The sequence below is a fragment of the Bradyrhizobium stylosanthis genome, from assembly GCF_001641335.1.
In the GTDB taxonomy this organism is placed as follows: Bacteria; Pseudomonadota; Alphaproteobacteria; order Rhizobiales; family Xanthobacteraceae; genus Bradyrhizobium; species Bradyrhizobium stylosanthis.
Genome location: NZ_LVEM01000004.1, coordinates 625,929 through 738,782, shown reverse-complemented (window position 1 = coordinate 738,782; position 112,854 = coordinate 625,929). Strand labels below are relative to the sequence as shown.

104 protein-coding genes (2 of these 104 running past the window's edge) are annotated in these 112,854 nt (G+C 65.8%); 54 read left to right on the top strand and 50 right to left on the bottom strand.

Going from position 1 to position 112,854, the window contains the following annotated elements; genetic code table 11:
- The 6 genes from A7X65_RS42835 to A7X65_RS29860 form a co-directional block, all read left to right on the top strand.
- Positions 1-53, top strand: the end of a protein-coding gene (locus A7X65_RS42835) for a hypothetical protein (protein ID WP_167358299.1). Its footprint begins 112 nt before the window's first position; the window shows 53 of its 165 coding nt (coding positions 113-165); its start codon lies off the left edge, out of view; its stop codon occupies positions 51-53.
- 16 nt (positions 54-69) lie between these two features.
- Entirely contained in the window at positions 70-240 is a 171-nt protein-coding gene (locus tag A7X65_RS29880) for a response regulator (RefSeq protein WP_145667810.1), read from the top strand.
- A 150-nt stretch (positions 241-390) separates the two neighbouring features.
- On the top strand, positions 391-786 hold the full coding sequence (locus A7X65_RS29875; protein ID WP_063692075.1) for a YciI family protein: 396 nt from the start codon (positions 391-393) through the stop codon (positions 784-786).
- Positions 787-1,081: 295 nt separating this feature from the next.
- Positions 1,082-2,098, top strand: a complete 1,017-nt coding sequence (locus A7X65_RS29870; RefSeq protein ID WP_245323937.1) for a lysozyme family protein — start codon at positions 1,082-1,084, stop codon at positions 2,096-2,098.
- Positions 2,099-2,186: 88 nt separating this feature from the next.
- Positions 2,187-2,357, top strand: a complete 171-nt coding sequence (locus A7X65_RS29865) for a hypothetical protein (RefSeq protein ID WP_156528207.1) — start codon at positions 2,187-2,189, stop codon at positions 2,355-2,357.
- 284 nt (positions 2,358-2,641) lie between these two features.
- The gene (locus A7X65_RS29860; RefSeq protein WP_063692071.1) at positions 2,642-3,541 is read left to right on the top strand and encodes a transglutaminase-like cysteine peptidase; all 900 of its coding nucleotides are present in this window, start codon (positions 2,642-2,644) and stop codon (positions 3,539-3,541) included.
- A 178-nt stretch (positions 3,542-3,719) separates the two neighbouring features.
- Here the strand turns inward: A7X65_RS29860 and A7X65_RS43655 are convergent, their stop codons facing one another.
- On the bottom strand, positions 3,720-4,043 hold the full coding sequence (locus tag A7X65_RS43655; RefSeq protein WP_283806181.1) for a LysR substrate-binding domain-containing protein: 324 nt from the start codon (positions 4,041-4,043) through the stop codon (positions 3,720-3,722).
- A complete protein-coding gene (locus A7X65_RS43650) occupies positions 4,040-4,627 on the bottom strand; it encodes a LysR family transcriptional regulator (RefSeq protein ID WP_167358298.1) in 588 nt (195 codons plus the stop codon). Before A7X65_RS43650 ends, A7X65_RS43655 begins: the two co-directional genes overlap by 4 nt.
- A 140-nt stretch (positions 4,628-4,767) precedes the next feature.
- On the opposite strand from A7X65_RS43650, the gene A7X65_RS29850 reads away from it, so the two are divergent.
- A complete protein-coding gene (locus tag A7X65_RS29850; protein WP_063692069.1) occupies positions 4,768-5,706 on the top strand; it encodes an MBL fold metallo-hydrolase in 939 nt (312 codons plus the stop codon).
- 185 nt (positions 5,707-5,891) lie between these two features.
- On the opposite strand, the gene A7X65_RS29845 is transcribed toward A7X65_RS29850, so the two are convergent.
- The 6 genes from A7X65_RS29845 to A7X65_RS29820 form a co-directional block, all read right to left on the bottom strand.
- Positions 5,892-6,101, bottom strand: a complete 210-nt coding sequence (locus A7X65_RS29845) for a YodC family protein (protein WP_063692066.1) — start codon at positions 6,099-6,101, stop codon at positions 5,892-5,894.
- A 402-nt stretch (positions 6,102-6,503) separates the two neighbouring features.
- Positions 6,504-7,250, bottom strand: a complete 747-nt coding sequence (locus A7X65_RS29840; RefSeq protein ID WP_156528205.1) for an HAD family hydrolase — start codon at positions 7,248-7,250, stop codon at positions 6,504-6,506.
- Complete coding sequence (hemF, locus tag A7X65_RS29835) at positions 7,241-8,128, bottom strand: oxygen-dependent coproporphyrinogen oxidase (protein ID WP_063692606.1); 888 nt, start codon at positions 8,126-8,128, stop codon at positions 7,241-7,243. The genes A7X65_RS29840 and hemF overlap by 10 nt, the downstream gene beginning before the upstream one ends.
- Positions 8,129-8,247: 119 nt before the next feature.
- Complete coding sequence (locus tag A7X65_RS29830) at positions 8,248-8,613, bottom strand: 6-pyruvoyl trahydropterin synthase family protein (protein WP_063692063.1); 366 nt, start codon at positions 8,611-8,613, stop codon at positions 8,248-8,250.
- A gap of 19 nt (positions 8,614-8,632) precedes the next feature.
- A complete protein-coding gene (queE, locus tag A7X65_RS29825; RefSeq protein ID WP_063692061.1) occupies positions 8,633-9,265 on the bottom strand; it encodes a 7-carboxy-7-deazaguanine synthase in 633 nt (210 codons plus the stop codon).
- A 10-nt stretch (positions 9,266-9,275) separates the two neighbouring features.
- Positions 9,276-9,743, bottom strand: coding sequence for a tRNA (cytidine(34)-2'-O)-methyltransferase (locus A7X65_RS29820; protein ID WP_063692059.1), 468 nt, complete (start codon positions 9,741-9,743; stop codon positions 9,276-9,278).
- A 281-nt stretch (positions 9,744-10,024) separates the two neighbouring features.
- Here A7X65_RS29820 and petA point away from each other — a divergent pair, with 281 nt between their 5' ends.
- The 5 genes from petA (at position 10,025) to A7X65_RS29795 (ending at position 16,523) form a co-directional block, all read left to right on the top strand.
- Entirely contained in the window at positions 10,025-10,555 is a 531-nt protein-coding gene (gene petA / locus A7X65_RS29815; protein ID WP_063692057.1) for a ubiquinol-cytochrome c reductase iron-sulfur subunit, read from the top strand.
- Positions 10,556-10,617: 62 nt separating this feature from the next.
- Positions 10,618-12,681 carry a cytochrome b/c1 gene (fbcH, locus tag A7X65_RS29810; RefSeq protein ID WP_063692055.1) on the top strand — a complete coding sequence of 688 codons (2,064 nt, stop codon included), beginning with the start codon at positions 10,618-10,620 and terminating at the stop codon, positions 12,679-12,681.
- A gap of 148 nt (positions 12,682-12,829) precedes the next feature.
- The gene (locus A7X65_RS29805) at positions 12,830-13,504 is read left to right on the top strand and encodes a dienelactone hydrolase family protein (RefSeq protein WP_063692054.1); all 675 of its coding nucleotides are present in this window, start codon (positions 12,830-12,832) and stop codon (positions 13,502-13,504) included.
- A gap of 304 nt (positions 13,505-13,808) precedes the next feature.
- Entirely contained in the window at positions 13,809-15,974 is a 2,166-nt protein-coding gene (locus A7X65_RS29800; protein WP_063692052.1) for an anthranilate synthase component I, read from the top strand.
- Between the two features lie 9 nt (positions 15,975-15,983).
- Entirely contained in the window at positions 15,984-16,523 is a 540-nt protein-coding gene (locus A7X65_RS29795) for an adenine phosphoribosyltransferase (RefSeq protein ID WP_063692050.1), read from the top strand.
- Between the two features lie 22 nt (positions 16,524-16,545).
- On the opposite strand, the gene A7X65_RS29790 is transcribed toward A7X65_RS29795, so the two are convergent.
- From A7X65_RS29790 to A7X65_RS29745, 10 genes are all read right to left on the bottom strand, one after another.
- Entirely contained in the window at positions 16,546-17,214 is a 669-nt protein-coding gene (locus tag A7X65_RS29790) for a P-loop NTPase family protein (protein ID WP_063692048.1), read from the bottom strand.
- A 62-nt stretch (positions 17,215-17,276) separates the two neighbouring features.
- Positions 17,277-18,029 carry a P-loop NTPase family protein gene (locus tag A7X65_RS29785; RefSeq protein WP_063692046.1) on the bottom strand — a complete coding sequence of 251 codons (753 nt, stop codon included), beginning with the start codon at positions 18,027-18,029 and terminating at the stop codon, positions 17,277-17,279.
- Between the two features lie 208 nt (positions 18,030-18,237).
- Positions 18,238-19,461 carry a M48 family metallopeptidase gene (locus A7X65_RS29780; RefSeq protein ID WP_063692045.1) on the bottom strand — a complete coding sequence of 408 codons (1,224 nt, stop codon included), beginning with the start codon at positions 19,459-19,461 and terminating at the stop codon, positions 18,238-18,240.
- Positions 19,462-19,664: 203 nt separating this feature from the next.
- Positions 19,665-20,225: a LemA family protein gene (locus A7X65_RS29775; protein WP_014497379.1), complete on the bottom strand. Its 561-nt coding sequence runs from the start codon at positions 20,223-20,225 to the stop codon at positions 19,665-19,667.
- Between the two features lie 138 nt (positions 20,226-20,363).
- Complete coding sequence (locus A7X65_RS29770) at positions 20,364-21,341, bottom strand: small ribosomal subunit Rsm22 family protein (RefSeq protein WP_063692043.1); 978 nt, start codon at positions 21,339-21,341, stop codon at positions 20,364-20,366.
- Between the two features lie 131 nt (positions 21,342-21,472).
- Complete coding sequence (gene smc / locus A7X65_RS29765) at positions 21,473-24,937, bottom strand: chromosome segregation protein SMC (protein WP_063692041.1); 3,465 nt, start codon at positions 24,935-24,937, stop codon at positions 21,473-21,475.
- 217 nt (positions 24,938-25,154) lie between these two features.
- Positions 25,155-25,811 carry a DsbA family protein gene (locus A7X65_RS29760; RefSeq protein WP_063692039.1) on the bottom strand — a complete coding sequence of 219 codons (657 nt, stop codon included), beginning with the start codon at positions 25,809-25,811 and terminating at the stop codon, positions 25,155-25,157.
- Between the two features lie 134 nt (positions 25,812-25,945).
- A complete protein-coding gene (locus A7X65_RS29755) occupies positions 25,946-26,443 on the bottom strand; it encodes a DUF721 domain-containing protein (RefSeq protein ID WP_063692037.1) in 498 nt (165 codons plus the stop codon).
- A gap of 10 nt (positions 26,444-26,453) precedes the next feature.
- Positions 26,454-26,777 carry a HigA family addiction module antitoxin gene (locus A7X65_RS29750; RefSeq protein WP_063692035.1) on the bottom strand — a complete coding sequence of 108 codons (324 nt, stop codon included), beginning with the start codon at positions 26,775-26,777 and terminating at the stop codon, positions 26,454-26,456.
- Complete coding sequence (locus A7X65_RS29745) at positions 26,749-27,033, bottom strand: type II toxin-antitoxin system RelE/ParE family toxin (protein WP_063692033.1); 285 nt, start codon at positions 27,031-27,033, stop codon at positions 26,749-26,751. The genes A7X65_RS29750 and A7X65_RS29745 overlap by 29 nt, the downstream gene beginning before the upstream one ends.
- 83 nt (positions 27,034-27,116) lie before the next feature.
- Here A7X65_RS29745 and mutY point away from each other — a divergent pair, with 83 nt between their 5' ends.
- Complete coding sequence (mutY, locus tag A7X65_RS29740) at positions 27,117-28,214, top strand: A/G-specific adenine glycosylase (protein ID WP_063692032.1); 1,098 nt, start codon at positions 27,117-27,119, stop codon at positions 28,212-28,214.
- A gap of 6 nt (positions 28,215-28,220) precedes the next feature.
- Here mutY and A7X65_RS29735 read toward each other — a convergent pair whose 3' ends face one another.
- Positions 28,221-29,966: a sensor domain-containing diguanylate cyclase gene (locus A7X65_RS29735; RefSeq protein ID WP_063692030.1), complete on the bottom strand. Its 1,746-nt coding sequence runs from the start codon at positions 29,964-29,966 to the stop codon at positions 28,221-28,223.
- 251 nt (positions 29,967-30,217) lie between these two features.
- Here A7X65_RS29735 and A7X65_RS29730 point away from each other — a divergent pair, with 251 nt between their 5' ends.
- Positions 30,218-30,637 (top strand): PaaI family thioesterase, encoded by a 420-nt coding sequence (locus tag A7X65_RS29730; protein WP_063692028.1) that lies wholly within the window; start codon positions 30,218-30,220, stop codon positions 30,635-30,637.
- A gap of 268 nt (positions 30,638-30,905) precedes the next feature.
- Here the strand turns inward: A7X65_RS29730 and A7X65_RS29725 are convergent, their stop codons facing one another.
- The gene (locus A7X65_RS29725; protein ID WP_063692025.1) at positions 30,906-32,183 is read right to left on the bottom strand and encodes a flavin-dependent oxidoreductase; all 1,278 of its coding nucleotides are present in this window, start codon (positions 32,181-32,183) and stop codon (positions 30,906-30,908) included.
- Positions 32,184-32,323: 140 nt separating this feature from the next.
- Here A7X65_RS29725 and A7X65_RS29720 point away from each other — a divergent pair, with 140 nt between their 5' ends.
- Positions 32,324-32,944 carry a glutathione S-transferase family protein gene (locus tag A7X65_RS29720; RefSeq protein ID WP_063692022.1) on the top strand — a complete coding sequence of 207 codons (621 nt, stop codon included), beginning with the start codon at positions 32,324-32,326 and terminating at the stop codon, positions 32,942-32,944.
- A gap of 313 nt (positions 32,945-33,257) precedes the next feature.
- Here A7X65_RS29720 and A7X65_RS29715 read toward each other — a convergent pair whose 3' ends face one another.
- A complete protein-coding gene (locus tag A7X65_RS29715; protein ID WP_063692020.1) occupies positions 33,258-34,178 on the bottom strand; it encodes a LysR family transcriptional regulator in 921 nt (306 codons plus the stop codon).
- Between the two features lie 90 nt (positions 34,179-34,268).
- Here A7X65_RS29715 and A7X65_RS29710 point away from each other — a divergent pair, with 90 nt between their 5' ends.
- The 6 genes from A7X65_RS29710 to A7X65_RS29690 all read left to right on the top strand — a co-directional run bounded on the left by A7X65_RS29710 (position 34,269) and on the right by A7X65_RS29690 (position 42,723).
- Complete coding sequence (locus A7X65_RS29710) at positions 34,269-34,712, top strand: nuclear transport factor 2 family protein (protein WP_063692017.1); 444 nt, start codon at positions 34,269-34,271, stop codon at positions 34,710-34,712.
- Positions 34,713-34,762: 50 nt separating this feature from the next.
- Positions 34,763-34,930, top strand: a complete 168-nt coding sequence (locus A7X65_RS43645) for a YjiS-like domain-containing protein (protein WP_082885102.1) — start codon at positions 34,763-34,765, stop codon at positions 34,928-34,930.
- A 123-nt stretch (positions 34,931-35,053) separates the two neighbouring features.
- Positions 35,054-35,638 (top strand): biliverdin-producing heme oxygenase, encoded by a 585-nt coding sequence (locus A7X65_RS29705; RefSeq protein WP_063692015.1) that lies wholly within the window; start codon positions 35,054-35,056, stop codon positions 35,636-35,638.
- Positions 35,635-38,178, top strand: a complete 2,544-nt coding sequence (locus A7X65_RS29700) for an HWE histidine kinase domain-containing protein (RefSeq protein WP_063692013.1) — start codon at positions 35,635-35,637, stop codon at positions 38,176-38,178. Before A7X65_RS29705 ends, A7X65_RS29700 begins: the two co-directional genes overlap by 4 nt.
- A 240-nt stretch (positions 38,179-38,418) precedes the next feature.
- Positions 38,419-40,428: a methyl-accepting chemotaxis protein gene (locus tag A7X65_RS29695; RefSeq protein ID WP_063692010.1), complete on the top strand. Its 2,010-nt coding sequence runs from the start codon at positions 38,419-38,421 to the stop codon at positions 40,426-40,428.
- Between the two features lie 285 nt (positions 40,429-40,713).
- Positions 40,714-42,723, top strand: a complete 2,010-nt coding sequence (locus tag A7X65_RS29690) for a HAMP domain-containing methyl-accepting chemotaxis protein (protein ID WP_063692008.1) — start codon at positions 40,714-40,716, stop codon at positions 42,721-42,723.
- Positions 42,724-42,794: 71 nt separating this feature from the next.
- Here A7X65_RS29690 and A7X65_RS29685 read toward each other — a convergent pair whose 3' ends face one another.
- From A7X65_RS29685 to A7X65_RS29675, 3 genes are all read right to left on the bottom strand, one after another.
- A complete protein-coding gene (locus A7X65_RS29685) occupies positions 42,795-43,481 on the bottom strand; it encodes a glutathione S-transferase family protein (protein WP_063692005.1) in 687 nt (228 codons plus the stop codon).
- A gap of 133 nt (positions 43,482-43,614) precedes the next feature.
- The gene (locus tag A7X65_RS29680) at positions 43,615-43,941 is read right to left on the bottom strand and encodes a hypothetical protein (protein WP_063692002.1); all 327 of its coding nucleotides are present in this window, start codon (positions 43,939-43,941) and stop codon (positions 43,615-43,617) included.
- A gap of 180 nt (positions 43,942-44,121) precedes the next feature.
- Positions 44,122-45,252 (bottom strand): site-specific DNA-methyltransferase, encoded by a 1,131-nt coding sequence (locus A7X65_RS29675; RefSeq protein WP_063691999.1) that lies wholly within the window; start codon positions 45,250-45,252, stop codon positions 44,122-44,124.
- A 415-nt stretch (positions 45,253-45,667) separates the two neighbouring features.
- Between A7X65_RS29675 and ypfJ the strand changes: the two genes are divergently transcribed.
- Both ypfJ and moaB read left to right on the top strand, forming a co-directional pair.
- Complete coding sequence (ypfJ, locus tag A7X65_RS29670; protein ID WP_063691997.1) at positions 45,668-46,615, top strand: KPN_02809 family neutral zinc metallopeptidase; 948 nt, start codon at positions 45,668-45,670, stop codon at positions 46,613-46,615.
- A 199-nt stretch (positions 46,616-46,814) separates the two neighbouring features.
- Positions 46,815-47,378: a molybdenum cofactor biosynthesis protein B gene (gene moaB, locus A7X65_RS29665; RefSeq protein ID WP_063691994.1), complete on the top strand. Its 564-nt coding sequence runs from the start codon at positions 46,815-46,817 to the stop codon at positions 47,376-47,378.
- A 190-nt stretch (positions 47,379-47,568) separates the two neighbouring features.
- On the opposite strand, the gene A7X65_RS29660 is transcribed toward moaB, so the two are convergent.
- The gene (locus tag A7X65_RS29660) at positions 47,569-48,498 is read right to left on the bottom strand and encodes a bifunctional helix-turn-helix transcriptional regulator/GNAT family N-acetyltransferase (protein WP_063691992.1); all 930 of its coding nucleotides are present in this window, start codon (positions 48,496-48,498) and stop codon (positions 47,569-47,571) included.
- Positions 48,499-48,560: 62 nt separating this feature from the next.
- Complete coding sequence (locus tag A7X65_RS29655; protein WP_063691989.1) at positions 48,561-49,136, bottom strand: glycosyltransferase family protein; 576 nt, start codon at positions 49,134-49,136, stop codon at positions 48,561-48,563.
- A 322-nt stretch (positions 49,137-49,458) separates the two neighbouring features.
- On the opposite strand from A7X65_RS29655, the gene A7X65_RS29650 reads away from it, so the two are divergent.
- Positions 49,459-50,298 (top strand): RMD1 family protein, encoded by an 840-nt coding sequence (locus A7X65_RS29650; RefSeq protein ID WP_063691985.1) that lies wholly within the window; start codon positions 49,459-49,461, stop codon positions 50,296-50,298.
- Between the two features lie 110 nt (positions 50,299-50,408).
- Here A7X65_RS29650 and A7X65_RS29645 read toward each other — a convergent pair whose 3' ends face one another.
- Both A7X65_RS29645 and A7X65_RS29640 read right to left on the bottom strand, forming a co-directional pair.
- Positions 50,409-51,608, bottom strand: coding sequence for an acetate/propionate family kinase (locus A7X65_RS29645; protein WP_063691982.1), 1,200 nt, complete (start codon positions 51,606-51,608; stop codon positions 50,409-50,411).
- Positions 51,609-51,613: 5 nt separating this feature from the next.
- The gene (locus A7X65_RS29640; protein ID WP_063692604.1) at positions 51,614-54,001 is read right to left on the bottom strand and encodes a phosphoketolase family protein; all 2,388 of its coding nucleotides are present in this window, start codon (positions 53,999-54,001) and stop codon (positions 51,614-51,616) included.
- A 210-nt stretch (positions 54,002-54,211) separates the two neighbouring features.
- On the opposite strand from A7X65_RS29640, the gene A7X65_RS29635 reads away from it, so the two are divergent.
- The 4 genes from A7X65_RS29635 (at position 54,212) to A7X65_RS29620 (ending at position 58,585) form a co-directional block, all read left to right on the top strand.
- On the top strand, positions 54,212-55,378 hold the full coding sequence (locus A7X65_RS29635) for a PA0069 family radical SAM protein (protein ID WP_063691979.1): 1,167 nt from the start codon (positions 54,212-54,214) through the stop codon (positions 55,376-55,378).
- A 25-nt stretch (positions 55,379-55,403) separates the two neighbouring features.
- Positions 55,404-55,859 (top strand): VOC family protein, encoded by a 456-nt coding sequence (locus A7X65_RS29630; protein WP_063691976.1) that lies wholly within the window; start codon positions 55,404-55,406, stop codon positions 55,857-55,859.
- 77 nt (positions 55,860-55,936) lie between these two features.
- The gene (gene rnhB / locus A7X65_RS29625) at positions 55,937-56,830 is read left to right on the top strand and encodes a ribonuclease HII (protein WP_063692602.1); all 894 of its coding nucleotides are present in this window, start codon (positions 55,937-55,939) and stop codon (positions 56,828-56,830) included.
- 246 nt (positions 56,831-57,076) lie between these two features.
- Positions 57,077-58,585, top strand: coding sequence for a glycosyltransferase family 39 protein (locus A7X65_RS29620; protein ID WP_063691973.1), 1,509 nt, complete (start codon positions 57,077-57,079; stop codon positions 58,583-58,585).
- Between the two features lie 180 nt (positions 58,586-58,765).
- Here the strand turns inward: A7X65_RS29620 and A7X65_RS29615 are convergent, their stop codons facing one another.
- A complete protein-coding gene (locus A7X65_RS29615) occupies positions 58,766-59,575 on the bottom strand; it encodes a uracil-DNA glycosylase (protein WP_063691971.1) in 810 nt (269 codons plus the stop codon).
- A gap of 134 nt (positions 59,576-59,709) precedes the next feature.
- Between A7X65_RS29615 and A7X65_RS29610 the strand changes: the two genes are divergently transcribed.
- From A7X65_RS29610 to A7X65_RS29600, 3 genes are all read left to right on the top strand, one after another.
- On the top strand, positions 59,710-61,371 hold the full coding sequence (locus A7X65_RS29610) for an electron transfer flavoprotein-ubiquinone oxidoreductase (RefSeq protein ID WP_063691968.1): 1,662 nt from the start codon (positions 59,710-59,712) through the stop codon (positions 61,369-61,371).
- 308 nt (positions 61,372-61,679) lie between these two features.
- Positions 61,680-63,476: a tetratricopeptide repeat protein gene (locus A7X65_RS29605; RefSeq protein WP_145667895.1), complete on the top strand. Its 1,797-nt coding sequence runs from the start codon at positions 61,680-61,682 to the stop codon at positions 63,474-63,476.
- An 83-nt stretch (positions 63,477-63,559) separates the two neighbouring features.
- Positions 63,560-64,444 carry a 4-(cytidine 5'-diphospho)-2-C-methyl-D-erythritol kinase gene (locus A7X65_RS29600; RefSeq protein ID WP_063691965.1) on the top strand — a complete coding sequence of 295 codons (885 nt, stop codon included), beginning with the start codon at positions 63,560-63,562 and terminating at the stop codon, positions 64,442-64,444.
- A 135-nt stretch (positions 64,445-64,579) separates the two neighbouring features.
- On the opposite strand, the gene A7X65_RS29595 is transcribed toward A7X65_RS29600, so the two are convergent.
- The 6 genes from A7X65_RS29595 to A7X65_RS29570 form a co-directional block, all read right to left on the bottom strand.
- Positions 64,580-65,455, bottom strand: coding sequence for an alpha/beta fold hydrolase (locus A7X65_RS29595; RefSeq protein WP_063691962.1), 876 nt, complete (start codon positions 65,453-65,455; stop codon positions 64,580-64,582).
- A gap of 25 nt (positions 65,456-65,480) precedes the next feature.
- Positions 65,481-65,897 carry a RidA family protein gene (locus tag A7X65_RS29590; protein WP_063691959.1) on the bottom strand — a complete coding sequence of 139 codons (417 nt, stop codon included), beginning with the start codon at positions 65,895-65,897 and terminating at the stop codon, positions 65,481-65,483.
- 52 nt (positions 65,898-65,949) lie between these two features.
- Positions 65,950-66,582, bottom strand: coding sequence for a LysE family translocator (locus tag A7X65_RS29585; RefSeq protein ID WP_063691957.1), 633 nt, complete (start codon positions 66,580-66,582; stop codon positions 65,950-65,952).
- A gap of 45 nt (positions 66,583-66,627) precedes the next feature.
- Positions 66,628-67,890, bottom strand: coding sequence for a beta-ketoacyl-ACP synthase II (gene fabF, locus A7X65_RS29580; protein ID WP_063691954.1), 1,263 nt, complete (start codon positions 67,888-67,890; stop codon positions 66,628-66,630).
- Between the two features lies 1 nt (position 67,891).
- Positions 67,892-68,407, bottom strand: a complete 516-nt coding sequence (locus tag A7X65_RS29575) for a winged helix-turn-helix transcriptional regulator (RefSeq protein ID WP_063691951.1) — start codon at positions 68,405-68,407, stop codon at positions 67,892-67,894.
- A 611-nt stretch (positions 68,408-69,018) separates the two neighbouring features.
- Positions 69,019-70,026: a polyprenyl synthetase family protein gene (locus tag A7X65_RS29570; protein WP_063692598.1), complete on the bottom strand. Its 1,008-nt coding sequence runs from the start codon at positions 70,024-70,026 to the stop codon at positions 69,019-69,021.
- A 134-nt stretch (positions 70,027-70,160) separates the two neighbouring features.
- On the opposite strand from A7X65_RS29570, the gene A7X65_RS29565 reads away from it, so the two are divergent.
- From A7X65_RS29565 to glyS, 6 genes are all read left to right on the top strand, one after another.
- Positions 70,161-70,388, top strand: a complete 228-nt coding sequence (locus A7X65_RS29565; RefSeq protein WP_008131471.1) for a putative signal transducing protein — start codon at positions 70,161-70,163, stop codon at positions 70,386-70,388.
- Positions 70,381-71,148: a tRNA1(Val) (adenine(37)-N6)-methyltransferase gene (locus A7X65_RS29560; protein ID WP_063691948.1), complete on the top strand. Its 768-nt coding sequence runs from the start codon at positions 70,381-70,383 to the stop codon at positions 71,146-71,148. Before A7X65_RS29565 ends, A7X65_RS29560 begins: the two co-directional genes overlap by 8 nt.
- A 215-nt stretch (positions 71,149-71,363) precedes the next feature.
- Positions 71,364-72,272 carry a S49 family peptidase gene (locus A7X65_RS29555; protein ID WP_063691945.1) on the top strand — a complete coding sequence of 303 codons (909 nt, stop codon included), beginning with the start codon at positions 71,364-71,366 and terminating at the stop codon, positions 72,270-72,272.
- Between the two features lie 106 nt (positions 72,273-72,378).
- Positions 72,379-72,570 (top strand): hypothetical protein, encoded by a 192-nt coding sequence (locus A7X65_RS29550; protein WP_028178670.1) that lies wholly within the window; start codon positions 72,379-72,381, stop codon positions 72,568-72,570.
- Between the two features lie 227 nt (positions 72,571-72,797).
- Positions 72,798-73,733 (top strand): glycine--tRNA ligase subunit alpha, encoded by a 936-nt coding sequence (locus A7X65_RS29545; RefSeq protein ID WP_063691943.1) that lies wholly within the window; start codon positions 72,798-72,800, stop codon positions 73,731-73,733.
- Positions 73,733-75,832, top strand: a complete 2,100-nt coding sequence (gene glyS, locus A7X65_RS29540) for a glycine--tRNA ligase subunit beta (protein ID WP_063691940.1) — start codon at positions 73,733-73,735, stop codon at positions 75,830-75,832. Before A7X65_RS29545 ends, glyS begins: the two co-directional genes overlap by 1 nt.
- Positions 75,833-76,158: 326 nt before the next feature.
- On the opposite strand, the gene A7X65_RS29535 is transcribed toward glyS, so the two are convergent.
- Complete coding sequence (locus A7X65_RS29535; RefSeq protein ID WP_063691936.1) at positions 76,159-76,512, bottom strand: DUF1236 domain-containing protein; 354 nt, start codon at positions 76,510-76,512, stop codon at positions 76,159-76,161.
- Positions 76,513-76,735: 223 nt separating this feature from the next.
- On the opposite strand from A7X65_RS29535, the gene A7X65_RS40975 reads away from it, so the two are divergent.
- From A7X65_RS40975 to A7X65_RS29525, 3 genes are all read left to right on the top strand, one after another.
- Positions 76,736-76,891: a DUF3096 domain-containing protein gene (locus A7X65_RS40975; RefSeq protein ID WP_018648785.1), complete on the top strand. Its 156-nt coding sequence runs from the start codon at positions 76,736-76,738 to the stop codon at positions 76,889-76,891.
- Positions 76,892-76,987: 96 nt separating this feature from the next.
- Positions 76,988-79,942 carry a pyruvate, phosphate dikinase gene (gene ppdK / locus A7X65_RS29530; protein WP_063691933.1) on the top strand — a complete coding sequence of 985 codons (2,955 nt, stop codon included), beginning with the start codon at positions 76,988-76,990 and terminating at the stop codon, positions 79,940-79,942.
- 445 nt (positions 79,943-80,387) lie between these two features.
- The gene (locus A7X65_RS29525) at positions 80,388-81,842 is read left to right on the top strand and encodes a cell wall hydrolase (protein WP_063692597.1); all 1,455 of its coding nucleotides are present in this window, start codon (positions 80,388-80,390) and stop codon (positions 81,840-81,842) included.
- A gap of 119 nt (positions 81,843-81,961) precedes the next feature.
- Here the strand turns inward: A7X65_RS29525 and nadC are convergent, their stop codons facing one another.
- The 3 genes from nadC to nadA form a co-directional block, all read right to left on the bottom strand.
- Entirely contained in the window at positions 81,962-82,840 is an 879-nt protein-coding gene (gene nadC / locus A7X65_RS29520; protein ID WP_063691931.1) for a carboxylating nicotinate-nucleotide diphosphorylase, read from the bottom strand.
- Between the two features lie 13 nt (positions 82,841-82,853).
- Entirely contained in the window at positions 82,854-84,464 is a 1,611-nt protein-coding gene (locus A7X65_RS29515) for an L-aspartate oxidase (RefSeq protein ID WP_063691928.1), read from the bottom strand.
- A 74-nt stretch (positions 84,465-84,538) separates the two neighbouring features.
- The gene (gene nadA / locus A7X65_RS29510) at positions 84,539-85,645 is read right to left on the bottom strand and encodes a quinolinate synthase NadA (RefSeq protein ID WP_063691925.1); all 1,107 of its coding nucleotides are present in this window, start codon (positions 85,643-85,645) and stop codon (positions 84,539-84,541) included.
- A 338-nt stretch (positions 85,646-85,983) separates the two neighbouring features.
- Here nadA and A7X65_RS29505 point away from each other — a divergent pair, with 338 nt between their 5' ends.
- The 8 genes from A7X65_RS29505 to A7X65_RS29470 all read left to right on the top strand — a co-directional run bounded on the left by A7X65_RS29505 (position 85,984) and on the right by A7X65_RS29470 (position 97,441).
- A complete protein-coding gene (locus A7X65_RS29505; protein ID WP_063691922.1) occupies positions 85,984-87,234 on the top strand; it encodes an MFS transporter in 1,251 nt (416 codons plus the stop codon).
- A 41-nt stretch (positions 87,235-87,275) separates the two neighbouring features.
- The gene (acuI, locus tag A7X65_RS29500; protein ID WP_063691919.1) at positions 87,276-88,262 is read left to right on the top strand and encodes an acrylyl-CoA reductase (NADPH); all 987 of its coding nucleotides are present in this window, start codon (positions 87,276-87,278) and stop codon (positions 88,260-88,262) included.
- Between the two features lie 113 nt (positions 88,263-88,375).
- Positions 88,376-88,975 carry a hypothetical protein gene (locus A7X65_RS29495; RefSeq protein ID WP_063691917.1) on the top strand — a complete coding sequence of 200 codons (600 nt, stop codon included), beginning with the start codon at positions 88,376-88,378 and terminating at the stop codon, positions 88,973-88,975.
- A 165-nt stretch (positions 88,976-89,140) separates the two neighbouring features.
- Entirely contained in the window at positions 89,141-89,374 is a 234-nt protein-coding gene (locus tag A7X65_RS29490; RefSeq protein ID WP_063691914.1) for a DUF6894 family protein, read from the top strand.
- A 229-nt stretch (positions 89,375-89,603) separates the two neighbouring features.
- Complete coding sequence (locus A7X65_RS29485) at positions 89,604-91,352, top strand: methyl-accepting chemotaxis protein (RefSeq protein ID WP_063691911.1); 1,749 nt, start codon at positions 89,604-89,606, stop codon at positions 91,350-91,352.
- Positions 91,353-91,552: 200 nt separating this feature from the next.
- Positions 91,553-93,280 (top strand): methyl-accepting chemotaxis protein, encoded by a 1,728-nt coding sequence (locus A7X65_RS29480; protein WP_063691908.1) that lies wholly within the window; start codon positions 91,553-91,555, stop codon positions 93,278-93,280.
- A 198-nt stretch (positions 93,281-93,478) separates the two neighbouring features.
- On the top strand, positions 93,479-95,449 hold the full coding sequence (locus A7X65_RS29475; RefSeq protein ID WP_063691905.1) for a methyl-accepting chemotaxis protein: 1,971 nt from the start codon (positions 93,479-93,481) through the stop codon (positions 95,447-95,449).
- A gap of 303 nt (positions 95,450-95,752) precedes the next feature.
- Positions 95,753-97,441, top strand: coding sequence for a methyl-accepting chemotaxis protein (locus tag A7X65_RS29470; protein WP_063691902.1), 1,689 nt, complete (start codon positions 95,753-95,755; stop codon positions 97,439-97,441).
- Positions 97,442-97,510: 69 nt separating this feature from the next.
- Here A7X65_RS29470 and A7X65_RS29465 read toward each other — a convergent pair whose 3' ends face one another.
- From A7X65_RS29465 to ygfZ, 6 genes are all read right to left on the bottom strand, one after another.
- Positions 97,511-100,225 (bottom strand): DUF2339 domain-containing protein, encoded by a 2,715-nt coding sequence (locus A7X65_RS29465; RefSeq protein ID WP_063692596.1) that lies wholly within the window; start codon positions 100,223-100,225, stop codon positions 97,511-97,513.
- Between the two features lie 49 nt (positions 100,226-100,274).
- The gene (locus A7X65_RS29460; protein WP_063691898.1) at positions 100,275-101,243 is read right to left on the bottom strand and encodes an NUDIX hydrolase; all 969 of its coding nucleotides are present in this window, start codon (positions 101,241-101,243) and stop codon (positions 100,275-100,277) included.
- Positions 101,244-101,376: 133 nt separating this feature from the next.
- Entirely contained in the window at positions 101,377-101,883 is a 507-nt protein-coding gene (locus A7X65_RS29455) for a tyrosine phosphatase family protein (protein ID WP_063691895.1), read from the bottom strand.
- Between the two features lie 144 nt (positions 101,884-102,027).
- On the bottom strand, positions 102,028-102,642 hold the full coding sequence (locus A7X65_RS29450; protein WP_063691892.1) for a YfbR-like 5'-deoxynucleotidase: 615 nt from the start codon (positions 102,640-102,642) through the stop codon (positions 102,028-102,030).
- Positions 102,639-103,265 carry a DNA-3-methyladenine glycosylase I gene (locus A7X65_RS29445; RefSeq protein WP_063691889.1) on the bottom strand — a complete coding sequence of 209 codons (627 nt, stop codon included), beginning with the start codon at positions 103,263-103,265 and terminating at the stop codon, positions 102,639-102,641. The genes A7X65_RS29450 and A7X65_RS29445 overlap by 4 nt, the downstream gene beginning before the upstream one ends.
- Positions 103,262-104,137, bottom strand: a complete 876-nt coding sequence (gene ygfZ / locus A7X65_RS29440) for a CAF17-like 4Fe-4S cluster assembly/insertion protein YgfZ (protein ID WP_063691886.1) — start codon at positions 104,135-104,137, stop codon at positions 103,262-103,264. Before ygfZ ends, A7X65_RS29445 begins: the two co-directional genes overlap by 4 nt.
- Positions 104,138-104,233: 96 nt before the next feature.
- Here ygfZ and A7X65_RS29435 point away from each other — a divergent pair, with 96 nt between their 5' ends.
- From A7X65_RS29435 to A7X65_RS29415, 5 genes are all read left to right on the top strand, one after another.
- Complete coding sequence (locus A7X65_RS29435) at positions 104,234-105,568, top strand: dihydroorotase (protein WP_063691884.1); 1,335 nt, start codon at positions 104,234-104,236, stop codon at positions 105,566-105,568.
- 188 nt (positions 105,569-105,756) lie between these two features.
- The gene (locus tag A7X65_RS29430) at positions 105,757-106,626 is read left to right on the top strand and encodes a sulfurtransferase (protein WP_063691881.1); all 870 of its coding nucleotides are present in this window, start codon (positions 105,757-105,759) and stop codon (positions 106,624-106,626) included.
- A 259-nt stretch (positions 106,627-106,885) separates the two neighbouring features.
- Positions 106,886-107,575: an RNA polymerase sigma factor gene (locus A7X65_RS29425; RefSeq protein ID WP_063691878.1), complete on the top strand. Its 690-nt coding sequence runs from the start codon at positions 106,886-106,888 to the stop codon at positions 107,573-107,575.
- Positions 107,576-107,666: 91 nt separating this feature from the next.
- Positions 107,667-108,197: a DUF4142 domain-containing protein gene (locus tag A7X65_RS29420; protein ID WP_063691875.1), complete on the top strand. Its 531-nt coding sequence runs from the start codon at positions 107,667-107,669 to the stop codon at positions 108,195-108,197.
- Positions 108,198-108,205: 8 nt separating this feature from the next.
- Entirely contained in the window at positions 108,206-108,526 is a 321-nt protein-coding gene (locus tag A7X65_RS29415) for a cupredoxin domain-containing protein (protein WP_156528191.1), read from the top strand.
- Between the two features lie 178 nt (positions 108,527-108,704).
- Here A7X65_RS29415 and A7X65_RS29410 read toward each other — a convergent pair whose 3' ends face one another.
- The 4 genes from A7X65_RS29410 to A7X65_RS29395 form a co-directional block, all read right to left on the bottom strand.
- Positions 108,705-108,971, bottom strand: a complete 267-nt coding sequence (locus A7X65_RS29410) for a hypothetical protein (RefSeq protein ID WP_063691872.1) — start codon at positions 108,969-108,971, stop codon at positions 108,705-108,707.
- Between the two features lie 343 nt (positions 108,972-109,314).
- Positions 109,315-109,692 (bottom strand): TIGR02301 family protein, encoded by a 378-nt coding sequence (locus tag A7X65_RS29405; RefSeq protein ID WP_063691870.1) that lies wholly within the window; start codon positions 109,690-109,692, stop codon positions 109,315-109,317.
- Positions 109,693-109,737: 45 nt separating this feature from the next.
- Complete coding sequence (locus A7X65_RS29400) at positions 109,738-110,172, bottom strand: NUDIX hydrolase (RefSeq protein ID WP_063691868.1); 435 nt, start codon at positions 110,170-110,172, stop codon at positions 109,738-109,740.
- A gap of 18 nt (positions 110,173-110,190) precedes the next feature.
- Complete coding sequence (locus A7X65_RS29395) at positions 110,191-110,688, bottom strand: hypothetical protein (protein ID WP_063691864.1); 498 nt, start codon at positions 110,686-110,688, stop codon at positions 110,191-110,193.
- A 61-nt stretch (positions 110,689-110,749) separates the two neighbouring features.
- On the opposite strand from A7X65_RS29395, the gene A7X65_RS29390 reads away from it, so the two are divergent.
- On the top strand, positions 110,750-111,514 hold the full coding sequence (locus tag A7X65_RS29390; protein ID WP_063691861.1) for an SOS response-associated peptidase: 765 nt from the start codon (positions 110,750-110,752) through the stop codon (positions 111,512-111,514).
- 267 nt (positions 111,515-111,781) lie between these two features.
- On the opposite strand, the gene A7X65_RS29385 is transcribed toward A7X65_RS29390, so the two are convergent.
- Positions 111,782-112,854, bottom strand: the 3' portion of a protein-coding gene (locus tag A7X65_RS29385; RefSeq protein WP_063691857.1) for a CaiB/BaiF CoA transferase family protein. Its footprint extends 121 nt past the window's final position; only the last 1,073 of its 1,194 coding nucleotides appear in the window; its start codon lies off the right edge, out of view — the gene reads right to left on this strand; the stop codon is at positions 111,782-111,784.

Below are 112,854 nucleotides of genomic sequence, written 5' to 3'. Positions count from 1 at the left end.
GGCAGATGCGCGAGCTCGTGCGAGACGCGCGTCGCTCGATGGCAGGCCGGTAGTCCGCTGGAAGCCGTCATGCGGGCTCTCGTCGCCGCCGTTATCGCAAACGCTCTCATGCGGGCGTTTCCCGCATCGTCGCTGCGGGCCGAGCTGCTCAAGCAGACCGTGCTGCTGTGCGGAGCCATCCTGTTCGTGTGGCTGCTGTCGCTGACATCGGGGTTGGATCTCAGCGCCGGATTCTTCTAGCCGGCAGGGATCGGCGATGGGCACCTTGTATCGATCATGGAGGAATGTGAGCACAGGTCTGGCCAAGCTGCTAGGATATGCTCCCTGGGCTGGCGGGGCGCGTGCGCGTGTGCCGACGATATAGGCGATCAAGCAGCAGGATGTCTGGTGATGAATCCTCAACAGCAGCCAAGCGCCTCGGTCTACGCCATTGTCCTGAAGCTTTCCTCTGAGTTCACCGCGCAAATCGCTCGTCCCGGTGTCGGAGCCGTCGTGATGAAGGCGGTCAGCGCCGGTCGCGCCCCGACGGTTCAGGAATTGGTGGCCTTGGGACAAACAGAAGATTTCGCGCGACTGTTCTCCGAGCGGCTTGGATATCTGGTGCGGTTGCAGCGAGCCAGCATCCTGCGTGCGGCCGGGCCTTTCGAGGGCCTGAAAGAAGGCATGTACCTCTGCAACGCCACGGACGAACGTGAGGCCCGGCGCGTTTTGGAGGAGGACCCGCTGTACAAGGCGGGGTTCATTGATAGGGAATTCACAGTACGCCGGTGGCTGATCGCGATCTGATCAAATGCGACAGTGAGAGAGCTGCCTTCCTCACTTTCAGCCGAGCAACGCTCCTGATGGACGCAGGACTGACCTCAGCGGATCTCCGGCCATGACCGCAAGTGGACCTTGCGCGATTGTTTCACGTCTGTCGGCGGCGGGTTTGGTTTCGCGGAGCCCAGCTCGTTCCCTCGTCGAATGTCTCATTTCGGTAACAGCCAGCTTCGGTTAAGCGTCAGCGCGGCCGCCCCGCCTTGGACGGCGGGGAATATGGGAGTAGCTTTCCTTCGGGAACCCTGCCGCGGAGTTGGGGGCAATGAAAGCCTTGCAGGCCGCCTGCATCGTGGGTGTCATTGCATTCACGGGGATGCTTCATGAGGCCGGCGCAAGCACGCCAGGGGCGGGCGTGCCCGGTGCTGCGGGGGCCGTGAGCGCCGAGACGTCCGGTGCGCCTTCGTCCTCCGCCGCCATATCGGAGATACCTGCCGGACCTGGATCCCAGCCTGGAGCAACGCCCGGCGCTGCGTCCGGTCCGTCAGTGATGGCCCAGGCCAAGATCGATGACGACGCCGTCGCGACGACATCGGAAGCATTGGAGCACCGTGATACCGCGCAGCCGGTGCCGGCAATGCCCAATACATTCGATGATGCGTCCAGCCCCGCACCGGCGAGCCAGGACTTCCGCTATCTGATCTATTACGTGTGGTCCGAATATCCGCCTGCCGAGAAGCCGGCGGATATCGTCTTGAGGTCGTTCAAGGACACGCTTGTCGGCACGCCGATCGAGGAGATCAAGCGCGCCTCCGATGCTTTCGGTCTCGACTCCAATTTCATGAAAGCGGTTGCGAAGATCGAATCCGGCTTCGATCCCAAGCAACGTACCGGGTCCTATATCGGCCTGTTCCAGCTGAGCGAATATGAGTTCAGCAAGTTCGGGTCGGGGCAGATTCGCAGTCCCCGCGACAATGCTGTTGCGGCAGCGTACAAGGTCATTACCGAAGGTGTTCTGTTCGAGTGGGTGACGCGCCAGAGGCCGACCCTGAGCGATCTCTACCTGATCCATCAACAGGGCTGGGAAGGCGCCGCCGAGCACATCAGCCAACCCGATCGCATCGCCTGGAAATCCATGTGCGCCACCGGCGAGGGCAAGGAAAAAGGCGAGAGATGGTGCAAGCGTGCGATCTGGCGGAATACTCTCCCGGCCGTCAAGCAGGCGTGGAAATCGGTCGATAAGCTGACATCCGCCGCTTTCGTCGGAATGTGGCGCGCGCGGGTTGCCGAATTCTATTCGAAGTATATGGCCACGGCTGCCGCCGAAGGGGCGAAGCAATAGACCGGAGCTGGACGGCCGCGACCGCGTCCACATGCGAAGGCGGAACCTTTGTGTCGATCGAAGCTTGGTCTTGCGCAAGAGGGGTGCGATGGATCACCAAGCAATCGCAAAGCGGTATCGAGACCAGGCCGAAGAGTTTCGAGCCAAGTCGGAGCTGATGGCCGACGAAGCGACCCGCAGCCAGTACGCGAAGATTGCCGACTCCTACGATGGGCTGGCCGAGAACGAGGAGAGGCTCGTTCAGGTCAAGCGGCCCTGACCGGAAGTGGCGCCGGCTCGACCAAGAATGTTGAGGTCGAGATCCCGGCAGTGATGGCGCCCCATCGTGGATGACCCCGTGCGCACCAAGCGGCCTGAAGGCCTTCGGGGGCGTCGCAAGCTGAACTGAATTTCAACGCGCATCGGAACCTTTGCATCTAGCTCAGGTTGAATAGGTGGAGATTTGCCATCGACGGGGCGATCCCGGTCACGACGTGTCGTGCCTCGGCGCGCGGCTCGGAGTGATCAAACCTGCAATCGGCTGGGGTTCATACGGGGGACGTCATGTCGCGCCCCACCCTGCGGCTGCGCTTGCTCGCGCCGGCCATGGCCCTGATCGCTTCGATGTTCGCATCGACGATATCTCCTTCATCTTGCCAAGAGGCGATCGTCAATAGGCATGACCTATTGCGGCCGCAGGCCGGCGAGTCCGCCGGCTCGCCCTTCACGTTCACTATCAACGAGGTGCTTGCGGCGCGCGACCGCGAGCGCAGCCTCCACGTCGATGCCGTCAGTCAAATGCCGTCCGCTTCTGCGCAGGTCGTGACAGAAGAACGACCCGTCACGTCCGGATCGGGGGAGGCAGGTCGCGAGCCGTTCGGCGCCCTCTCATCGCGGGTTCCCGATGGCTTGCTGTCGCGCAGGTGGCGCGCCCTCGAAGCCGGCATCGACGATGATCGCGCCGTTCTCCAGCGCTGCCGCGCCGACCCATCAAGATGTCCAGCGAATGCCGCGCAATTCCTGCGACTCGTCAATGCCGTCAGATCGAAGTCCGGTCGCGAAAGACTCGAAGAGGCCAATCAGGGCGTCAATCTCGCCATCCGTTATGTCCGGGACATTGTCCAGTACGGTGAAATAGATCGATGGACGCCGCCGCTTGCGACCTTCGCAACCACCAAGGGCGATTGCGAGGATTACGCCATTGCGAAATACCTTGCCCTTCTCGAAGCGGGCGCCTCGCCTGATGAGCTTGCAATCATATTGGGCCGCGACCGGGACGCCGGCCTGGATCACGCCGTCCTGGCAGCCTCCATTGAGGGCCAATGGTACCTGCTGGATAATCGGCACGCGGGACTGATAAGCGCTTCGGCCGCAGTCAACTTCCTGCCGCTGATTTCATTGAATGCGGATGGTGTCCACTCACTATCTGCGTCCCCGGGAACGCTTACCCCGGCCGTCCGCTGAGATCGGGCGCCACTGGGTAGCGTAGCGCGTGGGCAATTTGCGAAAATACGGGTGGCTGAAAACCATGATGAGCATCGACGGCGTGCCAGCCGACCTTGCCCCGGACAGCATCGTTTAGGCGGTGGCGGGCCAATTGGCATTTGTGCTCGGACAAGTGGGGCACGCTCGTGAGGCTTGCTCATTTTCTCTTGCCCGGCGCAATCTGGCTCTTCCTCAGATCGGCAAACTCTCGCTTGAGCAGATCGACGACGCTTCTCACCTTGGGGAGATCCGTCATACGCTTGTGGCAGATGATCGCGAGTGGTGCGCGGAGTGAGGCCGGAAGCTGGAGCTTGAGCTCCACGAGGCCGCCCGGGCGCGTTAGGCGATGGGGAGTCTTCAGAAGGATCATCGCGCCGACGCCCGCCTGATAGGCCGCGACCTGCACGCTGTAGTCGTCAGAGGTGAAAGCGGGACGAAAGTCCAGGATCCTCGCCGCGAGTTCCGGATTCGGGCTCGTCATTTCATGCCGGCCCGCCCACGCGATCCAGTCGAGGTCGCGGAAATCGTATGTGCTGGCAATCTGCGAACGTATTCCCTGCTCGCATAGGCGCCGATCGGAACGGTAACTTCATCCACCGTGATCAGATCAGGATCATCGGAGGACTGTTTCCTGAGTGCGATGTCCGCTTCGCCGAGCGAAAGGTTCAGGCGCTCCGTGCTGGCCAGCACCTCGAGCGTGATCTGTGGATGCTTCCTCCGCAGCGTTTCCGCGAACGGCGCCAGGACATCGAAAGCGAAAGAGGGGGCCGCTGTCACACGCACGCGGCCGCTCACGGGCGAGTTCTTCGCGTCGAGTGAGCGACTGGCTTCCGTCGCCCACTGCGCCATGCCTTGAGCTGCGGGAAGCAGCCTTGTGCCGGCCTTCGCCAGGGAGATGCCCTGGTTCTTGCGAACGAAAAGCGGCTCGCCGAGTGCGTACTCCATCTCCGCAATTCTTCGGCTCAAGGTGGGCTGGCTCAGCTTGAGGCGCCGTGCCGCGCCGCTCAGGCTGCCGGCATCCGCAACCGCGAGAAAAATCCGCAAATCATTCCATTGCAGGTCCAAGTTCACCCTCCAAGTTCACTCTCCAAGTCCACTCCTGGGCTCGTGCCGGGCCATTCATTTATGTATGGCGACATAGGAATTTAGACAATTGCTATTCTAGCGGCTCACGGCAAAAGCGGCGGCAGAAATGAGGAAAAATCATGCTCCGCAAGTCTGGACTGCTTTTCATTGGCGCCCTTGCCGTCGCCGTGCTTCCCGCGTGCTCGCAGACCTCGCATCCATCGACCCCTGCCAGCCTCGGCAAGCCTGTCAGTTCATCGGCCATGGAGGCGTTGATCGATAAGCCGGGACCCATCGAGGTCAGGACGGTCGCGAGCGCGGATTGGGTCGCCGATCTATCGGGGCTGATCAATCTGAAGGATCCTCAAGCTGTCCAGGCGGGGCTTAGGGATCACGAGGAGCCAATCCACATCTACACGCATCTCGTGAAGCATCCGACGCAGGGATTCTACATGGTCGACACCGGCGTTTCGAAGCGGTTCGTCGAGGACCCCAAGAGCCTGGGAGTTGGATGGGTCGTTCGAAGCTTCGCGAAGCTCGAAAAAATGCAAGTCCGGGAAGACGCCGCGTCGGCCATCAAATCACAGGGCGGCCCGCTCAAAGGGGTGCTCATGACCCATCTTCATCTCGATCATATCTCCGGCATGCCGGACATTCCCAAGGATGTGCCGTTCTACACGGGTCCCGGAGAAGCCGCGGAAAAGAAGTTCGAGAACTTCTTCGTCGAGGGGATGGAAGACGCCTTCTTTGAGGGCAGGCCCGCCATTCGAGAGTTTCAGTTCACCAAGGACCCCGACGGAAAATTCGAAGGGGTGATCGATGTCTTCGGCGACGGTTCATTGTTCGCGATACTGACCCCCGGACACACCGCGGGCCATGTCTCTTATCTCGCGCGCACGCCGGACGGTGCGGTGCTTCTGACGGGCGACGCTTGCCATACCCGCTGGGGCTGGGAGCACGGCGTCGAACCTGGAAGCTTTACGTTCGACCGGGACGACGAGCGTAACAGCTTGCTCGCCTTGAGGTCCTTGAGTGAACGTCATCCGAAGATGGCCGTGAGACTGGGTCATCAACCCTAGGCGCGAGCCTGTGAGCCGGCTCCCGCGTACTGATGATCCCCACGCCGGATTCGTTCTCTCCTTCAGCTGTGGCCCCTCGGCGCTATCCAGCGATGTCCGCTATTGAAGTGTTGTTCAGCGAAGCGGACATCAGGAGGGCGGGAGCGGGAATGCCCCTGTCTAACCGGAATAAAGTCTAGGCCTGCCTACTCGTCGTCCTCGTCTTCGTCCTCATCCTCGTCCTCGTCGTCTTCCTCCTCCACGCGGGCGAGGGTGGCGAGCGGCAGCGTCTCGCGGAACAGGTCGCCTTCCATGCCCATCCAGACGCAGAGCACTTCCTCCGCCTTGATCTCCGCGACCGTCAGCGGCTGCCCGCCGGATTTCAGCATCACGACATCGCCGGCTTTCAATTCCATGGATTGTCCTTTCGGTTGATCGACGCGGCGCGGAAGCTAGCAGGCGGTCATGACACGCTGAAAACGGACTGCGGAAGGCCGATCGCACAGGACCGTAGGAAGGTCGCCGGACGTGCCTTACGGCCGCGGCGATGCGGGATCATCGATCGGCAGGCTTGTCGCCATGAGGGTTTGATATCCCGCCGCAGCACGCGACCTCATCCTGAGGAACCCGCGTCAGCGGGCGTCTCGAAGGATGGAAGCCGGCGAGGGCCGCTCACAAAATGGCCACTCGCAAGCCCGGCGAGGATGGCATTATGCCCCTGTTTTGCCCGACGGCGCAAACGGGTTTCGTAAAATCCGTAACCCCTTGATGTTGCAGCAGCGCGCTACTGTGCATGGGGTTGTTTTCGAAGTTTTGGTTTAGACCGGCCCGGGCACGAGCTCGGTCAGCGAGCGGATGATGCGGTCAGGCTTGACGGTCGAGCCTTCGGGCAGGCCGTCGCCATGGACGTCGATCCAGATCGCGTAGATGCCGAGGCGCTGCGGCGTCACGACTTCCCATTCCAGATTGTCGCCGATCATCCAGGTATCCGCAGGCGTGACGCCGAGCGCCTCCATGGCGTGCAGATAGGCACGCTCCTCCGGCTTGCCGAAGCCGTGCTCGCCCTCGATCTGGATGTGATCGAAGCGATGGGTCAGCTCGAAGCGCTCGACCTTGGCGCGCTGCATGTCGGCGGCGCCGTTGGTGACCAGCGCGAGCTTGACGCCGTGCGCCTTGAATGCGTCGATCGCATCATGCGCGCCGGGGAAAACGAAGATCGCTTCCTCGCGGTAGGTGGTGAAGCGGTCGGCGAGCCGGTTGGCGAGGTCGTCGGGCAGGGCGCGATGACCTTCGGCAGCGAGCGCCGCAAAGCCGCCGCGCACCGTGAGTCGCCGCGCCTCGCCGAGCTTCATGCGCCACTCAGCTCCTGCGGTCGACCAGAACTGCCGCGCATAGGCGAGCACTGTGGTTGCGACCTGTGCCGGCGGCAACGGCGCGAGTTCCTCGGCGAATTCTTCCGCGATCGTGTTCCAGGCGATCTCCGGCCGGCCATAGGCCGACAGGATGGTGTCGTCCATGTCGATCAGCATGGCGCGCGGCAGCGGCTTGATTGCGCTCATGGCCATTTCACCTCCGGCGGCAGCGACGACAGGATGGAGTCCACATTGCCGCCGGTCTTGAGCCCGAAGATGGTGCCGCGGTCGTAGAGCAGGTTGAACTCGACATAGCGCCCGCGCCGGATCAGTTGCTCCTCGCGGTCGGCGTCCGTCCAGGCGCTGGCGAAATTGCGCCGGACGATGTCAGGGTAGATCTTCAGGAAGGCGCGGCCGACATCCTTGGTGAAGGCGAGGTCGGCGTCCCAGTCGCCGCTGTCGTGCCAGTCGTAGAAGATGCCGCCGATCCCGCGCGCTTCTTTCCGGTGCGGCAGGTAGAAATACTCGTCGCACCATTTCTTGTACTTGTCGTAGTCGGCAATGCCGTTCGGCTGCTCGCAGGCGCCCTTCATCGCGGCGTGGAAAGCGAGGGTGTCGGCATCCTCCTGCGTGCGCCGGCGGTTGAGCACCGGCGTGAGATCGGCGCCGCCGCCGAACCAGGCTTTTGTCGTCACGACGAAGCGCGTGTTCATGTGCACGGCCGGCACGTGCGGATTGCGCAGGTGTGCGATCAGCGAGATGCCGGAGGCCCAGAACCGCGGGTCTTCCGCAGCGCCCGGGATCTGCGCGCGAAACTCGGGCGCGAACTCGCCGTGCACGGTCGAGCAGTGCACGCCGACCTTCTCGAACAGGCGGCCGGACATCATCGACATCACGCCGCCGCCGCCCGCGGCGCCCGTGTGGTCGGTGCGCTGCCAGGGCGTGCGCTTGAAGCGGCCGGCCTCGAGGGGATAGAGGCCTTGTGGCGCGTCGTCCTCGAGCCGTTCGAAGCTCGCGCAGATGTCGTCGCGCAAGGCTTCGAACCAGGCGCGGGCGCGGGACTTGCGGTCTTCGATTGTCGAGGCGTCCATCATTCTATTCCCGAACGAACCTGCCGTAGGGTGGGCAAAGGCGCCCTTGCGCCGTGCCCACCATCTCTCACCGTCGTCTTGATTGGTAGGCACGCTCCGCTTTGCCCACCCTACGAAATCTAGCCTTGCGGACCGTAATAGGTGCAGCTCTCGTTGCAACTGTCGCGGTGGATGCTGACGCGGGTCAGCTTGCCGATATGCGCCAGGCGCTCCCAGACGAAGCGCGACAGGTTTTCCAGCGTCGGCTTGCCCAGCGCCTCGATCTTGTTGAGAAACTTGTGGTCGAGCGTCAGGCGCACGTCCTCGATGGCGCGCTGGAGCAGGCCGAGGTCGACCACCATGCCGGTGTCGGGATCGGGCGTGCCGCGCACCGTCACTTCGGCGCGGAAGGAATGGCCGTGGATCTCTTCGCTCGCCGGGCCAAAGGTCGTCCCCGACAGCGAGTGCGCCGCCTCGAAGCGGAACGATTTCGTCAATTCCCACATCTGTTCGAAAACCCAATCCCTATCTGATGCCGAGCGATTTATGCGTCTGTACGCTGAGCCGCCATTGCGGATGCTGCAGGCAGTAGTCGATCGCCCGCGCGGTGTTCTCGGCGACCTCGGGGCCGTCCATCGGCTGCAGCGAGAAGCGCTCGAAGGCGAGCCCCTCGAAAGTCTCGGGCGCGGCGAGCGCCTGCGGATAGACCAGCTTCAGCTCGTGCCCGCGGCGCAGCACCAGCTCGCTGCCGCCCTTGGGGCTGACGCAGATCCAGTCGAGCCCTTCGGGCGCCGCGATCGTGCCGTTGGTCTCGACCCCGATCTCGAAGCTCCGCGCATGCAGCGCCTCGATCAGGGCCGCGTCGACCTGCAGCAGCGGCTCGCCGCCGGTGAGCACGACGTAGCGGTTGGCGGTGGAGGCCGTCCATTGCGCGGCGATGGTGTCGGCGAGCTCCGCAGCGGATGCATAGCGGCCGCCGAGCGTGCCGTCGGTGCCGACGAAATCGGTGTCGCAGAACTTGCAGGTCGCCTCGGCGCGATCGGCCTCGCGGCCGCTCCAGAGGTTGCAGCCGGCAAAGCGGCAGAACACGGAGGCGCGTCCCGCATGGGCGCCTTCGCCTTGCAGGGTCAGGAAGATCTCCTTGACCGCGTAACTCAATGGTCTCTCCTCAAACTATCGGACTTGCCGGGTTCCGGATCTGCCGCAGCGCCTCGCCTGCAGCCATCGCCGCGGTCATGGCGACATTGAGCGACCGCAGCCCCGCATTGATCGGGATCACCAGCCGCGCATCGGCGGCCTCGACCACAGCGTCGGTGACGCCGGCGCTCTCGCGTCCGAATAGCAGGATGTCCGACGTCTGGTAATGAAAATCGCGGTAATCGGTGGCGCCTTTGGTGGTGAACAGCAGCAGCCGGTAGCCCTGTGCCGCGCGCCATTCCTCGAAGGTCGTCCAGGACACATGGCGGGTGATGCTGACGTGATCGAGGTAGTCCATTCCCGCCCGGCGGAAATGCCGGTCGGAGACCGGGAACCCGGCCGGCTCGATGATATGGGCAGCCATGCCCAGGCAGGCGCAGAGCCTGAGAATCGTGCCGGTGTTCTGGGGGATGTCGGGCTGGAAAAGTGCGATCTGCATGGGCATCGACGGGGTGGTTGAGGGCCGGAAATGTCTCAATAAAACATCGCAGGCCCGGGAATTCGTGCATTGCACGCTTCCCCGCCGTTAGCGGGCTTGCGCTCGCCCGGCAAGGGTGCCAATAGAACGATTCTGGACTGCTGTTTTCGCCCTATTCTGGTGGGGACAAGCGAAGTTCTGCCGCCGCGGGGGGCCGCGGGCGCCGGCAGCTCTGTTCCGGGGACCTTTGGGGGGCTCCTGGAGCGGTTCCGCCGGCAGCATAAGAAGAAAGGGTTGGAATCGTGACGACAGCGTCTTCGGCGGACCATCCGACACGCCGTGATTTCTTATTCGTTGCAACGGGGGCAGCTGCAGCAGTAGGGGGCGCGGCTGCGCTCTGGCCCTTTATCTCTCAAATGAATCCGGATGCCTCGACCATCGCCGCCGGTGCGCCGATCGAGGTCGATCTCAGCCCGGTCGCCGAGGGGCAGGACATCAAGGTGTTCTGGCGCGGCAAGCCGATCTACATCAGCCACCGCACCAAGAAGCAGATCGACGAGGCGCGCGCCGTCAACGTGGCGAGCCTGCCCGATCCGCAGACCGACGAGGCCCGGGTCAAGGCCGGCCATGAGCAGTGGCTGGTCGTGATTGGCATCTGCACCCATCTCGGCTGCATCCCGATCGCTCATGAAGGCAACTACGACGGGTTCTTCTGCCCCTGCCATGGTTCGCAGTACGATTCGTCCGGCCGCATCCGCCAGGGGCCCGCGCCCGCGAACCTGCCGGTGCCGCCGTACCAGTTCGTTTCCGACACCAAAATCCAGATCGGCTGAGCTTCGGACCATTGTCCGAAGTTTCGCGCCGTCTCGTCGTTATATTTCCTCAGGATCGCATCATGAGCGGACCATCCGACTACCAGCCGAGCAATCCGGCCCTGCAATGGATCGAGCGGCGTCTGCCGATCCTCGGCCTCATGCACTCTTCCTTCGTCGTCTATCCCACCCCGCGTAACCTGAACTACTGGTGGACCTTCGGCGCCATCCTCTCCTTCATGCTGGGGATGCAGATCCTCACCGGCGTGATCCTGGCGATGCACTACACGCCGCATGCCGATCTCGCCTTCAAGTCGGTCGAGCTGATCGTCCGTGACGTGAACTTCGGCTGGCTGCTGCGCAACATGCACGCCTGCGGCGCGTCGATGTTCTTCTTCGCGGTCTACGTCCACATGCTCCGCGGCCTCTATTACGGTTCCTACAAGGAGCCGCGCGAGGTGCTCTGGATCCTCGGCGTCATCATCTACCTCCTGATGATGGCGACGGGCTTCATGGGCTACGTGCTTCCCTGGGGCCAGATGAGCTTCTGGGGCGCCACCGTCATCACCAACCTGTTCTCCGCCATTCCCTATGTCGGCGAGAGCATCGTGACGCTGCTGTGGGGCGGCTATTCGGTCGGCAATCCGACGCTGAACCGCTTCTTCTCGCTGCACTATTTGCTGCCGTTCCTGATCGCGGGCGTCGTCGTGCTTCACGTCTGGGCGCTGCACGTCGCCGGCCAGAACAATCCTGACGGCGTCGAGCCGAAGACGGAAAAGGACACGGTGCCGTTCACGCCGCACGCGACCATCAAGGACATGTTCGGCGTCAGCTGCTTCCTGCTGCTCTACGCCTGGTTCATCTTCTACATGCCGAACTATCTCGGCGATGCCGACAACTACATTCCGGCGAACCCGGGCGTGACCCCGCCGCACATCGTGCCGGAATGGTATTACCTGCCGTTCTACGCGATCCTGCGCTCGATCCCGAACAAGCTCGCGGGCGTCATCGGGATGTTCTCGGCGATCATCATCCTGTGCTTCCTGCCCTGGCTCGATGCCGCCAAGACGAGGTCGTCGAAGTACCGGCCGCTGGCCAAGCAGTTCTTCTGGATCTTCGTCGCGGTCTGCATCCTGCTCGGCTATCTCGGCGCACAGCCGCCGGAAGGCATCTACGTGATCGCCGGCCGGGTCCTGACGGTGTGCTACTTCGCCTACTTCCTGATCGTGCTGCCGCTGCTCTCGCGCATCGAGACGCCGCGGCCGGTACCGAACTCGATCTCGGAGGCGATCCTGAGCAAGGGCGGCAAGGCCGTGGCGTCCGTGATGGTCGCCATCGTCGCCGCCGGCGCGCTGTTCCTCGGCAGCATGCAGGATGCGCGCGCATCCGAAGGCAGCGACCAGCCTCCGGGCAACAAATGGTCGTTCTCGGGCCCTTTCGGTAAGTTCGACCGCGGTGCGCTCCAGCGCGGCCTGAAGGTCTACAAGGAAGTCTGCGCGAGCTGCCACGGCCTGTCCTTCATCGCCTTCCGCAATCTCGGAGATCCCGGCGGCCCCGGCTATTCGGTGGCGCAGGTGGCGGCGTTCGCCTCCGACTACAAGGTCAAGGACGGTCCGAACGATGCGGGCGACATGTTCGAGCGCCCGGGCCGGGCGGCGGACTATTTCCCCTCGCCGTTCCCGAACGAGCAGGCCGCGCGTGCGGCGAACGGTGGTGCGGCTCCGCCCGACCTGTCGCTGATCACCAAGGCACGCTCCTACAAGCGCGGCTTCCCCTGGTTCATCTTCGACTTCTTCACCCAGTACCAGGAGCAGGGCCCCGACTACGTCGCCGCGGTGCTGCAGGGCTTCGAGGAGAAGGTGCCGGAGGGCGTCACCATCCCGGAGGGCTCGTACTACAACAAGTACTTCCCGGGGCACGCCATCAAGATGCCGAAGCCGCTCAGCGACGGCCAGGTGACCTATGACGACGGCTCGCCGACCACGGTCGCGCAATACGCCAAGGACGTCACCACGTTCCTGATGTGGACCGCCGAACCGCACATGGAAGCCCGCAAGCGCCTCGGCTTCCAGGTGTTCGTGTTCCTGATCATCTTCGCCGGCCTGATGTACTTCACCAAGAAGAAGGTCTGGGCCGACTCGCACTGAGCGGCGCGAGACGAGAAAATGAAAAGGCCCCCGAAAGGGGGCTTTTTTGTTGGACACGCGCGTGTGTTGTTTGGCGCGATTGCCTATCTGCCGCTCACCCGCCAAAATACCGCCAACCGCTCCCCCAGACACTCACCGGAGGACCACCATGGGAACCACCGTCACCTTCAAGCGCCCGGATGGCAAGGACGCCTCGGGCTATCTCGCCAATGCCGCGCGCGGCAACGCGCCGGGCGTGGTCGTGATCCAGGAATGGTGGGGCCTGTCGGACCAGATCAAGGGCCTGTGCGACCGCTTCGCGCTCGCCGGCTTCGATGCGCTCGCGCCCGATCTCTACAAGGGCAAGGTGGTGCCGTATCACGACACGGATGCGGCCGGCAAAGAGATGAATTCGCTCGACTTCATGGACGCCACCACGCAGACCGTACGCGGCGCCGCGCAGTACCTGTCGCGCAACGGCGCCAAGGTCGGGCTGACCGGCTTCTGCCTTGGCGGCGCCGTCACCATCATCGGCGCGGTCCATGTGCCTGAGCTCGCCGCCGGCGTCGTGTTCTACGGCATCCCGCCGGAGCAGGCGGCCAAGCCCGCCGACGTCAAGATCCCGCTGCAGGCCCATTTCGCCAACAAGGACGATTGGTGCACGCCGGAGCTGGTCAGCGGCTTCGAGAAGGCCATGAAGGCCGCCGGCAAATCGCTCGAGCTGTTCCGCTATGATGCCGAGCACGCCTTCGTCAACGAGCAGCGCCAGGCCGTGCACGACCGCGAAGCCGCCGAGCTGGCCTGGGGCCGGGCCACGGAGTTTTTCCGGAAGCATCTGGGGTAGGGCGCTGGCCCGGATGGAGCGCAGCGTAATCCGGGGCTGTCTCGTCGTGGCACGAGCCCCGGATTGCGCTGCGCTCCATCCGGGCTACGGCACCGTGCCCACCCTTGACGCCGCCCCCTCGCCATGGTGAGTATCCGCCCCATGAGCACCGCAGCCCGCCCATCCCGTCGTTGGTGGCGCACCTCCTAAGAGGTGGCCGGTGCGATTTCTTTTCCCAAAATCGTCTGAGGTCGCCTGCACAGCGCGGCGGCCTTCTCGTTTGTCCTGTGTGGCGTTCCCTCGGCAAGTTTCGTAAGAGGACCCCATGAACAGGACAGTCTTTGCCCTCCCGGCCCGAAGCGACTACGTGACCCGCGCGGGTCTGGCGATCACGCGCGTGGCGGAGCAGTTTACCGGCGGCGCCAACAGGCTCGACGATCTCATCAACCTGCTCGACCGCCGCCGCGGCGTGGTGCTGTCCTCGGGCACGACCGTGCCCGGCCGCTACGAGAGCTTCGACCTCGGCTTCTCCGATCCGCCCCTCAAGCTCGAGACCACGGGCGTCGATTTCAGGCTGGAAGCGCTGAATGGGCGCGGGCAGGTGCTGATCGCCTTCCTCGGCGACGTGCTGCGCGAGCCCTGCGTCGTGATCTCAGAGAAGACGGCGAACCGCCTGGCCGGCCACATCGTCCGCGGCGAGGCGCCGGTCGAAGAGGATCAGCGTACCCGGCGCGCCAGCGTGATGTCGCTGGTGCGCGACATCATTGCCGCCTTCTCCGCCAACGATGACGGCCTGCTCGGCCTGTTCGGCGCCTTCGCCTACGACCTCGTTTTCCAGATTGAGGATCTCGTGCAGAAGCGCCCGCGCGAGGCCGACCAGCGCGACATCGTGCTCTATGTTCCCGATCGCCTGCTCGCCTATGACCGCGCCACCGGCCGCGGCGTGGTGCTCTCGTACGACTTCGCCTGGAAGGGCAAATCGACCGAAGGCCTGCCGCGCGAGACCGCCGACAGCCCGTATCAGAAGACGCCGCGCCAGGGTTTTGCCGATCACGCCCCCGGCGAGTATCAGGCAACCGTCGAGACCGCGCGCGCGGCCTTTGCCCGCGGCGATCTGTTCGAAGCCGTGCCGGGCCAGCTCTTCGCCGAACCCTGCGACCGCTCGCCGGCCGAAGTTTTCCAGCGTCTCTGCGTCATCAACCCGTCGCCCTATGGCGCGCTGATGAATCTCGGCGAGGGCGAATTCCTCGTCTCGGCCTCGCCCGAAATGTTCGTGCGCTCCGACGGGCGCCGCGTCGAGACCTGCCCGATCTCGGGCACGATCGCCCGCGGCACGGATTCGATCGGCGATGCCGAGCAGATCCGCAAGCTCCTGAACTCGGAGAAGGACGAGTTCGAGCTCAACATGTGCACCGACGTCGATCGAAACGACAAGGCGCGCGTCTGCGTCCCCGGCACGATCAAGGTGCTGGCGCGCCGCCAGATCGAGACCTACTCAAAACTGTTCCACACCGTCGACCACGTCGAGGGCATGCTGCGCCCGGGCTTCGATGCGCTCGATGCGTTCCTCACCCACGCCTGGGCGGTGACCGTCACCGGCGCGCCAAAACTCTGGGCGATGCAGTTCGTCGAGGACCACGAGCGCTCGCCGCGGCGCTGGTACGCCGGTGCGATCGGCGCGGTGAATTTCGACGGCAGCATCAACACCGGCCTCACCATCCGGACCATCCGCATGAAGGATGGTCTCGCCGAAGTGCGCGTCGGCGCCACCTGCCTGTTCGACTCTGATCCTGCCGCGGAAGACCGCGAGTGCCAGGTCAAGGCCGCCGCCCTGTTCCAGGCGCTGCGCGGCGATCCGCCGAAGCCGCTCTCGACCTTCGCACCTGATGCCACCGGATCGGGCAAGCAGGTGCTGCTGATCGACCACGACGATAGTTTCGTGCACATGCTGGCCGATTATTTCCGCCAGGTCGGCGCCGACGTCACTGTGGTCCGCTATGTGCATGCGCTCAACATGCTCAAGCAGAAGAAGTGGGATTTGCTCGTGCTGTCGCCCGGCCCCGGCCGCCCCGAGGATTTCGGGATCAAGAAGACGATCGACGCGGCGCTGGAGAAGAAGCTGCCGGTGTTCGGCGTCTGCCTGGGCGTGCAGGCGATCGGCGAATATTTCGGCGGCGAGCTCGGTCAGCTCACCCATCCCGCCCACGGCCGGCCCTCAAGGGTGCAGGTGCGCGGCGGGCGGCTGATGCGCAACCTGCCGAACGAGATCGTCATCGGCCGCTACCACTCGCTGTTCGTCGAGCGCGACAGCATGCCGGAGGTGTTGAGCGTCACCGCCAGCACCGAGGACGGCGTCGCCATGGCGCTGGAGCACAAGACCCTGCCGGTCGCCGGCGTGCAATTCCACCCGGAATCGCTGATGTCGCTCAGTGGTGAGGTGGGCTTGAAGATTGTCGAGAATGCGTTCCGGCTGGATGCACCGGGCAATTGAGAGGCACGAATGACTTTTGACCACGACCTGAAGGCAAGCGTCCGCACCATCGTCGACTATCCCAAGCCGGGGATCATGTTCCGCGATATCACGACCTTGCTCGCGGACGCGCGCGCGTTCCGTCGCGCGGTTGACGAGCTCGTCAATCCCTGGGCCGGCAACAAGATCGACAAGGTCGCAGGCATGGAAGCGCGCGGCTTCATCATCGGCGGCGCGGTGGCACACCAGCTCTCGGCCGGCTTCGTGCCGATCCGCAAGAAGGGCAAGCTGCCGCACACCACCGTGCGGATTGCTTACTCGCTCGAATACGGCATCGACGAGATGGAGATGCATGTCGACGCCATCCAACCCGGCGAGCGGGTCATCCTGGTCGACGACCTCATCGCCACCGGCGGCACCGCGGAAGGCGCGGTGAAGCTGCTGCGCCAGATCGGCGCCAATGTGGTCGCCGCCTGCTTCATCATCGACCTGCCCGAGCTCGGCGGCGCCGCCAAGCTGCGCGCCATGGACGTGCCGGTGCGCACGCTGATGACGTTCGAGGGGCACTGAACGGCGAGGGGCGCTTCGCGCTCTACGACCGCTGCAGGATCAGGTTGAGCTCCAGCTCCCGGAACGCGAGGTAATTCCGCCGGGTCCATTGGTGCAGCTCGGTGGACGAATCCTTTTCCTGGCGCAGATAGCCGGTGAAGGAGAAGTTCAGCCGGTCGATATAGGTCTTCAGGAAGCCGGGCAGGGCGGGCAGGCGGAACAGCCGGCCGCCTTCCATCGCAGGCGGCAACTCGCCGCGCACGACGTATTCATTGTCCACCGTGATCAGGCTCATCCGCGGGATCTGTCCGCGCAGCATCTCGTGGGCGCGGGCCGAGACGCGGTCGGTATCGGCCACGAACATGATCTGCGGTGCGACGTGCCGGCGCGCCGCTTCCTTGAGCAGGCCGATCTCGTCGGTCATCTTGAAGAACTCGTCGAAGGCATGGAAGCCGAGGTCGATCACCTTGGCGAGGCCGTCGTCGACGATGACGCGGTCCATCAGCTGCATCTTGCCGTAGGTGTCGATCACGTCGGCGGTCTCGGTCACCTTCGGCAGGTAATCGAGCAGCGACGGCTCCTTCAGATTGACGTCGAAGGCCGCGACGTTTCCGTTCTTGAGCAGCAGGAATTCAGCCAGCAGCCGCGCCAGCAGGGTCTTGCCGACCTGCGGGCGGGGCGAGCAGATGATGTAGACGGGTGTCACGGGCATTGCGGCTATTATCTGAGCGAACTTGCCGCCCCAATCCAGCCGTATCAGCCCGAGTGGTGCAACTATTTTTCGCTGTTGCGGGTCGCGGGCTTCGAACCGACGATGTCGGTCAGGCGGATACGATCGTATTCGCTCCAGACATTGGCCAGCCAGTGCCGGACATAGCCGCGCAGCACGAACGAATAGTTCGCGGCGTCGTCGTTGATGCCCTTGTTGGCGACGAATTTCAGGAACGGAACGGAGGACACCTCCACCTGCTCATAGGCCATTTCGTTGAGCTTGGGGATGGTTAGCTCGGTGGCGTCCTTGATGCGGTGGAAGTAGGAGTTGTAGGTCGCCTGGTCCCACTGGAAGAACTGGGTGTCGTTGATGAAGTTCTTCACCAGGAAATATTTTGCGCCGGTCATGAAGCCCGCGGTCTCGGCGATCTCCTCCAGCGAGGCGATCGAGGGGCCGAGGATATGGAACACCGCGAAGGTGATCTGGCCCGCCTTGGCGGCGTCGAGGAAGCCGATGTCGCGCAGCGAGGCCAGGGCCGGTGAGAGCAGGCCGGCGCGGACGTCGATGACGGTGACCGAAGGGCTGACAGCGTTGAGCGTGTCGAAGATCTTCATCTGGTCGGCCGTCGTCGTCATGTCGACGATCTCGGTGATATCGGGGTGGAAGCGCTTCAGGGTTCCGCGCGGCGACTCCGTGTCGAACGCGCGGGTCGGCACGTTGTTGGCTGAGAAATAATCGAGCAGGGTGCGCGACACCGTGGTCTTGCCGACCCCGCCCTTGTCCGCGCCCACCACAACCACTGCCGGCTTTGCCATTGCTGTCCCCTAACGCGCGCCCCCGATCGCGAGGTCGCAATCGGCCGGGCCCCAAATCGATGTCCCAAGAAGGTCCCAAGTCTGCTGTTGGGCGCGAACATGGCAGAAACAAGGGAGAATTCAATTCCTCGAGCCCTGCTTGCTGCAATTCCCGAGGTTTTTCCAGGTCAGTGTGAAACCCGCCACGCACCGCGGCCGATCACCTCGCTCAGTGACGGCCCCACGGTCCCATCGGATTGCCCGCCGGGGCTCCTGAGGGGCTCGGTGCGGGAACGGGCGGTGGGCTGGCCGGGGCGGGCGCATCGCCCCACGGGCCATGCGGGGGCGCCGGCGGGGCGTCTTGTGGATTGGCTTGCGCCTCGGGTTGTTCCGTCTCGGACTGATCCGTCTCCTCGGCCGGGTCGGGCAGCGGACCGGGATCATGGCCGCCGGCGAACTTGACCAGCGCGTCGACCCTCGACTGCACCGAGGGGTGGGTTGCGAACAGGTCGGCAAAGCCCTCGCGCGGATTGTCGACGCAGAGCTCCATCACCGCCGAGGTCGCACCCGGAAGCTCGCCGCGATTCTCGATCTTGCGCAGCGCCGAGATCATGGCATCGGGATCCTTGGTCAGCTCGACCGAGCCGGCGTCGGCGAGATATTCGCGCGAGCGCGACAGCGCCAGCTTCACCACCTGCGACATCAGCCAGGCCACCACGATCAGCACGACCGCGATGATGATGACGATCACCGCGCCGCCGCCGGAGCTCTTGCTGTCGCTCGACGACGAGGACGACGAGCGCGACGAGGAGGAGGAGCCCGAGGACCACGAGCCGCCGGAGTTCCAGCTGAAATTGGTGAACACGCGGAAGAACAATTCGCCGAAGAAGCCGACCACGCCGGCGATGATGACGGCGACCACCATCAGCTGCACGTCGCCGTTCTTGATGTGGGTCAGCTCGTGGCCCAGCACCGCCTCGATCTCCTTGTCGTTCAGCGCATTGAGGAGACCGGTGGTGACGGTGACCGAATATTGGCGCGGATTGAGGCCGGTCGCGAACGCGTTCAGCGCCGGGCTGTCCATGATCTTCAGCTTCGGCATGGTGATGCCGCGCGAGATGCAGAGATTCTCGAGCAGATTGTAGAGCCGCGGCTGCTCCTGCCGCGTGACGTCATGGCCGCCGGTCACCGCGTCGATCATCGATTGATGGAAGAAATAGGCGATCACGATCCAGACCGCTGCCGCAATCGTCGCGAAAGGGGCGGCCTTGAGCAGGTCGGTGAAGGCGCGGCTCAGGTAATAGGCGACCGTGCCGTTGCCGTTGATGACGACTTCTGCGACCAATGCGCCAGCATAGACCAGCACGTAGACCAGCGCGAACAGGCCGCCGAGCAGCAGCATCGAACGAAACTTGTTCGAGGCGATGTGCGTGTAGAGACCATACGCGGCCATGACTGCTTCCGTTAGCTCCTGTTATTCCGGGGCACGCCCCCGAACTTGGGTCTACCCGAGTTCGGTAATTTTGGTGGTCCAAGTCGGCAGAAGCCGACTTGGATGGCATGAACCCGGAATCCAGAGCTTAGTGTCGCGGTCGAGGTTTCGGGTTCGCGTCTTCGACGCGCACCGGAACGACGAAGGTGAGGGTCATGCACCGATCAGAACTTCACCTGAGGCGTGGCCTCGACCTCGGTGCGGCTGGCGCCAAGATCGAAGAAGTCCTTCTTGGTGAAGCCGAACATGCCGGCGAAGAGAGCGGCGGGCATCTGCTGGATGCCCGTGTTGTATTCCTGGACCGCGTTGTTGAAGAAGCGGCGGCTCGCCGCGATCTTGTTCTCGAGGTCGGAGAGCTCGGATGCGAGCTGCTGGAAGTTGGCGTTGGCCTTGAGGTCCGGATAGGCTTCCGACAGCGCGATCAGTCGGCCAAGCGCACCGGAGAGCTGGTTCTCGGCGGCGGACACTTGTGCCGGTCCCTGTGCCGACATCGCCGAGTTGCGCGCCTTGATGACGTCGTCGAGCGTGCCGCGCTCATGCGAGGCATAGCCCTTCACCGTCTCCACCAGGTTCGGGATCAGATCGTGGCGCTGCTTGAGCTGCACGTCGATATCGGCAAAGGCCTGGCCGACGCGCTGGCCCAGCGCCACCAGGCGGTTGTAGGCGCTGAACGCCAGGAACACGAGAACGACGATGACGCCGAGAACGATCCAGCCGGTCGACATGGAGAACTCCTGAAGGGGAAGAAGGCGGGCGCTAGGGTAAACCAAATTGGCGCAGAGCGAGAGCCCCGGCGCGGAACGAAGGTAAGACTTGGTCGGATCAGGAACCGTCCGAGTTCAAGGCAAAAGCCCCGAACGAGGTTAACTTTCGGCAATCACCGCGTCGCCCCAGCGCCAGCGACGGGCGTTCGCGTAGGCGGCCTTGTCGCGGCGCGGGACCTTGGTCAGTGCTGCACCGTCCTCGGTGCAGAGCTTTGCCGTGATCTCGGCCTTGCCGACATCCGGCGGCGCCAGCACACGCGCGGCGCGGCTGTCAGGCGGAGTGCGGGTGAGGGCGACGTAAATAAAGCGCTCGTCCTCGAACGGCACCTCGGCGCCTTTGATCTGGCGGTGCGCCTGCGAGCGCGGCAGGCGCTGGGAGAAATGGCACCAGTCGGGCGCGGCGAGCGGGCAGGGCTTGTCGTGCGGGCAGGGCGCGGCGACGAAAGCGCCGGCCGCGATCAATTGCTGGCGCAGCGCGAGGATGCGGGCATAGCCGGCGGGCGTGCCGGGCTCGATCACGACCAGCGCGTGGCGCGCTTTCGCCCACATCGCCTCGGTGAGCTTGCGCTGATCGGCCTCGCCGAGCTCGCCGATGATGTAGCTGGCGATCACGAGGTCGGCCTGCGAGACTTCAGCGAGGTTGCCGCCGGCGTCGCCCGGCAGATAGCGGCACTCCGCGAGGCGCGTGCTGTCGCGTGCGAGGTCAAGCGCAAGCCGGCTCAGCGTGGCGTTGGCGTCCAGAAGCGTGAAATCCTGCAGCGACGGAAACGCTTCCGCCGCGGCCCAGCTCGCGGTGCCCGGACCTGCGCCGACGTCGAGCAGGGTTCCCGGGGCAAGGCTAGGTACGATCTCGGTCAGCGCGTTCAGGCTCGCGGCCACCGCGGCGTAGGTCGCCGGCATGCGTGCCAGCGCATAGGCGAGGGCATCGGCCTCGGACTTGATCGTGCCGGAGCCGCCGCCTTTGCGATAGGTGGTCGAGATTTTTTGCGAGCGCTGCGCGGCGTCCGTGCGGGAGAAGCCGACGAGCTTTCCGTCGAGGGCGGCTTTCAGTTCGGCGGGGAGGGTGGGTGAGATCATGCTTGCCCACCGTCATTCCGGGGCGCGCGAAGCGCGAACTCAGATGCGCGATTGCGCATCCGAGGATCCAGAGATTGTCGCGCGAGATTCCGGGTTCTCGCTTCGCGAGCCCCGGAATGACGCCAAGGATATCACGCCACGTTCTGGTCGAGAATGTCCACGGCCTCGGACAGGCTGACGGACACCAGCTGCGACACGCCGCGCTCGGCCATGGTGACGCCGAACAGACGGTTCATCCGCGCCATGGTAATCGGGTTGTGCGTGATGATGATGAAGCGAGTGTCGGTCGAGCCGGTCATCTCGTGCAGCAGGTTGCAGTACCGTTCGACGTTGTGGTCGTCGAGCGGCGCGTCGACTTCGTCCAGCACGCAGATCGGCGAAGGGTTGGTCAAGAACACCGCGAAGATCAGCGCCATGGCGGTCAGGGCCTGCTCGCCGCCCGAGAGCAGCGACAGCGTCTGCGGCTTCTTGCCCGGGGGCTTGGCGATGATCTCGAGGCCGGCTTCGAGCGGATCGTCGCTCTCGATCAGGTGCAGCGCGGCTTCGCCGCCGCCGAACAGCTCGACGAACAGGCGCTTGAAGTGGTTGTTGACGACCTCGAACGAGGTCAGAAGGCGCTCGCGCGCTTCCTTGTTGAGGCTCTGGATGCCCTGGCGCAGCCGCTTGATGGCTTCGACCAGATCGTCGCGCTCGGTGACGAGGCCGGTGTGCTGGGTCTCGACCTCGCGCAGCTCTTCCTCGGCGCGCAAATTGACGGCGCCGAGGCGCTCGCGGTCGCGGCGCATCTTTTCGAGGTCTTCCTCGATGTCGTGCAGCGGCGGCAGCTCGGCGCCGGGCTCGAGCTCGGCGAGGCCGGCAACGGCCTGCGGCTCGACCTCGAGCATGTCGCGGATCTCGCGCTCGATATCATCGAGCCGGCGGCGGGCGCCTTCCATACGCTCTTCGGCACGGGCGGTGGCTTCGCGCGAGCTGGAGAGCGCCTCCAGCGTCAGCTTGGCGACGCGGTCGGTCTCGGCCATCGCGGTCTCGGCGGTCGCGAGCGCGTCGGCGGCCATGCGGCGGTCGTTCTCCGCATACTCGATCTCGGTGATCAGCGCGCTGCGCTTCTCGGCGAACACCTGCGGCGCGTTTTCGAGCTCGCTGCGCTCGATCGTGAGCTCGGCGATACGGGCCTGGATGGTGTCGATGTGGGAGGCCGCGCTCTCCTTGCGGTTCGCCCACTCGGTGCGTTCAGCCAGGATCGCCTGCACGCGGCGGTCGGCAAGCTCGGCCTCGCGCGCCAGCGCCTGCGCCTCGGCGCGGACCTGGGCGGCCATGCGGCGATGGGCCTCGATGTCGCTGCGGACGGCGGCGAGGCGGGTCTCGGTGTCCTCGCTGGACGGCAGCTCGGAGATGCCCGCCTCGGCATATTCGTAGGCGGCTTCGGCCTCGGCACGGTCGGCGGCGAGACGGCTGTGCGCTTCCGACAGCGTCGCCTTGCGCGCGGCATGGCGGCTGATCTCGCGCTCGGCGGTGGCATGACGTTCACGCGCGACGTTCAGTTCGCGCTGCGCGGCGCGCCAGGCTTCGCGGCTGGCACCTTCGGTGCTCGCAGCCATCTGCAATTCGGACTCGGCGTTCTCCAGCGCCTGACGCTTGATCTGCGCGTCGATGCGGGCCTGCTCCAGCTCGTTCTCGATGTCGACGAGACGGGCACGCTCGGCGAGACGGCGCGCGGCACCGGTCGGGGCGTGCGCCGCGGCGACGAAACCGTCCCAGCGCCAGACGTCGCCTTCGGGCGAGACCAGCCGCTGGCCGGTCTTGAGTTGCGAGACCAGCTCGGCGCCGCGCTCGCGCGGCACCACGCCGATCTGCGCGAGGCGGCGGGCCAGCTCGGCCGGCGCCTGCACGTGGTTGGCGAGCGGGGTGACGCCTTCGGGCAGCTCCGGATCGCCCTCGGTGACGCCGGCATTGGTCCAGCGCATCGGCGCCGACGGATCCACGGGTGCGTCGAGATCGTCGCCCAGCGCGGCGCCGATCGCCTTTTCAAAACCCTTGTCGACGGTGATGCCGTCGATGATCGGCGGCCACAGATTCTTGGTCTCGCCGTTGAGGATCTTGGAGATCGTGCGCGCCTCGGTTTCGAGCCGCTGCGCGCGCTTGTCGGCTTCGACCAGCGGCGAGCGCGAGGATTCCAGCGTCTGGCGCGCGGCGACATGCGCGGCCTCGCTGGCCTGCGCCGCGGCTTCGGAGGCCGCCAGCGTCTGCTCCGCGGTTTCGACCAGAGCGGTCAGCTCGTCGAGATCGCCGAAGCCGCCGGTATCGGCCGCGAGCTTCTGCTCTTCGGCGGTGACGTTCGCGATCTCCTGGTCGAGCCGGGCGAGCTTGTCGCGATGGGTGCGGACGTTGGCTTCGAGCTGGTTGCGCTTGGCGGTGAGGTCGGCGAGCGCAGTGGTGAGCTCGGCGAACTGCTGCTCGGTTTCGGTCAGCACCGCCTCGGCTTCGCCGACGCGCTCGTCGACGCCTGAACGCTTCTCGACGCGCGACTTGATCTCTTCCTTCAGCTCGGCGTCTTCGGTGTCCAGTCGCTGCAGCGCGACGTCGGCGTCCATGGTCTGCTGCTGGGCGCGGGAGATGTCGCCTTCGAACTGCGCGAGGCGGCGCTCGAGCTCGGCGACGCGCTCCTTGGCGCGCTCTTCCTCGCGGTCGAGCAGCTCGCGGGCATTGGTCAGGCGCTGCAGGCCGGCGGCGGCACGCGCTTCGGCATCGCGCAGCGCCGGCATTTCGGCTGCGCGGATCGCCTGGATGCGGGCGGCTTCGGCCTGGTGCTGGGTGCGCTCGGCCATCTCGCGCACGGCGAGATCGTGGGTCTGGCCGGATTCGTTGACGTCGGCATGGGCGCCGATCCAGCGCAGGTGGAATAGGGTGGCTTCGGCCTTGCGGACCTTGGCGGCAACCTCGCGGTAGCGCACGGCCTGGCGGGCCTGCTTCTTCAGGCCTTCCATCTGGCCGGAGAGCTGGCCGATCACGTCCTCGACGCGGGTGAGGTTGGTTTCGGCGGCCTTCAGGCGCAGCTCGGCCTCGTGGCGGCGGGCGTGCAGGCCGGCGACGCCGGCGGCGTCTTCCAGCACGCGGCGGCGCTGCTCGGGCTTGGCCTGGATGATCTCGCCGATCTTGCCCTGGTGGACGAGGGCCGGCGAGCGCGCGCCGGTGGCGGCGTCAGCGAACAAGATCTGCACGTCGCGGGCGCGCACGTCGCGGCCGTTGATGCGGTAGACCGAGCCGGCCTCGCGCTCGATGCGGCGGGAGATTTCGAGCAGCTGGCTATCGTTCATTGCCGCAGGCGCGGTGCGATCGGCATTGTCGATCGTCATCGTCACTTCGGCGTGGTTGCGCGCGGGACGGTTGCCGGAGCCGGCGAAGATCACCGCGTCCATGTCGGCGGCGCGCAGGCTTTTGTACGACGTTTCACCCATCGCCCAGCGCAGCGCCTCGACGAGATTCGACTTGCCGCAGCCGTTGGGGCCGACAACGCCGGTCAGTCCGGGCTCGATGACGAAGTCCGTGGGCTCAACGAAGGACTTGAAGCCGTGAAGGCGCAGGCGGGTGATTTTCATAAGCACGCATCTCTGTTGGCAGGCGCGAATCCCCCTGCCGGGACAATACCATGGAAGGCACTGTCGTTATCCGGGCGAGTCGCGCGAGGCGCCTCATGCGGCTGGACAATGGCCGCGGTGCGCCGCGAGGGCAACCGGCGAAAGCCGCTTTTCCCAAGGGATTTATGCCGGGAAAGATACGGCTTTCGAGATGCGAATCAGGATCTTGACGAGCGAATCAGCTCTTGAGGAGCGGATTGATCTTCTTGGCGAACTCCTCGAACGAGGCCTCGCCCTTGATCTTCTCGCCGTTGATGAAGAAGGTCGGCGTCGAATCCACCTTGAGCACGTCGCTGGCGTATTTCTGGTCGGCGGCGATCTTGTCGAGCAGCGCCTGGTCCTTCAGGCAGGCTTCGACCTGCTGCTGGGTGAGGCCGGCCTGCTTGCCGATCCGCGTCAGGGTCTCGGTGGTGTTCTTCATCACCCAGTCGCTCTGCTGGCGGAACAGCATGTCGGTGACGGCGAAGTATTTCGCGGCGTCGTCCTTGGCGATGCAGCGCGACAGCATCGAGCCGGCGGCGGCTTTGATGTCGAGCGGGAACTCGCGGAAGATGTAACGCACCTTGCCGGTGTCGATGTATTCCGTCTTGATCTTGGGGAACACCTGCTCGTTGAACGCCGCGCAGTGCGGGCAGGTCATCGAGGCGTATTCGGTGATGGTGACGGCGGCGTCCTTCGGGCCGAGCGCCATGTCGGGCAGCGACACCGGCTTGGCGACATCGGCGGCGGACTGCGCGAAGGCCTCGGAGACGAACCGCAGCGGCGAGAGCCCGGCGAGCGCGGCAAGCCCGGTCAGCGACAGCATCGTGGTGAAGGCGCGGCGGGTGATGATCAAGGTCGGCTCCCGAATTGGCGTGGTCTCGCCCCGAGGTTTGGCAAGGTTCCCGGGCGGCCTGTCGCTAGCTTGAAACGTGGTTTGAGGCAATGGCGAGCGCCAGAAACAGGTCCAGATTGCCCGCGAAATGAGGCTCAATTTCGCTTGATGGCGGCCCCGAGCCGCGCCAGCGCCGTCTTCAGTTCTTCATCCTCGATCGCCCCCAGGCTCTCGGCCACCTTGGCGACCGATTTGGGGTCCGGCGGGCCGGGCCGTTTCCGGGCCCGCGGCCGCGACAGGGGGGCCTGGCGGAAGGCCAGCTTGCCGACCGCGCTCCAGCCGAAGAAGCGATTGACCCGCTCCAGGATCACGTCCGCGGAGTGCTGGATCTCCAGTGCCATGGGACCCTCGACCCGCAGCACCAGGGTCGCCGGCTCCTGCGGTTGGCCCTCCACGGGCCGCGGCCATTGCATCTTGAGCGGCTCGGCATGGGCCGCGATCTCCGGCCCCGCAATCTGCGCCCACCGCGTCACCAGCTCGCGCGCCGCAAAGCCCTGCTTGGCATAGGCCTCGGCAAAGACGTCGTCGAGCAGGATCCCGAGCGGTTTGGCGCTGATGGGGCCTGGCTTGTAGATGGGGCCGGATTTGGACATGGGGCGTCCGCTATGCCGCCGCGCGAGGCCGGATGGCCTTGAGGTCGCGATCAATCTCGCGCCGCCGCTGCATCAGATCGTAGTCCATCTGGAGCCCAAGGAAAAAGCCCTCTGACAAACCAAAATAGCGGGCGAGCCGCAGGTCGGTATCGGCGCTGATATCGCGCTTGCCCAGCACGATCTCGTTGATCCGTCGCGGCGGAACGTGAACGGCCCGCGCCAGCGCGTTCTGGCTGAGCTCCATCGGCTTCAGGAATTCCTCGAGCAGGATTTCGCCGGGATGGGGATTGCGGAGGAGCCCGTTCCTAGTCGTGGTAGTCGACGATTTCGACATCTCTCGGTCCTCCGTCGTCCCAAACAAAACAGATGCGCCACTGATCGTTGATCCGGATCGAATGCTGGCCCTGGCGGTCGGCTTTGAGGGCTTCGAGCCGGTTGCCCGGGGGAACCCTGAGATCGGCCAATACCCGCGCCTGATTTAACAGACGTAGTTTTCGCAATGCTGCATTCTGAATGTCGGGCGGCAGTTTTCGACTTCGCCGCCCGGACCAGATCAACTCTGTCTCGGAGTTGGCGAAGCTCTGGATCATGTCTGTGTATAACGTATGACGTTATAGCATGCAACGGTCCGGTCCCGCTGGCCACAGCCGAAATCCTCCTCTAGGAAGGGCGCATGTCCTCCAAGACTGCGCGCAAGAAGGAACAGAGCACGGCGGCAAGCACGTCGCTAGCGCGCCCAACCCTCCTGCTCGCCTGGTACGACCGTCATCGCCGCCGGCTGCCCTGGCGCGCCGGGCCCGGGGAGGCGTCGGATCCTTACCGCGTCTGGCTCTCCGAGATCATGCTCCAGCAGACCACGGTGAAGGCGGTCGGACCCTACTTCGAGAAATTCGTCGCGCGCTGGCCTGACGTCACGGCGCTGGGGCGTGCGTCCCAGGATGACGTGCTGCGGATGTGGGCCGGGCTCGGCTATTATTCGCGCGCACGCAATCTCTACGCCTGCGCGGTGGCGGTGACGTGCGAGCACGGCGGCGCCTTTCCCGATACCGAGGAAGGCCTGCGCGCGCTGCCGGGGATCGGACCCTACACGGCGGCGGCAATCGCCGCGATCGCGTTCGACCGCCACACCATGCCGGTGGACGGCAATATCGAGCGCGTGGTGTCGCGGCTCTTTGCCGTTGAAGAAGAGCTGCCGGCAGCAAAGCCGCTGATCCAGCAACTGGCAACGACACTGCTGGCGAATTCGCGCGCCGGCGATAGTGCGCAGGCGCTGATGGATCTCGGCGCCTCGATCTGCACGCCGAAGAAGCCGGCCTGCTCGCTGTGCCCGTTCACTGAGGATTGCACCGCGCGTGCGCTGGGCACGCAGGAGACGTTCCCGCGCAAGGCGCCGAAGAAGAGCGGAACGCTGCGGCGTGGCGCCGCCTTCGTGGTGACGCGCGGCGACGAGCTGCTGGTCCGCTCGCGGCCCGAAAAGGGTCTGCTCGGCGGCATGACCGAAGTGCCGGGCTCGGACTGGCTCGCCGGACAGGAGGATGCGACGGCGAAGCAGCAGGCGCCCGTGTTGAAGGGGCTGTCGCGCTGGCAGCGCAAGGTGGGCGTCGTCACCCACGTCTTCACGCATTTTCCGCTGGAGCTGGTGGTCTATACGGCGAAGGCCGAGGCCCGCACCCGCGCGCCCGACGGCATGCGCTGGGTGCCGATCGCGACGCTGGCGGGCGAAGCGCTGCCCAACGTCATGCGCAAGGTGATCGCGCACGCGCTGGACTGAAACGCCTCACGCTGCGCGCGCGGCGCGCTCGTCTTCGGCCGGCATCAGGAAGGTGCGGTTGCGCCCGGTCTTCTTGGCGACATAGAGGCCCTGGTCGGCGCGCTCGATGACGTCCTGCACGTCGCGGTCACCTTCGTCGAACAGCGCAAGCCCGACCGAGACGGTGAGGGGAATGACGGTGTCGCCGTGACGCACCGTCGCGCTCTCGATCGATGCCCGGATGCGGTCGGCAAGCAGGATGGCGGTCTCCTGGTCGATCTCGCGCAGCAGCACCACGAACTCCTCGCCGCCGAAGCGGGCGGCCTTGTCGGTGGTCCGGATCGATTGGTTGACGATCTCGGCGACGCGCTTGATGGCGTCGTCGCCGGCGGCGTGGCCGTGGGTGTCGTTGATCTTCTTGAAATGATCGATGTCGATCATCAGCGTCGCCATGTTGCGCTTGTAGCGGCGGCAGAACGCCACTGCGTCGTCGGCGACAGCGAGGAACGAGCGGCGGTTCATCAGCCCGGTCATGAAATCGGTGTCGGCGAGCTGGCGCAGCTTCAGCATGTCCTCCTGCAGCTGCATCGCGTTCTCGGTGGCGCGCAGCTCGGCCTCCTTGGTGCGCTCCTCGGCAAGGCCGATGCGGCGCAGCAGCGAGCGCAGCGCGCGCGAGAGCTGCACCACTTCGGCCGAGCCGCTCTGCCGCGCCAGCATGGTCGGGCCATGGGCGCGTCCGATGCGGTCGGCTTCCTGCGTGATCGCGATGATCGGGCCTGCGATCCGCCGCGCCAGCAGCACGGCCAGCGACAAGGCGATCAGGGCGGTGACCGCGCCGATCGCCATGATCATCTGGGCCGAGGAGATCGCGGCGGCGAGCGCGACGCTCGCAGGCTGGCTCGCGGTGACGATCCAGTTCAGCCCCTGATAATCGCGGTAGCCGCGGCCGACATGGAAGGCGGTCAGCAGCTGCCGTCCATCCGCGGTTTCGCGGAACGTGCCGTCGCGGGCATTCAGGATGCCGGAGAGATCCTCGCCGGCATAACGCGTCGTTTCCTTCTGCGGCCCGACCAGGACCACGCCGCCCTTGCTCAGGATCGAGAGCTGCGTGTCGGTGTCGCCATCATTGGCTTCGACGTCCTTGATCAGGTTGCTCGCCCAGTTCCAGTCGAGGTGGCTGCCGAGCACGCCGAGCAGCTTGCCGGAGGCGTCGCGGACTGGAACGGCGATGTCGACGAAGCGATAGGGCTCGTTGTTGGCGCGCTGCGTCAGCAGCGAGGCCAGCAGCATGGCCTCGTGCACGTCGCCGACGGCGATCCGTTCGAGACCCTGCTTGAACCACGGACGCGCGGCGACGGACTTGCCCTGCAGCAGGCCGCCGGTCGAGGCGACGACATTGCCGTCGAGATCGGCAAAGCCGATCCAGGTGAAGTCGAACGAGTGTTGCAGCGCCTCGAGCGCGCTGCGCAATTCCGCGGGATTGCCCTGCCACAGCCGCTGCATCGGCTGGAGTTCGGCGAACAGCTTCATCTCCTGCTGCCGCGTCGCCATGAAGCGGTCGAGCCGGGCCGAGGTGGTGGAGGCGATCCCGGCGAGGTTGCTCTCGATCAGCGCTGCCGTGTGCCGGTAGCTGACGAGGGCGGCGCCGGCGGCGAGCGTACCGACGAGCACGATGGACAGCGCGGCGACGGCGGCGGCGATCTGCGTCCGTACGGTCAGTCGATCTTCGATCGCGTGCAGGCGGTCTGCCGCCCGCTTCAGAAGGGCTCGCATGGAAGGCTCCGGTTTGACCGTCGCTTGTCCCATGCTGGTAACTTCCAACCGCTTACCGGCCGATTTCCCAATTGGATCGTATTGAATCTGTCGTGAAACCGCGTGGTTGAAACAGGCTTAATGGCGGGCGGAATGCCTCGAATCCGTACAATTCTCCGTATTTCGCCGGGGCGCAGCACTGCGGCGCGTCGCCTGCTGCCACGATGGTGTCAGCAGGATTAAGCTAGATCTCGGCGGCAACGGAGGCTCGCATGGTCAAGACCGCGCTCGACAACTTCCCACGGCCGCCCTGCGCCGAACTGCTCGGATGGCGCCTGCTCGACGCCCGCCCGCAGGAGGGCTGGATCAGGCTTGCCTTCGAGGGCAAGCCGGAGTTCTGCAATCCGGCCGGCTTCATCCAGGGCGGCATGCTCTCGGCCATGCTCGACGACACTATGGGCCCTGCCGTGCTGGTGATGAGCGAGGGCCGGCTCTACACCACCACGATCAGCATGACCGTGAATTTTCTCAGCCCCGCAAAGCCCGGCACGATCATCGGTGAGGCGAGGGTGACGCAGCTCGGCAAGACGATTGCGTTCGTCGAGGCGAAGTTGATGGCGGAGGACGGCACCGTGCTGGCGACGGCCAGCGCGAGCGAGCGGCTGCTGGAGGCGGCGAGGGTGGTGAAGTAAGGTGACGGCGGTCTAGCGCCGCACTCCCTCTTCCTTCTCCCCTTGCGGGAGAAGGTGGCATAGGCGGCCTTCGGCCGCCGTGCTTAAGAACGCCGAAGCGAAGCTTCGGCTACGGCGCCGGATGAGGAGTATCTCTCCGCGTACTCAATTGTGAGAGATGCGCGCGGAGACAACCCCTCACCCAAGCGAGTCTGCATTCACCAGCGGAGCTGCCCTCTCCCGCAAGGGGCGAGGGCGCACTCATGCGCATCTCGCTTGGCGCGAAGTCTTAAGTCCTTGCCCGCGCGTCCTTGCTCACGATCGGCGGCTTCGCGTTCAGCGCCTCGACCTGGAAGCCTGCAACGCGCTTGTAGTTCGCCGCGATGTCTTCCAGCTCCTGCTGCGACAGCACGTCGGTGACGACCTTGTACCCGTCGGGCGCGCGCTCCTCGACGAGCTGCATCACCTGCTCGGGGCCGTTCTTGCGGTTGAGCAGGACGAGGTCGGTGGTCGCGGGCCTGCGCTCGGCCTCATAGGCGAGCAGCGCCGCTTGCGTCGGGCCGTGGGTCAGGATCTCGCGGGCGATGGTGCGGGCATCGAGGATCGCCTGCGAGGCGCCGTTGGAGCCGATCGGGTACATCGGATGCGCGGCATCGCCCATCAGCGTGACCTTGCCAAAAGTCCATTGCGACACCGGATCGCGGTCCACCAGCGGATATTCATAGGCGTGCGGGCAATTCCGGATCAGCCCGGGCACGTCGAGCCAGTCGAATTGCCAGCTCTCGAACCAGGGCAGGAACTCCTCGAGCCGCGCGGTGCGGTTATAGTCCTCGCGCCGCCACTGATAGGTCGGCGGCATGTGGCGCTCGGCGACCCAGTTGATCAAATGGTTGCCTGAAGCGTCCGGCTGCTTCGAGATCGGGTAGCAGACGAATTTCAGGATCTCGTGCCCGGCCATGATCATGGTGCGGCCGGTGAGGAAGGCCTTGGCCGGCGTGACGCCGCGCCAGAGGATGCGGCCGTTCCAGATCGGCGGCCCTTCGTTCGGATAGAGCTTTTCGCGCGCGGCGGAGTGGATGCCGTCGGCGGCGATCAGGATCGCGCCTTCGTAAGTGCCTGCGGCCTTGCCGGTCGCCTTGTCGATGAAGTCGGCGCGCACGCCGTTCGCGGTCTCGGTCCATCCGGTCAGATGATGGCTGGTGAGTATGTTCTCACGCCCCAGCCGCTCGACCGCGGTGTCGAGCAGGAGCTGCTGCAGCGTGCCGCGATGGATCGAGAACTGCGGCCATTTGTAGCCGGCCTCCAGCCCGCGCGGCTCGCTCCAGATCGGCTTGCCGTGCTTGGAGAAATAGGCGAGCTCGCGGGTGCGCACGCCGCTGGCATCCAGCTTGTCCATCAGCCCGAGCTCGATCAGCTCGCGCACCGCATGCGGCAGCACGTTGATGCCGACGCCGAGCGGCTTCAGTTCCGCGACGCTCTCGAACACTTTCACGGACACGCCGATTTGATGCAGGCTGAGCGCAAGCGTCAGTCCGCCGATGCCGCCACCGGCGATGAGTACCGTCATGTCCAAACCCCTCCACTTGTTGGCGTCTTGGCACAGGCGGGCGGATGTGGGCAACTGCGAAGAGCGCGGTACGTAGAATGGCGTGCTATAGACCTGCGGGACGGCAGCCGTTATTTTCCGGCTTTCCCATGAGGTCAGACATGCTCAAGCTCTACTACGCCACCGGCACCTGCGCGCTCGCCACCTACATGACCCTGGAGGAGGCCGGCGCCGACTACACCGCCGAACGGCTGAGCTTCAAGGACAACCAGCAGAACAGCCCGGACTATCTCGCCATCAACCCGAAGGGCCGGGTGCCGGCGCTGGTGACCGACCGCGGCGTCCTGACCGAGACGCCGGCGATGCTGGCCTATATCGCGCAGACCTTCCCCAAGGCGAAGCTCGCGCCGCTCGACGATCCCTTCGACTTCGCCCAGGTGCAGTCGTTCAACTCCTATCTGTGCTCGACCGTGCACATCAACCACGCCCACAAGATGCGCGGCGCGCGCTGGGCGACGCAGGAGAGCTCGTTCGCCGACATGAAGGCGAAGGTGCCGCAGACCATGGGTGCCTGCTTCAAGCTGATCGAAGACAAGATGTTCAGGGGACCCTGGGTCATGGGCGATCAGTTCACGATCTGCGATCCCTATCTCTACACGCTCTCGACCTGGCTCGAAGGCGACAGCGTCGACATCAACGCCACGCCGAAGATCGCCGACCATTTCAAGCGCATGTCCGACCGCCCGGCCGTGCGCAAGGTGATGTCCGCACAGAAGGCGTAAGGCGGCGCGCCATCAGGCGCAAGCGTGGCCACAAACTCCGCTGTCGTCCCGGCCTAGTGCGCAATTGCGCACGGGGGCCGGGACCCATACCGCGGAATCTGTCGATAGCGTTCGGTAGGAGTACCGAACGCCTGGTCTTCGCCAAACCACGCCCTGTGGTTATGGGTCCCGGCCTTCGCCGGGACGACGGAGAGAGCATCTCACCCAGCGTGAGGTCTCGTAGGGTGGGCAAAGGCGCAAGGCGCCGTGCCCACGATCTTCGGCTGCGACGAACGGATGGTGGGCACGCTTCGCTCTGCCCACCCTACGGGAGCTACGACTTGCGCCCGGCTTGCTCCAGCTCCCGCCCTGTCTCCAGCATCAGCCTTCGCAGCCAGATCGAGCCGGGGTCCATCTGCGCGCGCGTCGGATGGAACATGAACTGCTCGTCGATCCCGGGGTCGAGCGGCGGCGTCACCGCAACGAGCCCGAGCTGCTTCGACAGCGCGGCGATCAGCCGGCGCGGCACGAAGGCGACGAGGTCGGTGCGGGCGGCGACGTGCAGCGCCTCGAGGTAGCCTGACACGACCAGTGAAATGTGGCGGTTGATGCCCTTGGTGCGCAGCCAGGTGTCGATCAGGTCCTCAGCACCGCCGCGAATGATTACGCCGACATGGCGGGCGGCCTGGAAGGTCTCGCGCCGCTTCAGCTTCGCGGCCATCGGATGGCCGCGCCGCACCGCCAGCGCGTCGCTGTCGGTGTAGAGCAATTGGCGGTGAAAGCCCTTGAAGCCATTGCCGATCGAGATCACGAGATCGATGGTGCGGGCGAACTCGGCATGGAAGATCGCCGACCCCCGCCACGGCACGACGTCGATGCGGACGTTGGGGGCGGCCCGCGTCACCTTCTCCATCAAGGGCGGCATCAACAGCTCGACCGCGAGGTCCGGCATCATAAGGCGGAATTGCCGCTCGCTGCGCGCGGCATCGAATTCCTCGGGCACGAACAGCCCGCGGACCTGGTCGAGCGCCTGCGCCAGCGGCGCGCGCAGGGCCTGCGCCCGCGGCGTCAGCTCCATCCGCGCGCCGGTCCGCACCAGCAGCGGATCGCCGAAGATGTCGCGCAGGCGTTGCAGCGCGTGGCTCGTCGCCGGCTGCGACAGGCCGATCCTCATGGCCGCGCGGCTGACATTGGCCTCGCGCAGCAGCGCATCCAGTGCGGTCAGCAAGTTGAGGTCGAGCGAAGTCAAATTCATGAAATGAATACATATCATACCAGCTATCGATTTGAAGAATTATCAACCTGCAGCGATGATCTCTCCGTACTCACCAAAGGAGATGCCGCCATGAGTGCGAGCGCCAACAAGAAACTGCTGCAGGACATTTTCGCCGCCGCCGCCAGCGCCGATCCGGCCGTGCGCGACCGCTCCCTGTTCACCGCAAGCCTGGCCGACGATGCCAGATGGGTCGTGACCGGCCAGTATTCCTGGTCCCGCACCTTCGCGGGCAAGGAGGCGATCCTCAACGACCTGCACGGCTATGTGCGCACCCGCCTGCGCGACCGGACCCGCACCGTGGCCCACCGCTTCATCGCCGACGGCGACATCGTCGTGGTGGAAGCCAAGGGCGACAACGTCACGCCCGAGGGCGTGCGTTACGACAACGACTATTGCCTGGTGTTTCGTCTGGAGGACGGCAAGATCAAGGAGATCCGCGAATATTGCGACTCGGTCCTCACCGAGAAGGCGCTTGGCCCGTTTCCGCAAGCGCCCGTAAGAGCCGCGAGCTGACCCGGTTGGACGATGTCGCGTCCACCGGCCATCGCTGTTCACAGCCCGGGATGCTCGCGCGGTCCTGGCGGATGCTGGTGGACCGCCTGCGCATCAGGCGAAAGCGCTCCCGGGTCCGGTGCCAGCTCGCTGCGATGACCGAGCGGGAGCTTCAGGATTTCGGGATGTCCCGGTCCGAGATCGAGTACGAGCTCAAGAAGCCCATCCGGCGGAAATAGAGGACACTGACCGTCCGCGTCATCCGAGGCGCCATCGCCGGCGGGAACCTTTGCGTTCCGTCGGCGTTCCCTTGGTTTCCGGGCGCAATCGCGCCCGTGGCAACCTGCGTTCTCGGGAATTTCATGCTGGCTGGGGCTTCGGACGTTTCAACGCAGGTGGGCCGCAGCTTCTCCGGACTCCGCGAACGGTTAAGAGATGCAACGTCGGCTGCGCATCGCGAGCTCGACGCGCAGCTCTCGGCGATCGATCTCACGGTTTTTTCCGGTTACCGCCGCTTCCTGCAAGCCAGTGCCGCCGCCCTGCTGCCGCTCGAAGCTGCGCTCGTCGACGCCGGCGTCGCAAGGATGTTTCCGGACTGGCCGGAACGGTCGCGCAGTGCCGCGATCGCGGCCGACCTCGGCCGCCTCGGCAGCGCCATGCCATGGGCCGTTCGGGTCTCGCCGCTGACGCAGAGCGGCGTGCTCGGCACGATGTATGTGCTGGAAGGCTCCAGGCTCGGGGCGAAATTCCTTCTCAAGACGGTCGCGGATTCCGCCGATCCGCGCGTCGGGGAGGCGACCGCCTATCTCAGCCACGGCACCGGCAAGCGGCTCTGGCAGAGCTTTCTGTCGAAGCTCGCTGACGACGGAAGTTGCGACGAGGACGAAGCGATCGAGGCGGCGCGCCTGGCCTTCGCCGCGTTTGAGCAGGCGGCGGACCGCGCATGAACGAGGCGGTCAATCTCACCAATTGCGATCGCGAGCCGATCCACGTTCCCGGCAGCGTGCAGCCCTACGGCTTCCTGCTCACGGTGTTCTCCGATTTCACGATCTGCATGGCCTCGGAGAATGCCGGCAGCTTCCTCGGGACGGATGTCGCCGACCTCTTGCAGCAACCCCTGTCGCGCGTTTTCACGGACGCCGCGGTCGAGACCATCCGCAGCCGCGTCGATCATCTGAGCGGTCCCGATGCGACCGAGCGCATGTTCGGCGTCGAGCTCCAGGCCGGCAAGCCGCCTTACGACGTCTCCATTCATTTCTCCGCCGCCTATCTCGTCATCGAGGCGGAGCCGAGTGTGAACGAGCCCGGCGTCAATTCCGGCGAGCTCGTCCGCCTGATGCTGGAGCGCGTCCGCAAGACGCGCGGCATGAGCGATCTCGCCCGCGAAGCCGCGCGGCAGCTCAAGGTGCTGACCGGCTTCGACCGCGTCATGGTCTATCAGTTCCATCCGGACGGGTCGGGCGAGGTCATCGCCGAGACCGCAGAGACGGGGCTCGAATCCTTCCTCGGCCTGCATTATCCGGCCTCCGACATTCCCAAGCAGGCCCGCATTCTCTATCAGCGCAACTGGCTGCGCATCATTGCCGACATCAATGCAACGCCCGCCGCGCTGGTCTCGACCGCCACGCACAATGCGGGGCTGCTCGATCTCTCGATGAGCGTGCTGCGCTCGGTCTCGCCGATCCATATCGAGTATCTCCGCAACATGGGCGTGGGCGCCTCGATGTCGGTGTCGATCCTGCGCGACGGCAAGCTCTGGGGCCTGTTCGCCTGCCACCATTACTCGCCGCGCTACATCTCGTTCGAGAAGCGTACGGCGGCCGAGCTGTTCGGCCAGATGTTCTCCTGGATCGTGGAGGGACGCGAGCGCGAGGGCGACGTCGCCTATGAGAGCCGTGCCCATCAGGTCCAAGAGCGGTTGATCGAGACCGCGGCCTCGCACGAGCACAGCCGGCGCGCAATCGTCGATTTCCTCGGCGACTATCGCAAGATGATCGACTGCGACGGCGTCGCGGTCTGGTCCGACAACAAGATCGCGCTGCAGGGGGAGACCCCGACCGAGGAGGAGGTGAAGGATCTCGTCGCCTTCATCAACCGGACCTCGCCGGGCCGGATCTTCGCCAGTGCCGAGATCGCCAAGGTCTATGCCGCCGGCCAGTCCTTCCGCGACCGCGCCGCAGGCTTTCTCGCCATTCCGATCTCGCGAACCCCGCGCGATTGCCTGATCTTCTTCCGCCGCGAGGTCACGCGGTCCGTGAACTGGGCCGGCGCCGCCGACAAGGTCTACGAGGAGGGGCCGAACGGGCCGCGCCTGACCCCGCGCAAGAGCTTCGAGCTCTGGCAGGAGACGGTCGCGGGCCAGTCGAAGCCGTGGTCGACGGCCGATATCCGTATCGCGGAGAGCCTGCGCGTCACGCTGCTCGAAGTGATCCTGCAACTGTCCGACCTTGCTGCGCGCGAGCGCCGCGGCGCGCAGGAGCGGCAGGAACTGATGATTGCCGAGCTCAATCATCGCGTCCGCAACATCCTGAGCCTCGTCCGCGCGCTGGTGGCGCAGAGCAAGGACACGGCCACCAGCGTGGAGGAGTTCGCCGGCGTGCTGGGCGGCCGCATCCAGGCCCTGGCGCGTGCCCACGACCAGATCACCAATTTGAACTGGGCGCCGGTCGCGCTCCGAAGCCTGGTCGAATCCGAGGCCGGCGCCTATCTCGGCGCACGCGCCGGGCGCGTGAAGATGGGCGGGCCCGACGTGGCGCTCGATCCCAAGGCGTTCGCGACGCTCGCGCTCGTCGTGCACGAGATGATGACCAATTCCGCCAAATACGGAGCGCTCGCCGATTCCACCGGCCAGGTCGAGGTGGTCTGGAAGCTCGACCCGAGCTCGAGCCTGGTGATCGAGTGGAAGGAAAGCGGCGGTCCGCCGGTGCAGCCACCCTCGCGGCGCGGCTTCGGCACCACCATCATCGAACGCTCCGTGCCGTTCGACCTCAAGGGCGAGGCCGAGATCCGCTTCGATCTGTTGGGGGTCCAGGCCAAATTCGTCATTCCCCCGAACTTCGTCGAACTGGTGCCATCCATTGCGGGAGCCGCCATGCGCATAGAAGAACAAGAAGCCGCCCGTCCGCGGATTTCCGACACGGCGCTGATCGTCGAGGACAATCTCATTATCGCGATGGCGGCGGAGGTGATCCTGCTCGACCTCGGCGCGCGCCACGTCGACACCGCCGCAAGCGTCGATCAGGCGCTGCGGGCGATCGAGCGCACCCGCCCGAGCTTTGCCCTGCTCGACCTCAACCTCGGCAACGAGAGCAGCATCAAGGTGGCGCAGAGGCTGAAGGAGATCGGTGTGCCCTTCATCTTCGCGACCGGCTATGGCGAGCGTGCACCGATCCCGGTGGATCTCGCTTCGGCGCCGGTGATTCAGAAGCCCTACACGCTGGAAGTGGTCGAGAACGCGCTCGGCAAAATGACGCAGGCCAGCGCCTGACGGCCGCCGATCGTTGACAGCCAGGCGCGAGCGGCGGCTTCTGGCTATAAAATCAGCATAAGTTGTGAGCGTGGCAAACAGTCTGCGCGAAAAATTGGAAGGTTCAATTAACGAGTGTCCTCCATTGTGTCGCGGTGCAGCGTGGATCGCAAAGATGCGAGACGCGGCTGCCGGGGTGGCCGCTGACGATCGTCGAACGGGTTCGGCCGCTCGAAGTCGCATGCATCTGGTGGAATGGGAATGCCGAAGTTTCGTTTGCGGATCAGGGGACGCCTGTACGCAGGCTTCATGGCCCTGGTGGTCGTCGGTCTGGTGATGGCGGTGGTCGCCGTCTGGAATTTGCGGGCCGTACAGGATCAGGTCGCCAAGCAATCGGCGCTTTCGGACAGCACGGCGCGCGTGCTCGAGATATCGACCCATCTCCAGGCGATCCAGCGGGCCAATCTGCGCTACATCTATGACGCCAGCGAACCGGCGATGAAGGAGGCTGCGGAGCGTGAAACCGCGGCGACCGAGCTGTTGAAGGTCGGGGCCAAGGGAACGGCCTCCGAGGAGCGGCGCGCGCTCTACGAAGGCCTCATCGGCGACATCGCGAAGATGCGGAGCCAGCGCGACAATCTCGGGGACGCCGTCAACGAGGCGCGGACCGGCAAAGCGACGCTGCTGCCGAGCGGCGACGAGCTCACCGTCAAGATGGGCAAGCTGGTCGACGTGGCGCGCGTAGCGGTCGATGAGGACACCGCGGCCCTCGTCGCGGACCTCGAATCCAGGCTGCTTCAGGTTCAAATCTCCGGCTGGCGTTTCCTGGCCCTGCGCGACACCAAGGGACCCGCCGCCTTCAGGACCAATGTGGACCGGGCGATGCAGCGCCTTTCGGCGCTCGAAAAGAGCCCGCAGGCGAGCGAGTTGCGCACCACGCTCGCCCCGGTGAAGACCGCGCTCGGAATCTACAAATCCGCGTTCGAGACCACGTCGGCGGCGATGCTTCAGGCCGACGAGATCTACCACAAGAACCTCGCGCCGCTGATTGTCGACAGCATCAGCAAGCTCAAGGCCGCCGAAACCACCCTGAAGAAGGACTACAAGGAGTCGCGCACCGCGGCCGAGGCCGCGATCGACGGCACCACGTCCATGCAGGAGGTCGTGGGCGGACTTGCCACGCTGTTCGGATTGATCGTCGCCTTCCTGATCGCCCGCAGCATCGTGGGTCCGCTGACCTCGATGACGCGCGCGATGGGCCTCCTGGCCGGCGGCAATCTGGCGGTCGAGATTCCCGGCCGCGGCAAGGCCGACGAGATCGGCGACATGGCCAAGGCGATCGAGGTGTTCAAGGACAATATGGTCGCGACCGAGCGCCTGCGTCACGAGCAGGTCGAGGTCGAGGCGCGGCAGGCCGAGAGCCGCAAGCAGGACATGGTCAAGCTCGCCGATCAGTTCGAGCAGGCGGTCGGCGAGATCGTGAACACCGTGTCGTCGGCATCGAACGAGCTCGAAGCGTCCGCCGGCACGCTGACCGCAACCGCCTCGCGCGCCCAGAATCTCTCCACGGAAGTTGCGTCCGCCTCGCAGGAGGCGACCGCCAACGTGCAGGCCGTTGCCTCCGCGACCGAGCAACTGTCCTCCTCGGTCTCGGAGATCGCGCGCCAGGTGCAGGAATCCGCCCGCATCGCCAGCGAGGCGGTGGGGCAGGCCAGCAGGACCAACGAACGGGTCGGCGAATTGTCCAAGGCCGCCGCCCGCATCGGCGACGTGGTCGAGCTGATCAACACCATCGCCGGCCAGACCAATCTCCTCGCGCTCAATGCCACCATCGAGGCCGCGCGCGCGGGCGAAGCCGGCCGCGGCTTTGCGGTGGTGGCCTCGGAAGTGAAGGCGCTCGCCGAACAGACGGCGAAGGCGACCGGCGAGATCGGCCAGCAGATTTCCAGCATCCAGGCCGCCACCGAGCAGTCGGTCGGTTCCATCAGGGAGATCAGCGGCACCATCGAGCGGCTGTCGGAGATCTCCTCGACGGTTGCGGCGGCCGTGGAGCAGCAGGGCGCGGCGACGCAGGAGATTTCCCGCAACGTCCAGCAGGCGGCCCGCGGCACCCAGCGCGTCTCGACCAATATCGGCGACGTGCAGCGCGGTGCCTCCGAAACCGGTTCGGCCTCCTCGCAGGTGCTGTCGGCGGCGCGCTCGCTGTCCTCGGACAGCAACCGCCTGAAGCAGGAAGTCGCAAAATTCCTGAACTCGGTCCACGCCGCCTGACATCAAAAGCAGAAGGCCACGCCCATGCGCGTGGCCTTTCAAGACGATTGCGCGCGATCAGGCACTGATCGCGCTGCCGCTTTATTGCTCAGCATTGCCGGAGCTGACGATGACTTCGTCGTTTCTCCGTATTCGGCACCGGTAAAATACAGCCTCAATTAACAATTGTTGCGCACTGTGAGCAGTGCAGCACGATTCTCGAGGGCGTGGTTGCGGCGGGCCACCGTTGCAATCCCGAGAGGGGCGTCGGCTGCTTTCTCTTTCCTGCTGCGATGGGTGACAGCGATGCCGAGCTTGCGTTTGGGAATTCGGGGGCGTCTCTACGCCGGATTTTCGGTTCTCGTGGGCCTTGGCCTGGTGATGGCCGCGGTCGCGGTCTGGAATCTGTGGGCGGTCCAGGACCAGATGGCACGCCTGTCCACTCTCTCGGACAACACCGCGCGCGTCCAGGAAATCTCGATCAACCTCCAGGCGCTCCGGCGCGCCAATCTGCGCTACATCTATGACGCCGATGCGCCGGCCTTCAAGGAGGCAGCGGAACGGGAAACGGCAACGGTTGAGCTGTTGAAGGCCGCGGCCAAATCGACCGTCTCCGAGGAGCGGCTCAAGATCTACAACGGCCTCACCAGCGACATCGAGAAGCTGAAGTCCCTGCGCGAGCGCATGGGCGCCGCCATCGACGCGACCACCAAGGGCAAGGCCACGTTGCTCGCCGGCGGCGACGAACTGACTGCCAACACCAGCAAGGTGGTCGCTGCGGCCACTGCGACCGGCGACTCCTACGTGAGCGCCTTCGTGACCGAGCTCGAAGCCAAGATCCTGCTGGTCCGCGTCGCGAACTGGCGTTTCCTCGCCGTGCGCGACGCCAAGGGACCGGCGACGTTCCGCACCAATGTCGAACGGGCGCAGCAGCGCCTCACAACGCTGGAGCAGGAGGGATTGCCTGACGAGGTCAAGGCCGCGCTCGGGCCGATCAAGACCTCGCTTGCGGCCTACAAGGCGGCCTTCGAGACCACCTCCGCGGCGATCCTCCAGGCCGACGAGGTCTACCGCAACAATATCGCGCCGCTGATCGGCGAAAGCGTCGACAGGCTCAAGGTCGCGGAAACCGGGCTCAAGGCCGATTATCAGAAGTCGCGCGCGGCCGCCGATGGCGTCATTGCCAATACGACCTGGATCCAGGAGGTCGCCGGTGGCCTTGCGATCCTGTTCGGCGGCATCGTTGCCTTCCTGATTGCCCGCAGCATCGTCGGTCCCCTGGCCACGATGACCCGCGCGATGGGGCGGCTGGCCGGTGGCGATCTCAAGGTCGAGATTCCCGGCCGTGGAAATCGCGACGAGATCGGCGACATGGCCAAGGCGATCCAGGTGTTCAAGGAGAGCATGGTCGAGACCGATCGCCTGCGCCACGAGCAGGTCGAGGTCGAGGCGCGGCAGGCGGAGAACCGCAAGCAGGACATGGTCAGGCTCGCCGACCAGTTCGAGCAGGCGGTCGGCGAGATCGTGAACACCGTGTCGTCGGCGTCGAACGAGCTCGAAGCCTCCGCCGGCACGCTGACGACGACTGCGACGCGCGCCCAGGACCTGTCGACGGAAGTCGCCAGCGCCTCGCAGGAGGCCTCGGCCAATGTTCAGGCCGTTGCTTCGGCCACTGAAGAACTCTCGTCCTCGGTCAGCGAGATCGCGCGGCAGGTGCAGGAATCCGCCCGCATCGCCAGCGAGGCGGTGGGGCAGGCCAGCAGGACCAACGAGCGCGTCGGGGAACTGTCCAAGGCCGCCGCCCGCATCGGCGATGTGGTCGAGCTGATCAACACCATCGCCGGTCAGACCAATCTCCTCGCGCTCAACGCCACCATCGAGGCGGCGCGCGCAGGCGAAGCCGGCCGTGGCTTCGCCGTGGTCGCCTCGGAGGTGAAGGCGCTCGCCGAGCAGACGGCGAAGGCGACCGGCGAGATCGGCCAGCAGATTTCCAGCATCCAGGCCGCCACCGAGCAGTCGGTCGGCTCCATCAGGGAAATCAGCGGCACCATCGAGCGGCTGTCGGAAATCTCCTCGACGGTTGCGGCGGCCGTGGAGCAGCAGGGCGCGGCGACGCAGGAGATCTCCCGCAACGTCCAGCAGGCAGCCCGCGGCACCCAGCGCGTCTCGACCAATATCGGCGACGTGCAGCGCGGCGCCTCCGAGACCGGTTCGGCCTCCTCGCAGGTGCTGTCGGCGGCGCGCTCGCTGTCCTCGGACAGCAACCGCCTGAAGCAGGAAGTCGCAAAATTCCTGAACTCGGTCCACGCCGCCTGACGACCTAAAAGCAAAGGTCCACGCGCATGCGCGTGGACCTGAATTGAAGGCGTCGTGAAGGCGTGGCGGGATCAGGCGACCTTGGTCGTCATGTGCTTGAACATGTTGCTCCGCGCCTCGTCGTCCATCTCGGCCTTGAAGGTGAACTTGTCCTTCAGCGCGATCGCGCGGCCGGCTGCTGGCCGCGCCGAGATCTCGTCCACCAGCCGCTTCACGTTCGGGTAGCGTGCAAAGGCGTCGTCGCCGAGCTTGAACGGCACCATCCGCGCCCAGCCCCACAGCGCCATGTCGACGATCGAATAGGCATCGCCGACCATGTATTTGCGGCCGTTGAGGTGAGCGTCGAGGATCTTGTAGTGGCGGTCGGTCTCGTACTGGTAGCGGTTATGGGCGTAGTCGTGATTTTGGTCCTTCGGCGCGAAGTGCCTGAAGTGCACGGCCTGGCCCGAATAGGGCCCGACGCCGGTGGCGACGAACATCAGCCATGACAGCATCTCGCCGCGCACATTGGCGGCGGGCAGGAACTTGCCGGTCTTCTCGGCGAGATAGAGCAGGATGGCATTGCTGTCGAACACGATCGTGCCGCCATCGTCGATCGCCGGCACCTTGCCGTTCGGGTTGATCTTGAGGAATTCCGGCGAAAACTGCTCACCCTTGCGGGTGTCGATCTTCACGGGCTCGAAAGGCAGACCGGATTCTTCCAGATAGAGCGCAACCTTGGTCGGGTTCGGCGAACCGTTGAAATAGAATTTGAGCATCAATCAACTCCCCAGTGTTCGTTGGCCGAGAGCAAGCGCGGCATCATTGCCGCTGGTGTTCCCTCTCTTGCCTGAACCTCGTCGGAGAGGGCAACCGGCGAGTTTGCCGGGCGGTATCTGCGCGCCACGCAGATCAGCCGGCGTAACAAAGGCCGAGCGCCGCCGTAACGACCATCGCCGCGCCGACCGCCTCGAGGCGCAGCCCGAGCCGGGTGGCGAGATGCATGTCGGAGGCGCGCGCCTTGCGCTCCGATCCCCGGGCATAGCCGTGGACGATGACGTCGTGATTGAAATTGTCGTGCGCTTCGTTGCTGCTGGCGAGCCCGACGCAGGCCACCAGCACGCCGAACAGCGCGAGGCCGAAAAACCCGAGCAGGGCGATCAGGAACATCGGAAACATGCCGAGCAGGAAGATCGGCAGCAGCGGCACCAGCAGCAAGGTCTCGGACTGTCGTCGCATGGGAGGACCGATCAGGACGGGGCTGATCGGGCGAATCTAGTCCTGGCCGGGGCGGCGTTCAAGGTGCCGCAGGGTGGGCAAAGGCGCGAAGCGCCGTGCCCACGTCTTCGCATCAATTGGACAGGACGTGGGCACGCTTCGCTTTGCCCACCCTACGGGACCTGTGAGAGCGGAGGGAAATTACTCCGCTCCCATCCCGGCGCGGATCTCCGCACGCAGCTCGTCGATCAGCTTGAGACCCTTCTTGGTCTCGACATGCCAGAAGGTCCAGCCGTTGCAGGCCTGTGCACCTTGTGCCACGGCGCCGATACGGTGGATCGAGCCGACCTTGTCGCCGAACATGATGGCGCCGTCGGCACGGACCAGCGCGCCAAGCTTCTTCTTGGCGTCGAACAGTTTCGTGCCGGGCATGATCATGCCGCGCTCGATCAGCTCGGAGAACGCGACGCGCGGGGCTTCGCGCGCAGTCATGAACGGGGCAAGGCTTGCTTCCGGCAGCGGCTCGACCGCGGCGATGCGGGCTTCCGCCGCCTTCGCATAGGTCTTGTCGCGCTCGAAGCCGATATAGGAGCGGCCGAGGCGCTTGGCGACGGCGCCCGTGGTGCCGGTGCCGTTGAAGGGATCGATCACGAGATCGCCGGGCTTCGACGAGGACAGCAGCACGCGCGCGAGCAGGCCTTCCGGCTTCTGCGTCGGATGCACTTTCTTGCCGTCGGCGCCCTTGAGGCGCTCCTCGCCGGTGCAGAGCGGGATCAGCCAGTCGGAACGTGCCTGCACGTCCTCGTTGGCGGCCTTCAGCGCCTCGTAGTTGAACGTATAGCCCTTGGCCTTTTCGTCGCGCGCGGCCCAGATCATGGTCTCGTGCGCGTTGGTGAAGCGGCGGCCGCGGAAGTTCGGCATCGGGTTGGTCTTGCGCCAGACGATGTCGTTCAGGAGCCAGAAGCCGAGGTCCTGCATGATCGCGCCGACGCGGAAGATGTTGTGATAGGAGCCGATCACCCAGATCGTCGCCGACGGCTTCATCGCGCGGCGGGCCGCAAGCAGCCAGGCGCGGGTGAAATCGTCATAGGCGGAGAATGAATCGAACTTGTCCCAGTCGTCGTTGACGGCATCGACGTGGGATTCGTCAGGGCGCTTGAGATCGCCCTTGAGCTGGAGATTGTACGGCGGATCTGCGAACACCAGATCGACCGAACCAGCCTGAAGCTTCGACATCTCGGCGACGCAATCACCGATGATGATGCGATGCGATGCAGACTCAAAGTTTGTGCGGGGCGCCCTTACAGACGCCCCGCGACGCGACTCTACCATGACTCAAGAACTCTGACTCAGGCGACGCTGTCGGCGACGCGGGACCAAACAACCGACTGACCGTTACATTGAAGCGGCAAAGTAAAAATCGACTTAACCCGCCGCTTTCGTGAGCAGGCCGCGCGCCGCGCTTCGCGCATTGGTTGCTGCTCGCATTTGCCGTGTTTTGCAGTGGATTTCGCGTTTCGGCGTGTCGTGAGAGCAGCGCCGGTGCCCAAAAGAGTCCAAATTTCTCTCGGAAAAAATTGCTTGTCCCTCGGAAAAAATTGCTGGCAGGCGCATGCTGTCGCACTAGGCAATTTTTGCCGAGCACGATATTGATAAAGGCAACGGAAATTTTACGTATGTGGCGCGTTGAGCTTTCGCGCTCCTGCGCCCGGACGACGCCAATCGAGGACCTCAAGGGAAGCCCGCCATGCGCTACGATGATTTCCGCCGAAGCGACGACGTCGAGGATCGTCGCGACGAGGGTGGTGGCGGGTTTGGCGGCGGCGGAGGCGGCGGGTTCGGCCTGCCGATGGGCGGCGGCGGCCTCGGTATCGGTACCATCATCGTGCTCGGCCTGATCGGCTATGCCTTCGGCATCGATCCGCGCATCCTGATCGGCGGCGCCGAGATCCTCACCGGCGGCGGCCAGGCCCCGAGCTACCAGACCGACCGCCAGTCGTCCTCGAACTCGGCCAAGCGCGGCGCGCCGACCGACGAGGTGGGCAGCATGATCGCGGGCATCCTCGGCGAGATCGACGACCGCTGGAGCGAGATCTTCCAGGCCAGCGGGCAGAACTATACCGGTCCGAAGGTTGTGCTGTTCCGCAACGCCACCAATGGCGGCCGCTGCGGCATGGCGCAGTCGGCGATGGGCCCGTTCTACTGCCCGCCGGACCGCACCATCTTCCTCGACACCAGCTTCTTCCGCGAGGTCGAGACGCGCTTCCGCGGCTGCTCGGGCAAGTCGGCGTGCAATTTCACTACCGCCTACATCATCGCGCACGAGGCCGGCCATCACATCCAGAATCTGCTCGGCATCATTCCGCGCGTGACGCGGCTGCAGCAGCAGGCCGGCAGCAAGGCCGAAGCGAACGCGCTCCAGGTCAAGGTTGAGCTGCAGGCGGATTGTCTCTCCGGCGTCTGGGTCAACCGCGAGGCCAAGAAGCGTCCGAACTTCCTCGAGCCCGGCGACATCGACGCCGCGCTGACCACTGCAAGCGCCATCGGCGACGACACGCTGCAGCGCCAGGCCACCGGCCGCGTGGTGCCTGACTCATTTACCCACGGCTCGGCCGCGCAGCGCAAGCAATGGTTCATGACCGGCTATCAGCAGGGCACCGTCCAGGCCTGCAACACGTTCGGCGGCGGGTCTTAGGGACGAAGGTCTCGTGCCCCGGACGCAGCGCAGCGCTTCTTCAGCGGTGCGCTGCAGAGCCGGGGCCCATATTGCTTGCCGGTTCTCACGTCCCTTAAGAATGGGTCCCGGCTCTGCGACGCACCGCCATAGCGCGTCTAAGACGCGCGTAACCGCGCTAATGGTGCTGCATCGCGCCGGGACACAAGAGGAAAGAGCTATGGCCTCGATCGACGAGTCAAAACAGTTCATCCCGCTCAACATCGCGGTGCTCACCGTGTCCGACACGCGCGCGCTGGCGGATGACAAATCCGGCCAGACGCTCGCTGACCGCCTCACCGAGGCCGGCCATCGCCTCGCCGCGCGCGAGATCGTCACCGACGATGTCGAGGCGATCCGTGCGGTGATCCGCCGCTGGATCGCCGATAGCGGTGTCGACGTCGTCATCACCACCGGCGGCACCGGGTTCACGGGGCGCGACGTCACGCCGGAGGCGATCGAGCCGTTGTTCGAGAAGCGCATGGACGGCTTCTCGATCGCCTTCCACATGCTGAGCCACGCCAAGATCGGCGCGTCCACGATCCAGAGCCGCGCCACCGCGGGCGTTGCGGGGGCGACCTACATCTTCTGCCTGCCGGGCTCGCCCGGCGCCTGCCGCGACGGCTGGGACGGCATTCTCAAGGCCCAGCTCGACTACCGCACGCGCCCCTGCAATTTCGTCGAGATCATGCCGCGGCTGGACGAGCACCTGCGAAGGCCGAAGGCGCAGGGCGCGACGGTGTAAGCGCGGGTGCTTCTTTCCTTCTCCCCTTGCGGGAGAAGGTGGCGCGAAGCGCCGGATGAGGGGTATCTATCGGCACGGCGTGCGCGGAGACATACCCCTCACCCAAGTGAGCTTGTGTCTACCAGCGTCGCAGCCCTCTCCCGCAAGGGGCGAGGGCACATTCATGCGCATCGTGCCCGCAGCAAGAACGTCAGAGATCCCGCTCCCACGTTTCGCCCACCAGATCTGCACCAAAACTGTGGTGCTTCTCTTCCTTCACGAGCTCGAAGCCGGTGCTCTTGTAGATGCCGCGCGCGGCAACCAGGATGCTTTGGGTCCACAGCGTCATCCTGCGGTAGCCCCGCTCGCGGGCGCCATGGATGCATTGCTCGACCAGCGCGCGGCCGACGCCGAGCCCGCGCGCCTTCTTCTCCACCTGCAGCAGGCGGAGCTTGGCGATCTCGTCCGTGGCCTTGACCAGGAAAACCGAGCCGACCGGCTCGCCGCCGACTTCAGCGATCCAGCAGTGCTCGCGCGCGGGGTCGTAGTTCCTGATGAACTGCGCGCAGATTTCGGCGACCAGCGCCTCGTAGCTGATGTCCCAGCCGTAGTCCGCGGCATAGGCGGCGCCCTGCCGGGAGATGACCCAGCCCATGTCACCGACGCGATGGCTGCGCAGCATGACAGCCGCGGGCCGGCCTGGCCGCTGCTCCAGCGTGGCCTCGATGGTCGCCATGGCCTGCGTGAGCCGCGCTGCATCGTCGGCTGACAGCTGCGCCAGCATCGCGGCGACCTCGTTCTGCGAGCTCAGGTTCAGCTTGGCGAAGGTCTGGCGGCCCTTGGCGGTGAGGCTGAGCTGGTATTGCCGGCGATCCGCGGGCAGCGGCGTGCGCGTGATCAGCCCCTTTTCGTCGAAGCTCTGGACGATGCGGCTGAGGTAGCCGGGGTCGAGACCAAGCTCGTTTCCGATCTCCTTCGCAGCAAGGTCGTCGCGATGCGCGAGCTCATAGAGCACCCGCGCCTCGCTGAGCGAGAACGGGGTCTTGCCAAGGTGCTGGTCGAGCACGCCGAGCTTGCGGGTGTAGAAGCGGTTGAAGGCGCGGACCGCTGCGATGGGGTCTTCTGTGCCGTTGATTGTCATGGCTCACCTCGATACTTGCCATTGTCAAATAATTATTTGACTTTGGCAAGTAATAGGTGGGCTCAGCCGACCATGACGATCCGGCTGCGCAGCATGGTGCGGGACGAGCGGCCGAGCCGGCGCAGCAGCCGCGCCTCGGCGCGGCGGGCCTGGGGCGGGTAGCCGCCGATCCGGTCGTAATGGTCACGCGCGATCAACAATCCCTGATCGCCGAGCGGGCCGACCAGCTTGCGCGCGACGGCGCGGAGCATGTCGCGGAAGCTGGTATCGACGTAAGGCGAGCGCGCATAGCGGAACACGGCCGCACGATCCCGTCCGCTGCTCGCGACGGCCTGAATGAACTGGGTGGTCTCCTCGATCCAGCCGGTTTCCAGCACCGCGCCTGCGGGGAGGAACATCAGCCAGGGCGAACGGGCCTGAAGCGCGCCGGCGGCGAGCGCTGCGCCCTGTGAGAAGCCCTCGAAGCCGATGAAACGGCAGCCGGCAACGTCGGCGACGCGCTCGATGACCCCGTTGCGCGTGCCGTCGACCAGCAGCACTTCCCGGATGATGCCGGCGGCGGCGCCGGGTACCAGCGCGGCCAGAGTTGCGACCGCCGTCTGTTCGACGCCTTCGGTCGGTATGATGACGCTCAACATGGTCGAGGCTTCGATGTCCGCACTTCGGGAGAAGCGTAATTCGTTATGATGTTGTCATAAACACGCGGCACTGCCGAGTGCAACTTTTCGGCGGGGCTTCGCGGTTCGATGGTAAACTGTCGGAGCCATCGCATCCGATTATGTCCCCTGCAGGGTCGCATTGTTGCCGAATATTTCGGCGCGAGCTCGCCTTCACGGTAGTTTCACGGAGTTCGACGGCGATATTGCGCGGGATGCAGGCGAGCGCAATCCTGCATGTGGAGGATGCGAGCGGGGCGGGGACGGGAAAAGCCTGCAATCCACGTTGCTGACGAGGTCTTGCATGAATGCCGATCAACTTGCCGTAAGCGCGCCGACGCCGTCGCAGAAGCCGGACACGGCACCGACCTTGCGGATCCGGGCGCTGATGCTGGGCGACCGCATCAATGCGTCCAACCTCGAGCTCGGCACGCTGGTGTCGTCCACTCCGGCCGCCTTCCGAGTCCATGCCGGTCTTGCCGTGATCTTCCGCTACGGCGTCGTGGTGCTGATCGGCCTGCTCCCGTCGGAGGAGAAGGTGCTGATCGACAGCCTCAAATCCCGCGTGATCGGCGAGCTCAGCCCCTACGAGGAGGAGACCGCGCAGGCGCAGCTCTGCAAGGATGAAAACTCGGAGGCGATCCAGCCGGGCGGTCCGATCTGCCTTGCCAAATTCTCCGACGAACGCTTGCTGCTGGTTGCGGACGCGCTCGCCAAGAGCACGTCGCTGGCGCGCGACGAGCGGCGGGTCGCCGCGGTGTTCGACGTGATCGAGCCCTTTGCGCGCGAACTCGCCGAGCACGGCCGCACGCCGCGCCGCCGCAAGGGCATCTTGCGGCTGATCGGCAACGCGCTTCTCGTCCAGCAGCGCGTCGCCGGCCGCGTAGCCGTGGCCGAGAAGCCCGATGTGCTCTGGGAAAAGCCCCAGCTCGACCGGCTCTATGCCCGCCTCGAGGACGAGTACGAGCTGAAGGAGCGCCTCGACACGCTCGAGCGCAAGCTCACCGCGGTGTCGGAGACCGCGAACGCACTCACCGACATCATCGACACCCAGCGCTCGCTCCGCCTCGAAATCGCGGTCGTGGTGCTGATCGTGATCGAGGTCGTGATCGGGTGCATCCAGATCCTGTCGGGGACGCATTAGGGAGGGGGAGGAAGCATCTCTCCGCGAGTCCGATATCGTAGGGTGGGCAAAGGCGCACTTGCGCCGTGCCCGCGCGACATAAGTCGTGGGCACGCTTCGCTTTGCCCACCCTACGATACCTGACTTCTCGTCCGCAGCATCGCGACGCAATGCCGTGCTATCACCTGTTCTTCGTTCGTCGGGATCACGAACACTTCGACCATGCTGTCTTCGCCGCCGATCCGCTCGCGCGCCTCGTCATTCGCGGCCGCATCGATCCGCACGCCGAGCCATGCCAGCCGCTCACCGATCGCGCTGCGGATCTCCTTGGCATGCTCGCCGATGCCGCCGGTGAAGACCAGACAGTCGAGCCCGCCAAGCGTGGTCACCATCATTGCGATCTGCTGCGCCGCGCGAAGGACGAATAGATCCACCGCCTCCCGCGCCGCGATCTCGCGGCTCGCGAGCAGCTCGCGCATGTCCGCGGAGAGGCCGGAGACGCCGAGCAGGCCGGACTCGTGATAGAGCAGGTGCTGGAGATCCTCGACAGACATCTTTTCGTGCTGCTGCAGGTAGAGCAGCACGCCGGGATCGATGGTGCCGCAGCGCGTGCCCATCACGAGGCCGTCGAGCGGCGTCAGCCCCATCGTGGTGTCAACGCTCTGGCCACCGCGCAAGGCGCAGAGGCTGGCGCCATTGCCGAGATGCGCAATGACGGTACGCCCAGCGGCGAGCTCCCGCGCGATCCCGCCCAGGCGCCCCGCGACATATTCGAATGAGAGGCCGTGAAAGCCGTAGCGGCGGATGCCTCGCGCCTCGAAGCGGCGGGGAATGGCGAAGCGGCTCGCGGGCGGTGCGAGGCCGTGATGGAAGGCGGTGTCGAAGCAGACAATCTGCGTCAGCTCGGGCCGGATCGCCGAGATGGCGTGGATCGGCGCAAGGGACCGCGGCTGGTGCAACGGCGCCAGGGGCGTCAGCGCCTCCAGCTTTGCATGGACGGCGTCCGTCAGGATGACGGGTGCCGAATAATCCGGACCGCCGTGGACGATGCGATGGCCGGCCGCGCGCAAGCTGCCTGCACCGAACCGGTCCTCGATGAAGCCAAGCACATCGGCGAACAGATGGCCGCCGTCGGTATCGGCGCTCGCGCGCTGCTTGTCGAACAGGGTCTCGCCCGCGGGACTCCTCACCGTGAGCCGAGGCTTGTCCTCGTGCTCGTCGAGCAGGCCTTTGCACAGCAGGACGGGCTCGGCCGCCGCAATGTCGAACAGCCCGAACTTGATGCTCGACGAGCCGCTGTTGAGAACGAGGACCGCCTCCGGCGTCGGCATCGCGGTCAGCCCGCCTTGCCTGGCCAGGTCCAGTCGCGGATCTCCGGCATGTCCTCGCCGTGCTCGCGCACATAGCGCGAATGCGCGATCAGCTTGTCGCGGAGCTGCTGCTTCACCTGCGCGGCTTTTGTCGCAAGTCCCGGCACGCGCTCGATCGCCTCGATGGCGAGGTGATAGCGGTCGAGCTCGTTGAGCACGACCATGTCGAACGGCGTCGTCGTGGTGCCTTCCTCGGCGAAGCCGCGCACATGCAAGCCGGCATGGTTGGTGCGGTTATAGGTGAGACGGTGGATCAGATAGGGATAGCCGTGATAGGCGAAGATCACGGGCTTGTCCGATGTGAACAGGCTGTCGAAGTCGCGGTCCGAAAGCCCGTGCGGATGCTGCTCCTTCGGCTGCAGTGTCATCAGGTCGACGACGTTGACGACGCGGATTTTCAGGTCCGGCAGCGCCTTGCGCAGGAGGTCGACGGCGGCGAGCGTCTCCAGTGTCGGCACGTCGCCGGCGCAGGCCATCACCACGTCGGGCTCGCCGCTTGCGTCCTCCGTGCCCGCCCAGGTCCAGATGCCGATGCCGGCATCGCAATGCGTCGCCGCATCCTGCATCGACAGCCATTGCGGCGCCGGCTGCTTGCCGGCGACGATCACGTTGATGCGGTCGTAAGTGCGAAGGCAATGGTCCGCGATCCACAGCAGCGTGTTGGCATCCGGCGGGAAATAGATGCGGACGATGTCGGCCTTCTTGTTGGCGACGAGATCGACGAAGCCGGGGTCCTGGTGGCTGAAGCCGTTATGGTCCTGGCGCCAGACATGCGAGGTCAGCAGATAGTTCAGCGAGGCGATCGGCCGCCGCCACGGCAGGTCGCGCGTCACCTTCAGCCATTTGGCGTGCTGGTTGAACATGGAATCGACGATGTGGATGAAGGCTTCGTAGCAGGAGAAGAAGCCGTGCCGTCCGGTCAGCAGGTAGCCTTCGAGCCAGCCCTGGCAGAGATGCTCGCTCAGCACCTCCATCACGCGGCCGTCCTGGGCGAGATGCACGTCGTACGGTTCGGTCGGCTCCATCCAGACGCGTTCCGTCGCCTCGAACACCGCATCGAGCCGGTTTGACGCGGTCTCGTCCGGACCCATGATGCGGAAGTTGCGCTCTTGCGCGTTGAGGCGAATGACATCGCGCAGGAACTTGCCGAGCTCGCGCGTCGCCTCGCCGGTGACGGCGCCGGGTTGCGGCACCTCGAGCGCGAAGCCGCGGTAGTCGGGCAGCTTCAGCTCCTTCTTGAGCAGGCCGCCGTTCGCGTGCGGACTGGCGCCCATGCGCCTGTTGCCTTCAGGCGCCAGCGCCTGGAGCTCGGGGACAAGCGCGCCGCTCGCGTCGAACAGTTTTTCCGGCTCGTAGCTTCGCATCCAGTCTTCAAGGATCTTCAGATGCGCCGGATTCTCGCGGCAGCTCGCGACCGGCACCTGATGTGCGCGCCAAAAACCTTCGACCTTCTTGCCGTCGACCTCCTTCGGACCGGTCCAGCCCTTCGGGCTGCGCAGCACGATCATCGGCCAGCGCGGCCGTTCGACCGCCTTGCGGCCGTCGCGGGCGTGCTGCTGGATCGAGCGGATGCTGGCGAAGGCGACGTCGAGCGCGTCGGCCATTGTCTGGTGCATCAATTTGGGATCGTCGCCCTCGACGAACAGCGGCTCGTGGCCCAGCCCACGGAACAGGTCGCGGATCTCGCTGTCGGGCATCCGTCCGAGCACGGTGGGATTGGCAATCTTGTAGCCGTTGAGATGCAGGATCGGCAGCACCGCGCCATCATGCGCCGGGTTCAGGAACTTGTTGGAGTGCCAGGACGCGGCCAACGGGCCGGTCTCGGCCTCGCCGTCGCCGACGACGCAGGCAACGACCAGATCGGGATTGTCGAACGCCGCGCCATAGGCGTGCACCAGCGCGTAGCCGAGCTCGCCGCCCTCGTGGATCGAGCCCGGCGTTTCCGGCGCCGCGTGGCTCGGAATGCCGCCGGGGAAGGAGAACTGCCTGAACAGCTTGCGCAGTCCCTCCGCATCGCGCGCGATGTCGGGATAGATCTCGCTGTAGCTGCCTTCGAGATAGGTGTTGGCGACCATGCCCGGGCCGCCATGGCCGGGGCCGCAGACATAGAGCACGCCGACATCGAGCGCGCGGATCACGCGGTTGAGATGGGCATAGATGAAGTTCAGACCGGGCGTCGTGCCCCAATGGCCGAGCAGACGCGGCTTGATGTGCTCGGGCCGCAACGGCTCGCGCAGCAACGGGTTGTCGAGCAGGTAGATTTGCCCGACGGAGAGGTAGTTGGCGGCACGCCAGTAACGATCGAGCAGATCGAGGTCGCTGCTTGCAGCGGCCGATTGTTGTTGCTTTGTCATATTCTTGCTGACCTTCACCCGGGATCGTCATCAACCGAGTTCCGGCGAGATCGATCCTCCACCGCATCAAAACGGGGTCGAGGTCACGCGGTGTTGCGTGAGGTCAAAGCTCGGCGCGCGAAGTTTGGGCAGCGCTACTGTGCATGGGGTTGTTTTCAGCTTTTTTGTTTGTGTTCTTGATTTGTTCCGTTCTCGTGTTATCTTGGCTGCATGAGTCCAGCAGCATCCTCTCATGCTCTCAAGCACCCGCCGGTCAAGGCGCCCTCCGAGCCGGCGGGTGCGGACTCTGATTTTCCCGAGCTGGCCGTCGCCATCGACCGCCAGCGCAGGCGAGGCCGCGGCGCGCAGTCCAATGCCAGCGGCCGCTTCGAGGCCGAGGCCCGCGTCGCCTTCGACGACGGCTGGCAGAGCCTCGAGGATCTGCCGCCGTTCAAGACCACGGTTGGGGTCGACACCTCGCGCAAGGTGATCACGCGCAACGACTCCCCCGACATCGGCTTCGATCGCTCGATCAATCCCTATCGCGGCTGCGAGCACGGTTGCGTCTACTGCTTCGCGCGTCCGACCCATGCCTATCTCGGACTGTCGCCGGGACTCGACTTCGAGTCGAAGCTGTTCGTGAAGCCCGAGGCGCCCTCGCTGCTGGAGAAGGAGCTCGCCGCACCCGGCTACGAGCCGCGGATGATCGCGATCGGCACCAACACCGATCCGTATCAGCCGATCGAGCGCGAGCGCAAAATCATGCGCGGCATTCTCGAAGTGCTGGAACGTACTTCGCATCCCGTCGGCATCGTCACCAAATCGGCGCTGGTCGTGCGCGACATCGACATTCTCGCGCGGATGGCCAAGCGCAACCTCGCCAAGGTCGCGATATCAGTGACCTCGCTCGATCCGAAGCTGGCGCGCACCATGGAGCCGCGCGCCTCGACGCCGCCGAAGCGGCTGGAGGCGCTGAAGCAGCTTTCGGAGGCGGGCATTCCCACCACGGTGATGGTCGCGCCGGTAATCCCCGCGCTGAACGATTCCGAGATCGAGCGCATCCTCGATGCCGCCGCCCATGCCGGCGTCAAGGAAGCCTCCTATGTGCTGCTGCGGCTGCCGCTGGAGGTGCGCGATCTCTTCCGCGAATGGCTGATGGCGAACTATCCGGACCGCTATCGCCACGTCTTCACGCTGATCCGCGACATGCGCGGCGGCCGCGACTACGACGCCAAATGGGGCGAGCGGATGAAGGGCACCGGACCGATGGCCTGGACCATCGGCCGCCGCTTCGAGATCGCCTGCGACAGGCTCGGCTTGAACAAGCGCCGCTCCAGGCTGACGACCGATCACTTTGCAAGGCCGAAGCGGAACGGCGATCAGCTCAGCCTGTTCTGATCCGATCACGTGGAAGAGGCGTAACATGAGTAAGGAATTGCCGGCTCCGGTGCCACGGCTCACCGTCATCACGCTCGGCGTTGCCGACATCCGCGCCAGCATCGCCTTCTACGACGCGCTCGGTTTCTCGCGCCGGCTGAAGGCCACCGGCGAGGCGGTCGCGTTCTACGACACCGGAGGTCCGGTGCTCGCGCTGTATCCCTGGGATCTGCTCGCCGCCGATGCCAGGCTGCCTGACAATCCGAGGCCATCGACTTTCCGCGGCGTCACCCTCGCCTGGAACTGCGCCTCGCGCGAGGAGGTCGATGCGGTGCTGGCTTTCGCCCTTGGCAAGGGCGCGAAGCTGCTGAAGGCCGCGCATGAGACCGACTATGGCGGCTATTCCGGCTATTTCAGCGACCCCGACGATCACCCGTGGGAGGTCGTGGTCGCGCCCGGTATCGAGGTCGGCGAGGACCGGCGGGTGCATCTGGCGAAGTAGGGCGGTCGGCCTGAATAACGGGAATTATCCGGGGTTCCCGGTTGCGCCGGCAGGGCCGCTTGCGCACGATCCCGGCCATGATTCGGGACAAGTCCGCCGGGAAACCGGCCAAAGGCGCGTCGAAAGAGCGGGCTGCGAAGACGGCAGCACCTGCCAAGGCGGCCAAAGCCAACGCAGCGAAATCGACCGCAGCGAAGTCTTCTGCCGCGAAGGCTGCTGCCGTGAAGGTCCCTGCCGGCAGGAAAGGCATCATCGCGATCGCGCCGCCGAGCTTCCGCCGCGAGCGCGTGCTGATCAAGCGCGGGGTCTGGCCGGTTGCCGGCTGTGACGAGGCGGGGCGCGGGCCGCTGGCAGGTCCCGTGGTGGCGGCCGCGGTGATTCTCGATCCCGACCGCATCCCGCGCGGCATCGATGATTCCAAGCGCCTGACCGCCGAGGCGCGCGAAAAGCTGTTCGACAAGATCTGCGCCACCGCCCAGGTCTCGGTCGCAATCGCCTCGCCGGCGCGAATCGACCGCGACAACATCCTGCGCGCCTCGCTATGGGCGCTGAAGCGCGCCGTGGTGGCTTTGCCCGAGGCGCCCCGCCACGTCTTCGTCGACGGCCGCGACCGCCTCGACACGGCCTGCGACTGCGAGGCCGTGATCGGCGGCGACGGCATCGTGCTGTCGATCGCCGCAGCCTCCATCGTCGCCAAGGTGACGCGCGACCGCCTGATGTGCGCGCTGGCGCAGGATTGCCCCGGCTACGGTTTCGAGCAGCACAAGGGCTACGGCGTCCCCGAGCATCTCGATGCCCTCAACCGCCTCGGCCCCACCGTCCACCACCGCAGCTTCTTCGCGCCGGTCGCGGCGGCGCGTGCCAAGCACATGCCCTGGACCGTCGAGCCGGTGCAGGACCTGTTCTCGGTCACCGAGGCCGAGGTGCAGGTGGAAGCGAGCGTCGAGGTCGACGCCTCGGCAAACCTCTAAGGTCCCGTCCCACTGTTTCCACATCGTCATGGCCAGGCACAGCCGTCCGAAGGACGGCGTCGCTCCGCTCGCCCATGTCCCGGCCATCCACGTCTTTGCGGCCAGCTCAGAAGAACGTGGATGCCCGGGACAAGCCCGGGCATGACGAGCAGACCGAAGTTGCCACGACGCGCAGCGCCCCTTATCAAAGTAGTCGTGAGCGAATAGGGCCGGCTGGACGGGTTGGCTGCATCTTTCGGACGTTGCATGCGGTTTACCTCCCTGGTCATCGAGCTCATTCGCGCCCGGCCGCGGCTGATCGTCTGGATCGCCGTGCTGCTGCAGGCCTTGATGTGGCTGTTCGTGGCGCTGGTGTTTTACCGCAGCCCGCCCGGCTCTCTGGCGACGCTGCTGGCCTTCGGTCGGGAATACCAGGTCGGTACCGATCTCGGCCCGCCCCTGCCGGTCTGGCTCGCCGACATCGCCTATCGCCTCGCCGGCGGCCACATGTTCGGCGTCTATGTGCTCGCCCAGCTCTGCGAGATCGCGACCTTCATCGCGCTTTATCATCTCTCCCGCGCGGTGGTCGGCTCGCAGCAGGCGGTGCTCGCCGTGCTCCTGACCATGACCGTCCTCGCCTTCTCCTCGTCCGCGCTCGATTTCGGCCCGCTCGTGCTGGCGCGGCCGCTCTGGGCGCTTCTTCTGCTGCATTCCTGGCAGATCATCGGCCAGCGCCGCGGCAATGCCTGGTTCGCCTGGTCGATCGAGGCGGGCCTCTTGCTGCTGACGACGCCCGCGGCGGTCTTCCTGCTCCTCCTGCTCGTTGTCTTCGCGCTCTCGACCGCGGGCGGCCGCCGCACGCTGCGTGCGCTCGATCCGCTGTTCGCCCTGATCGTGGTCGCCGTGCTGGCGCTGCCCTATGCGGCCTGGCTCATGCGCGCCGAGACGCTGGTGCTGCCGACCTTGCCGCAAATGGCCGAGCTGAACGCCCGCGCGCTCCACGCGGCCTGGCTGCTCGGCGGGCTCGTGCTCGGTGCGGCCGCGATTCCCGCGCTGAGCTTCCTCAACGCCGGTCTGTTCGTCGCCAAGGGCGAGGAGGCGCCGATCATCTATCGCCCGCCGGTCGAGCCGCTCGCGCGCAGCTTCGTCTATTTCTTCGCGCTGGCGCCTGCGCTCGGCGCCGTGCTGATCTCGGGCCTGCTCGGGCTCGAAACCGTCGTCGGCGGCGCCGGCGTCGTGCTGGTCTTGTCCGGGCTCGCCGTGGTCGTCGCGGCCGGCGACCTCATCGCGATGCGCCGCGCGCGGATGCTGCGCACGGTATGGGCTGCCGCCGTCGTCGCGCCCGCCGTCGGCGTGGTGCTCGCCGTCCTGTTCCTGCCCTGGACCGGCGCCAACGAGGTTGCGACCTCGATGCCGGCGCGCGCCATCTCGGATTTCTTCGACGAGAGCTTTGCCCGCCGCACCAACCACCGCCTGCGCGCGGTTGCCGGCGAGACCCAGCTCGCCAGCCTGATCACGCTGCATTCCGGCCGGCCGCATCTCTTCATCGACGCCGACCCTGCGCGGACGCCGTGGATCAATCAGACCAAATTCGCCGAGACCGGGGGCGTCGTGGTCTGGCGTGCCTCCGACACCGCCGGCACCCCTCCGCCCGAGATTCTCAAGCGCTTCCCCGGCATCGTGCCGGAAGTGCCGCGTGCCTTCGAATGGCTGGTGACCGGCCGCCAGGGATTGTTGCGCATCGGCTGGGCCATCGTGCGGCCGAAGGGGTCGTGAGGGAGATCTCGTGCCCCGGACGCTGCGCAGCGCAAAGCGGTGCGCTGCAGAGCCGGGGCCCATCTCGCCGCATCGTACTGTGCTGCTTTCTGGGTCCCGGCTCTGCGGAGCGTCACCATAGCGTGTCGAAGACGCGCGTAGACGCGCTTGTGGTGCCGCACAGCGTCCGGGACACGAGACCTAGCTAACCGCCAGCACCTTCGCGATCGCGCGCAGATCCTGCCAGGCCAGCCGCTTGTACGACGGCGAGCGCAGCAGATAGGCCGGATGGAACGTCGGCAGCGCGCGGATGGTGCGCTGGCCGGTCTCGTAGTCGAACCAGCGTCCGCGCGTGCGCATGATGCCTTCGCGGGTCGACAGCAGCGTCTGCGTCGAGGGATTGCCGAGCGTCACCAGCAGATCCGGATTCACCAGCTCGATCTGGCGCTGGATGAAGGGCAGGCAGATTTGCGTCTCCTGCGGCGTCGGCGTGCGGTTGCCGGGCGGCCGCCAGGGAATGACGTTGGCGATGTAGGCGGTGGTGCGGTTGAGGCCGATCGCCCCGATCATGAGGTCGAGCAGCTTGCCGCTGCGCCCGACGAAGGGCAGTCCCTCGATGTCCTCGTCGCGCCCCGGCGCCTCGCCGACGAACATGATGCGCGCCTGCGGATTGCCGTCGGCGAACACCAGCCTTGTCGCGGTATGCTTCAGCGCGCAGCCCTCGAAATTCTGCATCAGCTCGCGCAGCGCCTCCAGCGTCGGCGCGGTGCGCGCGGCCTCGCGTGCCGAGGCGATGGCGACATCAGGTGCGGGCGCGGCTTCGCCGCGCATGACGGCGGGCGCCGCAACCGGCCGCGGCGCCTCGACCGGAGGGGCCGCGCGCGGGGCCGGCGGCGGGGCATCTAATTCCGCCAGGCGGTCGATCGGTTCCTCCGCGAGCGCGCAGTCGACACCCGCCTCCAGATAGAAGGCGAGCAGCTCTCGGACGGTGGGTGCGGGTTCGGGGATCATGGGAAAGTCTGACTTTATATCACCTTGGACGGCCTTGCATCCCACCGGGATGCATTTCCGAGGTTGTCCTACCCGGAAAAATCGGAAACAAGAGGGCGCAAACGACCGAAGACCGTCTCAAGGGCTGAGATCAGATGAGCACCGAAGAACTTCCCCCGCGCGAATCCATGGAATTCGACGTCGTCATCGTCGGCGCCGGCCCCTCGGGCCTGGCGGCCGCGATCCGGCTGAAGCAGATCAACGCCGATCTCAACGTCGTCGTCGTGGAGAAGGGCTCCGAGGTCGGCGCGCATATTCTCTCGGGCGCCGTGATCGACCCGGCCGGGCTCGACAAGCTCATTCCGGACTGGCGCGGGGATTCCGACTGCCCGCTGAAGACGCAGGTCAAGGATGATCGCTTCTACTGGATGACCGGCGGCGGCGCGATCAAGCTGCCGAACTTCATGATGCCGCCGCTGATGGACAACCATCACTGCTATATCGGCTCGCTCGGCAATGTCTGCCGCTGGCTGGCGCGCAAGGCGGAGGCGCTCGGCGTCGAGATCTATCCGGGCTTTGCCGCCGCCGAGGTGCTCTATGACGAGCAGGGCGCAGTGAAGGGCATCGCCACCGGCGACATGGGCATCGGCCGCGACGGCAAGCCGAAGGATTCCTTTACCCGCGGCATGGAATTGCTCGGCAAGTACACGCTGTTCGCCGAAGGTGCCCGCGGCAGCCTGACCAAGCAGCTCATCAGCAAGTTCGCGCTCGACGCCAAGAGCGAGCCGGCGAAGTTCGGCATCGGCCTGAAGGAAGTCTGGCAGATCGATCCCGCCAAGCACCAGAAGGGCCTGATCCAGCATTCGTTCGGCTGGCCGCTCGACCTGAAGACGGGCGGCGGCTCGTTCCTCTACCATTACGACGACAACCTCGTCGCCGTCGGCTTCGTCGTGCATCTGAACTACGACGATCCCTATCTCTCGCCGTTCGACGAATTCCAGCGCTTCAAGACGCACCCCTCGATCCGCAACACCTTCGAAGGCGCCAAGCGGCTCGCCTATGGTGCGCGCGCGATCACCGAGGGCGGCTATCAGTCGGTTCCGAAGCTGAGCTTCCCCGGCGGTGCGCTGGTCGGCTGCGCGGCCGGCTTCGTCAACGTGCCGCGCATCAAGGGCGTGCACAACGCGATGGGCACCGGCATGCTGGCGGCGGAACACCTCGCGGCTGCGCTCGCGGCCGATCGCGCCAATGACGAGCTGATCGAATATGAGAACGCCTGGCGCTCCTCGTCGGTCGGCAAGGATCTGTTCCTGGTCCGCAACGTCAAGCCGCTGTGGTCGAAGTTCGGCACCGTGCTCGGCGTCGCGCTCGGTGGCTTCGACATGTGGTGCAACACGCTGTTCGGCACCTCGCTGTTCGGCACCCAGTCGCATGCCAAGCCCGATCGCGCCACGCTCGATCCGGCCAAGAGCCACGCGCCGAAGAACTACCCGAAGCCGGACGGCAAGATCTCCTTCGACAAGCTGTCGTCGGTGTTCCTGTCCAACACCAATCATGAGGAGGACCAGCCGGTCCATCTCAAGGTCGCGGACATGAACCTGCAGAAAACCTCGGAGCACGACGTGTTCGCCGGTCCCTCGAACCGGTATTGCCCTGCCGGCGTCTATGAATGGGTCGAGGAGGGCGCGAGCCCGCGCTTCCAGATCAACGCCCAGAATTGCGTCCACTGCAAAACATGCGACGTGAAGGACCCCAACGGCAACATCACCTGGGTTCCGCCGGAGGGCGGTGGCGGCCCGAACTACGAGGCGATGTAAGAGCGGGCCAATCGGAGCGGGCTCAGAGCGAACCGGTCACAAAAGGTGATCCGGCCGCACGTTCGCGTGAGGACCCGGGCGCGGCCACCTGCCGCGGCCACGATAAGGCCATACTGGCAGCGTCTTGGGGCGTTATAGGCCGATTTGGGGCGTGCGGAGGGGATCGTCCGGCCCGAATCCTTGCGGTGAAGCGCCAAAAGCGGCATTGTCGGCCCGACGGTTCCGGGTCCCGATGCCACCGGCCGCGTTCGCATGCGAGACGGCCTTCTGCTGCAAACCCAGGCACTACCAACTCAAGGCGAGCCCTGATGTTCTCAAATCGTTTCAACCGCTGGACTGTTGCCGCCATCGCCCTCATGGGCACAGCGATCGCGACGGTCCCCGGCGCGGTCCTGGCGCAGACGCCGGATCACCCGGCCGATACGGCGGCGCAGTTTCCGACCCGAAACGATCTGAAGTCCCTCACCGGTGCCGGCAGCTATCTTGCCGCCCGCCATGCCAGCGTCGAGCGCGATGCGGCTTCGGCGGCAGCCTTTTACCGCTCTGCGCTCCGCACCGATCCCAAGAACAACGAGCTGCTTGACCGTGCCTTCATCTCGTCGGTCGCCGACGGCGACATCGACGAGGCGGTCAAGCTCGCCGAGCGCATCCTCACCATCGACAAGACCAACCGCGTCGCGCGTCTCGTCGTTGGCGTGCATGACCTGAAGCTGAAGAAGTACGCGACCGCGCAGAGCAACATCAACCAGTCGATCCGCGGCCCGATTACCGATCTCGTCGCCACGCTGCTGTCGGGCTGGGCCGCCTACGGCGCCGGCGATGCCAAGGGCGGCGTCGCCACCATCGACAAGCTCGCCGGTCCCGAATGGTATCCGCTGTTCAAGGACCTGCACGCCGGCATGATCCTCGAACTCGCCGGCAAGGAGAAGGATGCCGGCACCCGCTTCGAGCGCGCCTACAAGCTCGACGATTCCATGCTGCGCGTCACCGAGGCCTATGCGCGCTGGCTGTCGCGCAACAAGGATTCGGCCGCGGCGACCAATGTCTACCAGGCCTTCGACAAGAAGCTCGCCCGCCATCCGCTGATCGTGGAAGGTCTGCGCGACACCAAGGCCGGCAAGAAGCTGCCGCCGCTGGTCGATTCCGCGCAGGCCGGCGCTGCCGAAGCGCTCTACGGCATCGGCGCCACCCTGACCCGCCGCGGCGGCGAGGATCTGGCGCTGGTCTATCTCCAGCTCTCGCTCTATTTGCAGCCGACGCATCCGCTGGCGCTGCTCTCGCTCGCCGATCTCTATGAATCGGTGAAGCGGCCGCAGATGGCGATCAAGGTCTATGAGCGCGTGCCGGCGACTTCGCCGCTGAAGCGCAACGCGCAGATCCAGCTCGCCATTGACCTCGATTCGGCCGACCGCACCGACGAGGCGATCAAGATCCTCAAGGGCGTCACGACCGAGGATGCCAAGGATCTCGAGGCCATCATGGCGCTCGGCAATATCGAGCGCGGCCGCAAGAAGTTCGGTGACTGCGGCGCGACCTATTCGCGCGGCATCGAGGCGCTGCAGCCCGGCAACGACAAGGCCAACAGCGTCTGGTACTACTATCGCGGCATCTGCGAGGAACGCTCGAAGGAGTGGGCCAAGGCCGAAGCCGACATGAAGAAGGCGCTCGAGCTGCAGCCCGATCAGCCCCATGTCCTCAACTATCTCGGCTATTCCTGGATCGACCAGGGCGTGAATCTCGACGAAGGCATGAAGATGATCAAGCGCGCCGTCGAGCAGCGTCCCGACGACGGCTACATCGTCGACTCCCTCGGCTGGGCCTATTACCGCATCGGCAATTACGAAGAGGCGGTGAAGAACCTCGAGCGCGCGATCGACCTCAAGCCGGAAGATCCCACCATCAACGATCACCTCGGCGACGCCTATTGGCGCGTCGGCCGCACGCTGGAGGCCAAATTCCAGTGGTCGCACGCCCGCGATCTCAAGCCCGAGCCGGATGATCTCCCGAAGATCGAGGCCAAGATCGCCAACGGTTTGACCGACGACAATTCGAATTCTTCCGCGGCGCAGGCCGAGAAGAAGAAGGACGACGGCAAGGGCGGCTGATCCGCATGATCCGGAAAAGTGTGCAGCGGTTTTCCGACAAGATCATGCGCGACAAAGAAAGTGCGTTTGGGGGCTGATCGTCAATGCCGGCGTTGATTGAAGAGGGACGGGCGAAGGTCAATCTGAGCCTTCGCGTCGTCGGCCGTCGTGCGGACGGCTATCATGATCTCGAAAGCGTGGTCGCGTTCGCCGATTGTGCGGATCGGCTCACGCTGGAGCCGGGCGGCGAGCTGAAGCTCACCACCACCGGGCCGCTTGCCGCGGCCTGCGGCGATGCCAGCGACAATCTCGTGTTCAAGGCGGCCAAGCTTCTGGCAGAGGCAGTGCCGGGCCTGAAGCTCGGTGCCTTCGCGCTCGACAAGGTGCTTCCCGTGGCCGCTGGCATCGGTGGCGGCTCGGCCGACGCCGCAGCGGCGCTGCGCCTGCTGGCCCGCCTCAACAATCTCCCGCTCGACGATCCGCGCCTGCAGCAGGTCGCACTCGCGACCGGTGCCGACGTGCCGGTGTGCCTGTTCTCGCGCGCCTGCGACATGACCGGCGTCGGCGAGCAGTTGCTGCCGCTCGCCTTGCCGAGCATGCCCTGCGTGATGGTCAATCCGCGCGTGCCCGTCGCCACCAAGGAGGTGTTTCAGGAGCTCGGCCTGCGCAACGGAGAGCTCCTGGTCGGCGCCACCTCGGTGCTGGACGCCCCGGCCTGGCCGGACGAGGGCGGCTCGATCACTGATTGGGTCGACGTTCTCGAAACCGTCGCCAATGATCTCGAAGCGCCGGCGATGCGGATCGAGCCGGTGATCGGCGAGGTGCTGGACGCGCTGCGCGATTCCGCCGGCGTCAAGCTCGCGCGCATGTCCGGCTCCGGTGCGACATGCTTTGCGATCTATGGCGCGCCCACCGATGCCCATGCCGCCGCCGAAAGGATCAGGCGCGATCATCCCGGCTGGTGGGTGCATGCGGGAACGTTGAGCTAGGTGGTGCCGTAGTGCCGTAGGGTGGGCAAAGGCGCGACAGCGCCGTGCCCACGATCTTTCCGATACGGCGACAGATGCGTGGGCACGCTCCGCTTTGCCCATCCTACGGCCGCGGAGCCTGTTACGGCAGCGCGGCTAACCCGCGCCGTCCCCGGCCAATCCCAGGAACCGCCGGATCTCACCCAGCACCTCCTGCGGCTTGTCGTGTTGCAGCCAGTGCCCTGCGCCGGCGATGGTCTCCATGCGCGCGTTCGGGAAGTAGCGCTCCAGGCCTGCCGCTTTCGCGCCCGCCAGAAAGCTCTCGCCGGCATTGAGCAGCAGCGTCGGGCAGGCGATCCGCGACCACAGCGCGACATGATCGTCCGGCCAGAGCCGGTGCGGCGCGGAGGCGCGCTGATAGGGATCGAACTTCCAGCTATAGGTGCCGTCCTCGTTCTGCCGGGCGCCGTGGGTGGCGAGGTGCAGCGCAAGCTCGCGGGACAGCCGCTTGTTGTGCAGCACCATCTGCGCGGCGGCATCCGTGAGGGTCGCATAGCGGCGCGGCGTGCGATCGTGCAGCTTGTCGAGCTGGCTGACCCATTTGCCGATGCGCTCGTGCGTCGGCGCCTTCGGCGAATCCGGCAGCATGGTCACACCGTCGAGGACGACCAGCTTGGTGACGCGCTCGGGGAATGAGCCCGTAAAGATCAGGCTCACCATGCCGCCCATCGAATGGCCGATGAGGGTCACCTGAGGCGCGCCAATGCTGCGAACGAGCTGGGCGAGATCGTAGACATACTCGGTCAGCGCGTAGCTGCCGCCTTTGGTCCAGTCGGAATCGCCGTGGCCGCGCAGGTCGGGGGCGATGACGTGAAAATGCGGCTGCAGCGAGCGCGCGATGACGTCCCAGCTGCGGCAGTGATCGCGGCCGCCGTGAACCAGAATGAGAGGCGGCGCGTCTGCGTTGCCCCAGTCGGCATAATGCAGCCGCAGGCCGTGTGACTCGTAGTAGCGACTTTGCGGAGCGAGCATCGGGCCGTGATTCCTTGAATTGCGGTTATCTTCCCGCCGATGAGGCTGGTTGCCGTGTGACGGCCGTCAAATTCATGGTCAGCATGACGCCGGGCTTCGGAAGCTCCAGCACGGCAAACACCGTGCGAGCGGGCCGGTGCTCCCCCATCATCTCGACATAGGCTGTGTTCATCGCCTCGAAATCCGACATCTGCTTGAGAAACACATTGATGTGGGTGACGTGGTTGAGATCGGAGTCCACCGCAGCCAGCATGACCGCAAACGATCTGAAGATCTGCCGGGTCTGGGAGCCGACATCGGCGCCGACCAGTTGTCCCGTCGCCGGATCGAAGCCCGCAGTCCCGCCGATCCAGATCTGGTCACCGACTTTGGCGATGTGATTGTAGGGGCCGATCGGCTTTGGTGTGTTCGGCGGCGTCAGCGTTTCGACTCGTGATGTCATCGTACACCTCGCTTCATGACCCGCCCTCCAACGTACAATGGACAGTGCTCCGTCAGCCCTGAGCCGGGCGCCGCGCCAGGGCCAGCGTGAGGCCGAGCCCCGCGATGAACATTCCGGAGCCCTGCGTGAGACGCCGCATCAGCTGCGGCCGTCCGATCAGCTGCGTGCGCGTCGCGCTGGCCATCAGCACCACGACCACGTCGGCGAGCGTGTTCAGCGTCACCGAGATCGCGCCCAGCATGATGAATTGCAGCGTCGGGTTCGACCCCGCGGGGTCGAGGAATTGCGGAATGAAAGCGAGGAAGAACGCGGCGGTCTTCGGGTTCAGCGCCTCGACCAGCACGCCGTCGCGAAACGCGCGCTTGTCGCCGACAGCTGCGCTGTCAAGCGACAGCACGCGGCCGGCACTGCGGAACGTCTTGATGCCGAGCCAGACCAGATAAAGCGCACCGACGAATTTGACTGCGGTGAACAGTTCGGCGCTGGCCAGGATGATCGCGGAAATGCCGAGACTGCCGGCCACGACATGGACCATCCCGCCCAGCGCCGTGCCGGCGGTCGAGGCAAAGCCGCTTCCGCGCCCTTCCGACAAGGTTCGTGCCGCGACGTAGAAAATCCCGGGACCGGGAACGGCGGCAATGAGACAGGCAGCAGCCAGGAACAGCCAGAAATTCGTGTCGATCATCCCGTTTTCGTAGCGCAGCGCGCCGCGATTGCAAGGGTTTCTCGTTTAGCCCATCCGGCGGAAGATCGCGCTGGCATTCACGCCACCGAAGCCGAATCCATTGGAGATGGCATTCAGCATCGGCATCGGCCGCGCGTTGCCGGCGACGATGTCGATGCCATCGGCGCCCGGATCGGGGTTTTCGAGATTGAGCGTTGGCGGCGCGATCTGATCGCGCAGCGCGAGGATGGTGAAGATGGCTTCGAGGCCGCCGGCGGCGCCGAGCAGATGGCCGGTGGCCGATTTGGTCGCGCTGACCGCGATGTCTCGGTTGCGGCCGAACAGGGCGCCGATCGCGCCGAGCTCGCTCTCGTCGCCCGCCGGCGTCGAGGTCGCATGCGCGTTGAGGTGCTGCAGGTCGGCGGGTTCGAGTCTGGCCTGCCGGAGCGCGATCTCCATGGCGCGGCGGGCGCCGTCGCCATCGGGCGGGCCCGACGTCATGTGGTAGGCGTCCGCCGTGGTGCCGTAGCCGACGATTTCCGCGATCGGCGTCGCGCCGCGCGCAAGCGCATGCTCGAGATCCTCGATCACCAGGATGCCGGCGCCTTCGCCCATGACGAAGCCGTCGCGATTGCGATCGAACGGACGCGAGGCGCGCGCGGGTTCGTCGTTGAAGCTGCTGGACAATGCGCGCGCCGCGGCAAAGCCGCCGAGGCTGACGATGTCGATGCAGGCCTCCGCGCCGCCGCAGATCGCGACATCAGCTTCGCCCGCCCGGATCATGCGCGCGGCATCGCCGATCGCCTGCACGCCGGCGGCGCAGGCGGTGACGGGTGTGCCCAGCGCGCCCTTGTAGCCGTATTTGATCGAGACGTGGCCGCTCGCGAGATTGGCGAGGAAGGAGGGGATCGTGAACGGCGACAGCCGGCGCGCGCCGCGCTGCTCGGTGATGCGCACGGCGTCCGCCATCGCCGGAAAGCCGCCGACGCCGGAAGCGATGATCGTTGCGGTGCGTTCCAGCGCGCTCGCATCCTGCGGCGTCCATTTGGCCTGCGCCACCGCTTCTGCGGTGGCGAGCAGCGCGAACAGGATGAAGCGGTCCATCTTGCGCTGGTCTTTTGGCGCCGCGGCCTGTGCGGGATCGTAGCCGCCTTCGGCGTCATCGGCCTTGTCAGGCACGAGACCCGCGATGCGCGCGGGCAGCACATGCGCCCATTCGGGCAGCGGACGCAGCCCGCTCTGGCCGGCAAGCAGCCGGCGCCAGGACAGTTCGACACCGCAGCCGAGCGGCGACACGGCGCCCATTCCCGTCACGACGATACGACGCATGTCAGTCTCCCGCCGGCGCGACGGCCGGGTTCATGGCCTTGAGTGAGGCAAGCCGCGCGCGCAGGCCACTGCTGGCGCGCGGACCTGCGACGACGACGGCATTGGCGAGTGTGATCGGACGCATGCTGGCGGCGTCGACGACCACGGGATCGAGCGGACGGACGTCGTCCCGGTTCGCCAGCAGGATGGATTCGCCCTTCGGTGCGAGATGCTTGTTGCCGAAGGCGAGCAGCGCCGCGACCACGGGGAAGAAATCCCGCGCCTTGTCGGTCAGCACATATTCGTAGCGCGGCGGCCGCTCGTGATAGCGGCGGCGGACGAACATGCCGCTCGCTGTGAGATGGGCCAGCCGGCGCGACAGGATGTTCGGCGCGATGCCGAGGCTCTGCGAGAACTCGTCGAACTTCGTCGCGCCCTGGAACGCATCCCGCAGGATCAGGATGCTCCACCACTCGCCGACCGTCTCCACGGCGCGGCCGACGGGGCATTCCAGGATCGAGGGGGATTTCGGCTGCATGGCGCGGAACGTAGGGTAGTTACTTGCAAAATGCAAGTGACTGCGTGGCGAGCAGCAAGTCCGGTTGGAGCGAAAGGGCAACCCCAGCGGTGAAAAGGTGCGTTGGCGGTGAGGACGTGGTGTGGTGCGTACTGAACCGCGCTCGTGCCCCGGACGCAGCGCGGCGCTCCCGGCGATGCGAAGCATCGTCCGGTGCGATGCGCTGCAGAGCCGGGGCCCATGTTGCTGAGAGTAGTGAATGTCGCGTGGGTCCCGGCTCTGCACAGCAGCGTTTCACGCTGCAGCGCGTCCGGGACACGAGAGTACGCGGTGTCCTCGCGCCATCCTCCGTCATTGCGAGCGCAGCGAAGCAATCCGGAGTATTTCCACGAAGGGATTCTGGATTGCTTCGCTGCGCTCGCAATGACGGGGTGGAGGATATGGTGGCGAGACTATCTCACCGCCGTCGTCCCGGCGCAGGCCGGGACCCATAACCACAGGGAGTGGTTTGGGACCGGCTGGTCGATATCTGTACGAGCAACAGCGACCGTCGATGGATCACGCGGTATGGGTCCCGGCCTGCGCCGGGACGACACCGAGGATGGAGCAGACGGTGTGCCGCAAACGCGCGCTCAGTGCGACCTTGCCAGGCAGAACGCCACGACCTGCTCCAGTGCGCTCTTCATCGGCGAGGACGGGAACAGGGCCAGCGCGTCGACGGCCATGGCGCCGTAGTGCTGGGCGCGGCTCAGCGTGTCCTCGAGCGCGCGGTGCTTGTTCATCAGGCCGATGGCGTGATCGAGGTCGGTGTCGCCGATCTCGCCGCGCTCCAGCGCCCGGATCCAGAAGGCGCGCTCGGTGTCGTTGCCGCGGCGGAAGGCGAGCACCACGGGCAGCGTGATCTTGCCCTCGCGGAAATCGTCGCCGGTGTTCTTGCCGAGCTTTGCGCTCTTGCCGCCGTAATCGAGCACGTCGTCGACGAGCTGGAAGGCGATGCCGAGATTCATGCCGACCGAGCGGCAGGCGGTCTGCTCGGCCTTCGGGCGGTTGGCGATGACGGGGCCGACCTCGCAGGCCGCGGCGAACAGCTCGGCGGTCTTGCCGCGGATCACGGCGAGATATTCGTCCTCGGTGGTCGCGGTGTTCTTGGCGGCGGCGAGCTGCATCACCTCGCCCTCGGCGATGGTGGCGGCGGCAGCAGACAGGATGTCGAGCGCGCGCAGCGAACCGACCTCGACCATCATGCGGAACGCCTGACCGAGCAGGAAGTCGCCGACCAAGACGCTGGCCTCGTTGCCCCAGAGCATGCGCGCCGACAGCTTGCCGCGGCGCATCTCGCTCTCGTCGACGACGTCGTCGTGGAGCAGGGTGGCGGTGTGCATGAACTCGACGGACGCGGCGAGCTTGATGTGGCCGTCGCCGGTGTAGCCGGCGAGGTTGGCCATGGCGAGCGTCAGCATCGGACGCAGGCGCTTGCCGCCGGAGGAGATCAAATGGTTGGCGACCTCCGGGATCATGGTCACGTCCGAGCCGGTCCGCGACAGGATGGTGGCGTTGACGCGCTCCATGTCAGGGGCGACAAGGGCAACCAGCTCTTCGATCGACGCGCCGGGAGTTTCGAAAGGTACGATGACGGCCACGCCGGTCTCCAATATTTGCCCCGGAGGGGCTATTCTGATGGAAATACAATAGAAACTGGCGGCGGATGCGGCAAGGGCCGCGGAACCATTGACATTTGCCCCTTTTCACCCCCTCCAGGCAGGAGATTTGCGTTTTGCGTGAACTGGTTCGGACCAACGATATGGTGCTGGTGTCGGCGATCGGCGCGCTGCTCGACGGCGCCAATATCCATCATCTGGTGCTGGACCAGAACATGAGCATCATCGAGGGCTCGCTCGGCATCCTGCCGCGCCGGATCCTGGTCCATGAGGACGACGCCCAGGAGGCGAGGGCACTCCTCACCGAGGCCGGCCTCAGCCACGAACTGCGCGGCGATGATTGAGGCCGTAGCAGACATTACCGAGGACGCCTTTCTCGGCGGGCAGTTGCTGCTGAGGCAGAAGCGGACCGGCCATCGCGCCGGGCACGATGCGATCCTGCTGGCGGCGGCGACACAGGCCAGGGCGGGCGACCGCGTGGTCGATCTCGGCGCCGGGATCGGCACGGCAGGCCTCGCGCTCGCCCGCCGCGTGGCGGGGATCAGGCTCAGCCTGATCGAGATCGATCCGGAACTGGCGCAGCTCGCGCGTGCCAATGCCGCGGCCAACGCGATTCCCGCCGAGGCCATCGTGCTCGACGTCACCGCGGACGCGCAGGCCTTTTCGGAACACGGGCTGGTGCCCGACAGCGTCGATGCCGTGCTGATGAACCCGCCCTTCAACGATCCCGCGCGCCATCGCGGCTCGCCGGATCAGATGCGACACACCGCGCATGTGGCGAGCGAAGAGACGCTGCATGCCTGGGTGCATGCAGCACGGCGTATCCTCCGATCGAATGGCGCGCTGACCCTGATCTGGCGTGCAGATGGGATCGCCGATGTCATGGCAGCGCTGTCACGCGGCTTCGGCAGCCTCGCGATCCTGCCGGTTCATGGCGAAGCTGGAAAGCCGGCGATCCGCGTGCTGGTGCGCGCGATCAAAGGCGGCAGGGCCCCGACGCGATTGCTGCCGGGCCTTATGCTCAATGACGAGTCAGTCGTGCCTAAAAAAGAGGTGAAGGATATTCTGGAGGGGAGGGCGGCCTTGCCGCTGGCGGAGCCGTGACGGCTTACTGCGGAAGCGATTCCGTCTGCTGTTCAGACGAGGACGTGAAGCGGATAGCCGTGAAAAGCGCACCGATCAGCAGCAGCAGCAGATAGATCTTCATGGCGTTTCCTCCGCTGCCTATTGCAGCTTCCCAACCGGGATTCTGCAAAACACGTTCCAGGCACTTTCAATGACACTCGCGTGATAAGAAATGGTTAATCAGAGGTAAGGGCATGGCCGAACAATTGAACGATCGTGGGAGTTCCGGCCTGGCCGACAAGCTCATGCAATATCTGCCGGCACGCTTCCGTCCCGGCACGGCGGTGGTGCCGGTGGTGCGGCTGTCCGGCGTGATCGGCGCGGTGACGCCGCTACGTCCGGGCATGACGCTCGCGGGCGTCGCGCGCGTGCTGGAGCGGGCCTTCTCGATGCGGAATGCCAAGGCGGTGGCGCTGGTGATCAACTCGCCCGGCGGCTCGCCGGTGCAGTCGCGCCAGATCTATCTGCGCATCAAGCAGCTCGCGGCGGAGAAGAAGCTGCCGGTGCTCGTCTTCGTCGAGGACGTCGCTGCCTCCGGCGGCTACATGATCGCCTGCGCCGGTGATGAGATCTTCTGCGATCCGTCCTCGATCCTCGGCTCGATCGGCGTGGTCGGCGGCAGCTTCGGCTTCCAGGAGGCGATCAAGCGGCTCGGCATCGAGCGGCGCCTCTACACGGCGGGTGCGCACAAGGCGATGCTCGATCCGTTCCTGCCCGAAAACCCCGATGACGTCGCGAAGCTCAAGGCGATCCAGCGCGAGATCCACGACATCTTCATCGCGCTGGTGAAGGAGAGCCGCGGTAACAGGCTGAAGGGCGCCGACGACACCCTGTTCACGGGCGAATACTGGGCCGGCGACAGCTCGATCGCGCTGGGGCTTGCCGACGGCATCGGCGATCTCCGCTCAACTCTTCGTGCCCGCTATGGCGAGAAGGTTCTCACCCCCGTGATCGCCCAGCCGACCGGCCTGCTGTCGGGCCTTTTCGGGCGGAAAGCGCCCGGCGCGGGCCAGCTTTTGGCCATGGAATCAATGGCCGGTCTGCCGGACGAGCTGATCTCCGCGGTCGAGACGCGGGCCATTTGGGCGAAATTCGGGTTCTAGCCGTCGGTAGTCCCCGCGCCATTTGGCCCGGGGTCTGCCGATTGCGGTGCAGGCCGGTCTGCGCGAGAATGCGCGTGGGGGCTGAGCACTAGACAAGGATCGACAGATGCCGCCGTTCGTCGCTTTCGCGGGCGTCCTGGGCGGGCTTGCCGTGGTCCGCTGGGCCTACAAGACCGCCGTCCGGATCAACCAGGAGCTGGAGGAGATGCGCCTGTCGCGCGTCGCCGAGGCTGCCCGCATGGGGGATATCCAGACGCTGAAACGCGACCCCGTGACCGGGGCTTACCGGCCCGGTTAGCCCCTCCACACATCGCCGCCGTAGGGTGGGCAAAGGCGCTCTTGCGCCGTGCCCACCAATTCCCCGGTGGCGACAGGTGGTGGGCACGCTTCGCTTTGCCCACCCTACGGCACTGTCCGGGATGAGGGCCTGATCGGCCCGAATCCGCCCCCTTTGCCTTGATTCCCATCCCTGCCGTCGATACGGTCCCGCGCGATTCAAAACCCCCGCGAGAGCCTGATCTGACGATGGACGCCTCATTGCCCGCCCATATGCGCCCGGAACGCTCGTTCCAGGGCTTCATCCTCGCGCTCCAGCGATTCTGGGCCGAGCAGGGCTGCGTGATCCTGCAGCCCTACGACATGGAGATGGGCGCGGGCACCTTCCATCCGGCGACCACGCTGCGCGCGCTCGGGCCAAAACCCTGGAACGCGGCCTATGTGCAGCCCTCGCGCCGGCCCAAGGACGGCCGCTACGGCGAGAATCCGAACCGGATGCAGCACTATTACCAGTTCCAGGTGATCATGAAGCCGTCGCCGCCGAACCTTCAGGAGCTGTACCTGAAGTCGCTGGCCGCGATCGGCATCGATTCCGCCGTGCACGACATCCGCTTCGTCGAGGACGATTGGGAGAGCCCGACGCTGGGCGCCTGGGGCCTCGGCTGGGAGTGCTGGTGCGACGGCATGGAGGTGAGCCAGTTCACCTATTTCCAGCAGGTCGCCGGCTTCGAATGCGCGCCGGTCGCGGGCGAGCTCACCTACGGGCTCGAGCGCCTCGCGATGTACGTGCAGGGCGTCGACCGCGTCTACGACCTCAACTTCAACGGCCGCGACGGTGACCAGAAGGTCACCTATGGCGACGTCTTCCTGCAGGCCGAGCGTGAATATTCGAAGCACAATTTCGAAGTCGCCGACACCGCGATGCTGTTCGAGCAGTTCAAGATGGCGGAAGCCGCCTGCCGGAAATATCTCGACGCCGGCTGGAAGGACGGCAAGCGCGAGGCGCATCTGATGGCACTGCCGGCCTACGACCAGTGCATCAAGGCGAGCCACGTCTTCAACCTGCTCGACGCGCGCGGCGTGATCTCCGTGACCGAGCGGCAGAGCTACATTCTTCGCGTGCGAGAGCTGGCCAAGGCCTGCGGCGAGGCCTGGATCCACACTGAAGCGGGCGGAGCGGCCTGATGCCCGAACTTTTGCTTGAACTGTTCTCGGAAGAGATCCCCGCGCGCATGCAGGCCAAGGCGGCCGACGATCTGCGCCGCATGGTCACCGACAAGCTCGTCGCCGAAGGCCTCGTCTACGAAGGCGCGAAGGCCTTCGCGACGCCGCGCCGCCTCGCGCTCACCGTGCACGGCATCCCCACGCGCCAGCCTGACCTCAAGACCGAGCGCCGCGGACCGAAAGTCGGCGCGCCCGATGCGGCCGTGCAGGGCTTCCTGAAGGCGACGGGCTTGAAGTCGCTGGACGAAGCCAAGATCCAGCGCGATCCCAAGGGCGATTTCTACATCGGCTTGATCGAGAAGCCCGGCCGCGACGCCATCGACGTGCTCGCGGAAATCCTGCCCGTCATCATCCGCACCTTCCCCTGGCCGAAATCGATGCGCTGGGGCGCGCGTTCGGGCAAGCCGGGCTCGCTGAGCTGGGTGCGCCCGTTGCACGCGATTACAGCGACCTTCGGGCCCGAGACGGAAGAGCCCGATGTCGTGAAGTTCGAGGTCGACGGCATCGAGACCGGCCAGACAACGTATGGCCATCGCTTCATGGCACCGGCTGCAATCAACGTGCGCCGCTTCGAGGATTATGAGGCGAAGCTGAAGGCTGCAAAGGTCATCCTCGATCCGCAGGCGCGCAAGGACATCATCTTCGAAGACGCCAAGGAGCTGACCTTCGCGCAGGGCCTTGAGCTGGTCGAGGATCAGGTGCTGCTCGACGAGGTCTCCGGCCTCGTCGAATGGCCCGTCGTCATGATGGGATCGTTCGAGGCCGAATATCTCGCGATCCCGGAAGAAGTGATCCGCGCCACCATCCGCAACAACCAGAAGTGCTTTGTCGTCAGGGATTCCAAGACCGGCAAGCTGACCAACAAGTTCGTCCTCACCGCCAACATCGAAGCGACCGACGGCGGCAAGGTCATCGTCTCCGGCAACGAGCGCGTGATCCGTCCGCGCCTGTCCGATGCGAAGTTCTTCTACGAGACGGACCTGAAGACCAGGCTCGAGGATCGTCTGCCGAAGTTCGAGCAGATCGTGTTCCACGAGAAGCTCGGCACCCAGGCTGCGCGCATCAAGCGCATCGAGCGCCTCGCCGCCGAGATCGCGCCGCTGGTCGGTGCCGATGTCGCCAAGGCGACGCGCGCCGCGCATCTGGTGAAGGCGGATTTGCTGACCGAAGTCGTCGGCGAATTCCCTGAGGTGCAGGGCCTGATGGGCAAGTACTACGCGCTGGCGCAAGGAGAGGATGCCTCTGTCGCGGCCGCGTGCGAGGAGCACTACAAGCCGCAGGGCCCGACCGATCGCGTGCCGACCGATCCGGTCAGCGTTGCCGTCGCGCTCGCGGACAAGCTCGATACGCTGGTCGGCTTCTGGGCCATCGACGAGAAGCCGACCGGCAGCAAGGACCCCTATGCGCTGCGTCGTGCGGCGCTGGGTGTGATCAGGCTGATCGTCGAAAACGGCCTGCGCCTGTCGCTTATGAAGGTGGCGGCGTCGGCGCTCGCCGGTCTGTCGGTGAAGCCGGCCGATGCCACGAGGCTGCCGAGCGATCTCCTCGCCTTCTTCGCCGACCGCCTGAAGGTCCAGCTCCGTGAGCAGGGCGCGCGGCACGATCTCGTTGACGCCGTGTTCGCGCTCGGCGGCCAGGACGATCTCCTGATGATCGTCCGCCGCGTCGAGGCGCTCGGAAAATTCCTCGACAGCGACGACGGCAAGAACCTGCTCGCCGGCACCAAGCGCGCCAGCAACATCCTCTCGATCGAGGAAAAGAAGGACAAGCGCACGTTCGAGGGTGCGCCCGATGCCGCGCTCTACAGCCTCGCTGAGGAGAAGGCGCTGGCGAAGGCGATCGGCGAGGTCAAGGCGGAAGCCAGCGCTGCCGTCGCCAAGGAAGACTTTGCTGCTGCTATGAGCGCGATGGCAAAGCTGCGTCCGCCCGTGGATGCGTTCTTCGACAAGGTTCGCGTCAACGACGACGATGCCAAGGTGCGCGAGAACCGCCTGAAGCTGCTCGGCGAGATCCGCAGCGCCACGCGCGCGGTGGCGGATTTCTCGAAGATCCAGGACTAAGCCGGTCTCGTGGCCCGGACGCAGCGCAGCGCCGCGTGGCGGTGCGCTGCAGAGCCGGGGCCCATGCCGCTGCAAAGAAAGATTCTGGGTCCCGGCTCTGCGCCGCAACGCTTACGCGCTGCGTCGCGTCCGGGACACGAGAGCGTGCACGTACAGCACACAAAAATGCCCTGCCCAGCGGGGGGAAACCGGGCAGGGCCTGATGTCCGATTTATACTGCTCGCGCCAGCCTGATTGATGTGACGCGCCGGACATCTAGTTGAACGCCAGCGTTTTCAAGCGAAGTGGATACCGGTTCGCGTGAAGAAAACGCGTCCAGATGAAGTCTAGTCCATCACCTCGACGATGCGGCGTGAGCGCGGCTCGACCAGCACGGTCTCGCCGTTCACGACGGTGTAGCGATAGGTGGTGGCACCGAAACGTTGCGGCACGTCATAATAGGTAATGCCGCTTTCAGGTAAGGTGGCACCGACCACCACGCGATCCGGGACACGGAAGGCCGGCACACGTTGTTCGACGACATAGTCGCGGAAAGCCGGCCGCTGTTCGACCGCTATCGTCGGGCCGCTGTCGACCACGACCGGCGCACGTCCGATCGTGACGCCGCTTTGCGCCTGCGCCGCCAGGGGCGAGCCGATGGCGGCCGCGAGCGCTGCCAGAGCAAGAATCCTGTTCCGCATGCAAAACTCCTTCGACGTGATTCTTCGGAAGCGCCAGTGGCGCGACCGGTTGCCAATGCATGCGTCCTGGCAATGTTCCGGGGAATGCATGCCGCATACGCGGCAATTTCGGGCAGTTTTCGCGAAGGCGGGAACTCGCATTGCGCTTGTGCGTCTCTACTCGCGGAACCGGGGCCGCTATGATCCGCCCGCGATTCGCCTCACCTCCACAGAAAGATCGTTCATGCACATCACCGTCGCCCACATTTCGCCGATCCTGTCGTTGATTGCGGGCGTGCTCATCCTGATCATGCCGCGGCTGCTCAACCTGATCGTCGCGATCTTCCTCATCGTCAACGGCGCGATCGGGCTCGGGCTCCTGAAGTGGCTCCACCTCTAGGGGTTCATTTTCCGGAACAGTCCGACTTGCGCGGGCCTGCCCAAAGTGGTGTAAGGCGCGCGATTTCCCATTCCTCTCGCAGGTTGTGTGCAAGCTATGGCCAAAGCCGCCTCGAAGCCTTCTAAAACTGCAGCGAAATCAAAGCCCTCCGCCAAGGCGAAGGCCGCGCCGGCAGCGCGCAAGGCACTCGCCAAGAGTGCCGTGAAGAGCGCTCCGAAGCCGGTGGCCAAAGCGCCCGCAAAGCCCGCAGCCAAGCCGGCGGTAAAGCCGGCCGCGAAGGCTGTGACCAAGCCGGTCGCCGCGAAGCCGGCGCCGAAAAAGGCGGCGCCCGCCAAGGCTGCACCCGCCAAGGCGGCATCGGTCGCGGGCAAGGCCGGCAAATGGGTCTATACGTTCGGCGACGGCAAGGCCGAGGGCCGCACCGAGATGCGCGACCTGCTCGGCGGCAAGGGCGCCAACCTCGCCGAGATGGCCAATCTCGGCCTTCCCGTGCCTCCCGGCTTCACCATCCCGACCTCGGTCTGCACCTACTTCTACGCCCACGACAAGTCCTACCCGAAGGAGTTGCAGGCGCAGGTTGAGAAGGCGCTCGACCATGTCGGCAAGTTGACCGGCAAGGTGTTCGGCGACACCAAGAACCCGCTGCTCGTCTCCGTGCGCTCGGGCGCGCGTGCCTCGATGCCGGGCATGATGGACACCGTGCTCAACCTCGGCCTCAACGACGAGACCGTGGAAGCGCTGTCGGCGCTGTCGGGCGACCGCCGCTTCGCCTATGACAGCTATCGCCGCTTCATCACCATGTATTCCGACGTGGTGCTCGGCTTCGAGCATCATCACTTCGAGGAAATCCTCGACACCTTCAAGGACAGCCAGGGCTACACGCTCGACACCGATCTGTCCGCCGACGATTGGGTCGATCTGGTCGGCAAGTACAAGGACGCGGTCGCCCGCGAGACCGGGAAGGACTTCCCGCAGGATCCGCATGACCAGCTCTGGGGCGCGATCGGTGCGGTGTTCTCATCCTGGATGAACGCGCGCGCGGTGACTTATCGCAAGCTGCACGACATTCCGGAATCCTGGGGCACCGCGGTCAACGTGCAGGCCATGGTGTTCGGCAACATGGGCGAGACGTCGGCCACCGGCGTTGCTTTCACCCGCAATCCTTCGACCGGCGAGAGCAAGCTCTACGGCGAGTTCCTGATCAACGCGCAAGGCGAGGACGTGGTGGCGGGCATCCGCACGCCGCAGGACATCACCGAGGAAGCGCGGAAGGAGTCCGGCTCCGACAAGGCGTCGATGGAAGCCGCAATGCCGGAGGCCTTCAAGGAGCTGACGCGGATCTACACGCTGCTCGAGAAGCACTACCGCGATATGCAGGACATGGAGTTCACGGTCGAGCAGGGCAAGCTCTGGATGTTGCAGACCCGTGGCGGCAAGCGCACCGCGAAAGCGGCGCTGCGCATCGCGGTCGAGCTCGCCAATGAAGGCCTGATCTCGAAGAAGGAAGCGGTGTCGCGGATCGATCCCGCCTCGCTGGATCAGCTCCTGCATCCGACCATCGATCCCAACGCCAAGCGCGACGTGATCGCGACCGGCCTGCCGGCTTCGCCCGGTGCGGCCTCCGGCGAGATCGTGTTCTCCTCGGATGAAGCGGCCAAGCTTCAGGGCGACGGACGCAAGGTCATCCTGGTCCGCATCGAGACCAGCCCGGAAGACATCCACGGCATGCACGCCGCCGAAGGCATCCTGACCACCCGCGGCGGCATGACCTCGCACGCGGCGGTGGTCGCGCGCGGCATGGGCAAGCCCTGCGTCTCCGGCTGCGGCACCATCCGCGTCGATTACGGCCGCGGCACCATGAGCATCGGCTCGCGCACCTTCAAGACCGGCGACGTCATCACCATCGACGGCTCGCTCGGCCAGGTGCTGGCCGGCCGCATGCCGATGATCGAGCCGGAGCTTTCCGGCGAGTTCGGCACGCTGATGAACTGGGCCGACCAGGTCCGCAAGATCGGCGTCCGCGTCAACGGCGACACGCCGGACGATGCGCGCACCGCGATCAAGTTCGGCGCCGAGGGCATCGGCCTCTGCCGCACCGAGCACATGTTCTTCGAAGAGACCCGCATCCGCACGGTGCGCGAGATGATCCTCTCCGAAGACGAGCAGTCCCGCCGCGCGGCACTCGCCAAGCTGCTGCCGATGCAGCGCGCCGACTTCGTCGAGCTGTTCGAGATCATGAAGGGCCTGCCCGTCACGATCCGTCTGCTTGACCCGCCGCTGCACGAGTTCCTGCCGCACACCCATGCCGAGGTCGAGGAAGTGGCGCGTGCCATGAACACCGACCCGCGGCGCCTGGCCGACCGCGCGCGCGAGCTCTCGGAGTTCAATCCGATGCTCGGCTTCCGCGGCTGCCGCATCGCGATCGCCTATCCGGAGATCGCCGAGATGCAGGCCCGCGCGATCTTCGAGGCGGCGATCGAGGCCGAGAAGCGCACCGGCAAGGCCGTCGGCCTCGAGGTGATGGTGCCGCTGATCGCGACCAAGATGGAGCTCGACCTCGTCAAGGCGCGCATCGACTCGACCGCGAAGGCGGTGATGCGTGAGATGGGCGCCAAGATCGCCTATCAGGTCGGCACCATGATCGAGCTGCCGCGCGCCTGCCTGCTCGCGGCCGAGATCGCGGAGAGCGCCGAGTTCTTCTCGTTCGGCACCAACGACCTGACGCAGACGACCTACGGCATCAGCCGCGACGACGCGGCGAGCTTCCTCGGTCCCTACGTTGCGAAGGGCATCCTGTCGGTCGACCCCTTCGTCGCGCTCGACCAGGAAGGCGTCGGCGAGCTGGTCAAGATCGGTGTCGCCCGCGGCCGCAAGACGCGCGCGAAGCTCAAGGTCGGCATCTGCGGCGAGCACGGCGGCGATCCCGCCTCCGTCGCCTTCTGCCACAATATCGGTCTCGACTACGTCTCGTGCTCGCCCTACCGCGTGCCGATCGCGCGCCTCGCGGCAGCCCAGGCCGCGCTCGGCAAGGCGGTCGCGAGCCAGGCGTAAGACGAATTGAAGTGTTGAATGCGAAGAGGCGGGGCCACAAGCCCCGCCTTTTTCATTTAGCGCGCGGCTCTCTCGACGCCGTCATTGCGAGCGCAGCGAAGCAATCCAGACTGCCTCGGCGGAAAGACTCTGGATTGCTTCGCTGCGCTCGCAATGACGAGTGTCGCAACTCCGGGAACTCACACCCGTCCCGTAATGATACGCGTCATCAAGAGTTCCTTCACCATTCGCGTTGACCTCTTGTTTACCGCTTCACGTCAGCCCGCATTTACCACCACGCATCATTGCCCGTGAAAACACCTGCAATCGCTTGAGTGTGCCGCGCGCGCAACGCCGATTAACGCCGCGGCAACCTAAATTGGATACTTACGATAAAGATCGAATTGCACGGATGTACTGCGGTTCGATTTTTCTGGCGTAAGCGTAGCGTAGCGTGAGCGTGTTGATGTCAATGTTGCGTAACCATCCGAAGGGCGCGCGGTTCGCGTCCTTCGGCATCGGTCTCTGCATCTTCGCATTGATGCCGAGAGAGACCGGCTATCAGGACATTGCCTCTCTGCTGGCGCGTCAGCCCGGCGTCGCCGAGCGTTGGCAGAAGCAGGTGTTCTCCGCCGCGTCCTCGATCCAGCTCGCCACTTACAGCTTTTCCCGTCCCATCGGCACCTCGGTTCCGCAGAGCGCGATGGTTCGTCTCGCAAGCATCGACGGCCGCGACGTCACCGGCGCGGTCAGCCGCAATCCGGCGCTGCAGGCGCCGCCGCGCTATCAGGCCGCGGATTTTCCCAAGGTCGATCGCTCCATGAAGGGTGATCGTCTGGCGACAGTCACGCCGACGCAAACGCCCGAGACGCTCGCGCCGGCCGCGCCACCCGCACAGCAGGATCCCGCCACGTCGAACAGCTCGGTGTTTGGCGCCAAGACCGCTTCATTGCCGCAAGCGATGTCGCCGGAGTCCGCTGCCGCGCTCGATCCGGAACTCGCGGAAGCCTTGCGCGCGCCGCCGCTGCCGCAATATGCCAATCCCCCGCAGGCCAGCGACGTGGCGCGCTCGTTCGCGGTGCAGCCGCTGGAAGCGTTGAAACGGACGACGGCGCCGACGACGCCCGTGCGCGATCCCTTCAGCGTCAAGACCTCGAACCTGTTCTTCGGCAGCTCCTCGCTCGGCGGCAATATCGAGAGCATCGAGAGCTGGCAGCCCGGCGCCGAGCCGCTGATCGTGATGCCCGATCCCGACATGAAGGTGACGGCCTCGCTGACCCCGCCGACGGCGGAGATCGCCAAGGACATCGAAAGCGGCGAGAGCGTCGCGCCGAAGGGCGAGGTCAATGCCGACAACCAGCGCGCCAAATCCCCGGCGGAGCGGCTCGCGCTCGACGACAAGTCGCGCGCCAAGTCGGAGAAGTGCCTCGCCGAAGCCGTCTATTTCGAATCCCGCGGCGAGGCCGTGCGCGGCCAGATCGCGGTGGCGCAGGTGGTGATGAACCGCGTCTTCTCGGGTAAATATCCCGATACCGTGTGCGGCGCGGTCTATCAGAACAAGCACCGCCATCTCGCCTGCCAGTTCACCTTTGCCTGCGACAACAATGCCGACGTGATCCGCGAGCCCGAGATGTGGGATCGCGCCAAGAAGATCGCCAAGGCCATGCTCGACGGCCAGATCTGGTTGCCCGAGGTCGGCAAGTCCACGCACTACCACGCCTATTGGGTGCGTCCGTCCTGGGTCGCCGAGATGAAGAAGATGTACAAGACCGGCGTCCACACCTTCTACCGCCCGCGCGCCTGGGGCGACGGCAGCGAGGAGCCGAGCTGGGGCACGCCGGCCCAGACCGCCGCGCTCTCCGCCGAGCTGGCGCAGGAAGCCAAGAGCTCCGCCGAGATGGGCGTGGTGGAGCGGAGATAGTCTTTCCAACCGTCATGGCCGGGCCTGTCCCGGCCATCCACGTTCTTATGGCCGCGCAGCAAGGTCGTGGATGCCCGGGACAAGCCCGGGCATGACGATCTCGTGCGAAGTCGCGCCTCTCACATCTCGATATCCAGCGCGCAGTCGAAGTTCGGCGCCGAGTGCGTCAGCGCGCCTGCCGACGCGTAGTCGACGCCGGTGGCCGCGATCGCTGCGATCGAGTCCAGCGTCACGCCGCCGGATGCCTCCAGCGCGAGCCGGCCTTCGGTCATCCGCACCGCCTCGCGCAGCGTCGCAAGGTCCATGTTGTCGAGCAGCACGGCATCGGCGAGTCCGGTGTCGAGCACCTCGCGCAGCTGTGCCAGCGTATCGACCTCGATCTCGATCTTGACGAGATGGCCGGCATAGGCCCGCGCGCGCTCCAGCACCGGGCGGATGCCGCGCGCGACCGCGATATGGTTGTCCTTGATCAGGATCGCATCGTCGAGGCCGAAGCGGTGGTTGAAGCCGCCGCCGCAACGCACCGCATATTTCTCCAGCGCGCGCAATCCCGGCGTGGTCTTTCGCGTGCAGCAGATGCGCATCCTGGTGCCTTCCGTGCGCGCGACGTAATCCGCCGTCAGCGTCGCGACGCCCGAGAGGCGGCCGACGAAATTCAGCGCGGTCCGTTCCGCCGTGAGAATGGCGCGCGCCGGCCCCGAGAGGGTCAACACGTTTTGCCCGCGGGCGACGCGTCCGGCATCGCGGACATGCGCGCGCACCTCGATATCCGGCGAAAGCTTTTGCAGCGTTGCGAGCGCCAGCGGCAAACCGGCGATCACGCCAGACTGGCGGGCGACCAGGATGGCCTTCGCCTTCGTCGCTTCGGGAATCGTCGCGAGCGAAGTGATGTCGCCGGCGCGGCCAAGGTCCTCGTCGAGCGCGCGATGCACGGCCTCGTCGATCGCCAGCCGAGAGAGGAACGCGTTGGGATAGAGCAGTGAGGTCGAAGTGATCATGGGAGAAACTCCGTCAGGCGATCATGGGTTGCGCAATGCGCGGCAGCGGTTGGTCGTTCAGGCTCGCGGCGACGTCGCGCGCCGCGGCGAGTGTGGTCATCGTTCTCCGTGCCAGCGCAGGGACTTCCGCCGGATGATCGGAACGGAAATGCGCGCCGCGGCTCTCGCCGCGCGTCCAGGCTGCCGCCGCGACGAGCAGGGCCGAAGCCGCCACGTTGCGGACCGTGAGGCTGGCCGCCTCGCGTTCGAGCGCGGCAAAGCTGCGGATCGCGTCCGCAAGCCCGTCGCCGTCTCTGACGACGCCGACATGCGCGCTCATCATTGCGCGCAGCCGTTTCACGCTCGCGGCAGCAGGGGCCTCGCTCTGCATGGCGACCAATGCATCGGGGAGGCGGGCAGGCGAGGGGATGGTGCAGCCGGCAATGTCGTCGGCGATGCGCGCGGCATAGACCACCGCCTCGAGCAGCGAATTGGAGGCGAGGCGGTTGGCGCCATGCGCGCCGGTCGACGACACCTCGCCGCCGGCCCAGAGCCCGTCGATCGAGCTGCGGCCGCGCCCGTCCACCGCGATGCCGCCCATGTGGTAGTGCGCGGCCGGCGCGATCGGGATCGCCTTTGTCGCCGGATCGATGCCGGCCGCGATGCAGCTCGCATAGACGGTCGGGAATTTGTCGGCGAAGCGCGCGCCCAGCGCCTGCCGCGCATCGAGGAAGGCGCCGCGCCCGGCCGCGATCTCGGCAAACACGCCGCGGGCCACGATGTCGCGCGGCGCAAGCTCGGCGAGCGGATGGCGCGCCCGCATGAAGCGCTCGCCATGGCCGTTGATCAGCGTCGCGCCTTCGCCGCGCAGCGCTTCGGTGGCGAGCGGTGCGGGATCGCGCCCGACCATGATGGCGGTGGGGTGGAACTGGACGAATTCAGGATCGGCAATCACCGCGCCGGCGCGGGCAGCGATCGCAAGGCCCGATCCGTTTCCCTCGGCGGGATTGGTCGTGACGGCATAGAGATGGCCGAGACCGCCGGTCGCAAGCACCACCATGCGCGAGGCAATGAGGATCGGCCGTGACGAGGGATTGCCGGCCTCACGCAACTGAAGTCCGCTGACGGCGCCGTCCTCGGTCAACAGCGCTTCGGCGGTAAAACCTTCGATCAGACGGATCGACGGCGTCCGGCGTACGGCCTCGCTCAGCGCCGCGATGATCGCGGCACCGGCCCCATCGCCGCGCACATGCACGATGCGGCGCGCTGAATGCGCAGCTTCGCGTCCCACGGCGAGCCGACCTTCGAGATCGCGGTCGAACGGCACACCATAGGCGAGCAGGTCGTGGATCCGCGGCGCCGCCTCGCGCGCAATGCCGAGTGCGACGGCTTCGTCGACAAGGCCGCCGCCGACGGCGATCGTATCCGCCGCATGGGCCTCAGGCGTGTCGCCCTCGGCCACGGCCGCTGCGATGCCGCCCTGCGCCCAGGCGGAGGACGCGCCCTGTCCGAGCGGCGCGGCCGAGATCAGTGTCACCGGCCGCGGCGCCAGCTTCAGCGCGCAGAACAGTCCGGCGAGACCGCCGCCGACGATGACGATGTCGTCGGTCGTGCGGGTGAGGGTGTGGATGGTGTCAGTAGTCACAGCAATTTCCTCTTGCTCCGCTGTCGTCCCGGCCTTCGCCGGGACGACGGCTGTGGTTGTTGCGATTTGTGTTGCTAGTTCTTCAGATTGATCATCCGCTCCACCGAGCGCCGTGCCCGCACCGCGAGCGCGGGATCGATCGTGACTTCCTCGCCCAGCGTCAGCAGGCTCTCCAGAATGTTGGCGAGCGTGATGCGCTTCATGTGCGGGCAGAGATTGCAGGGGCGCAGCATCTCCACCTCAGGCAGCTCGGCGCGGACATTGTCGGCCATCGAGCATTCCGTGATCATCACCAGCCGCCGCGGACGCTTCTCGCGGACCCAGTTGATCATGTGCGCGGTCGAGCCGGTGAAGTCGGCCTCCGCCAGCACGTCCGGCGGGCATTCGGGATGCGCGATGATCTGCACCGAGGGATCGGCCTCGCGATAGGCGCGCAGCTCCTCGCCCTTGAAGCGCTCGTGCACCTCGCAGGCGCCTTTCCAGGCGATGATCTTCACGTCGGTCTTGGAGGCGACGTAGGTCGCGAGATAGCGGTCGGGAACGAAGATCACGGTCGGCGCATTCAGGCTCTCGACCACCTGCACCGCATTCGACGAGGTGCAGCAGATGTCGACCTCGGCCTTCACCTCCGCCGAGGTGTTGACGTAGGCGACAACAGGCACGCCCGGAAACTTTTCGCGCAGCAGGCGGACGTCCGCGCCCGTGATGCTGGCCGCGAGCGAGCAGCCGGCACGCGAATCCGGGATCAGCACCGTCTTGTCCGGGTTGAGCAGCTTCGAGGTCTCCGCCATGAAGTGCACGCCGCACTGGACGATGATGCCGGCCTTCACCTTGGTGGCTTCCACCGCGAGCTGGAGCGAGTCGCCGCCGATGTCGGCGACGCCATGGAAGATCTCCGGGGCCTGGTAGTTGTGCGCGAGGATCACCGCGCCGCGCGCCCGCTTCAGCTCGTTGATCGCGTGGATCGTCGGCGCCATCAGCGGCCACTCGATCGGCGGGATCACGTGCTTCACGCGCTCGTAGAGCGGCGCAGTGGCGCGCTCGACCTCGTCAGTCCATTCCAGCGAAGGCCTCGGCAGTGCGGGTCTCGTGCGCGCCGGCGCGGCGCGGGGAGAGGGTGCGATCTGGTCCTGCGGTCGGTCTGCAAGATCGTCGGGGCCGTAAATTCCAGTGATTGGCATCGAAGCCTCCCGTGTATGATAATTATGCTCCATGTGAGTATATGTAGGGCCCGAGAAATCCGGCCGCCGGGGCCGGGAGCATTTCACAAGCGCTTACATATACTCACTATGAGCAAATTGAAGATAACACGGCGGGCGGCAGCCCGCCAGAGCTGACCGCACACATTCCCGTCAAGTCGCCCGTGTGCGTCCGGCGAGCCCGCGGAGAAACGCAATGCTCCCGCGGCAGCCCTTCGTGGAACGCAATCATTTTTGGCTTGGGATTTTCATGCATCTGCATTAAACGCCTGACTCGCGGTGACCTATTTCGGAGCCGCCAACGACACATGAGGACGTGCATGTCGACACAGATGGGCGAGCTCGGTTCGGCCTCCCGTTCCTCCTGGCGTACTCCGGCCATCATCATTCTCTGCGGCTGTGCCATCGGCATGCTCGGCTTCGGCCCGCGCTCGGCGCTCGGTTTCTTCGTGCAGCCGATGAGCCATGAGTTCTCCTGGGGCCGCGACGTGTTCGGCCTCGCCATCGCCGTGCAGAACCTGCTGTGGGGATTGGGCCAGCCGTTCGCCGGCGCGGTCGCCGATCGCTTCGGCCTGTTCCGGGTGATGTGCGTCGGCGCGCTGCTTTATGCCGGCGGCCTCCTGCTGATGCGCTATTCCTCGACGCCGCTGTCGCTGAACATCGGCGCGGGCGTGATGGTCGGCTTCGGTCTCGCCGGCTGCTCGTTCAACCTGGTGCTGTCGGCCTTCAGCAAGCTGCTGCCCGCGGAGAAGCGTGGCCTCGCGCTCGGCGCCGGCACTGCGGCGGGCTCGTTCGGCCAGTTCCTGTTTGCGCCGATCGGCGTCGCGCTGATCGACAATTTCGGCTGGCAGCAGGCGCTCACCGTGTTCGGCTTCCTGATGCTGCTGATCATCCCGCTGTCGCTGGCGCTCTCGACGCCGCGGGTCGCGACCACGGCCAACGCGACGCCCGCGGACGAGCAGACGTTTACGAAGGCGCTCGCGGAAGCCTTCGGTCACCGCTCCTATGTGCTGCTGGTGCTCGGCTTCTTCACCTGCGGCTTCCAGCTCGCCTTCATCACCGTGCATCTGCCGGCGTTCCTGGTGGATCGCGGCATCTCGACGCAAACCGGCGGCTGGGTGATCGCGGCGATCGGCCTCTTCAACATCATGGGATCGCTCAGCGTCGGCTATCTCCAGAACTACCTGCCCAAGCGCTACATCCTCTCGACCATCTATTTCACCCGCGCGCTTGCGACGCTTGCCTTCATCTCGTTCCCGATCACGCCGTTCTCGGCAATCGCGTTCGGCGCGGTTTCGGGCCTGACCTGGCTGTCGACGGTGCCGCCGACCTCGGCGCTGGTGGCGCTGATGTTCGGCACGCGGTGGCTCGCCACACTCTATGGCTTCGCCTTCGTCAGCCATCAGGTCGGCGGCTTCCTCGGCGTCTGGCTCGGCGGCATCGTGTTCGAGAAATACGGTTCCTACACGCCGATCTGGTGGCTCTCGATCCTGTTCGGCGTGCTCTCGGCGCTGATCAATCTTCCGATCGTGGAGAAACCCGTCGCACGGCCGGTTGCGCAGCCTGCCTGATCGGCTAAACATCCCTGACAAACAAGTCAGGGAGTTCAGCCGTGGCCACATTCAAGGCAATCCGGATCGACAAGGCGGACAAGGGCACCACCGCGCAGCTCGTGCAGTTCGATGAAGCCGAGCTGATGGAGGGCGACGTCACCGTCCGCGTGGAATGGTCGACGCTGAACTACAAGGACGGCCTCGCGCTCACGGGCAAGGCGCCGGTGGTGCGCCGCTTCCCGATGATCGCCGGCATCGACTTCGCCGGGACGGTCGAGCAGTCGTCGCATCCGCAGTGGAAGGCGGGCGACAAGGTCGTCTGCACCGGCTGGGGTATGGGCGAGACCCATCTCGGGGCCTATGCCGAGAAGGCGCGGGTGAAGGGCGACTGGCTGGTCGCCCTGCCGCAGGGACTGTCCACGCGCGACGCCATGGCGATCGGCACGGCCGGCTTCACCGCGATGCTGTCGGTGCTGGCGCTGGAGAAGCACGGTATCTCGCCGAAGAGCGGTCCCGTCGTGGTGACGGGCGCCGCCGGCGGCGTCGGCTCGGTCGCAACCGCCGTGCTGTCGAAGCTCGGCTATCACGTCATCGCCTCGACCGGCCGCGCTGCGGAAGCGGACTATCTGAAGGAGATCGGCGCTGCGGAAGTGATCGACCGCAACGAATTGTCGGCACCGGCCAAGCCGCTGGCCAAGGAGCGCTGGGCGGGCGGCGTCGACAGCGTCGGCTCGACCACGCTCGCGAATCTGCTGTCGATGACGAAATACGGCGGCGCGATCGCCGCCTGCGGCCTGGCGGCCGGCATGGACCTGCCGTCTTCCGTCGCACCCTTCATTTTGCGCGGAGTGTGCCTTCTCGGCATCGATTCCGTGATGTGTCCGATCGAGCCGCGCAAAGCCGCCTGGCAGCGCCTGGCCTCCGACCTTGACCGGACGAAACTATCTGAAATCACTCATGAAATTTCGCTCGACCAGGTTTCCGAATGGGGCGCGAAAATCCTCGCCGGCCAGGTCCGCGGCCGCATCGTGGTAAAGATTCTCTAACGGCGTTCAGACTTTACCAACCAAGCTGCTTCAATGTTGCCTTGGTTAGTATGGTAAGCAGCGGGTAAAGAGATAAGGCATCGCCCGCTGCGGGGGTTGGTTCGGAGTTGAGCATGCTTGCGCGTATTGTGTTGGGGGCTGTCACGGCAGCGGCGACGTTTGCGCCGGCCATTGCAGGAAGCATGAACGCCGACGAGGCGCGCCGCTTCGTGGCCGGCAAGGTATTCGCCTTCACCTGTTTCGATGGCACCCGCGGTGCGGGCCGCATCCTCGACGACCTCGGCGCCGCCGGCGCCGTGCAGTTCTCGGGGTCAGGCCCGGTGAAGCATCTCCGCCTGCCCGGCAACACGCTCCAGATCCGCGGCCAGAACGTCTGCGCCTCGATCAAGGGCATTCCGTTCGAGCCCTGTTTCAACCTGGAAAAGACCGACGACCGCAGCTTCCGCGGCTCGGTGTCCGGCATGGGCTTCGCGTATTGCGACTTCCATCACCAGGGCGGCAATCAGATGCTGATGGCGCGCGCGGTCGCGCGTCCGCGCTCGCTGCGTTCTTCCGAGCATACCGGGTCGGTCGGCGCGCCGAACACCGAGGTCGCCGCGCGTGTCGAGACCCCGCGCGTCGAGAGCAGCCGGCTCGAGCCGGTGAAGTCCGAAGCCAAGTCGGAGCCCATCCGGAACGAAGGTCCGCTGGAGCTGCGCCGCTCGACTCAGTGAGCAGCTGCACGCCACGGGCCACGCAGCCTGTCGTTGAATATCTCCCCCTAAAACGCGAAGCCGCCGCGCCGTAGTCATACGGTCCGCGGCTTTCATGCGTTGGTAGCTGTTGGCGTCCCAGTTTGGGTACGGCCGGGGGACGCGGCCCTACGCAAGGGTTCAACGATGTCGCTGTACTTCTTCCGCATCAGCACCGGCCGCTATTCCGGCGCCGCCGATCAGCCTTACGAGTTCGATGACCGCGCCGCGGCGTGGTCCGAGATGACCGAGGTCTGCGCCAACCTGCTCGGCGGGATCGCGCGCAGCATGAAGCCGAACGCAAAGTGGAGCATGGAGCTGCTCGACGAGCACAAGCAGCCGGTGTTCCGCATCAGCATCGTGGGCGAGACGGTGTCCTGACGGGGCGCGGACACCGCACGCCGTTAACGAATGCAGCCTCCGCAAATCCGCGAGGCGTCTCCTCTCTGCACGCGATAGCTGTGCAAATTCGACGATTTGAGCAGCGTTCTCCGTAGTCCTACCCACGCCGCCGCGCTCGCACTTAACGTTAATGAGGAACCTCGCGGCTAATTTTCCCCACGGCCGTTCGCACGCCTGCTGCGGCAACGCGTATTCCGGGGAAAGTTCGATGTCGTTTATTCAGAACCTGCGAATTGGTACCAAGCTCGCCATCACCTCGCTGCTCACCATCGCCCTCGTTGCGCTGATGATCGCTCTCCAGATGGATGGCGGCGCCGAGGTCCAGAAACTCAGCAACGGTGCATCCGAACAGCAGGCGATCGCGCAAAACGCTGCGGAGGCGAAGGCCTCGGTCCGCGGCATGCAGATCGGCATTCGCGACATCCTGACGTCGGCCTCGCCGGCCGAGATGCAGAAGGCCGTCACCTATTTCAACGACCGGCAGACGGCAGCCCTGAAATTCGCGGGCGAAATGGCGAGGCTTTCGCATTCGCAGGACAACCAGAAGCGGATCGAGCGCCTGACCACGCTGATCGACAGCTTCCAGAAGGGCGAGCAGCAGATCGAGGCGATACGCAAGCAGGAGCTCGCGCTCGACACCCAGAAGGGCGCGAGCGGTGAGGCAGCTGCGCAGCATGCGAAGCTGACAGCCGAGATCAATCGGATCCGCAAGGAGACGCTGGCGCCGATCAACGAGGAGATATCGGAGCTGACCAACGAGATCACCAACTTCGCGAAGCAGAGGAGCGGCGAGGCGCGTTCCGCAGCGGAAACGCAGGCGGCCTCCGTCGCGCGGACGTCATTCGTCACGGGCCTGCTGGTTGCGCTGGTCCTGATCTGTGCCTGCATCTTCTCCGTCTTCAGCATCGCGCGGCCCATGCGCGCATTGACCGCGGCGATGGAGAAGCTCGCCGCCGGCGATTTCTCGGTGGTGTTGCCGGGCCTTGGCCGCAAGGACGAGGTCGGCGAGGTCGCCGGTGCCGTGGAGAAGTTCAAGGTCGTGTCGGAGCGGAAGGCGCGCGAGGAAGCGGAAGCCAAGATGCGCCAGGACCAGATCGCGGCCGAGCAGCGCAAGGCCGAGATGCGCAAGCTCGCGGACAGTTTCGAAGGCGCCGTCGGCGAGATCGTCGGGACCGTGTCGTCGGCATCGACCGAGCTGGAGGCGTCCGCCACCACGCTGACCTCGACGGCCGAGCGTACGCAGCAGCTCACGACCGTGGTTGCGGCCGCCTCCGAGGAAGCCTCGACCAACGTGCAGTCGGTCGCCTCGGCGACGGAAGAGCTGTCGTCGTCCATCACCGAGATCAGCCGGCAGGTGCAGGAATCCGCGCGCGTGGCGAGCGAAGCCGTCGGGCAGGCGCGCACCACGACCGAGCGCGTCAGCGAATTGTCCAAGGCCGCGACGCGGATCGGCGACGTCGTCGAACTGATCAACACCATCGCGGGCCAGACCAATTTGCTGGCGCTCAACGCCACGATCGAGGCGGCGCGCGCCGGCGAGGCCGGCAAGGGCTTCGCGGTCGTCGCCTCCGAGGTCAAGGCGCTCGCGGAGCAGACCGCGAAGGCGACCGGCGAGATCGGCCAGCAGATCTCCGGCATCCAGGCGGCGACGCAGGAATCGGTCGGCGCCATCAAGGACATCAGCGACACCATCGAAAAGCTGTCGGAGATCTCCTCGACCATCGCGGCTGCGGTGGAAGAGCAGGGGGCGGCCACGCAGGAAATCTCCCGCAACGTGCAGCAGGCCGCGCACGGCACGCAGCAGGTCTCGTCCAACATCACCGACGTGCAGCGCGGCGCGAGCGAGACCGGCTCGGCGTCCTCGCAGGTGCTGTCCGCGGCGCAGATGCTGTCCGGCGACAGCAGCCGCCTCAAGCTCGAGGTCGGCAAGTTTCTCGAGACGGTGCGGGCTGCCTGAGTTCCCATCTCTGCGTGTGATTAACTTGTTAAACTCGCATTCCGTGCGTAATTTCAAAGGGTTATCGTGCTGAACCGGTATTTTCCCGGGGCTCGTTGTTAACCAATTTGGAATGGCTGGCGCTCAACTTTCAGGGAAGAGCGATCAACGCCAGGGCCGCCGACAATGACTCGGCTGCGCATTCCTTTGGGGAAACTCCAATGTTGAGCCTCGTTCGGAATTTGCGGATCGGGACAAAGCTGGCGATCGCGTCGGCAATCGGCATCCTCCTGGTCCTTTGCATCATCGCAAGTCAGTTTGTCGGCAATGGCAATGTGCGGAATTCCAGCAAGGCTGCCGTCGCGCAGCTCGAGCTGGCGCGCGAGGCGGTGGAAGCCAAGCTTGCGGCGCGCAGCATGCAGCTCGCCGTCCGTGACGTACGGCTCGCCGGCAATCCGGCCGAGCTGCAGAAAGCCGGCGATGCTCTCGTCGCACGCGCCGATGTTCTGAACAAAGTCGCTGAAGCGATGTTGAAGCTGTCACAAGCGCCGGAAAACCGGACACGAATGGAAAAGCTAAAGAGCCTTGGTGCGGATTATCTCAAGGCCGCCCGGCAGGTCGCGGCGATCCGCGGCGAGGCTATCGCCGCGACGGGGTCCGATGCAGCCGGCAGGCTCGTTGAGGAAGCCGGGCGTCTGGCGCGCGAGACGACGCTGCCGATCGCGGGACAAATAGACCAGGTTACCGATCAGATCGCCGATTTCGCCCGGCATAAGAGTGATGCGGAGATCGCTGCCTCGCTGCGGGAGATGGCGTCGAGCGAGCAGATCGGGATGGTCGTCGGCGCGGTTGCTGTGCTCGTCCTCGTCGGCTCCTGGCTGATGTCGTTCTTCACCATCGCTCGTCCGATCCGCGCGCTCACCATGGCCATGGACAAGCTCGCCGACGGCGATTTCTCGGTGGTGCTGCCCGGTCTCGGCCGCAAGGATGAAGTCGGCGGGGTCGCTGCGGCCGTCGAGAAGTTCAAGGTCGTCTCGGAACAGAAGGCGCGCGAGGAAGCCGAGGCCAAGACCAGGCAGGACCAGGCCGCCACCGCGCAGCGCAAGGCCGAGATGCACAAGCTCGCGGACGGATTTGAAGCTGCGATCGGCGAGATCGTCGACACCGTGTCGTCGGCTGCGACCGAGCTGGAAGCCTCGGCGTCGACGCTGACCTCGACCGCGGAGCGCGGCCAGGAGCTCACCACCATGGTGGCCGCCGCCTCCGAGGAAGCCTCCACCAACGTGCAGTCGGTGGCGTCGGCGACTGAGGAGCTGTCGTCGTCCATTACCGAGATCAGCCGCCAGGTGCAGGAATCCGCACGGGTGGCGAGCGAGGCGGTGGGGCAGGCGCGCACCACGACCGAGCGCGTCAGTGAATTGTCCAAGGCCGCGACGCGGATCGGCGACGTCGTCGAGTTGATCAACACCATTGCGGGCCAGACCAATCTGCTGGCGCTCAATGCCACGATCGAGGCGGCGCGCGCCGGCGAAGCCGGCAAGGGTTTCGCGGTCGTCGCCTCCGAGGTCAAGGCACTCGCCGAGCAGACCGCGAAGGCGACCGGCGAGATCGGTCAGCAGATCGCGAGCATCCAGACCGCGACCGAGCATTCGGTCGGCGCCATCAAGGATATCAGTAATACCATCGAAAAGCTGTCGGAGATCTCCTCGACGATCGCAGCGGCCGTCGAAGAGCAGGGCGCGGCAACCCAGGAAATCTCGCGCAACGTGCAGCAGGCGGCGGAGGGTACCCATCAGGTGTCGTCCAACATCACCGACGTGCAACGCGGTGCGAGCGAGACCGGCTCGGCGTCTTCGCAGGTGCTCTCGGCGGCGCAGATGCTGTCCGGCGACAGCAACCGTCTCAAGCTCGAGGTCGGCAAGTTCCTCGGCACCGTGCGCGCAGCCTGACCGCAATGTGCTTCGGTGGCATTCCGCCTGCAACCGGCACGCGCGAAAGCGGGGCGACTGCGCGTGCGCCGTGTTGCGTAGTATGACGAATGAGGCGCAGGGTTAACTTTCCGGAAAAGCGATGCAGTCATCATGCCCGCGTTTTCCGGGGTGAGTCACCCTGCCTGCATTGCCTCTCGAGCGTATTGGAGCACATTCATGAGCGGCCTCTCCATCCGCCTGACCCACAAGGTCATGGCGATCGGACTGTTCGGCCTGGTCGGTCTCGCCGCCTTCGGCGCGATCTACGAAATCGGCAGCCTCTCCCAGGATGCCTCCCGCACCGTTGCCAACCGCGCCCGCGCGATCGCCGACCTCAACAAGCAGCTTTCGATCGACATGCTGGAGGCAAGGCGCAACGAGAAGAATTTCCAGCAGCGCCGGGCCGAGAGCTACGCCAAGGCGCATGCCGAGCTGATCGGGCCGATCAACCACGATTTCGACGAGGTGGAGCGGCTGATGGCCGCCGCCGGCATGAGCGCGCTGGTCGCGAAGACGAAGCAGGCCCAGGACGGCTTCAAGCGTTACGCGTCGGACTTCGCCGCGCTGGTGGCTGCCGAGACCAGGCTCGGGTTGAACGAGAAGCTCGGCCTCTCCGGATCGCTTCGCGGCGCCGTGCACGACATCGAGACCAAGCTGAAGGAGATCGACGATCCCCGGACGACGACCTGGATGCTGATGATGCGCCGGCATGAGAAGGATTTCATGCTGCGGCGCGATCCGAAATACATTGCCGAGGTGAAGAAAGCCGCCGTTGAATTCTCCAACGCGATCGAGGTCGTCGCGGTCCCGACGGCGGTGATGGACGACATCACGGCCAAGCTTCAGAAGTACCTGGCCGAGTTCGCGGCCTGGGCCGAGACCGCACAACAGACTGCGGCGCTCGACGCCGCCATGATGAAGACCTTCCGCGACATCGAGCCTGTGATGGCCGAGGTCAGGACTTCAGTCGACGCCATGTACAAGCAGGCCGATGCCGCCGAGACCGCGACCCGCGATGCCGTGCGCTTGTGGATGGCGGTCGCCTTCGGCATCACCGTCGTCTTGCTCGCATTGGTCGGCTTTCTGCTCGGACGCTCGATCTCGAAGGCGCTCGGTGGCATGGTCGGTGCGATGACGCGGCTTGCGCGCGGCGAGCTTTCGATCTCCGTGCCCGGCGTCGGGCGGAGGGACGAGATCGGCGAAATGGCCGGCGCCGTCGAGGTGTTCAGGACCAGCATGGCGGAAGCCGAGCGGTTGCGCCTCGAGCAGGCGGAAGCGGATGCGCGCGGGCGCGAGCAGCGCAAGGCCGACATGCGGCGGCTCGCCGACAGCTTCGAAGGGGCGGTCGGCGAGATCATCGAGACGGTGTCGTCGGCGGCAACCGAGCTCGAGGCCTCCTCCAACACGCTGACGCAGGCCGCCGAACGCGGCAACGGGCTCGCGACCGCCGTGGCGGCGGCCTCGGAAGAGGCGTCCGCCAACGTGCAGTCGGTGTCGTCGGCGAGCGAGGAGATGACCTCCTCGATCTCCGAGATCAGCCGCCAGGTGCAGGAATCGGCGCGCGTCGCCGACGTTGCGGTCGGACAGGCCGAGCGTACCAACGCGCGCGTCGCCGAGTTGACGAAGGCGGCGAGCCGCATCGGCGACGTGGTCGAATTGATCAACACCATCGCCGCCCAGACCAATCTCCTGGCGCTCAACGCAACGATCGAGGCGGCGCGCGCCGGCGAAGCCGGCAAGGGGTTCGCGGTGGTCGCGACCGAGGTGAAGGCGCTGGCCGAGCAGACCGCGAAGGCCACTGGCGAGATCAGCCAGCATATCGGCGCGATCCAGACCGCGACGGAGGACTCCGTCGGCGCGATCAAGGAGATCGGCGACACCATCGCGCGGATGTCGGAGATATCCTCGACCATCGCCGCCGCGGTGGAGGAGCAGGGCGCGGCGACGCAGGAGATCTCCCGCAACATCCAGCACGCCGCGCACGGCACGTCCGAAGTCTCGGCGAATATCGGCGACGTCCAGCGCGGCGCCGGCGAGACCGGGGCCGCCTCGGCGCAGGTGCATTCGGCCGCGCAGTCGCTGTCGCAGGAAAGCAACCGGTTGAAGGGCGAGGTCGCGCGCTTCCTGGAGTCGGTCCGGGCGGCGTGAGGAATTGAGCCGGCCGTCCGGCGCCGTCATTGAATGACGTGGGGTACGCAGGTTGGGGAGCGCGGGTGTAGCCCTGCGCGACGCCTGTTGCACTGCAACGCGTGATTGCGAAACTTGTGATCCCGGCGACAGCGTTTCCGTAGTTTCACGTAGGTTCCTGTTAACGCCTGTTTGCAATTATGGGCGCAATCTTACCGGACAAGAACCAGCCAGCATTGTTGGAATGAACTCCGTCCCGTCGTCGGTTGCGACGATGGCGGCGGGTAGCTCGTGCGTTGTTGGGTATTATCGGGATTTATCGTGATGTCGAAGTTGTCGATCGTCTTCAAGCTTCTGACCGTGCTGTCGGTCCTCGTGCTCTCGCTCGCGGGCGTCGGCGTGACGGCAATCGGCACGATGCAGAACATCAACGCTCACACCGTCGAAATCGCAGAGAGCTGGCTGCCGAGCGTGCGTGCGCTCGGCTCGCTTCGCGCCGACATCAACGAGCTGCGCGTCGCGCTCCGTCTGCATCTGATGCAGGACACGCTTGAAGGCAAGGAAGCCGCCGAGAAGCGCCTCGCCTCGCTGCAGGCCCGCATCGACCAGACCCGCAAGGTCTACGAGCCGCTGATCACATCCGCCGAAGAGCGCTCGCTCTATGAGCAGTGGACCAAGGCGTGGGCCGAGTATCTGAACGGCGTGCAGGACGTGATGGCGCTGTCGCGCAAGGGGGTCGGCAAGTTCCCGGCCGATGCCAACGAGCTGCTGCAGACCAAGGTGGCGAAGATGGCCCAGGCGGCCGATCCGCTGCTGCAGAAGGGCATCGAGCTGAACAACCGCGGCGCCGAGCTGGAGACCAGGCAGGCGGCCGACAGCTACGCCATGATCTTCCGCATCCTCGTCGGCATCATCGTGCTCTCGGTCGTCGTCGCGATCGGCGCCGCCTACTATCTCGTTCGGGACGTTTCGCGCGGCATTGCCTCCATCATCAAGCCGATGCAGTCGCTCGGCGAGGGCGATCTTTCGGCCGACGTGCCGCATCGCGGCGAGAAGACCGAGATCGGCTCGATGGCGGATGCGCTGCAGATCTTCAAGGAGGCGCTGATCGCCAAGCGCGCGGCCGACGAAGCGGCCAGGCTCGACGCCGAAGCCAAGATCGAGCGCGGCCGCCGCGTCGATGCCATCACGAGCAAGTTCGAGGCGATGATCGGCGAGGTCGTCGGCACCGTCTCCTCGGCCTCGACCGAGCTCGAGGCGTCGGCATCGACCCTGACCAGCACCGCGCAGCGCGGCCAGGAGCTCGCCACCGTCGTTGCGGCGGCCTCCGAGGAAGCCTCCACCAACGTCCAGGCGGTTGCCTCCGCCTCCGAAGAGCTGTCGTCCTCGATCACCGAAATCAGCCGCCGCGTGCAGGATTCGGCGCGGATGGCTGCGGAAGCGGTCGAGCAGGCGGCGCGGACCAACGAGCGCGTCAACGCGCTGTCGCTGGCGGCGTCCCGCATCGGCGACGTGGTCGAGCTCATCAACACCATTGCCGGCCAGACCAATCTGCTCGCGCTGAACGCCACGATCGAGGCGGCGCGCGCGGGCGAAGCCGGCCGCGGCTTCGCCGTTGTCGCCTCCGAGGTCAAGGCGCTGGCCGAGCAGACCGCGAAGGCGACCGGCGAGATCGGGGCGCAGGTGTCGGGCATCCAGGCCGCGACGGAAGAATCCGTCAGCGCCATCCAGGAGATCGGCGGCACCATCGAACGGCTGTCCGAAGTGTCCGCGGCCATTGCCGCCGCCGTCGAAGAGCAGGGCGCGGCGACGCAGGAAATCTCGCGCAACGTCCAGCAGGCCTCGGTCGGCACGCAGGAGGTCTCGTCAAACATCGTCGACGTGCAGCGCGGCGCGACCGAGACCGGCGAGGCCTCGACCGAGGTGCTGTCGGCGGCGAAGTCGCTGGCCAGCGACAGCACGCGTCTCAAGGTCGAGGTTGCGCAGTTCCTGGAATCGGTCCGCGCAGCCTGATGGCGGCGCGAACGGAAGACCTTGCTTCACCTCTCCCGGCCGGGGAGAGGTGAAGATCTCGCCTGATGCTTACGTGCCCGTCGTCTGCGGTGCCGGCGGCGGTGTGACCTGCCGCCGGAACAGGATGCGCTGGTAGAGCCAGCCGATCGCGACCAGCACCACGCCGAGGCACATGAAGGACAGCGCGCGGTAGACGCCCGTCAGCGTCGACATGTCGATGACGAAGGCCTTCAGGATCGTCAGCGCGATGACGGCCGCCGACGCCAGGCGGGCACGCTCCGAATTGACGAGGATGCCGACGCCGAGCAGCACCACGCCGAAGGCGAGCCACCCGATCGAGTAGGTGTATTGCTCCGCGCCCGTGGTCGGTCCGGTCGAGAGGATCGGGCCGTGATAGAAGCGGCGGATCTCCAACGTCACATAAACGAGTGCGAACAGCAGTGCGCCGCCTGCGATCGTATTGGCGTAGACCTTGCCGCGTTCGCCGACCACCGCATAGGACAACAGCAGCATCAGCACCGCCGGCAGCGCGTAGCCGAGCAGCAGCAGGTTGAACACGGCGCCGCCGACATCGACGCGCCAGATCAGCGGGTTCTCCACGATGAGGAGGCCGAACACGCAGATGAGGCCCGCGATCGCCGTCAGGACGACCGCGCCGACATTGTGCACGATGCTGCGGCTGCGCAGCCGCAAGCGCTCCAGCCCGATCGCCATGGCGAGCGCGACGCAGGCCTGCAAGGCGAATTCGAGCAGCGAGGGCGGCGAGATCATGTCGCCGCCGGTCGCAAAGTGGCGGATTTCCACGAAGGCGAGCAGCGCCGTGAACAGGATCGCGGCGGCTTCGACAACGCGCAGCGGCGGGTCGTCGCCGCGGCGGCGCAGGAAGATGCTCGCGCCCCAGAACGAGGCCGCCGGCAGGCCGTAGCCCCAGAGCAGCCAGTTGAAGATCGGCGTCGTGCCGACGGCATCGCCGACGATGCGCGGATCGTAGACGATGCGCGCGGTGACGATCGCGGCGAAGATCGCAGCGAGCCGGCGCAGCACCGGGATCGGCCGCTGCAGCGAGATCCAGGCCGTGCCGAGCGACATCAGCGCGAGGGCGATGGTGAGCCAGCCCTTCTCCAGTGCAAAGGTCAGCGCCAGCGCCAGCGCGCCAAGCGTGCCGGTTGCGAACAGCGCGATCGAGGTTGCCACGCCCGGCCGTTCCTCCCGGCGCATCAGCGCCTCGGTCGCGGCGCCGAAGGCCGCCGCGAGCAGCACCGCGAGGATCGCGAACGGGATCGAGCGGTCGAGATGGGCGATTCGCGCATAGAGCGCGACCAGGATCGCGATCGGCGTGGCGACGCCCGCCGCCGACCACACCACCGGAATGATCGGCGAATTCGACCTGCCTTGCGCGAAGAAGCCTGCGATGCCGAAGCCGGCGGCGAAGATCGCGGCCGTCACCAGATGCAGCGTCACCGAGCTGTCGGTCGCGGCGGGGCCGACGCCCGGGATGGGGCCGCCCGGCAGCACCAGCATATCCGGATTGGCGCGCACCGCCCATTCGGCGAAGACGATGAACACGGTCGCAGCCGCCGCGCCAAGCGCTCCGGTGGCCGCGGACGCGCGCCAGGCGACGAACAGCGTGCCGCCGACCAGCAGCGTGAAGGCGACCAGCGCCAGATCGGCATGCGCGCTCGACAGCACGATCAGCATCGCACCGAACAGATAGGCACCGAGCGAGCCCGACGAGACCGGTTCGATCTCGCCGTCCTCGACGGTCGGGCCGAACATGAAGCCGCAGACGACGAGCAGCGCAGCGAGCACGAAGCCGGCGATGGCGTGGAAGGCGTGCGGCGCGACCTGCACCTCGTTGGTATCGAGGCCCGGGAAGATCCAGAGCACGGCGAAGCCGATCGTCGTGACCGCCAGCCAGCGCCACAGGCGGATGCGGGCGAGGCCGAAGCTCGCGGCGGTGACGACGGCGAGGTAGATGTAGAGCGCCCAATAGTCGGGCTTGCCGCTGGAGACGAGGACCGGCGTCACGAAGGCGCCGACGACGCCGAGGCCCGCAAGCGCGGGCCCGTGCAACAGCGCCGCAGCGAGCGTGCACATCGCGACGATGCCGAGCAGCACGAAGGCAGTGGCGGGCACGAGGAAGCCGTAGAGCGCATAGGCGGCATAGATGGTGGCGAATGCCACCGCGGTGCCGGCTGCGGTCAGGATCGCCGGGATGTTGGCGATCGGCAGCGCCGCGATGCTGGAGATGCTCTCCTTGCGCCGTGTCCATTCGCCGGCGCCGAGCAGGGCGGCTGCGAACAGGCCGCCGAGGAAGACGCGCACGCCGGGGCCGAGGAGGCCGGCCTCGATCGAATAGCGCACCATGAAGAAGCCGCCGAGCGCGAGCGCAAGGCCGCCGATCCACACCACCCAGCGCGTGCCGAGACGCTCCTCGAAGCCGGGCTCGGGCGCGGGAGTGGGCAGCGGCGGCGGTGGCGGAGGTGCGGCGGCCTCGCTGCTCGCTTCGAGCGGCGGCGCAACCTCTTCGGTCACGAGCGGAGGCGGCGCGGCTTCGGCTTCCGGTGCAAGCGGCGGCGGTTCTGCGGCGGTTGTCGCGGGCGCTTCGGCCTGCACGTAAGCGGGCATCGGCGGCGGTTGCACCGGCCGCAGCGCGTAAAGCTTCTCTTCCAGCGTATTCAGCTTGCGGCGCAGTTCGGCCGCCTGGTTGGAGGCCTTGATCGCGATCAGGAAGGCGATGATCGCAATGATCAGCGCAAAGACGTCAAACGGGCCGTCGAACATGAAGCCTCCAGGCAACCGGCGGGCAGGGGCCGGTACCAACTATCAGGATCTAGCGCCGGGAGCGTACGCGCAAGCCCGGCGCGGGCCGCTCCTGGAGCACCTCGCGGCGGAAGCGGTAGAGCGCCGCCGGCCGTCCGCCCGTCTGTGTCGACATCACACCGGTCGGTTCGACCAGGGCCTCCGTCTCGACCAGGCGGCGGAAATTCTGCTTGTGCAGGTGCCGGCCGGAGACCGCCTCCACCGTGTGCTGCAATTCCGTGAGTGTGAAGTCGGCGGGCAAAAGTTCAAATACGACAGGACGATACTTCAGTTTTGCGCGCAGCCGCGCGATCCCCGTGGCGAGGATCCGGCGATGGTCGAACCGCATCGAGATGCCGAGGGCGGGCAGCGCCTTGCGCGCTAATGCCGCAGGACGGCCGTCGCGCCTGGCCTCCTCGACCAGCCCGGCCTCGTAGAGCAGCTCGTAGCGGTCGAGCACGCGCTCCTCGTCCCAGGGCGCGCCGTCGAGCCCGAAATAGAACCGCACGCGATCCCTCCGCGGCAATGCGCGGCTCGTCTCCGGCGTCTCCTCCTCGGCCCATCTGGTCAGCGCCGGGATGATGTCGCGGGCGATGATCGCGGGCGGCTCCTCGCGCCGGTCCTCCCAGGGGAAGAAGCGATACCAGGGCTCGAAGCTCGCCCCGGTCGCGGCGAGTTCGCCGTCCACCGCGCGGGTGAGCGCGAGATAGCCGATCGACACCATATGCGCGGCGGTGTCGCCGGCCTCGGCATGACGGCCGCGATCGCCGAAGGTGTAGAGCTGCTCGACATAGCCGAGCCGCAAACCCGTCTGCTCCTCGACCCAGGCGCGCAGGCCGATCTCGAACGTGCGATGGCTCGGCGCGTCGAACGGGCCGAACGGCAGGCCCGCCAGCCCGTCGCTGCCGCGCGCGGTGAGGATCAGCGGCTCATGGTCCTCGATCGCGACGATCGCAGCGGTCAGGCCGATCTCGATCGGCGTCAGCAGCGTCTCGCTCATGCGGCTGTTGCCGCAAACTCGTCATGCCCGGGCTTGTCCCGGGCATCCACGTTCTTGGTGCGGCGACAAAGGTCGTGGATGGCCGGGACAAGCCCGGCCATGACGGCAACACCCTCATTGCGGCGCCTGGCTGTCATTCGAGCTCGATCACGAAGGGGCGGCCCTCGACCATCATCGCGCCGGGGCCCATCTCGTCGAGTGCGCGCAGCATGCGGCCGTTGCGCCCGAGCGCACGGTCGGCGAGGCCGACGATGCGCCGGTTCGGCGAGGCGATGGGGGAGGCCGCGCGGATCTTCTTCGCGATCTCGATCTCGTCGCGATCCGGATTGAGGGCGCAGACGGCGGCAAAAGCGCTCGCAGTGGAGCGACTGATGCCGGCATAGCAATGCACCACCAGCGGCGCGGCGCGGTCCCAGCCGCGCACGAAATTCAGCACCTGGTCGATATGCGCTTCGGATGGTGCGGTGAAGCCGTCCATCTCCTCGGTAATGTCGTCCATCGACACCTTGAGATGGTTGGCCGGCAGCACCGACACCGGCCGCGCCACCTGTTCGACATTGGCCATCACCGTCAGCACATGGCTGGCACCGGTGATGCGGACGGTTTCGGGAAGCGCGGCGAGGGAACAGACGTGGATCATGGCGGACCTTTTTGCCGGCGATTATAGCGAGGGCTTGTAGGGTGGGCAAAGGCGCAAAGCGCCGTGCCCAAGATCTCGCAGTTGCGTATCCCCGCTCTGTTTGGTGGGCACGCTTCGCTTTGCCCACCCTACGAAGGGAGGACGCTACGCAAACACCGCGCCGAACCGCTCCAGAAACTGCTTCTCGGCCCGCGCCGCGGTCCAGGGCGTGAGATAGTCACGCCGGACGCTGTCGGACAGCCCCGGATCCTTGCCGAACAGGCGCCGCGCCTCGCTTTCGCTGAAGCCGGCAAGCTCGGTCGCCTCGAGATAGGCCGCGCCGCGATCGGCGGCCTTGATGGCTTGCGTGATCTCCTCGGGCAGCACCGGCGGCAAGCCGAAGCGGATGTGGATGGCGCCGAGCAGGCGCTTTTCCACGGCCTTGTAGTGACCGTCGAGCACCGCCTTGAACGGCGAGATCATGTCGCCGATCACGTATTCGGGCGCATCGTGCAGCAGGGCTGCGAGCCGCATGCGCTGGTCCACGCGCGGCATCTCGTGCCGCAGCACGGTCTCCACCAGCAGCGTGTGCTGCGCGACCGAGAAGATGTGGGCGCCGGTGGTCTGCCCGTTCCAGCGCGCGACGCGCGCCAGCCCATGGGCGATGTCGGCGATCTCGACGTCGAGCGGGGAGGGATCGAGCAGATCGAGCCGCCGGCCCGACAGCATGCGCTGCCAGGCGCGGGATTCCGCGCCGCGCGTCGTCTTCTTCGCGCTCATTTGGCCTTGAGGCGCGGCTTGCGCTGCAGCTTGCTGCAGGTGGCGTGGCAATGGCAGTCGACGAGATGGTCGTTCACCATGCCGGTCGCCTGCATGAAGGCATAGACGATGGTCGGGCCGACGAACTTGAAGCCGCGCGAGGACAGCTCCTTGGAGATCTGCACCGACAGCGGCGTCGAGGCCGGCACGCTCGCCGTGGTCTTGAAATTGTTGACCTTGGGCTTGCCGCCCATGAAGTCCCACAGCAGCTTCGAGAAGCCGGGTCCCTTCTCCATGATGTCGAGATACGACTTGGCGCTCAGGATCGTACCCTCGATCTTGGAGCGGTTGCGCACGATGCCGGCATCGTTCATCAGCGCGTGCACCTTCTTGTCGGTGTAGCGCGCGATCTTCTCCGGCTGGAAATCGTCGAAGGCTTTGCGGAAATTGTCGCGCTTGCGCAGGATCGTGATCCAGGAGAGACCGGCCTGGAAGCCGTCGAGGATCAGCTTTTCGTAGAGCGCGCGGTCGTCATATTCGGGCACGCCCCATTCGGTGTCGTGATAGGCGACATAGAGCGGGTCTTCGCCGGGCCAGGGGCAGCGGGTCTTTCCGTCGGGATGCAGGCGGGGGGCACGGCTCATGCGATGGGCTGCTTTGCGGGAATGCGGACGACGTCGGGTTCTGCCAGCTTCAAGGCGAGGCCGCCGGCGGTGATCGGCTGGCCGGCGTCGAGCGCGTCGGCGACACGGTCGATGCGCACCAGCGCGATGCCCTTGCCTTGCGCCGACGAGCCCATGGTGCCGACCTGCTTGTCGCCGGCCATCACGCTGACTCCGACTTCCGGCGAGACGTCGTCGAGCAGCACCTTGACGCTGCGCGTGCGCGCGGTGCCGCGATGCTGCATGCGCGAGACGACCTCCTGGCCGACATAGCAGCCCTTGTCGAAATCGACGCCGGCAAGGCGGTCCATGTTGGTCTCGTGCGGGAACGCATCGCTGTACATGAAATCGAGCCCGCCGCGCGGCACGCCGAGCGCGATGCGGTGCGCCTCGTAGTCGGCGGCATCGACCAGGTCGGCGCCGATCAGGTCGGACAGCTTCTGCTTGAGATCCTCGGGGATCAGGATGCGGGTGCCGAGCTCGGCGTTGCGCGGGTCGGTGAAGGCAAGGTCCGGCTGCGCCGCGGGCTGGCCGTCCCAGGCCGCGAGCACGCCGAGATCGAGGTTTTCCACCGTGACCTTGGCGCGCAGCTTGTAGAATTTCAGCTTGGTGGCGAGGGTGGCCGCCAGCGCCTTCGGGCAGTCGATCAGGAACCCGCCGCCATGGCCGGCCGGCACCTCCGTGATCAGGAAATCGACGATGATCTTGCCCTGCGGCGTCAGCAGCGCGCCGAATCGCCCCAGGCCCGGCTTCAGCCTGTCGACATCGGTCGTGATCAGGCCGTTGAGGAAGTTGCGCGCATCCTCGCCCGCGACCTTGATGACGCTCCGGTCGGGAAGAAACGCTGATTTCATGCGAATATCTCTTGCGACATGTTGCTGCGGAACGTAAGCCCGCAAGGCATAAACGACAAGACCTCAAGCCCTGCGCTTGGGGATGAGAGAGGCCCCATGACCCAGCGTTTCGATGTGATCTTGAAGGGCGGCACCGTCGTCAACCAGGACGGCGAGGGTGTACGCGATATCGGCATCACCAATGGCCGCATCGCCGAGCTGGGTCCGCTGTCGCAGGCCTCCGCTGCCGAGGTGATCGACTGCAAGGGCCTCCACATCCTGCCCGGCGTCATGGATACGCAGGTGCATTTCCGCGAACCCGGGCTGGAGCAGAAGGAAGACCTCGAGACCGGCTCGCGGAGCGCCGTGATGGGCGGTGTCACCGCCGTGTTCGAGATGCCGAACACCTCGCCGCTGACCGTGACGGAAGCCACCTTCAGCGACAAGATCAAGCGCGCCCATCATCGCATGCATTGCGATTTCGCCTTCTTCATCGGCGGCACCCGCGAGAACGTGCAGGATCTGCCGGTGCTGGAGCGCGCGCCGGGCTGTGCCGGCGTCAAGGTGTTCATCGGCTCGTCCACCGGCGCGCTGCTGGTCGAGGACGACGAGAGCCTGCGCCGCATCTTCCAGGTGATCCGCCGCCGCGCCGCTTTCCACGCCGAGGACGAGTACCGCCTCAACGACCGCAAGTCGTTGCGCATCGAGGGTGATCCCCGCTCGCATCCGGTCTGGCGCGACGAGACCGCGGCGCTGATGGCGACGCAGCGCCTCGTCAAGCTCGCGCACGAAACGGGCAAGCGCATCCACGTGCTGCACATCTCGACCAAGGAAGAGATCGAGTTCCTGCGCGACCACAAGGATGTCGCCTCCTGCGAGGCGACGCCGCATCATCTGACGCTGGTCGCGCCCGAATGCTACGAGCGGCTCGGCACGCTCGCGCAGATGAACCCGCCGGTGCGCGGCGCCGACCACCGCGCCGGCATCTGGCGCGGCATCGAGCAGGGCATCATCGACGTGCTCGGCTCCGACCACGCTCCGCATACGCTGGAGGAGAAGCAGAAGACCTATCCGGCGTCGCCCTCCGGCATGACCGGCGTGCAGACGCTGGTGCCGCTGATGCTCGACCACGTCAATGCGGGCCGCCTGTCGCTGGCACGCTTTGTCGATCTCACCAGCGCCGGCCCCGCGCGCCTCTACAATATGGCCTGCAAGGGCCGCATCGCCGCCGGCTACGACGCCGACTTCACCGTGGTCGACTTGAAGCGCAGCGAAACCATCACCAACAAATGGGTGGCCTCCAAGGCCGGCTGGACGCCCTATGACGGCGTGCGCGTACAGGGGTGGCCCGTCGGCACCTTCATCCGCGGCCGCCGCGTGATGTGGCAGGGCGAGCTGGTGACGGCCTCGCAGGGCGAGCCGGTGCGGTTTCTGGAGACGTTGAAGCAGTAGGGGCAAGGTCCCGCTCCTCGCTCCGCTGTCATGCCCCGCCTAGTGCGCAATTGCGCACGGGGGCGGGGCATCCAGTACGCCGCGGCTTCTCGGTTCAATCGCCGCCGCCTCTGGAATACTGGATTGCCCGCCTTCGCGGGCAATGACAGAGTGCCCGGCGGCGCGAGCGCAATTTGGAGTGCAGTCCAATGCCCCAAGCGACACCCCTCATCACCTCCGAGCAGCTCGCCGCCATCCTCGGCGATCCCAATCTCCGCCTCTACGACTGCACCACCTACAACGAGCCCGTGCCGCCGGGCAGCGACGTGCCCTATCGCGCGGTGCCGGGCGACAAGACGTTCGCGGCCGGCCATATTCCCGGCGCGGATTTTCTCGACCTGCAGGGCGAGTTCTCCGACAAATCCGCGCAGCAGTTCTTCATGATGCCTGACGTGGCCCAGCTGGAGGCCGCCTTCGGCCGCCACGGCCTCGATGCGTCCAAGACCATCGTGCTCTACAGCATCGGCACCATGATGTGGTCGACGCGGTTCTGGTGGATGCTGCGCTCGCTCGGCGTCGATGCCCGCGTGCTCGACGGCGGCCTCGACAAGTGGAAGGCGGAGGGGCGGGCGATCGAGACGGGTGCGCCGAAGGGCTATCCGGCCACGACCTTCAAGGCCAATCCGCGCGCGGGCTTCTTCGTCGACAAGAACACCGTGAAGGCGCGGATCGGCGATTCCTCGACCGTGATCGTCAACGCCCTTGGGCCGCAATTTCACCAGGGCCTCGAGCCCAGTCGCTATGGCCGGCCCGGCCGCGTTCCCGGCAGCGTCAACGTTCCGGCGGCGACGCTCGCCAATGCCGACAAGACGCTGACGACGCCGGCCGATGCGGAGGCGAAGTTCGCAGCCCAGGGGGTCACGCGCGACAAGAATGTGATCGTGTATTGCGGCGGCGGGATCTCGGCGACGATCGATCTCCTGCTGCTGACGCAGCTCGGCTACGACAAGCTGACGCTGTACGATGCTTCCATGGGCGAATGGGCCCGGGACCCGTCCCTGCCGATCGAGACGGATTAGCCATGGCGCTTTGAACGTGGACGCGAGGTCGTCATGCCCGGGCTTGTCCCGGGCATCCACGTTCTTCGTGCCGCAACGAAAGGCGTGGATGGCCGGGACAAGCCCGGCCATGACGCCGTGGAAAGCTTCCGTGCCCCAGCGCTGAACCCATAAGCGATTACCCCGCTCCTCCAGGGGAGGGTAAAAGAGAAACTAGGGAACCTTCTTCCCTGGCCTGCATCCAATGTCCGGAGCGACTTGAAACAAGCAGGTGACCGCCATGCAACGGACCGCAGCCGGACTGTCCGCCGGCGCCAGAACGCTGGAAGCCGAACTGATCGACCGCGCGCGGGCCCGGGACGAGGCCGCGCTGCGCGAGATCATGCAGGCCAACAACCGCCGGCTCTACCGCCTCGCACGCGCTATTCTGCGCAGTGACAGCGAAGCCGAGGACGTCGTGCAGGAAACCTATGTGCGCGCCTTCACCCATCTCGACGGCTTCCGCGGCGAGTCCGGTCTGTCGACCTGGCTGTCCCGCATTGCCATCAACGAGGCGCTTGGCCGGGCGCGAAGCACAAGGCCGCATGTCGAGCTCGGCTCGGTGTCCGAGGCCGCGCTCGAGGCGCAGATCATCAAGTTTCCCGTTTCTCCTCCAGGCGATCCGGAAAGGACCATGGCCCAACGTGAAATCCAGCGCGTCGTCGAGCGCGCCATCGACGAGTTGCCGGATGTTTTTCGCATGGTGTTCGTCGCACGCGTCATGGAGGGCATGAACATCGAGGAGACTGCCGCTCTGCTCGGCCTGAAGCCCGAGACGGTGAAGACGCGGCTGCACCGCGCCCGCACCATGCTGCGGGAGAATGTCGAGAAGGAGATCGGCCCCGTGATGATGGATGCCTTCCCGTTCGCCGGCTGGCGCTGCGAGCGCCTGACCGAAGCGGTGCTGAAGCGGCTCGGTGTCGGCGGCTGAATTTTTTCGGGAACGTTTGCGCGAAACGTCCATCCAATTCCTGTGAAGCAACGCGCCGGCAAAACGCCCGGCAGCACAGGAGTGTCAAACCATGTTCATTCGTTGGAGCGCGGCGGTCGCCGCGGCCATTCTGTTGTCGGGTCCCGCGCTGCAAGGCGCCATTGCCGCCGACAAGCCGACCGATCCGCAGATCGCCCACATCGCCTACACCGCCGGCGTGATCGACATCAACGCCGCCAAGCAGGCGCAGAAGAAAGCGACGAGCAAGGGCGTCAAGGCGTTTGCCGAGGACATGCTGCGCGACCATGAGGCGGTCAACAAGCAGGCGCTGGCGCTGGTCAAGAAGCTGAACGTCACCCCTGAGGACAACGACACCAGCAAGGCGCTGTCGAAGCAGGCCAGCGACAAGCTGGCGGAGCTGGACAGGCTGAGCGGCGCGGCCTTCGACAAGGCCTATGTCGCCAACGAGGTTGCCTACCACAAGGCGGTCAACAGCGCGCTGGAAACCCAGCTCATTCCGTCCGCCAGCAATGCGGAGCTGAAGAGCCTGTTGCAGACCGGCCTGAAGATCTTCCAGGGCCACGAGCAGCACGCCGAGCATGTCGCGGCCGAGCTGAAATAGGGTGCAGTATGATGCCGGGATGCCTCGCTCCGATCGCGCTTGCGGTCATCGCCCTGTCGATATCAGTCCCGGCGCGCGCCGCGACGATCGAGATCACGATGGAGAGTCTTGTGATCTCTCCGGCGGAGGTGTCGGCGAAGGTCGGTGACACCATCAGCTGGGTCAACAAGGACGTCTTCGCCCACACCGCCACCGCCAAGAACGGCGATTTCGACGTGACGCTGCCGCCGAAGAAGTCGGCGACGTCAGTCCTGAAGAAGGCGGGAATGGTCGAGTATTACTGCCGCTATCATCCCAACATGAAAGCGACGCTCAAGATCGAGCCGTAGGGAGGAGGGAGGGCTTTCCCGGCTCTGGTGGGAAGATCTCCCGGCCGTCGCGAGACTAATGCTTGGCCGCGGGAGCCGGCTTCCGTGCGATAAAGACGGCAGACTTCGCGACGTGTCGCAAAGTCATTCATCCGTCGACTGGCCCCGCCCGCGTGGCGGGGTCATTTTCGATGCGGGCTTACTGCCTGCAGATGTCGACCGAGAACTCGCCGTTGCGGATGCGGCCCGGGAAACCCTCGACGAACTTCGCCACCGCGTCCTCGCCATAGGTACCGACGAGCTCCGCGAAGGCCGCGAACAGGCTGGCCTGCGCCAGGCAGTCGCCGTCGACGCCGTCATGGCGCGCTTCGGCCCAGGCCTCGTTGAGATAGCTCAGTGCGGCCTGTTTCTGCTCGTGATCGGGCAGCGGCGCGCGGGCGGGTGCGTAGGAAATCGACTGGCTCATGAAACTCGACAGGGCTGGAGGCGCGTCCACGGCGATGCGCTGCACGAGAGGTGTAGCACGCGCATTAACGCCCGCTAGGCCACATCTTTAGGAACGGTTAACGGCTGTGAACAAACTCGATGACAGGGTTCCAGCCGCGCGTCCGCGTCGACCCACGTGTCATCCCGGCACGTGCTGATCCTCATGGTGAGGAGCGTGCGCAGCACGCGTCTCGAACCATGCAGGCCCCACTGCTGCAGCCGGGCCTTTCATCCTTCGAGACGCGCGTTCCGCGCTCCCAGCGACAACGGCTTCGCCGTTGCACAAGGGATGAGGATCGTAGTGTTCGGGATTTGAAAGAAGCTCAGTTCGCGTAGCGCGCCGTCAGATCGCGCGAGATCTTCGAGCCTTCCTCGATATAGCGGCGGATCGCTACCGTCGCGGCCGGCGTGCAGCTCCGGTAGGTCTGCTGGAAGCCGTTATAGCCGCGGTTGAAGCCGGCGATCATCCGGGTGCGGCGCTCGCCCGAGGGGGTTTCGGCGTCGATCAGCGCCTGCATCTCGCTGCGCCATTTGTTGCCCTCGTTGGATCCGCAGATGCCGCGCAGATAGTGCAGCCCGCCGAGGATCTCGGCCAGCCGCTGCAATTCGCCGTCAAACGGCGCCGCGGCGTCCTGGGCCCGGGCGGGGCCGCAGGCGCAGGCGAGAATCAAGGCAAAAATGGCCAGAAATCGCGTGGACATCGGCGGCTGTATGCCTCCTCGGGACGGCGGGCGCAAGGCGGGCCGTCAGGCCCCGAGCAGCCTGTGGGCGGACTGGATGATCTCCTCCAGGCCCCCGGTCAGCTTGAGGTCCCCCAGGCTCGCCAGGGCGTCCGGGGCGATCCAGCGGTAATCGTCGAGCTCGTCGTTCAGGGCGGGCTCCTTCGCCACCCAGCGGGCGGCAAAGGACATGATCAGATAGTGGCCGGCGCCGGGCGCAGCCGGCAGCACCTCGCGCCAGCCGGCAAGGCCGACGATCTCGATCTCGAGCCCGGTCTCCTCGTCGACCTCGCGCTTGAGCGCCTGGTGCAGCGATTCGCCGAATTCGACCCGGCCGCCCGGCAGCGAATAGAAGCCTTTTGCCGGCGAGCGGGCGCGGCGGGTCAGAAGCACCTTGCCGTTGCGGAAAATCGCGGCACTGACGGCGATCTGGGGATGGGTGGGCTGGATGACGGCGGACATATCTTCAACCAGCCTGGCTCAATTCGCCATGATGGTGTCGACGTCGGCCTCCGCGCCGCCGTTGATGATGCCGCCGCAGGCCGCGATCAGCGGCTTGACCCAGAGCGTGGCCTGTTCGGCGAGGCGTACGCGGGTTGTATCCTTCTCGACCTCGCGCATGGCCGATCCGACCGCGGTCAGGATCGAGGTCATGGTGTCCGTGATGTGGTCGAACTGGGCGCGCACGTTCGGATCGGCCTTCTCATAGGCCTCGATGGCGAGGTCCCGCGCCTTGAAGTTCGATGCCGTGAAATGCTCCGCATAGGACAGCGGCGACCAGGTCAAGAAATCTTCGGCGCATTCGGGCATATCGGGGACCATTTCCAGCAGCATCACGGCTTCATTGAAATGGTTGAGATAATCAGTGGCAAGCCCGGTTCGCGGGTTGATGTTGGCCACGCGCAGCCGTTCGGCCCAGGCCGCGGCCTCGGGGCCCGTCTGTACATGCCGCGCGGGTTGGGTGGCCGTTGAGCTCATCTGCCGCAGTGTTAACGTTCGGGGTTAAAAGGACCTCAACGGACCCTATATTGGCCCAAGGATGTGTGGACGCTTCGTCATAACTTCAGCCCCCGCGGCTTTACGGCAACTATTCGGCTACATCGAGCAGCCGAATTTCCCGCCCCGGTACAATGTCGCCCCGACGCAACCGATTCCGGTCGTTTTGGTGGAGAATGGCGCGCGCCATTTCCGCCTGATGCGCTGGGGCCTGTTGCCGAGCTGGGTCAAGGATCCCAAGAGCTTCACGCTGCTGATCAACGCCCGCTCGGAGACGGTGCTGGAGAAGCCCGCCTTCAAGAAGGCGATCCGCCGGCGGCGCGGCCTGATCCCGGCCGATGGTTATTACGAATGGAAGTCGGAGGGTGGCCGCAAGCAGCCGTTCTTCATCCACCGCGCCGACGGAGAGCCGCTCGGCTTTGCAGCGGTGTTCGAGACCTGGGTCGGGCCGAACGGCGAGGAGCTCGACACGGTCGCGATCGTCACCGCGGCGGCGAGCACGGATCTCGCCGCGCTGCATGACCGCGTTCCCGTCACGATCAGTCCGCGCGATTTCGAACGCTGGCTCGATCATCGCGGCGACGAGGTCGATGCGATCCTGCCGCTGATGGGCGCCCCGCGCATCGGCGAATTCGCCTGGCACCCCGTCTCCACCCGCGTCAACCGCGTCGCCAATGACGACGATCAGTTGTTGTTGCCGATCAGCGCGGAGGAGATGGAGGCGGAAGCAGAGGCGGCGAAGCCGAAGAAGGCAGCGCGGAAGGCTGCGGCTGCGTCATCGGATGACGGGCAGGGGTCGTTGTTCTAGCTATTGTTGAAATTCGACCCGCGCCCAAAATTCAATCGTCGTCCCGGCGAAGGCCGGGACCCATACCCCCAGGGAGCAGTGTGGCGCGAGATGGTGGTGAGCAATCTCCGCCAAATTGAATGCGGTGGTTATGGGTCCCGGCCTTCGCCGGGACGACGGCCAGTGCCGTAGGGTGGGCAAAGACGCAACGCGCCGTGCCCACGATCTCTCTCTTCAACGCACAATGGTGGGCACGCTTCGCTTTGCCCACCCTACGGCAGCGGAGTTTTAGACAATCTCCCTTGCCCTCAACGCCGCGATCTCCGTCGCATCGAAGCCGAGCTCGCCGAGCACCGCATCCGTATCCGCACCCACTTCCGGCGCCATCCGGTCCAGCCTGCCGCCGCCATGCGCGAGCTTGAAGCCGCTGCCGGCAAAGCGCAGCCGGCCATAGGGCGTGTCGAGCTCCTGGATCGCGCCGCGCGCCTTGATCTGGGGATGGTCGATGACCTCCTCGATCTTCCAGATGCTGGCGCAGGGCGCGCCGGCGTCTTCCAGAATCGTCTCCCACTCGCGCGCGGGCCTTTTCGCCAGCGCCTCTTCGATGATGGCGCGCAGCGCCGGCTCGTTCTCATTGCGCGAAAACCAGTCCGCGAAGCGCGAATCGCTCAGCGTGTCCTCGCGGCCGAGCGCACTCATCAGCGCGCGGTACTGCTTCTCGTTGTTGACGGCGAGCAGGATGTGGCCATCGCCGCATTTGAACAGGTTCGCGGTGGTCCTGCGGCTCACCGCCTGGTTGCCCGAGAGCTGCTGGCGATGCCCTGCGACCGACCAGTCGGCGATTTGCCCTGAGAGAAACGCCATCGTTGCCTCCAGCATGGAGACATCGACAAACTGCCCCTTGCCGGTGCGGTCGCGCTGGTACAGCGCGCTCGACACGCCGAACGCAGCCGTCGCGCCCGAGAGCACGTCGCAGACGGCGAAGCCGGCACGCGTCGGTCCTGTCTCCGGATGCCCCGTGATCGCCATGATGCCCGACAGCGCCTGCATCTTGCCGTCATAGCCGGGCCGCAGGCGATCCGGGCCGGTCTGGCCGAAGCCGGACACCGCGCAATAGATCAGTTTCGGGTTGATCGCCGAGAGTGCCTCGTAGCCGATGCCGAGCTTGTCCATCACGCCCGGCCGGAAGTTCTCCATGACGACGTCGACGGTCGCGGCAAGCTTCTTCACGATCGCGATGGCGTCGGGCTTCTGCAGGTCGAGCGTCAGGCTGCGCTTGTTGCCGTTGATGGCCTGGAATGCGGGGGCGAGCCCGCGCTCGGCCCATTCGCGGGACAGCGGCGTGCGGCGCATGTCCTCGC

Coding starts and splice junctions, on each gene's coding strand:
- A7X65_RS29880 (WP_145667810.1), top strand. CDS start 70: ATGCGGGCTCTCGTCGCCGCCGTTATCGCAAACGCTCTCATGCGGGCG.
- A7X65_RS29875 (WP_063692075.1), top strand. CDS start 391: ATGAATCCTCAACAGCAGCCAAGCGCCTCGGTCTACGCCATTGTCCTG.
- A7X65_RS29870 (WP_245323937.1), top strand. CDS start 1,082: ATGAAAGCCTTGCAGGCCGCCTGCATCGTGGGTGTCATTGCATTCACG.
- A7X65_RS29865 (WP_156528207.1), top strand. CDS start 2,187: ATGGATCACCAAGCAATCGCAAAGCGGTATCGAGACCAGGCCGAAGAG.
- A7X65_RS29860 (WP_063692071.1), top strand. CDS start 2,642: ATGTCGCGCCCCACCCTGCGGCTGCGCTTGCTCGCGCCGGCCATGGCC.
- A7X65_RS43655 (WP_283806181.1), bottom strand. CDS start 4,043: ATGACGAGCCCGAATCCGGAACTCGCGGCGAGGATCCTGGACTTTCGT.
- A7X65_RS29850 (WP_063692069.1), top strand. CDS start 4,768: ATGCTCCGCAAGTCTGGACTGCTTTTCATTGGCGCCCTTGCCGTCGCC.
- A7X65_RS29845 (WP_063692066.1), bottom strand. CDS start 6,101: ATGGAATTGAAAGCCGGCGATGTCGTGATGCTGAAATCCGGCGGGCAG.
- A7X65_RS29840 (WP_156528205.1), bottom strand. CDS start 7,250: ATGGCCATGAGCGCAATCAAGCCGCTGCCGCGCGCCATGCTGATCGAC.
- hemF (WP_063692606.1), bottom strand. CDS start 8,128: ATGGACGCCTCGACAATCGAAGACCGCAAGTCCCGCGCCCGCGCCTGG.
- A7X65_RS29830 (WP_063692063.1), bottom strand. CDS start 8,613: ATGTGGGAATTGACGAAATCGTTCCGCTTCGAGGCGGCGCACTCGCTG.
- A7X65_RS29820 (WP_063692059.1), bottom strand. CDS start 9,743: ATGCAGATCGCACTTTTCCAGCCCGACATCCCCCAGAACACCGGCACG.
- fbcH (WP_063692055.1), top strand. CDS start 10,618: ATGAGCGGACCATCCGACTACCAGCCGAGCAATCCGGCCCTGCAATGG.
- A7X65_RS29805 (WP_063692054.1), top strand. CDS start 12,830: ATGGGAACCACCGTCACCTTCAAGCGCCCGGATGGCAAGGACGCCTCG.
- A7X65_RS29800 (WP_063692052.1), top strand. CDS start 13,809: ATGAACAGGACAGTCTTTGCCCTCCCGGCCCGAAGCGACTACGTGACC.
- A7X65_RS29795 (WP_063692050.1), top strand. CDS start 15,984: ATGACTTTTGACCACGACCTGAAGGCAAGCGTCCGCACCATCGTCGAC.
- A7X65_RS29790 (WP_063692048.1), bottom strand. CDS start 17,214: ATGCCCGTGACACCCGTCTACATCATCTGCTCGCCCCGCCCGCAGGTC.
- A7X65_RS29785 (WP_063692046.1), bottom strand. CDS start 18,029: ATGGCAAAGCCGGCAGTGGTTGTGGTGGGCGCGGACAAGGGCGGGGTC.
- A7X65_RS29780 (WP_063692045.1), bottom strand. CDS start 19,461: ATGGCCGCGTATGGTCTCTACACGCACATCGCCTCGAACAAGTTTCGT.
- A7X65_RS29775 (WP_014497379.1), bottom strand. CDS start 20,225: ATGTCGACCGGCTGGATCGTTCTCGGCGTCATCGTCGTTCTCGTGTTC.
- A7X65_RS29770 (WP_063692043.1), bottom strand. CDS start 21,341: ATGATCTCACCCACCCTCCCCGCCGAACTGAAAGCCGCCCTCGACGGA.
- smc (WP_063692041.1), bottom strand. CDS start 24,937: ATGAAAATCACCCGCCTGCGCCTTCACGGCTTCAAGTCCTTCGTTGAG.
- A7X65_RS29755 (WP_063692037.1), bottom strand. CDS start 26,443: ATGTCCAAATCCGGCCCCATCTACAAGCCAGGCCCCATCAGCGCCAAA.
- A7X65_RS29750 (WP_063692035.1), bottom strand. CDS start 26,777: ATGTCGAAATCGTCGACTACCACGACTAGGAACGGGCTCCTCCGCAAT.
- A7X65_RS29745 (WP_063692033.1), bottom strand. CDS start 27,033: ATGATCCAGAGCTTCGCCAACTCCGAGACAGAGTTGATCTGGTCCGGG.
- mutY (WP_063692032.1), top strand. CDS start 27,117: ATGTCCTCCAAGACTGCGCGCAAGAAGGAACAGAGCACGGCGGCAAGC.
- A7X65_RS29735 (WP_063692030.1), bottom strand. CDS start 29,966: ATGCGAGCCCTTCTGAAGCGGGCGGCAGACCGCCTGCACGCGATCGAA.
- A7X65_RS29730 (WP_063692028.1), top strand. CDS start 30,218: ATGGTCAAGACCGCGCTCGACAACTTCCCACGGCCGCCCTGCGCCGAA.
- A7X65_RS29725 (WP_063692025.1), bottom strand. CDS start 32,183: ATGACGGTACTCATCGCCGGTGGCGGCATCGGCGGACTGACGCTTGCG.
- A7X65_RS29720 (WP_063692022.1), top strand. CDS start 32,324: ATGCTCAAGCTCTACTACGCCACCGGCACCTGCGCGCTCGCCACCTAC.
- A7X65_RS29715 (WP_063692020.1), bottom strand. CDS start 34,178: ATGAATTTGACTTCGCTCGACCTCAACTTGCTGACCGCACTGGATGCG.
- A7X65_RS29710 (WP_063692017.1), top strand. CDS start 34,269: ATGAGTGCGAGCGCCAACAAGAAACTGCTGCAGGACATTTTCGCCGCC.
- A7X65_RS43645 (WP_082885102.1), top strand. CDS start 34,763: ATGCTCGCGCGGTCCTGGCGGATGCTGGTGGACCGCCTGCGCATCAGG.
- A7X65_RS29705 (WP_063692015.1), top strand. CDS start 35,054: ATGCTGGCTGGGGCTTCGGACGTTTCAACGCAGGTGGGCCGCAGCTTC.
- A7X65_RS29700 (WP_063692013.1), top strand. CDS start 35,635: ATGAACGAGGCGGTCAATCTCACCAATTGCGATCGCGAGCCGATCCAC.
- A7X65_RS29695 (WP_063692010.1), top strand. CDS start 38,419: ATGCCGAAGTTTCGTTTGCGGATCAGGGGACGCCTGTACGCAGGCTTC.
- A7X65_RS29690 (WP_063692008.1), top strand. CDS start 40,714: ATGCCGAGCTTGCGTTTGGGAATTCGGGGGCGTCTCTACGCCGGATTT.
- A7X65_RS29685 (WP_063692005.1), bottom strand. CDS start 43,481: ATGCTCAAATTCTATTTCAACGGTTCGCCGAACCCGACCAAGGTTGCG.
- A7X65_RS29680 (WP_063692002.1), bottom strand. CDS start 43,941: ATGCGACGACAGTCCGAGACCTTGCTGCTGGTGCCGCTGCTGCCGATC.
- A7X65_RS29675 (WP_063691999.1), bottom strand. CDS start 45,252: ATGGTAGAGTCGCGTCGCGGGGCGTCTGTAAGGGCGCCCCGCACAAAC.
- ypfJ (WP_063691997.1), top strand. CDS start 45,668: ATGCGCTACGATGATTTCCGCCGAAGCGACGACGTCGAGGATCGTCGC.
- moaB (WP_063691994.1), top strand. CDS start 46,815: ATGGCCTCGATCGACGAGTCAAAACAGTTCATCCCGCTCAACATCGCG.
- A7X65_RS29660 (WP_063691992.1), bottom strand. CDS start 48,498: ATGACAATCAACGGCACAGAAGACCCCATCGCAGCGGTCCGCGCCTTC.
- A7X65_RS29655 (WP_063691989.1), bottom strand. CDS start 49,136: ATGTTGAGCGTCATCATACCGACCGAAGGCGTCGAACAGACGGCGGTC.
- A7X65_RS29650 (WP_063691985.1), top strand. CDS start 49,459: ATGAATGCCGATCAACTTGCCGTAAGCGCGCCGACGCCGTCGCAGAAG.
- A7X65_RS29645 (WP_063691982.1), bottom strand. CDS start 51,608: ATGCCGACGCCGGAGGCGGTCCTCGTTCTCAACAGCGGCTCGTCGAGC.
- A7X65_RS29640 (WP_063692604.1), bottom strand. CDS start 54,001: ATGACAAAGCAACAACAATCGGCCGCTGCAAGCAGCGACCTCGATCTG.
- A7X65_RS29635 (WP_063691979.1), top strand. CDS start 54,212: ATGAGTCCAGCAGCATCCTCTCATGCTCTCAAGCACCCGCCGGTCAAG.
- A7X65_RS29630 (WP_063691976.1), top strand. CDS start 55,404: ATGAGTAAGGAATTGCCGGCTCCGGTGCCACGGCTCACCGTCATCACG.
- rnhB (WP_063692602.1), top strand. CDS start 55,937: ATGATTCGGGACAAGTCCGCCGGGAAACCGGCCAAAGGCGCGTCGAAA.
- A7X65_RS29620 (WP_063691973.1), top strand. CDS start 57,077: ATGCGGTTTACCTCCCTGGTCATCGAGCTCATTCGCGCCCGGCCGCGG.
- A7X65_RS29615 (WP_063691971.1), bottom strand. CDS start 59,575: ATGATCCCCGAACCCGCACCCACCGTCCGAGAGCTGCTCGCCTTCTAT.
- A7X65_RS29610 (WP_063691968.1), top strand. CDS start 59,710: ATGAGCACCGAAGAACTTCCCCCGCGCGAATCCATGGAATTCGACGTC.
- A7X65_RS29605 (WP_145667895.1), top strand. CDS start 61,680: ATGTTCTCAAATCGTTTCAACCGCTGGACTGTTGCCGCCATCGCCCTC.
- A7X65_RS29600 (WP_063691965.1), top strand. CDS start 63,560: ATGCCGGCGTTGATTGAAGAGGGACGGGCGAAGGTCAATCTGAGCCTT.
- A7X65_RS29595 (WP_063691962.1), bottom strand. CDS start 65,455: ATGCTCGCTCCGCAAAGTCGCTACTACGAGTCACACGGCCTGCGGCTG.
- A7X65_RS29590 (WP_063691959.1), bottom strand. CDS start 65,897: ATGACATCACGAGTCGAAACGCTGACGCCGCCGAACACACCAAAGCCG.
- A7X65_RS29585 (WP_063691957.1), bottom strand. CDS start 66,582: ATGATCGACACGAATTTCTGGCTGTTCCTGGCTGCTGCCTGTCTCATT.
- fabF (WP_063691954.1), bottom strand. CDS start 67,890: ATGCGTCGTATCGTCGTGACGGGAATGGGCGCCGTGTCGCCGCTCGGC.
- A7X65_RS29575 (WP_063691951.1), bottom strand. CDS start 68,407: ATGCAGCCGAAATCCCCCTCGATCCTGGAATGCCCCGTCGGCCGCGCC.
- A7X65_RS29560 (WP_063691948.1), top strand. CDS start 70,381: ATGATTGAGGCCGTAGCAGACATTACCGAGGACGCCTTTCTCGGCGGG.
- A7X65_RS29555 (WP_063691945.1), top strand. CDS start 71,364: ATGGCCGAACAATTGAACGATCGTGGGAGTTCCGGCCTGGCCGACAAG.
- A7X65_RS29550 (WP_028178670.1), top strand. CDS start 72,379: ATGCCGCCGTTCGTCGCTTTCGCGGGCGTCCTGGGCGGGCTTGCCGTG.
- A7X65_RS29545 (WP_063691943.1), top strand. CDS start 72,798: ATGGACGCCTCATTGCCCGCCCATATGCGCCCGGAACGCTCGTTCCAG.
- glyS (WP_063691940.1), top strand. CDS start 73,733: ATGCCCGAACTTTTGCTTGAACTGTTCTCGGAAGAGATCCCCGCGCGC.
- A7X65_RS29535 (WP_063691936.1), bottom strand. CDS start 76,512: ATGCGGAACAGGATTCTTGCTCTGGCAGCGCTCGCGGCCGCCATCGGC.
- A7X65_RS40975 (WP_018648785.1), top strand. CDS start 76,736: ATGCACATCACCGTCGCCCACATTTCGCCGATCCTGTCGTTGATTGCG.
- ppdK (WP_063691933.1), top strand. CDS start 76,988: ATGGCCAAAGCCGCCTCGAAGCCTTCTAAAACTGCAGCGAAATCAAAG.
- A7X65_RS29525 (WP_063692597.1), top strand. CDS start 80,388: ATGTCAATGTTGCGTAACCATCCGAAGGGCGCGCGGTTCGCGTCCTTC.
- nadC (WP_063691931.1), bottom strand. CDS start 82,840: ATGATCACTTCGACCTCACTGCTCTATCCCAACGCGTTCCTCTCTCGG.
- nadA (WP_063691925.1), bottom strand. CDS start 85,645: ATGCCAATCACTGGAATTTACGGCCCCGACGATCTTGCAGACCGACCG.
- A7X65_RS29505 (WP_063691922.1), top strand. CDS start 85,984: ATGTCGACACAGATGGGCGAGCTCGGTTCGGCCTCCCGTTCCTCCTGG.
- A7X65_RS29495 (WP_063691917.1), top strand. CDS start 88,376: ATGCTTGCGCGTATTGTGTTGGGGGCTGTCACGGCAGCGGCGACGTTT.
- A7X65_RS29490 (WP_063691914.1), top strand. CDS start 89,141: ATGTCGCTGTACTTCTTCCGCATCAGCACCGGCCGCTATTCCGGCGCC.
- A7X65_RS29485 (WP_063691911.1), top strand. CDS start 89,604: ATGTCGTTTATTCAGAACCTGCGAATTGGTACCAAGCTCGCCATCACC.
- A7X65_RS29480 (WP_063691908.1), top strand. CDS start 91,553: ATGTTGAGCCTCGTTCGGAATTTGCGGATCGGGACAAAGCTGGCGATC.
- A7X65_RS29475 (WP_063691905.1), top strand. CDS start 93,479: ATGAGCGGCCTCTCCATCCGCCTGACCCACAAGGTCATGGCGATCGGA.
- A7X65_RS29470 (WP_063691902.1), top strand. CDS start 95,753: ATGTCGAAGTTGTCGATCGTCTTCAAGCTTCTGACCGTGCTGTCGGTC.
- A7X65_RS29465 (WP_063692596.1), bottom strand. CDS start 100,225: ATGTTCGACGGCCCGTTTGACGTCTTTGCGCTGATCATTGCGATCATC.
- A7X65_RS29460 (WP_063691898.1), bottom strand. CDS start 101,243: ATGAGCGAGACGCTGCTGACGCCGATCGAGATCGGCCTGACCGCTGCG.
- A7X65_RS29455 (WP_063691895.1), bottom strand. CDS start 101,883: ATGATCCACGTCTGTTCCCTCGCCGCGCTTCCCGAAACCGTCCGCATC.
- A7X65_RS29450 (WP_063691892.1), bottom strand. CDS start 102,642: ATGAGCGCGAAGAAGACGACGCGCGGCGCGGAATCCCGCGCCTGGCAG.
- A7X65_RS29445 (WP_063691889.1), bottom strand. CDS start 103,265: ATGAGCCGTGCCCCCCGCCTGCATCCCGACGGAAAGACCCGCTGCCCC.
- ygfZ (WP_063691886.1), bottom strand. CDS start 104,137: ATGAAATCAGCGTTTCTTCCCGACCGGAGCGTCATCAAGGTCGCGGGC.
- A7X65_RS29435 (WP_063691884.1), top strand. CDS start 104,234: ATGACCCAGCGTTTCGATGTGATCTTGAAGGGCGGCACCGTCGTCAAC.
- A7X65_RS29430 (WP_063691881.1), top strand. CDS start 105,757: ATGCCCCAAGCGACACCCCTCATCACCTCCGAGCAGCTCGCCGCCATC.
- A7X65_RS29425 (WP_063691878.1), top strand. CDS start 106,886: ATGCAACGGACCGCAGCCGGACTGTCCGCCGGCGCCAGAACGCTGGAA.
- A7X65_RS29420 (WP_063691875.1), top strand. CDS start 107,667: ATGTTCATTCGTTGGAGCGCGGCGGTCGCCGCGGCCATTCTGTTGTCG.
- A7X65_RS29415 (WP_156528191.1), top strand. CDS start 108,206: ATGATGCCGGGATGCCTCGCTCCGATCGCGCTTGCGGTCATCGCCCTG.
- A7X65_RS29410 (WP_063691872.1), bottom strand. CDS start 108,971: ATGAGCCAGTCGATTTCCTACGCACCCGCCCGCGCGCCGCTGCCCGAT.
- A7X65_RS29405 (WP_063691870.1), bottom strand. CDS start 109,692: ATGTCCACGCGATTTCTGGCCATTTTTGCCTTGATTCTCGCCTGCGCC.
- A7X65_RS29400 (WP_063691868.1), bottom strand. CDS start 110,172: ATGTCCGCCGTCATCCAGCCCACCCATCCCCAGATCGCCGTCAGTGCC.
- A7X65_RS29395 (WP_063691864.1), bottom strand. CDS start 110,688: ATGAGCTCAACGGCCACCCAACCCGCGCGGCATGTACAGACGGGCCCC.
- A7X65_RS29390 (WP_063691861.1), top strand. CDS start 110,750: ATGTGTGGACGCTTCGTCATAACTTCAGCCCCCGCGGCTTTACGGCAA.